103 protein-coding genes and 4 tRNA genes (1 of these 107 only partly in view) are annotated in these 114403 nt (G+C 66.3%); 33 read left to right on the top strand and 74 right to left on the bottom strand.

Translation table 11 applies throughout. The features are described 5' to 3' along the window. Positions 1–165: 165 nt before the first annotated feature. Both QNN98_RS04850 and QNN98_RS04845 read right to left on the bottom strand, forming a co-directional pair. A complete protein-coding gene (locus QNN98_RS04850) occupies positions 166–297 on the bottom strand; it encodes a hypothetical protein (RefSeq protein WP_269437385.1) in 132 nt (43 codons plus the stop codon). 32 nt (positions 298–329) lie between these two features. Further along, positions 330–5066, bottom strand: coding sequence for a hypothetical protein (locus tag QNN98_RS04845; RefSeq protein ID WP_283996418.1), 4737 nt, complete (start codon positions 5064–5066; stop codon positions 330–332). A gap of 438 nt (positions 5067–5504) precedes the next feature. Here QNN98_RS04845 and aroA point away from each other — a divergent pair, with 438 nt between their 5' ends. Genes aroA through QNN98_RS04830 form a run of 3 tightly spaced genes read left to right on the top strand, consistent with a single transcriptional unit; the run spans position 5505 to position 11927 of the window. After that, positions 5505–8561 (top strand): 3-phosphoshikimate 1-carboxyvinyltransferase, encoded by a 3057-nt coding sequence (gene aroA, locus QNN98_RS04840; RefSeq protein WP_283996417.1) that lies wholly within the window; start codon positions 5505–5507, stop codon positions 8559–8561. A gap of 46 nt (positions 8562–8607) precedes the next feature. Then, on the top strand, positions 8608–9879 hold the full coding sequence (locus tag QNN98_RS04835) for an acyl-CoA dehydrogenase family protein (RefSeq protein WP_283996416.1): 1272 nt from the start codon (positions 8608–8610) through the stop codon (positions 9877–9879). Continuing rightward, positions 9879–11927 (top strand): oxidoreductase, encoded by a 2049-nt coding sequence (locus tag QNN98_RS04830; RefSeq protein WP_283996415.1) that lies wholly within the window; start codon positions 9879–9881, stop codon positions 11925–11927. The genes QNN98_RS04835 and QNN98_RS04830 overlap by 1 nt, the downstream gene beginning before the upstream one ends. A gap of 50 nt (positions 11928–11977) precedes the next feature. Here the strand turns inward: QNN98_RS04830 and tuf are convergent, their stop codons facing one another. The 16 genes from tuf to rpoB form a co-directional block, all read right to left on the bottom strand. Next, positions 11978–13168 (bottom strand): elongation factor Tu, encoded by a 1191-nt coding sequence (gene tuf / locus QNN98_RS04825; protein WP_227892319.1) that lies wholly within the window; start codon positions 13166–13168, stop codon positions 11978–11980. Positions 13169–13387: 219 nt separating this feature from the next. Next, complete coding sequence (gene fusA / locus QNN98_RS04820; RefSeq protein ID WP_227912797.1) at positions 13388–15502, bottom strand: elongation factor G; 2115 nt, start codon at positions 15500–15502, stop codon at positions 13388–13390. 117 nt (positions 15503–15619) lie between these two features. Then, positions 15620–16090 carry a 30S ribosomal protein S7 gene (gene rpsG, locus QNN98_RS04815; protein WP_227903869.1) on the bottom strand — a complete coding sequence of 157 codons (471 nt, stop codon included), beginning with the start codon at positions 16088–16090 and terminating at the stop codon, positions 15620–15622. A 1-nt stretch (position 16091) separates the two neighbouring features. Next, complete coding sequence (rpsL, locus tag QNN98_RS04810; protein ID WP_104052742.1) at positions 16092–16466, bottom strand: 30S ribosomal protein S12; 375 nt, start codon at positions 16464–16466, stop codon at positions 16092–16094. A 362-nt stretch (positions 16467–16828) separates the two neighbouring features. After that, complete coding sequence (locus QNN98_RS04805; protein ID WP_283996414.1) at positions 16829–17620, bottom strand: IclR family transcriptional regulator domain-containing protein; 792 nt, start codon at positions 17618–17620, stop codon at positions 16829–16831. 20 nt (positions 17621–17640) lie between these two features. Next, positions 17641–18297, bottom strand: coding sequence for a 3-oxoacid CoA-transferase subunit B (locus tag QNN98_RS04800; protein ID WP_227912795.1), 657 nt, complete (start codon positions 18295–18297; stop codon positions 17641–17643). Beyond that, positions 18294–18977 (bottom strand): 3-oxoacid CoA-transferase subunit A, encoded by a 684-nt coding sequence (locus tag QNN98_RS04795; RefSeq protein ID WP_283996413.1) that lies wholly within the window; start codon positions 18975–18977, stop codon positions 18294–18296. Before QNN98_RS04795 ends, QNN98_RS04800 begins: the two co-directional genes overlap by 4 nt. A 33-nt stretch (positions 18978–19010) precedes the next feature. Beyond that, positions 19011–20210: a thiolase family protein gene (locus QNN98_RS04790; protein WP_283996412.1), complete on the bottom strand. Its 1200-nt coding sequence runs from the start codon at positions 20208–20210 to the stop codon at positions 19011–19013. Between the two features lie 76 nt (positions 20211–20286). Continuing rightward, entirely contained in the window at positions 20287–20691 is a 405-nt protein-coding gene (gene pcaC / locus QNN98_RS04785) for a 4-carboxymuconolactone decarboxylase (RefSeq protein ID WP_227912792.1), read from the bottom strand. Between the two features lie 3 nt (positions 20692–20694). Next, positions 20695–21501: an alpha/beta fold hydrolase gene (locus QNN98_RS04780; RefSeq protein ID WP_283996411.1), complete on the bottom strand. Its 807-nt coding sequence runs from the start codon at positions 21499–21501 to the stop codon at positions 20695–20697. Beyond that, positions 21498–22934, bottom strand: a complete 1437-nt coding sequence (locus QNN98_RS04775) for a lyase family protein (protein WP_283996410.1) — start codon at positions 22932–22934, stop codon at positions 21498–21500. The genes QNN98_RS04780 and QNN98_RS04775 overlap by 4 nt, the downstream gene beginning before the upstream one ends. A gap of 2 nt (positions 22935–22936) precedes the next feature. Beyond that, positions 22937–23503 (bottom strand): protocatechuate 3,4-dioxygenase subunit alpha, encoded by a 567-nt coding sequence (gene pcaG, locus QNN98_RS04770; RefSeq protein WP_227925100.1) that lies wholly within the window; start codon positions 23501–23503, stop codon positions 22937–22939. Further along, a complete protein-coding gene (gene pcaH / locus QNN98_RS04765; RefSeq protein ID WP_283996572.1) occupies positions 23500–24321 on the bottom strand; it encodes a protocatechuate 3,4-dioxygenase subunit beta in 822 nt (273 codons plus the stop codon). Before pcaH ends, pcaG begins: the two co-directional genes overlap by 4 nt. Before the next feature lie 125 nt (positions 24322–24446). Next, a complete protein-coding gene (locus QNN98_RS04760) occupies positions 24447–25643 on the bottom strand; it encodes a 4-hydroxybenzoate 3-monooxygenase (RefSeq protein WP_283996409.1) in 1197 nt (398 codons plus the stop codon). A 161-nt stretch (positions 25644–25804) separates the two neighbouring features. Then, positions 25805–29695, bottom strand: a complete 3891-nt coding sequence (locus QNN98_RS04755) for a DNA-directed RNA polymerase subunit beta' (protein WP_227912786.1) — start codon at positions 29693–29695, stop codon at positions 25805–25807. Positions 29696–29883: 188 nt separating this feature from the next. Next, entirely contained in the window at positions 29884–33384 is a 3501-nt protein-coding gene (rpoB, locus tag QNN98_RS04750; protein ID WP_227912785.1) for a DNA-directed RNA polymerase subunit beta, read from the bottom strand. 613 nt (positions 33385–33997) lie between these two features. Between rpoB and QNN98_RS04745 the strand changes: the two genes are divergently transcribed. Further along, positions 33998–35218, top strand: a complete 1221-nt coding sequence (locus tag QNN98_RS04745) for an acetyl-CoA C-acetyltransferase (RefSeq protein ID WP_283996408.1) — start codon at positions 33998–34000, stop codon at positions 35216–35218. Here the strand turns inward: QNN98_RS04745 and QNN98_RS04740 are convergent. The 9 genes from QNN98_RS04740 to QNN98_RS04700 form a co-directional block, all read right to left on the bottom strand. Beyond that, positions 35215–36369 carry an SLC13 family permease gene (locus tag QNN98_RS04740; protein WP_227925103.1) on the bottom strand — a complete coding sequence of 385 codons (1155 nt, stop codon included), beginning with the start codon at positions 36367–36369 and terminating at the stop codon, positions 35215–35217. The genes QNN98_RS04745 and QNN98_RS04740 overlap by 4 nt on opposite strands. A 160-nt stretch (positions 36370–36529) precedes the next feature. After that, positions 36530–36904 carry a 50S ribosomal protein L7/L12 gene (rplL, locus tag QNN98_RS04735; RefSeq protein WP_227912782.1) on the bottom strand — a complete coding sequence of 125 codons (375 nt, stop codon included), beginning with the start codon at positions 36902–36904 and terminating at the stop codon, positions 36530–36532. Positions 36905–36965: 61 nt separating this feature from the next. Then, positions 36966–37535, bottom strand: a complete 570-nt coding sequence (rplJ, locus tag QNN98_RS04730) for a 50S ribosomal protein L10 (RefSeq protein WP_227912781.1) — start codon at positions 37533–37535, stop codon at positions 36966–36968. A gap of 283 nt (positions 37536–37818) precedes the next feature. Further along, positions 37819–38925, bottom strand: coding sequence for a GNAT family N-acetyltransferase (locus QNN98_RS04725; RefSeq protein ID WP_283996407.1), 1107 nt, complete (start codon positions 38923–38925; stop codon positions 37819–37821). Positions 38926–39055: 130 nt separating this feature from the next. Further along, positions 39056–39763 carry a 50S ribosomal protein L1 gene (gene rplA / locus QNN98_RS04720; protein WP_227912779.1) on the bottom strand — a complete coding sequence of 236 codons (708 nt, stop codon included), beginning with the start codon at positions 39761–39763 and terminating at the stop codon, positions 39056–39058. A 110-nt stretch (positions 39764–39873) separates the two neighbouring features. After that, positions 39874–40305: a 50S ribosomal protein L11 gene (rplK, locus tag QNN98_RS04715; protein WP_146361026.1), complete on the bottom strand. Its 432-nt coding sequence runs from the start codon at positions 40303–40305 to the stop codon at positions 39874–39876. 129 nt (positions 40306–40434) lie between these two features. Further along, entirely contained in the window at positions 40435–41226 is a 792-nt protein-coding gene (nusG, locus tag QNN98_RS04710; protein ID WP_227912778.1) for a transcription termination/antitermination protein NusG, read from the bottom strand. A gap of 93 nt (positions 41227–41319) precedes the next feature. Further along, complete coding sequence (gene secE / locus QNN98_RS04705) at positions 41320–41601, bottom strand: preprotein translocase subunit SecE (RefSeq protein ID WP_227912777.1); 282 nt, start codon at positions 41599–41601, stop codon at positions 41320–41322. Positions 41602–41684: 83 nt separating this feature from the next. Then, positions 41685–41757: transfer RNA gene (locus tag QNN98_RS04700), tRNA-Trp, on the bottom strand. Positions 41758–42064: 307 nt separating this feature from the next. On the opposite strand from QNN98_RS04700, the gene QNN98_RS04695 reads away from it, so the two are divergent. After that, positions 42065–43288, top strand: coding sequence for a pyridoxal phosphate-dependent aminotransferase (locus QNN98_RS04695; RefSeq protein ID WP_227925105.1), 1224 nt, complete (start codon positions 42065–42067; stop codon positions 43286–43288). 8 nt (positions 43289–43296) lie between these two features. Here the strand turns inward: QNN98_RS04695 and QNN98_RS04690 are convergent, their stop codons facing one another. Next, on the bottom strand, positions 43297–43959 hold the full coding sequence (locus QNN98_RS04690) for a LuxR C-terminal-related transcriptional regulator (RefSeq protein ID WP_227912775.1): 663 nt from the start codon (positions 43957–43959) through the stop codon (positions 43297–43299). Further along, positions 43956–45464 carry an ATP-binding protein gene (locus QNN98_RS04685; protein ID WP_283996406.1) on the bottom strand — a complete coding sequence of 503 codons (1509 nt, stop codon included), beginning with the start codon at positions 45462–45464 and terminating at the stop codon, positions 43956–43958. Before QNN98_RS04685 ends, QNN98_RS04690 begins: the two co-directional genes overlap by 4 nt. A 135-nt stretch (positions 45465–45599) precedes the next feature. Here QNN98_RS04685 and QNN98_RS04680 point away from each other — a divergent pair, with 135 nt between their 5' ends. The 5 genes from QNN98_RS04680 (at position 45600) to QNN98_RS04660 (ending at position 49660) form a co-directional block, all read left to right on the top strand. Further along, positions 45600–46994, top strand: coding sequence for a PspC domain-containing protein (locus tag QNN98_RS04680; RefSeq protein ID WP_283996405.1), 1395 nt, complete (start codon positions 45600–45602; stop codon positions 46992–46994). Between the two features lie 2 nt (positions 46995–46996). After that, positions 46997–47404, top strand: coding sequence for a hypothetical protein (locus tag QNN98_RS04675; RefSeq protein ID WP_283996404.1), 408 nt, complete (start codon positions 46997–46999; stop codon positions 47402–47404). A gap of 74 nt (positions 47405–47478) precedes the next feature. After that, positions 47479–47715 (top strand): PspC domain-containing protein, encoded by a 237-nt coding sequence (locus QNN98_RS04670; protein ID WP_227912772.1) that lies wholly within the window; start codon positions 47479–47481, stop codon positions 47713–47715. Positions 47716–47791: 76 nt separating this feature from the next. After that, complete coding sequence (locus QNN98_RS04665; RefSeq protein ID WP_227912771.1) at positions 47792–48823, top strand: 6-phosphofructokinase; 1032 nt, start codon at positions 47792–47794, stop codon at positions 48821–48823. Between the two features lie 120 nt (positions 48824–48943). Next, positions 48944–49660 (top strand): GNAT family N-acetyltransferase, encoded by a 717-nt coding sequence (locus QNN98_RS04660; RefSeq protein WP_283996403.1) that lies wholly within the window; start codon positions 48944–48946, stop codon positions 49658–49660. Positions 49661–49685: 25 nt separating this feature from the next. Here the strand turns inward: QNN98_RS04660 and QNN98_RS04655 are convergent, their stop codons facing one another. From QNN98_RS04655 to QNN98_RS04640, 4 genes are all read right to left on the bottom strand, one after another. Further along, a complete protein-coding gene (locus QNN98_RS04655; RefSeq protein ID WP_227912769.1) occupies positions 49686–50087 on the bottom strand; it encodes an ankyrin repeat domain-containing protein in 402 nt (133 codons plus the stop codon). A gap of 46 nt (positions 50088–50133) precedes the next feature. Beyond that, positions 50134–51225, bottom strand: coding sequence for a CAF17-like 4Fe-4S cluster assembly/insertion protein YgfZ (gene ygfZ, locus QNN98_RS04650; protein ID WP_283996402.1), 1092 nt, complete (start codon positions 51223–51225; stop codon positions 50134–50136). A gap of 41 nt (positions 51226–51266) precedes the next feature. Beyond that, positions 51267–51866: a nitrobindin family protein gene (locus QNN98_RS04645; RefSeq protein ID WP_227912767.1), complete on the bottom strand. Its 600-nt coding sequence runs from the start codon at positions 51864–51866 to the stop codon at positions 51267–51269. 303 nt (positions 51867–52169) lie between these two features. Beyond that, entirely contained in the window at positions 52170–52913 is a 744-nt protein-coding gene (locus tag QNN98_RS04640) for a hypothetical protein (RefSeq protein WP_229957694.1), read from the bottom strand. 144 nt (positions 52914–53057) lie between these two features. On the opposite strand from QNN98_RS04640, the gene QNN98_RS04635 reads away from it, so the two are divergent. The 10 genes from QNN98_RS04635 (at position 53058) to QNN98_RS04590 (ending at position 62252) form a co-directional block, all read left to right on the top strand. Beyond that, complete coding sequence (locus QNN98_RS04635) at positions 53058–53762, top strand: winged helix-turn-helix transcriptional regulator (RefSeq protein WP_227912765.1); 705 nt, start codon at positions 53058–53060, stop codon at positions 53760–53762. A gap of 58 nt (positions 53763–53820) precedes the next feature. Next, positions 53821–54792 carry a mycothiol synthase gene (mshD, locus tag QNN98_RS04630; protein WP_283996401.1) on the top strand — a complete coding sequence of 324 codons (972 nt, stop codon included), beginning with the start codon at positions 53821–53823 and terminating at the stop codon, positions 54790–54792. Positions 54793–54881: 89 nt separating this feature from the next. Beyond that, on the top strand, positions 54882–57107 hold the full coding sequence (locus QNN98_RS04625; RefSeq protein WP_283996400.1) for an RNA degradosome polyphosphate kinase: 2226 nt from the start codon (positions 54882–54884) through the stop codon (positions 57105–57107). Further along, positions 57107–58078, top strand: a complete 972-nt coding sequence (locus QNN98_RS04620) for an NUDIX hydrolase (RefSeq protein ID WP_227912762.1) — start codon at positions 57107–57109, stop codon at positions 58076–58078. Before QNN98_RS04625 ends, QNN98_RS04620 begins: the two co-directional genes overlap by 1 nt. A 28-nt stretch (positions 58079–58106) precedes the next feature. Then, entirely contained in the window at positions 58107–58793 is a 687-nt protein-coding gene (locus QNN98_RS04615; protein WP_283996399.1) for a DUF1648 domain-containing protein, read from the top strand. Then, positions 58754–58951 (top strand): DUF5808 domain-containing protein, encoded by a 198-nt coding sequence (locus tag QNN98_RS04610; RefSeq protein WP_283996398.1) that lies wholly within the window; start codon positions 58754–58756, stop codon positions 58949–58951. Before QNN98_RS04615 ends, QNN98_RS04610 begins: the two co-directional genes overlap by 40 nt. Positions 58952–58970: 19 nt before the next feature. Beyond that, positions 58971–59774, top strand: a complete 804-nt coding sequence (locus QNN98_RS04605; protein WP_283996397.1) for a thymidylate synthase — start codon at positions 58971–58973, stop codon at positions 59772–59774. 25 nt (positions 59775–59799) lie between these two features. Further along, entirely contained in the window at positions 59800–60456 is a 657-nt protein-coding gene (locus tag QNN98_RS04600; protein WP_331460624.1) for a dihydrofolate reductase, read from the top strand. Between the two features lie 47 nt (positions 60457–60503). After that, positions 60504–61637 carry an aspartate-semialdehyde dehydrogenase gene (gene asd, locus QNN98_RS04595; protein ID WP_227912759.1) on the top strand — a complete coding sequence of 378 codons (1134 nt, stop codon included), beginning with the start codon at positions 60504–60506 and terminating at the stop codon, positions 61635–61637. A 90-nt stretch (positions 61638–61727) separates the two neighbouring features. Further along, complete coding sequence (locus QNN98_RS04590) at positions 61728–62252, top strand: hypothetical protein (protein ID WP_283996396.1); 525 nt, start codon at positions 61728–61730, stop codon at positions 62250–62252. Here the strand turns inward: QNN98_RS04590 and QNN98_RS04585 are convergent. The 9 genes from QNN98_RS04585 to QNN98_RS04545 all read right to left on the bottom strand — a co-directional run bounded on the left by QNN98_RS04585 (position 62249) and on the right by QNN98_RS04545 (position 68140). Next, a complete protein-coding gene (locus QNN98_RS04585) occupies positions 62249–63313 on the bottom strand; it encodes a UDP-N-acetylmuramate dehydrogenase (RefSeq protein WP_283996571.1) in 1065 nt (354 codons plus the stop codon). The two genes, QNN98_RS04590 and QNN98_RS04585, sit on opposite strands and share 4 nt — an antisense overlap. 5 nt (positions 63314–63318) lie before the next feature. After that, complete coding sequence (locus QNN98_RS04580; protein WP_283996395.1) at positions 63319–63750, bottom strand: MaoC family dehydratase; 432 nt, start codon at positions 63748–63750, stop codon at positions 63319–63321. 3 nt (positions 63751–63753) lie between these two features. Beyond that, entirely contained in the window at positions 63754–64203 is a 450-nt protein-coding gene (locus QNN98_RS04575; protein ID WP_227925124.1) for an FAS1-like dehydratase domain-containing protein, read from the bottom strand. After that, a complete protein-coding gene (locus QNN98_RS04570; protein WP_227912755.1) occupies positions 64200–64439 on the bottom strand; it encodes a hypothetical protein in 240 nt (79 codons plus the stop codon). Before QNN98_RS04570 ends, QNN98_RS04575 begins: the two co-directional genes overlap by 4 nt. A gap of 68 nt (positions 64440–64507) precedes the next feature. Further along, the gene (locus QNN98_RS04565; RefSeq protein WP_283996394.1) at positions 64508–65473 is read right to left on the bottom strand and encodes a DUF2797 domain-containing protein; all 966 of its coding nucleotides are present in this window, start codon (positions 65471–65473) and stop codon (positions 64508–64510) included. Positions 65474–65555: 82 nt separating this feature from the next. Continuing rightward, the gene (locus QNN98_RS04560) at positions 65556–66122 is read right to left on the bottom strand and encodes a type 1 glutamine amidotransferase domain-containing protein (RefSeq protein ID WP_227912753.1); all 567 of its coding nucleotides are present in this window, start codon (positions 66120–66122) and stop codon (positions 65556–65558) included. A gap of 183 nt (positions 66123–66305) precedes the next feature. Next, positions 66306–67736, bottom strand: coding sequence for a MinD/ParA family ATP-binding protein (locus QNN98_RS04555; protein WP_283996393.1), 1431 nt, complete (start codon positions 67734–67736; stop codon positions 66306–66308). Positions 67737–67917: 181 nt separating this feature from the next. Then, positions 67918–67991, bottom strand: a tRNA-Met gene (locus tag QNN98_RS04550). Positions 67992–68068: 77 nt separating this feature from the next. Then, positions 68069–68140 (bottom strand) — tRNA-Thr (locus QNN98_RS04545). Between the two features lie 163 nt (positions 68141–68303). Here QNN98_RS04545 and QNN98_RS04540 point away from each other — a divergent pair. After that, entirely contained in the window at positions 68304–69692 is a 1389-nt protein-coding gene (locus QNN98_RS04540; protein WP_349643210.1) for a GAF domain-containing serine/threonine-protein kinase, read from the top strand. Positions 69693–69823: 131 nt separating this feature from the next. On the opposite strand, the gene QNN98_RS04535 is transcribed toward QNN98_RS04540, so the two are convergent. From QNN98_RS04535 to QNN98_RS04525, 3 genes are all read right to left on the bottom strand, one after another. Continuing rightward, positions 69824–71719, bottom strand: coding sequence for a DEAD/DEAH box helicase (locus QNN98_RS04535; protein ID WP_269439668.1), 1896 nt, complete (start codon positions 71717–71719; stop codon positions 69824–69826). Positions 71720–72084: 365 nt separating this feature from the next. Further along, positions 72085–72771 carry an MOSC domain-containing protein gene (locus QNN98_RS04530; protein ID WP_229957718.1) on the bottom strand — a complete coding sequence of 229 codons (687 nt, stop codon included), beginning with the start codon at positions 72769–72771 and terminating at the stop codon, positions 72085–72087. Between the two features lie 9 nt (positions 72772–72780). Beyond that, positions 72781–74070, bottom strand: coding sequence for a glycosyltransferase 87 family protein (locus QNN98_RS04525; protein WP_227912750.1), 1290 nt, complete (start codon positions 74068–74070; stop codon positions 72781–72783). 155 nt (positions 74071–74225) lie between these two features. On the opposite strand from QNN98_RS04525, the gene QNN98_RS04520 reads away from it, so the two are divergent. After that, on the top strand, positions 74226–75404 hold the full coding sequence (locus tag QNN98_RS04520) for an amidohydrolase (protein ID WP_283996392.1): 1179 nt from the start codon (positions 74226–74228) through the stop codon (positions 75402–75404). Next, positions 75404–75856, top strand: a complete 453-nt coding sequence (locus QNN98_RS04515) for a hypothetical protein (RefSeq protein WP_283996391.1) — start codon at positions 75404–75406, stop codon at positions 75854–75856. The genes QNN98_RS04520 and QNN98_RS04515 overlap by 1 nt, the downstream gene beginning before the upstream one ends. A gap of 29 nt (positions 75857–75885) precedes the next feature. On the opposite strand, the gene QNN98_RS04510 is transcribed toward QNN98_RS04515, so the two are convergent. After that, entirely contained in the window at positions 75886–77031 is a 1146-nt protein-coding gene (locus QNN98_RS04510; protein ID WP_283996390.1) for a cystathionine gamma-synthase, read from the bottom strand. Positions 77032–77095: 64 nt separating this feature from the next. Further along, positions 77096–78475 (bottom strand): cystathionine beta-synthase, encoded by a 1380-nt coding sequence (locus QNN98_RS04505; protein ID WP_283996389.1) that lies wholly within the window; start codon positions 78473–78475, stop codon positions 77096–77098. A gap of 176 nt (positions 78476–78651) precedes the next feature. On the opposite strand from QNN98_RS04505, the gene QNN98_RS04500 reads away from it, so the two are divergent. Continuing rightward, the gene (locus QNN98_RS04500) at positions 78652–79632 is read left to right on the top strand and encodes a DNA-3-methyladenine glycosylase family protein (RefSeq protein ID WP_227925139.1); all 981 of its coding nucleotides are present in this window, start codon (positions 78652–78654) and stop codon (positions 79630–79632) included. A gap of 72 nt (positions 79633–79704) precedes the next feature. After that, entirely contained in the window at positions 79705–79992 is a 288-nt protein-coding gene (locus tag QNN98_RS04495; protein ID WP_227912744.1) for a putative quinol monooxygenase, read from the top strand. On the opposite strand, the gene amt is transcribed toward QNN98_RS04495, so the two are convergent. From amt to QNN98_RS04465, 6 genes are all read right to left on the bottom strand, one after another. After that, entirely contained in the window at positions 79989–81581 is a 1593-nt protein-coding gene (gene amt / locus QNN98_RS04490; RefSeq protein ID WP_227912743.1) for an ammonium transporter, read from the bottom strand. The two genes, QNN98_RS04495 and amt, sit on opposite strands and share 4 nt — an antisense overlap. Before the next feature lie 266 nt (positions 81582–81847). Next, the gene (gene fdhA, locus QNN98_RS04485; RefSeq protein ID WP_227912742.1) at positions 81848–83071 is read right to left on the bottom strand and encodes a formaldehyde dehydrogenase, glutathione-independent; all 1224 of its coding nucleotides are present in this window, start codon (positions 83069–83071) and stop codon (positions 81848–81850) included. 207 nt (positions 83072–83278) lie between these two features. Continuing rightward, positions 83279–83680 carry a thioredoxin gene (gene trxA, locus QNN98_RS04480; protein ID WP_227912741.1) on the bottom strand — a complete coding sequence of 134 codons (402 nt, stop codon included), beginning with the start codon at positions 83678–83680 and terminating at the stop codon, positions 83279–83281. Positions 83681–83745: 65 nt separating this feature from the next. Further along, the gene (locus tag QNN98_RS04475) at positions 83746–84183 is read right to left on the bottom strand and encodes a MarR family winged helix-turn-helix transcriptional regulator (RefSeq protein WP_227912740.1); all 438 of its coding nucleotides are present in this window, start codon (positions 84181–84183) and stop codon (positions 83746–83748) included. A 120-nt stretch (positions 84184–84303) separates the two neighbouring features. Then, a tRNA-Tyr gene (locus tag QNN98_RS04470) sits at positions 84304–84385 on the bottom strand. Between the two features lie 138 nt (positions 84386–84523). Beyond that, positions 84524–84856 (bottom strand): hypothetical protein, encoded by a 333-nt coding sequence (locus QNN98_RS04465; RefSeq protein WP_227925141.1) that lies wholly within the window; start codon positions 84854–84856, stop codon positions 84524–84526. 133 nt (positions 84857–84989) lie between these two features. Between QNN98_RS04465 and QNN98_RS04460 the strand changes: the two genes are divergently transcribed. Further along, positions 84990–85481, top strand: a complete 492-nt coding sequence (locus QNN98_RS04460; RefSeq protein ID WP_227925144.1) for a YajQ family cyclic di-GMP-binding protein — start codon at positions 84990–84992, stop codon at positions 85479–85481. A gap of 191 nt (positions 85482–85672) precedes the next feature. Here the strand turns inward: QNN98_RS04460 and QNN98_RS04455 are convergent, their stop codons facing one another. From QNN98_RS04455 to QNN98_RS04445, 3 genes are all read right to left on the bottom strand, one after another. Next, positions 85673–86350 (bottom strand): histidine phosphatase family protein, encoded by a 678-nt coding sequence (locus QNN98_RS04455; RefSeq protein ID WP_283996388.1) that lies wholly within the window; start codon positions 86348–86350, stop codon positions 85673–85675. A 93-nt stretch (positions 86351–86443) separates the two neighbouring features. Further along, positions 86444–87316: a zinc metalloprotease HtpX gene (htpX, locus tag QNN98_RS04450; protein ID WP_229957729.1), complete on the bottom strand. Its 873-nt coding sequence runs from the start codon at positions 87314–87316 to the stop codon at positions 86444–86446. Between the two features lie 144 nt (positions 87317–87460). Continuing rightward, on the bottom strand, positions 87461–88732 hold the full coding sequence (locus QNN98_RS04445) for an MFS transporter (protein ID WP_283996387.1): 1272 nt from the start codon (positions 88730–88732) through the stop codon (positions 87461–87463). A 114-nt stretch (positions 88733–88846) separates the two neighbouring features. On the opposite strand from QNN98_RS04445, the gene QNN98_RS04440 reads away from it, so the two are divergent. Beyond that, positions 88847–89590 (top strand): MBL fold metallo-hydrolase, encoded by a 744-nt coding sequence (locus QNN98_RS04440; protein ID WP_283996386.1) that lies wholly within the window; start codon positions 88847–88849, stop codon positions 89588–89590. 85 nt (positions 89591–89675) lie between these two features. Here the strand turns inward: QNN98_RS04440 and QNN98_RS04435 are convergent, their stop codons facing one another. Together QNN98_RS04435 and QNN98_RS04430 are read right to left on the bottom strand one after the other, a co-directional pair. Next, positions 89676–90458 carry an esterase/lipase family protein gene (locus QNN98_RS04435; RefSeq protein WP_283996385.1) on the bottom strand — a complete coding sequence of 261 codons (783 nt, stop codon included), beginning with the start codon at positions 90456–90458 and terminating at the stop codon, positions 89676–89678. After that, complete coding sequence (locus QNN98_RS04430) at positions 90455–91204, bottom strand: alpha/beta fold hydrolase (protein WP_283996384.1); 750 nt, start codon at positions 91202–91204, stop codon at positions 90455–90457. The genes QNN98_RS04435 and QNN98_RS04430 overlap by 4 nt, the downstream gene beginning before the upstream one ends. A 186-nt stretch (positions 91205–91390) precedes the next feature. Here QNN98_RS04430 and QNN98_RS04425 point away from each other — a divergent pair, with 186 nt between their 5' ends. Next, a complete protein-coding gene (locus tag QNN98_RS04425) occupies positions 91391–91840 on the top strand; it encodes a Fur family transcriptional regulator (protein WP_227912954.1) in 450 nt (149 codons plus the stop codon). 52 nt (positions 91841–91892) lie between these two features. Further along, entirely contained in the window at positions 91893–93383 is a 1491-nt protein-coding gene (locus QNN98_RS04420) for a catalase (protein ID WP_283996383.1), read from the top strand. A 171-nt stretch (positions 93384–93554) separates the two neighbouring features. Here QNN98_RS04420 and QNN98_RS04415 read toward each other — a convergent pair whose 3' ends face one another. From QNN98_RS04415 to QNN98_RS04390, 6 genes are read right to left on the bottom strand one after another with little or no spacing between them, the layout of a single operon-like run. Continuing rightward, positions 93555–94403 (bottom strand): prenyltransferase, encoded by an 849-nt coding sequence (locus QNN98_RS04415; RefSeq protein ID WP_283996569.1) that lies wholly within the window; start codon positions 94401–94403, stop codon positions 93555–93557. 38 nt (positions 94404–94441) lie between these two features. Continuing rightward, complete coding sequence (locus QNN98_RS04410) at positions 94442–94840, bottom strand: lycopene cyclase domain-containing protein (protein ID WP_283996382.1); 399 nt, start codon at positions 94838–94840, stop codon at positions 94442–94444. Then, positions 94837–95289: a lycopene cyclase domain-containing protein gene (locus tag QNN98_RS04405; RefSeq protein ID WP_283996381.1), complete on the bottom strand. Its 453-nt coding sequence runs from the start codon at positions 95287–95289 to the stop codon at positions 94837–94839. Before QNN98_RS04405 ends, QNN98_RS04410 begins: the two co-directional genes overlap by 4 nt. After that, positions 95289–96974 carry a phytoene desaturase family protein gene (gene crtI / locus QNN98_RS04400; RefSeq protein WP_283996380.1) on the bottom strand — a complete coding sequence of 562 codons (1686 nt, stop codon included), beginning with the start codon at positions 96972–96974 and terminating at the stop codon, positions 95289–95291. Before crtI ends, QNN98_RS04405 begins: the two co-directional genes overlap by 1 nt. Next, positions 96971–97885, bottom strand: a complete 915-nt coding sequence (locus tag QNN98_RS04395; protein ID WP_227912727.1) for a phytoene/squalene synthase family protein — start codon at positions 97883–97885, stop codon at positions 96971–96973. The genes crtI and QNN98_RS04395 overlap by 4 nt, the downstream gene beginning before the upstream one ends. A 3-nt stretch (positions 97886–97888) precedes the next feature. Further along, positions 97889–98956, bottom strand: a complete 1068-nt coding sequence (locus tag QNN98_RS04390; protein ID WP_227912726.1) for a polyprenyl synthetase family protein — start codon at positions 98954–98956, stop codon at positions 97889–97891. Positions 98957–98991: 35 nt separating this feature from the next. On the opposite strand from QNN98_RS04390, the gene idi reads away from it, so the two are divergent. After that, the gene (gene idi, locus QNN98_RS04385; protein WP_227912953.1) at positions 98992–99513 is read left to right on the top strand and encodes an isopentenyl-diphosphate Delta-isomerase; all 522 of its coding nucleotides are present in this window, start codon (positions 98992–98994) and stop codon (positions 99511–99513) included. A gap of 89 nt (positions 99514–99602) precedes the next feature. Here idi and QNN98_RS04380 read toward each other — a convergent pair whose 3' ends face one another. Next, positions 99603–100409, bottom strand: a complete 807-nt coding sequence (locus QNN98_RS04380; protein WP_229957742.1) for a glycosyltransferase family A protein — start codon at positions 100407–100409, stop codon at positions 99603–99605. A 92-nt stretch (positions 100410–100501) separates the two neighbouring features. Here QNN98_RS04380 and QNN98_RS04375 point away from each other — a divergent pair, with 92 nt between their 5' ends. Continuing rightward, the gene (locus QNN98_RS04375; RefSeq protein ID WP_283996379.1) at positions 100502–101143 is read left to right on the top strand and encodes a DUF2238 domain-containing protein; all 642 of its coding nucleotides are present in this window, start codon (positions 100502–100504) and stop codon (positions 101141–101143) included. 202 nt (positions 101144–101345) lie between these two features. On the opposite strand, the gene QNN98_RS04370 is transcribed toward QNN98_RS04375, so the two are convergent. The 8 genes from QNN98_RS04370 to QNN98_RS04335 form a co-directional block, all read right to left on the bottom strand. Continuing rightward, positions 101346–102536, bottom strand: a complete 1191-nt coding sequence (locus QNN98_RS04370; protein WP_227912723.1) for a TerC family protein — start codon at positions 102534–102536, stop codon at positions 101346–101348. A 143-nt stretch (positions 102537–102679) separates the two neighbouring features. Then, complete coding sequence (locus QNN98_RS04365; RefSeq protein WP_283996378.1) at positions 102680–103306, bottom strand: nucleotidyltransferase family protein; 627 nt, start codon at positions 103304–103306, stop codon at positions 102680–102682. Between the two features lie 82 nt (positions 103307–103388). Then, positions 103389–103691: a DUF4193 domain-containing protein gene (locus QNN98_RS04360; protein WP_227912721.1), complete on the bottom strand. Its 303-nt coding sequence runs from the start codon at positions 103689–103691 to the stop codon at positions 103389–103391. Positions 103692–103960: 269 nt separating this feature from the next. Further along, on the bottom strand, positions 103961–104332 hold the full coding sequence (locus QNN98_RS04355) for a YtxH domain-containing protein (RefSeq protein ID WP_227912720.1): 372 nt from the start codon (positions 104330–104332) through the stop codon (positions 103961–103963). Positions 104333–104435: 103 nt separating this feature from the next. After that, positions 104436–104828: a DUF779 domain-containing protein gene (locus tag QNN98_RS04350; protein WP_283996377.1), complete on the bottom strand. Its 393-nt coding sequence runs from the start codon at positions 104826–104828 to the stop codon at positions 104436–104438. A 136-nt stretch (positions 104829–104964) separates the two neighbouring features. After that, positions 104965–106488, bottom strand: a complete 1524-nt coding sequence (gene exaC / locus QNN98_RS04345; RefSeq protein ID WP_227925180.1) for an acetaldehyde dehydrogenase ExaC — start codon at positions 106486–106488, stop codon at positions 104965–104967. A gap of 138 nt (positions 106489–106626) precedes the next feature. After that, positions 106627–108069: a GAF domain-containing protein gene (locus QNN98_RS04340; RefSeq protein ID WP_283996376.1), complete on the bottom strand. Its 1443-nt coding sequence runs from the start codon at positions 108067–108069 to the stop codon at positions 106627–106629. A gap of 336 nt (positions 108070–108405) precedes the next feature. Next, positions 108406–109827: an FAD-dependent oxidoreductase gene (locus QNN98_RS04335; protein WP_283996375.1), complete on the bottom strand. Its 1422-nt coding sequence runs from the start codon at positions 109825–109827 to the stop codon at positions 108406–108408. Positions 109828–109971: 144 nt separating this feature from the next. On the opposite strand from QNN98_RS04335, the gene rarD reads away from it, so the two are divergent. Together rarD and QNN98_RS04325 are read left to right on the top strand one after the other, a co-directional pair. Continuing rightward, a complete protein-coding gene (gene rarD / locus QNN98_RS04330; RefSeq protein WP_442860700.1) occupies positions 109972–110997 on the top strand; it encodes an EamA family transporter RarD in 1026 nt (341 codons plus the stop codon). Between the two features lie 296 nt (positions 110998–111293). Continuing rightward, the gene (locus QNN98_RS04325; protein WP_283996374.1) at positions 111294–112835 is read left to right on the top strand and encodes an HNH endonuclease signature motif containing protein; all 1542 of its coding nucleotides are present in this window, start codon (positions 111294–111296) and stop codon (positions 112833–112835) included. Positions 112836–112940: 105 nt separating this feature from the next. On the opposite strand, the gene QNN98_RS04320 is transcribed toward QNN98_RS04325, so the two are convergent. Continuing rightward, positions 112941–114403, bottom strand: partial view of an APC family permease gene (locus QNN98_RS04320; protein WP_283996373.1) — the 3' portion only. It continues 91 nt past the right edge of the window; 1463 of the gene's 1554 nt are visible here — the last part of the coding sequence; its start codon lies beyond the right edge, outside the window; its stop codon occupies positions 112941–112943.

Here is a 114403-nt window from a genome sequence, read left to right as displayed (position 1 = left end):
TGCTGCCGCCCGGGCCTGAGGTTTCCCTGCCCGAGATTTCCAAGGGCCGATGTTTCCAAAGGGCCGATGTTTCCAAAGGGCCAGCGGAGCGTCAACTTCCAACAGTCTAACCCAGGCGCCGCGGCTCCCTGAAACGGTGTCCGTGGCAGGCCGCATCTCCTGGACTCAGGGCATGCCGTCCCGGTTGGACCGGCGGATCCGCTTGGTGCGGTCGATTTCGGAACGGAAGTTCTTCCGGGTCCAGCCCACACCGGCGGCGACGGCTGCCGCAATGACCAAAAGAATGAGAAGTTCCATCCTCCGAGCCTAGCGGAGGATGGAACTTCGTGTCAGAGGGTGCGCCCACCCGCGCCCGGGGCTTCCGGGGCTTGGCTGTCCGGGTCCGGACCGTTTTCCGGCAGTGGCGGTGCCGGGGGCGCCCCGGGCGCCGGCTGCGTCCAGGGCGCCGCCTGCATCGTCCCCGAAGAGGGCGCTCCTCCCGGCGCCGGCTGCATAAGCCCCGGGCCCGCCGCTCCCCCGGCCGGTGCAATTGGGTCCGAGTGATGCGTTCGGTTCTGCTCCGTGCCGTCGGCGTCGGAACGGACACGGGTGAGCCGCCATACAGCCAGCGCGATCAGTCCGACACCCAGCAGTGCCAGCAGGAGGAAGGTATAGCCGCGCAGGTACCACAGCACGGCCAGCACCACACCTGCCGCTCCCCACATGGTGAACAGCCGCCGGCTGGCCAGCAGTCCGAAGGCGAGCAGGCCGGCATGGGCCACCAGTGCCCACAGCTGCTTGCCTCCGCCTCCGCTGATGACGGTGAGCAACCCGCTCGCGGAGAGGATGGCGGCAGAAACCGTCAGGAAGGCCGTTCCGCGCTGTTCGCGCCTTCGCAGGAACTCGTAACCGGCCATCGCGGCCAGCACGCACGCCCAGTACTGCACGGACCAGAAGACGTTCACCCCGCCCAGCACCAGCCAGCTAATCCGCTGAACCGCCAAGGCAGTGAGGACGGCTCCTCCCTGCATTGCCTGTTCGCGCCACTGCCGGGGAAGCTCCGGGAGTGCCAGGGCCGCGGCCGCGATGACGGTCACGGACCCCGCCACGGCAGTCGAATCCGACGCCATGGCGGGAACTGCGGCCATCGCAGCGACTAGTGCAGAGGCGCAACCCATGATCCGACGCCTCAGCAACTGAGGTAAACCGGAACCGGCGCCGGGCACCTGCACGGCACTGTCCGGTGCGCTTTCGTCGCGGGGGTCCCAGCTGCGTCCTGCCGGAAGGAACGCACGAAGCAGCTGAAGCAGGGCAGCTGCCGCCCAGGCGGCAGCGAGGAACCTGTACCCGGCCGCCCCAAGACCTTTGGAGTAACTGTCCCCCACTGCAGCCGACAGGCATAGTGCCGCGGCGAACAGGAGCGGCGGGGTTCCCAATGCTGCCCATGGCTGTGCCCGGCTGTAGGACAGGACCAGGCACACTGCCCCGCCCATGGCGAAGCCAGCGGATGCGAGGAACGCGTTTCCGGTGGCCCCGGCTGTGAACAGGACGGCAGCCGCGTACCCCGCCGACGCAGCCAGCAACGGCATCCTGGTATCCGCGTGCCAGGACCGCCGGGTCTCTCCCCACAGCGCTGCCGCACCGAGGGCGAGCAGAACCAGGCCCGCGGCTTCCGAGCTGAGCACCGGTTCGGGCAGCAAGCCCTTCTCCGCCACATCAGGCAGGCCGGAAAGGACCAGCGGCAACGCCCCCAGCGCCAGGGCTGCCGGATAGAGTATCCATCCAGAGCGTGCTTCGGAAGCCCGGTGCCGCCGGGCGAAGGCAGGTACCGCTGCGGCCAGGAGCAGCAGCAGCAGAACTGCCGCCACGTCCCGGCGGGCTTCCGTGCCAGTGTGCAGGGCGTAAAGACCGGGTGCCAGGACCAGCAGGGCCAAGCTGATCCACAGTGATGTTTCGGAGTAGCCGCCGCCGTCAAGGCGTCGGTGCAGCGCCGTTCGCACCAGGTGCTGCGCCGCCGTTGCTGCCGCTCCTGCTGCCACCAAGCCGTGCGCATCGGCACCAAGGTCCGCAACCGCCAATGCGGCCAAGACGATCAGCAGTCCCTGAACCGCCAACAGGTACAAGCCCCGGTTCGGCTGCCTGCGGTTCACTGCAAGACCGGCGGCATAGGCCAGGCCGGCCAGGACCAGCAGTTCGTAGCCGCGCAGGCCCAGGAGCCCGGCACCCACGGCAGCCGCCGCGGCAAACCCGGCTGGTGCAGCCGGCTCGAACCTGTCCGGGACCAACAGCGAAGCAGCTGCGTTGGCGGCAAGGGCCGCCCACAGCAAGGCAAGGCTCCAGGCCGCAGGGCCTTCCACGCCGCGTGACGCAGCCGCGGCAAGGACTGCGATGAGGGCAGCGGCAGTGATCAATTCCGCAGCCAGCGGCAGCGGCCGCCCCCGGCGGAGGCGGACGGCGGCAGCCACCTGCGTAAACACTGCGACCGCAGCAGCGCAGGCGATCAGGAACAGCAAGCTGCCCGGGTCGCCGGTCCCCCGCGGCAGCAGGGCATACGCCCCGGGCACCGCCGCGGATGCGGCGAGGCCGCCCCACCGGCCGGCGCCGGCCAGTCCCATCGGCTCTATGCGGGCGGCAAACAGGGTCCGCAGCAGGTGCAGCACACCGATGCTCACCGCGAGGGCAGCGAAGATCCGGTGCACATTTCCGGTCACATCCGCAGCCACCAGCCCGGAGAGGACAACAACCAGGGCCTGCGCAGCCAGCAGGTGGGCCCCTCGCAACGGCGGGCGGCGTGACGTGACCGGGGGGCGCTGCCAGTGCGAAGAAATCCTGGCGAACAGCACAACGCAGTACGCCAGTGCGGCTGCCGTCAGCAGTTCGTAGCCCCGCAATCCCAGAACACCCGCCCCGATAAGGGCCGCCGAGAGGAAACCTGCCGGGCCGGCAGCGAGGTACCGCCCCCTCGGGTGCAGTACCGAGGTCAGAACGTTTGCGGCTACCAGTACCCACAGGCCGGCCAAAGCGAGCCCCGGGTCCTCGGCCCCGCGCAGGCCGCAGGCGAGCAGCACAGTTCCAGCCGCGGCTGACAAGGCTGTTATACCCGGCCGGTATTCCGGTTTCCCCTGCCGGAGGCGCAGCACCGTCATTACCTGATTCGCTGCCAGGGCCGCGGCCGTTCCGGCGAGGGCCCAGGCACCCGGATCCGCTCCAACGGACTCTGCCAGGGATGCCAGGAGCACCAGAGGCACCAGCAGGACTGCGGCTGCGCGTGCCGCGAGGACAAACACCGCTCTCCGACCGGGGCCGCTGCGTACTGCGCGGATGACCAGGTAGGCAGTGAGGGCTGCGGTAACCAGCACTGCCGGCCACAGGGATACCCGGGGCTCCACAGCCGTGGGAACCAGCACCAGAAGCACTGGGACGGCAACCCCGAACTCCAGCACCCCGCCAACCTTCCAGCCGGCGGCAAGGTAGGCCAGCAGAACCACAAGGGCCGTACCGGCGAACACAGCCATGTTCCCGCCCCACATGCCAAAGGCGTAGGCCAGGCCTGCCAGCACCCCTGCTCCGGCCTGAACCGCCAACAGCACCGCAACATCCACGCGGAAAAAGCGCCCGGCCGACTGCTGCACTGTCCGTGCCGGCTTTTTAACCAGGCTGACCGAAGCGGCCCCGGGAGTATCCGCACCGGACAGCTCAGGCAGGCTTCCGCCCTGGCCACCCACGGCCCCTGCGGTTTGGGGAGCGCCGGTTCCGCTGCTGCGGTGCCGCCTGGCCTCGTCCGCATTGTCCAGCGGCAGGCCCGCTGCCCTGGATGCGGCTTGCATCAGTGCAGCGGCGCCGTAAACCGGACGCCGCAGCAGGACGCCCGCCAGTTGGGCCAGGACCTGTACGGCAAAGGCCAGCAACGTGGCTTGGCCGCTGTCGGTGAATGAGTAGAACAAGGCTGTGAGCCCCACGGTGCCCGCAGCACGCAGTCCGTAGCTGTTTACCAGCATGTGGCGGTCCGGGCCCTGCCACAGCATGACCGCGTAGTAACAGGCGAAGGCGAGGAAGAGGACTGCCAGCTGCGCGGCTCCCAGATCATCTGAAATCCAGGCTGAGGCAACCGCGGTGGCCGGTACGAGGTAGCGGTGGGAGCGGACAAAGGCGTCCAGATAAAGGTTGTTCAACCATTTGGGGCGGCGGACTGCCGCGAGGCTGATCAGGGTCGCGAGGATGACCGTAGACAGGAAATACCAAACAATTCCCCAGCGGAGGGCGGCACCGGAGGCCAATCCCGAAGACAACAGGAACGTGAGCGCCAGGTAGGCCACCACCCGGCTTTCGATCTTTGCTGCGGCATAGGCGAAGGCGGCGGTTCCGGCAACGGAAGTGAACAGCCAGGCGGCCGGGCCGTCATGGAGGACGAGGTTGAACAGCGCCAGTCCCACAACCGGTATCAGTGCCAGTCCGGTACCGGTGAAGGCGACGGCTGCCGGACGGAGCCGCCGGCTGCGGGCATGGATCACCAGTCCCGAGACGTAAAACAGTGCCGTCACCGCAACCACGCCGGAGAAGCGCGCCTGCTCGGGTATGGCCAGGCCGATAAACAGGGCGGCAGCTGCCACCAGCAACAGGCTGGCGGAGTACAGCGTGATGTTGATGTTCCGCAGGTCCCGGCGGCGTTTCTCCTCGCGGAGTTCAGCCTCGGTCTTGGCCCGCGGCGGTTCTGGCGCCGGCACCGCGGGCGGTGCCGGCGGCATGCCCTGTCCCCGCCGCGCAACCAAGGACGGATCGGCTGCGATAGATGCCGCGCTGGCGCCGGCCGGAACCGGCGCCGCTGACGGCAGCACCGAATGAGCAGACTGGGCAAAATTCACGTTGGCAGAGTTCGCCGGAGCAGAGTTGGCCGGAGCAGAGTTGGCCGGAGCATAGTTCGGTGGCGCAAAAGCCGGTGGAGCGGCCGTCACGTGCGGTTCTGCATGGTCGCCGGCAGTGGTCTGGGCCGCTTGTGGAGCGTGCGCTGCTTGTGCCGCAGCGCTGGCGTAGCCGGCCCGGTACCCCTCGTCGTAGATCTGGTCCGGTGGCGGCAAGGGCCTGCCCATACTGTCCATTCCGCGCGCTGCCCTGCGGCCCGCTGAACGGCCTATGAAATAGCTGGCTGTGATTGCAGCCAGGAAAAGCAGGAAGACCCCCATCGATCTGCTTCCTTCCGGTTTTTGTGCTCCAGCCGGTATTGGCTCTTGCCTATCCTAGGGTGACGGCGCTCACTTCCCCGGCAAGGGGCGCTCCGGTGGACAAAGGGCCTGCATCCCGGTCCGTCGCCGCTGTGTGGAGGAGAGGTCCCGTCCGGCCGCTTCCGCCCCGCCCGGCCTCGCCGGGCCACCCGTTTCCACCGCTGATCCCTACCGCAGCGCAGCCGATTCGCTTCACGGCGGAACCGGACCGCGGGAGGCTGTTCCGACCCGGATACCAAGCTGGTAGCGTCGGCGCACGAGGGGTGGCAGGGGTAGGCACGCAGACAACAGGAAGGCCGTGCGGCCATGTATCTTTCGGTCCTCGGAACGCACGCCGGCATCAGCGGCACAGTGCAGGTTCCCAACTCCAAGTACCACGCCCACCGCGCCCTGATCCTGGCCTCGCTGGCATCCGGCAGCAGCAGGATTTCCGGTCTCACGGATGCCCGGCACGTGCAGTACACAGTGGCCATGCTGCGCCAACTGGGCACCGGCATTGAGATCGAGGGCGACACATTCGTGGTGCACGGGGGAGCCTACCGGCCGCAGCGGGACACCGTATCGGCGGGGAGTTCGGGAACTACCTTGTACTTCATGGTGGGGCTGGCTGCACTGGCCGGGCGGGACGTCACAGTGACGGGCCAGAAGTACTTCCAGCGCCGGCCCATCGGGGCACTGCTCGCCGCCCTGCGCGACATGGGCCTGGATGTTTCCTCCACCAATGATTGTCCGCCGATACGGGTCCGCAGCGGCCGCCCGCACGGCGGTGAAGTGCACATCCCCGGAACCCTGTCCCAATGGGTCTCCGGCCTGCTGCTGCTGGCCCCGTTCGCCCGCACGGAAACGACGGTGTTCGTGGACGGCGCTCAGAATGAAAGCAGCTACATAGAGCTGACGATCGCCATGATGCGGCAATTCGGACTGCAGGTCGACGCCGATCCGGACTTCCGGCGTTTTCGGATTCCGCCCAACCAGCAGGCGGTACCCGCGAATCTGCGCATGCCGCCGGACATCGGGTCGGCCGCCTTCGGCGTCGCCGCGGCCGCGCTCCATCCCGCAGACATTACGCTGGCCGGGTTGTCCTCTGCCTCCTCCTCCGGTTCCGACCACCCGGAAGCGGACTTCCTTGACCTGGCGCGTTCCATGGGGGTGCCCCTGGAGCTGGATCCTGCCGCCGGCGCAGTCCGTATCCGGCACGGCGGGCTGCGGCTGCAACCGGTGGAGGTGGACTGCCGCCGCGTACCGGATATGCTTCCCATCCTCTCGGTCATGGCCTGTTTCACCGGCGGCCGCAGCGTCTTCCACCACGTTGACCACGTGCGGATGAAGGAATCAGACCGGGTAGCTGCCATGCTGCAGCTGAACGCGATGGGCGCAGACCTCAGCGTGGAAGGTTCTTCCCTGGTGATCCGCGGTGTGCGCGGCCTGAACGGGTCGGACCTTTCCTCCTTTAACGACCACCGCGTCCTGATGTCCCTTGCCGTTGCAGCCTCCGCAGCAGAGGGCCGCAGCACCCTCACATATCCCAATGCGTATCGGATTTCCTACCCGGAGTACCTGGCCGCCATGACTGCCTTCGGACTGCGCATGGAGGTGCAGGACGGAGTCATCCGCCGTGCGCGCCTGGCCCGTCCGGCGCGCACGGCCCGCGGCAGCAGTGCCCGGACCATCGCCACCCCGGCCGCTGTGGAAGCCGCCGCTGCAGTCACCGGGCCGGACTGGGTGCGCAGGTGGGCGGCGGAACGTCCCAGCGAGACGGCGGTGGTCGACGGCGGTGCCAAGGGATCAGGGCACTTGACCTGGTCGGAACTGGACACGGCAGCCGACCGTACCGCCGCAGCGCTGCTGGAGCTGGGGGTACAGCCGGGAGACCGCGTGGCCTTCCAGCTGCCCAACTGCAGTGAATTCGTGATTCTCACCGTGGCCTCCCTGCGCATCGGCGCGGTGGCGGCGCCGCTGATGCCCATCTTCCGCGAACGCGAAGTGGCCTTGGCACTGCAGCGTGCACACGCCCGCGTATTCGTCACCATGCAGGAATTCCGCGGCCGCCGGCCCGCTGCGGAGCTGGCCGGACTGGTCGGGCAACCCGCCCCGGCCGGACCGGAACCGGGCCTGCCCGTGCGGGACGTGCTGGTACTGCGCGCTCCGGGCAGCGCGGATCCCCTCCCCAAGGTCCACGGAGGGCCGCGGTTCAGTGACTGGCACCAGACCCTGGCACAGGCCCGGCCCGATCCCGGCGTCCTCTCCCGGTACTCCCCCACGGCGCGCGACGCCGCGCAGCTGCTGTTCACGTCCGGCACCTCCGGCGAGCCCAAGGGCGTTGTGCACCGGCACGGAACGCTGAGCCGGGCCGCAGCCATGGAAGCGGCGCACCTGCACCTGACCAGTGACGACGCAGTGTTCATCCCCTCGCCCCTGGCGCACCAGACCGGCTTCCTGTACGGCATGTGGCTGTCCTTTGTCCTGGGCTGCCCGCAGATCCTGCAGCCGGTCTGGGACGCCGGACGTGCCCTGCAGCTGATGCACGGCTGGCGCGCCACGTTTGTGCAGGCTGCCACCCCGTTCCTCACGGACCTGGTGCAGGCAGTGGACGCCGGGGCAACAGCTCCGCCCAGCCTGCGCATTTTCGTCAGCACCGGTGCCGCCGTGCCGCGCTATTTGGCCGAACGGGCCACACGCGTGCTGGGTGCCGGGATCTGCGGGGCCTTCGGCACCACTGAAACCTGTTTGGGCACGTTGGCCGCGCCGCAGGACGAACCCGCGAAGGTATGGGGAACCGACGGCCGTCCCCTGGCCGGAGTAAGAACCAGGATTGTCGACGATGACGGTCGGCTGCTTCCGGCCGGTGTCGAAGGAAACTTCGAACTGAGCAGCCCCACGGTCTTTGACGGCTACCTCGACCGCCCGGACCTGACCAAGGAAGTCTTTACCGAAGACGGCTGGTACCGGACCGGCGACACTGCCGTGATGGACAGCGCCGGGTACCTGCGCGTCACCGGCCGGGTCCGGGACATCATCAACCGCGGGGGCGAGAAGATCCCGGTGGCCGAGATTGAGCAACTGCTGTTCCGGCACCCGTCTGTGCTGGACATTGCGCTGGCGGCCATGCCGGACGCACGGCTGGGCGAACGGGCCTGTGCCTTCGTGGTGCCGGTTCCAGGAGCTCCCCTGAGCCTGGCTGACCTCACCGTCTTCCTGGACCGGCACCAGGTGTCCAAGCATTACTGGCCCGAACGCCTGGAGCTGATGGATGCGATACCGCGCAATGCCGTGGGCAAAGTCCAGAAATTCCTCCTGCGGGACATGGCCCGGAACTTCGCCCCGGCAGGCGGGAACGGCCGGGACCCCTCCGTCTCCGGCTGAAGCACCCGGCAAATCAGTGCCTCCCCCAACCAGCAACATGAGCGTTATGAGTGAATCGGAGTCCACAGTGACCAGCACAGCCATCACCGCAGACGGACGGGGCAGCAGCGTCCCGGATTCGGAATACCGGGACCTGTTTTCAGCCGTGACCGCCTGGGTGGAAGGCCCCGGTGAAGCATGGGCGGAGCGCATCGAGTCCACCGGGCGGGTGCCCGATGCCCTGTGGAAGGAACTGCGGGAAGCAGGTTTCCTCTCCCTTGCGGCACCGGCGGACCTGGGCGGGCGGGGCGTGAGCTTCGTCCAGTGGATGGGATTGATGGAAGTCTTCTCCCGTTCGCATGCCTCCATCCGGATGATCGTGCACGTGGTTAACGGCACCTGGCGGGCCATGAACCCGCATGCCAGCGAACCGCAGCGGGAAAAATACCTGCGTCCCGCCGTCGCCGGCGACCTGGTGGTCGCCTTCACGCTCACCGAGCCCGGCAACGGCACCGGCGCCGACATCACCTCCAGTGTGCGGCGGGAGGGCGACACGTACTATCTCACCGGCCGCAAGCACCTGATCACCTTCGGCGTGCGCTGCGACTACTGGCTGTTGTTCGCCCGGCTGGCCGGCACCACCGGGCGGGACGGCACCGTCGCCCTGCTGGTGGACCGGCATGCCCCCGGCACCGTGGTGGAGGACACTTCGGAAACCATGGGCGTGCGGGGCACCGACCATGCCTCCCTGTCTTTCACCGACACACCGGTTCCGGTGGCAAACCGGCTGGGCGCGGAAGGCGACGGGCTGGCCGTGGCCCTGGGCGGCTTCCTGACCCCCAGCCGCATCTCGGTGGCCATGAGCTGCGTGGGCCTGGCCCGGCGCGCCCAGGAGCTTGCAGTCGCCTATGCCCTGGAACGCACCACTTTCGGCCAGCCGCTGGCTGCCCGGCAGGCCGTCGCCTTCGCCCTGGCTGAAAACGCCGCCGACATCGAAGCCGCTCGGGCCCTGACCATGACGGCGGCACAAGCCTGGCAGGACGGCAGCGAGTCTGCCCCCTCGCTGTCCTCCATGGCCAAGCTCACCGCGGTGGACATGCTCACCCGGGTCACTGACAAGGCCCTGCAGGTGCACGGCGGCATCGGCTACTGGAAGAGCATGCCCATTGAGCGGGTCTACCGGGACGCCCGTGCCCAGCGGTTCGAAGAAGGAACCAACGAGATCCAGAAGACCGTGATTGCCCGCGACCTGTTCCGCCGCGCGCAGGCACCGGCTGCCGACGACGGCGTCGCGGCCGCCGTCCCCGATCCCGCAGCATCACCGGCCGCCCTGCGCTAATGCCCGCTGCCCGCGTGCCGGAAGTGTCCCTCACCAGGGTCTTCTCCCCCGTTTCCATCGGTTCGCTGCATCTGCCGCACCGGATAGTGATGGGCTCCATGCACCTGAACCGGGAGGACGACGCCGGTTCCCTCGCAGCGTTCTACCGGGAACGTGCAGCGGGCGGTGCCGCGCTGATCGTGACGGGCGGCGCTGCGGTTAACCGAACGGGTGCCGGCGGCCCCAATTACCTGCTGATCAACGAGCCGGAAGCCGCTGCGGTGCTGGCACCGGTGCTCGACGCCGTCCATGAAGCAGGCGGGCGGCTGGCCCTCCAGCTCTTCCACGCCGGGCGGTACGCCTTCGAATCCACCTACGGACTGCGCCCGGCTGCTCCGTCACAGGTATTCTCCGGTTTCTCCCGGACCATGCCCGCGGAGATAACCGGACCACAGATCGAGGACACGCTCGCCGACTTCTCTGCCGGAGCGGCCCGGGCGCGGGAACTCGGATTCGATGCGGTGGAGATCATGGGGTCCGAAGGCTACCTGATCAACCAGTTTGCCTCGCCCCTGACCAATCTGCGCCGGGACCGCTGGGGCGGCGATCCTGTGCGGCGGCAGGCCTTCCCGCTGGCGGTGCTGCAGTCGGTGCGCTCCGCCGTCGGCAGCACCTTCCCGGTGATTTTCCGCACCTCGGGCGCCGACTTCGTGGAGGGCTCCAGCAGCATCGGGGAGTCGGCTGACTTGGCCGTTGAGCTGGCCCGGGCCGGAGCCGACGCCCTCAACATCGGCATTGGCTGGCACGAATCCACCGTGCCGTCCGTGCAGGCGATGGTTCCCCACGGCCACTGGATGGGGATTGCCGGCGGCATCCGGGCAGCCCTGGCCGCAGGCGACGTGCCGGTACCGGTGATTGGCAGCAACCGGATCAACTCACTGCCGCTGGCAGAACAGGCGCTTGCTGCCGGCCACGCCGACCTGGTCTCCATGGCGCGGCCGTTCCTCGCCGACCCGGACATCGTGGCGAAGTCCCGGCGCGGAGATGCGCGGCTGGTGAACACCTGCATCGCCTGCAATGAAGCCTGCATTGACCGCTCGCTGGGGGCCGACCCGGTCTCCTGCCTGGTCAACCCGAGGGCCGGGCGGGAGAACTACTTCCCGCTGCTCCGCCGGCGGGAACTCCGAAACAGTGCCGCGGTGGCGGTAGTGGGTGCGGGACCGGCAGGGATGCAGGCAGCAGCCACCTTGGCGGACGCCGGGCACCGGGTGGACCTCTATGAGGAAGCAGACGGCATCGGCGGGCAGTTCCGGCTGGCCGGCCAGGTGCCGGGGAAAGCGGACTTCCTGCAGACCATCCGCTACTTCGGCAACGAACTACCGCGGCTGGGTGTCCGGATCAGGTGCGGGACCGCCCCCACGGCCCCGGTCCTGGCCGGCTACGCGCACGTCCTGCTGGCAACCGGTGTCCGTCCGCGGCCGGTACCGCTGCCCCGTACCGGAAACATCCCCGTACTGGACTACCGCCGTGCCTTTGCCGACGCTGAGCTGCTCGGCAACCGGGTGGTGGTTATCGGGGCAGGCGGAATCGGCGTCGACCTGGCCCGACTTCTGGTGGAGTACGCCGGGACCGGACCCCGCCGGGTCACCATCCTGCGCCGCGGCGCGCGGATCGGTGCGGGCATCGGCCCGTCAACCCGCTGGGCAGTCCTGCAGGAACTGCGGGAAGCGGGGGTGCACACCATGGCCCACACCGTTCCCCTGGAACTGCGCTCCGGCGGGCTCCTGGTCCGGGACGAGGCGGGAAACCGGACAGTGCTGCCGGCCGACGCCGTCGTCCTGGCCGCCGGACAGGTGCCGCACAACCCGCTGCAGGGGCACCTCGAGGCGGCCGGTGCACCGTTTACCGTTATCGGCGGGGCACGTGACGCGTCGGGGCTCAACGCCGTGCGTGCCTTCGAACAGGGACTGGCCGCAGCCACGGATCTTATCCGGTCCCTGGCCCGCACCCCGGCGGCGTCCGGAGTTGAAACCCCCGGGTTTAAACGCAGCAGGACCCCGCTGCCATAAGCAACGGGGCCCTGCTAAGAACCGAAAAGGTTCAGGCTAGAACATCAAAATTACTTGATGATCTTGGTGACGCGGCCTGATCCAACGGTGCGGCCGCCTTCGCGGATAGCGAAGCCGAGGCCCTCTTCCATAGCGATCGGCTGGATGAGCTCAACGGTCATCTCAGTGTTATCGCCGGGCATAACCATTTCAGTGCCCTCGGGGAGGGTGATGACGCCGGTTACGTCCGTGGTACGGAAGTAGAACTGCGGGCGGTAGTTCGAGTAGAACGGGTTGTGGCGTCCGCCTTCATCCTTGGACAGGATGTAGACGTTGGCCTCGAAATCGGTGTGCGGGGTAATGGAACCCGGCTTCACGATGACCTGGCCACGCTCTACGTCTTCGCGCTTGATGCCGCGGAGCAGCAGGCCACAGTTCTCGCCGGCCCATGCTTCGTCAAGCTGCTTGTGGAACATCTCGATACCGGTAACCGTGGTCTTCTGGACCGGACGGATGCCGACGATCTCGACCTCGGAGTTGATGGCGAGGGTACCGCGCTCGGCGCGGCCCGTGACAACGGTTCCACGACCGGTGATCGTGAAGACGTCCTCGATCGGCATCAGGAACGGCTTGTCCTTGTCGCGGATCGGGTCCGGCACGTTGTTGTCAACGGCGTCCATCAGCTCTTCGACGGAAGCAACCCACTTGGGGTCGCCTTCCAGAGCCTTCAGGCCCGAAACGCGGACGACGGGAGCGTTGTCCCCGTCGAATTCCTGGGAGCTCAGCAGTTCGCGAACTTCCATTTCCACGAGGTCGAGCAGTTCTTCGTCGTCAACCATGTCGGACTTGTTCAGTGCGACCAGCAGGTAGGGAACGCCCACCTGGCGGGCGAGCAGAACGTGCTCGCGGGTCTGGGCCATCGGACCGTCGGTAGCGGCAACCACGAGGATTGCGCCGTCCATCTGAGCTGCACCAGTGATCATGTTCTTGATGTAGTCAGCGTGGCCGGGAGCGTCTACGTGTGCGTAGTGGCGCTTCTCGGTCTGGTACTCGATGTGCGAGATGTTGATGGTGATACCGCGCTGGCGCTCTTCAGGTGCAGAGTCGATAGCAGCGAAATCGCGCTTTTCGTTCAGATCAGGGTACTTGTCAGCAAGCACCTTCGAAATGGCAGCGGTCAACGTGGTCTTGCCATGGTCAACGTGACCAATGGTGCCGATGTTGACGTGCGGCTTAGTCCGCTCGAACTTTGCCTTCGCCACGGGTTCCTCCTAGAGAGTTAGAAGACTCAATCTCCAGCCGCGCTTTTCGCAACTGAAACTGATGTAAGTCTACTGGGGGCTGTTTATTTGATGAAATTGCCGATTTCCGCAGCAGCCTGGCGAGGCCGCTCAGTTTGGCTATGCGCCCGGTCCGGGCCGAAACCCGGACCGGGCACACACGGCGGGTGTCCCGGCGTAAACCGTTCCACCCTCCAAGTTTTACTCGCCGCGCGTCTTCTGGATGATCTCGTCGGCAACTGCCTTCGGGACCTCGGCGTAGCTGTTGAAGGACATGGAGTACACGGCGCGGCCCTGGGTCTTGGACCGCAGGTCGCCGATGTAACCGAACATGCCGGACAGCGGGACGTGCGCCCGGATGACCTTTACGCCGGCTGCATCTTCCATGGACTGCATCTGGCCGCGGCGGGAGTTGATGTCACCGATGACTTCACCCATGTATTCCTCAGGGGTGCGGACTTCTACATCCATCAGCGGTTCCAGCAGGACCGGGTTGGCCATCCGTGCAGCTTCCTTGAAGGCCTGGCGTCCGGCAATCTTGAACGCCATTTCCGAGGAGTCGACGTCGTGGTACGCGCCGTCAAGCAGCGTGGCCTTGATGCCGACAACCGGGTAACCGGCGAGCACACCGTCAGTGAGGGCGCTCTGGATACCCTGGTCAACGGAGGGGATGTATTCGCGCGGAACACGACCACCGGTGACCTTGTTCTCGAATTCGTAGAACGTGCCGTCGGAAGTATCCAGCGGCTCGATCGCGATCTGGATCTTTGCGAACTGACCCGAACCACCGGTCTGCTTCTTGTGCGTGTAGTCGTGCTTGGCGACTGCACGGCGGATGGTCTCGCGGTAAGCCACCTGGGGCTTGCCCACGTTGGCCTCCACGCGGAACTCGCGGCGCATGCGGTCCACCAGGATGTCCAGGTGGAGCTCGCCCATGCCGGCGATGATCGTCTGACCTGTGTCTTCGTCGAGGGAGACCTGGAAGGTCGGGTCCTCTTCGGAGAGCTTCTGGATGGCCGTGGAGAGCTTCTCCTGGTCACCCTTGGTCTTCGGCTCGATGGCCACGGAAATCACGGGCTCCGGGAAGCTCATGGATTCCAGCACGATCGGGTCCTGCAGGTCGCACAGGGTATCGCCCGTGGTCGTATCCTTCAGGCCGATAGCGGCGTAAATGTGGCCCGTCGTGATTTCCTCGACCGGGTTTTCCTTGTTGGCGTGCATCTGGAAGAGCTTTCCGATGCGCTCCTTCTTCTGCTTGGTCGCGTTCATGACCTGGGCGCCGGAAGCAGCGTGACCGGAGTACACGCGGATGTAGGTCAGGCGGCCGAAGAACGGGTGCGTGACAACCTTGAAAGCCAGGGCGGAGAACGGAGCGTTGGCATCAGCGGCGCGTTCGAGGATGACCTCTTCGTCGCGGATGTCGTGGCCCTTGATGTTCGGCACGTCCAGCGGGCTGGGCAGGTAGTCGACGACGGCGTCCAGCATCGGCTGCACACCGCGGTTCTTGAAGGCAGAGCCGCACAGAACCGGGTAGACCTCGGAGTTGATGGTCAGCTTGCGGATGCCGGCCTTCAGCTCCGCAATGCTGATCTCTTCGCCTTCGAGGTACTTGTTCATCAGTTCGTCGCTGGCTTCAGCAACGGTCTCGACCAGCTGTGCGCGGTACTCTTCGGCCTTTTCCTGCAGGTCTGCGGGGATCGGCTCGATTTCGTACTTGGCGCCCATGGTCACGTCACCCTTGGCGTCGCCGCGCCAGGTCAGGGCACGCATTTCGATGAGGTCAACGACGCCCTCGAATTCGCTCTCGGAGCCGATCGGCAGCTGGAGAACCAGCGGCTTGGCGCCCAGGCGGTTGATGATCGTGTCTACGGTGAAGTAGAAGTCAGCGCCCAGCTTGTCCATCTTGTTGACGAAGCAGATACGCGGCACATCGTACTTATCGGCCTGACGCCAAACAGTCTCGGACTGCGGCTCAACGCCTTCCTTGCCGTCGAAGACAGCGACGGCGCCGTCGAGGACGCGCAGGGACCGCTCAACCTCGACAGTGAAGTCAACGTGACCCGGGGTGTCGATGATGTTGATCTGGTTGTTGTCCCAGTAACACGTGGTAGCTGCGGAGGTAATGGTGATACCCCGCTCCTGCTCCTGTGCCATCCAGTCCATGGTGGACGCACCGTCGTGGGTCTCGCCAATCTTGTGGTTGACACCCGTGTAGAACAGGATGCGCTCGGTTGTAGTCGTCTTGCCGGCATCAATGTGGGCCATGATGCCGATGTTGCGGACCTTGTTCAGGTCGGTAAGCACGTCAAGTGCCACGGTTTCTCCCTATATTTGGTGTTTGCCGGTTCGACTGCGTTTATCTGCTTCGGGCCCCGCACCCCGCCTAAGCGGAATGCAGGGCCTCGAAGGAGGGGCCGCCGTCGGCCAGGCTTTTTACCAGCGGTAGTGCGCGAAGGCCTTGTTGGACTCAGCCATCTTGTGGGTGTCCTCGCGGCGCTTCACAGCTGCACCGAGACCGTTGGAAGCGTCCAGGATTTCGTTGCGGAGACGCTCGGTCATGGTCTTCTCGCGGCGGGCCTTCGAGTAGCCAACCAGCCAGCGCAGGGCCAGTGCGGTTGCACGGCCCGGCTTGACCTCAACGGGAACCTGGTAGGTGGCGCCGCCAACGCGGCGGGACTTAACCTCAAGGCTGGGCTTGATGTTGTCCATGGCCTTCTTCAGGGCTGCAACCGGATCCTGTCCGGTCTTCTCCTGAGCGCCTGCAAGTGCACCGTAGACGATGCGCTCTGCGGTGGACTTCTTGCCGTCGATCAGAACCTTGTTGATCAGCTGCGTGACCAGCGGGGAGCCGTAGACGGGATCCAGTACGAGCGGCCGCTTGGGGGCCGGACCCTTGCGGGGCATATTACTTCTTCTCCATCTTCGCGCCGTAGCGGCTGCGAGCCTGCTTGCGGTTCTTGACACCCTGGGTATCGAGGGCACCGCGGACAATCTTGTAGCGGACACCGGGAAGGTCCTTCACACGGCCGCCGCGCACCAGCACGATGGAGTGTTCCTGAAGGTTGTGACCCACACCGGGGATGTAAGCGGTTACTTCGATGCCGCCGTTGAGGCGGACACGTGCAACCTTACGCAGAGCCGAGTTCGGCTTCTTCGGGGTGGTGGTGTAAACGCGGGTGCAGACACCACGGCGCATCGGGCTGCCCTGGAGGGCAGGAGCCTTGGTCTTGGAGACCTTGGGTGAGCGGCCCTTGCGGACCAGCTGCTGAATCGTAGGCACTTTCGTGTTCTCCGTTTTTTCTCGAGATAATTCTCTGGTTGCCCCGCCCCGCTGCCGGCTGAAACCAACCAGGGGGCGACGCGCTTAAAGTCGTTGCCGCAATGCCCCGAGAAGTTCCGATACTCTCGCCGAAAGCGACCGTAGGCGTGCAAAAGTGTGGCATTCGTTGCGCAAGAAGCCCGCAACCCGGAAACAGGCCCGCCCATTCCTTCCGGAATGCATTCCTCCGAGTATCTCACCACGGAGGGCACGCGAGCGGCCTTCATCCACTGCCACACAAACAATTGGCTTTCAGTCTAGCAGACTTAAGCGGAGCCGGACGAAAGTGCGGCAGGGATCACATTCTGCTTGGCCCTGTCCCGCTAGCTTCGCGCCGCCAGGGCGGCCGTAATGGTGGCCGACGCCTGCTGCAGGTGCGGCACAACCCTGGCCGCTGCTTCCTTCAGTGTAGGCGCTTCGGTTCCGAGGCCTGCCTGCATGGAGGTGTTCAGCGCAGCCAGCACCTGCCCGCGGGGGTCGAATATCGGTACAGCCACCGAGCGCAGGCCCTGCTCCAGTTCCTGGTCCACAATGGCCCAGCCCTGTTCCCGCACCCGGGCAACCATACTCCGGAGCCGGTCCGGATCGGTCACCGTCCGGTCGGTCAGCGGCCGCAGCTCAACCGTGGCCAGGTACTCTTCGAACCGGTCCCCGGACAGGCCGGCCAGCAGCACCCGCCCCATGGAGGTGGCGTAGGCCGGAAACCTGGTGCCCACGCTGATGCCCACGGTCATCAGCCGGCGGGTGTGGATTCGGGCTATGTACACAATCTCGTTGCCGTCCAGGATGGAGGCGGAGGTGGACTCCGAAATCGCCCGGGAAAGGTCCTCCAGAACCGGTTGGGCCAGCTGGGGAAGGGACTGGCCCGACAGGTAGGAATACCCCAACTGCAGCACCAACGCCGTCAGCTCGAAGGTCCGCCCGTCGGTCCGCACATAGCCGAGCTCCACCAGGGTGAGCAGGAAACGGCGGGCCGTGGCACGGGTCAGGCCCGTCCGGCGCGAGACGTCGCTGAGCGTCATCTGCACGTGCTCGGCGTCGAACGCACGGATCACCTGCAGGCCCCGGGCCAGGGACTGGACGTACTGGTCGCTGGCCGGTGCGGTCCCGCTCATTTATCCCCCATGGTGTAGGCCTAGCTGCCGGCGTTGCCGCGAATCAGCTCAATGTCCATTGCTGCGGCCAGTTCCTCGAAGGTGGTGCCGAAGGTCTCGCGGACGTGGACCCCGTCTTCCTTCAGCAGGAAGACCGCCTCATTAGTGTAGACGCGCGTGACACAGCCGACGCCGGTCAGCGGGTAGCTGCATTCCTTCACCAGCTTGCTCGCACCGTCCCTGGTGAACAGGTTCATCATGACGTAGACGTCCTTGGCCCCGGTGGCCAGGTCCATGGCGCCGCCGACGGCGGGGATGGCGTCCGGCGCCCCGGTATGCCAGTTGGCCAAGTCACCGGAGGCAGATACCTGGAAGGCGCCAAGGACGCACACATCCAGGTGGCCGCCGCGCATGACGGCGAAGGAGTCGGCGTGGTGGAAGTAGGAGGCGCCGGGCAGTTCGGTCACCGGAATCTTGCCGGCGTTGATCAGGTCCGGGTCCACCTCGTCACCGTGCGCCTGGGGTCCCATGCCGAGCATGCCGTTCTCGGTGTGCAGGGTGATGTTCTGCTCCGGCTTCAAAAAGTCCGACACCAGGGTGGGCTGTCCGATGCCAAGGTTCACGAAGGACCCCGGGGCGATGTCCGCAGCTACAAGGGCTGCCAGGGCGTTTTTGTCCAGCTTTTCCGTGGTGCTCATGCTGCGGCCGGTGCTTTCTCCCGGTTCACGCGGACCAGGGTGTTGACGTAGATTCCCGGGGTCACGACGGTCTCGGGGTCTATCTGCCCGGTGTCCACTATCTCGCGGACCTGCACCATGGCGTGCTTCGCCGCCGCAGCCATGACCGGACCGAAGTTCCGTGCGGTCTTGCGGTACACGAGGTTGCCGGCGCGGTCCGCCCGCAGGGCCTTAACCAGGGCAAAGTCGGCATGAAGCGGCGTTTCGAAGACGTAGCCGCGGCCGTCGATCATCCGGGTTTCCTTGCCTTCGGCCAGCGGCGTGCCGAAGGCCGTGGGCGTGAAGAAACCGCCGATGCCGGCGCCGGCGGCCCGGATGCGTTCGGCCAGGTTGCCCTGCGGCACCAGTTCCAGTTCAATCTCCCCGGCCCGGTATCGGGCGTCGAAGATCTGCGAGTCGGACTGCCGGGGGAAGGAGCACACGATCTTCTTCACCCGCCCGGCGCCGATGAGCGCTGCCAGGCCCTGCTCCCCGTTGCCGGCGTTGTTGTTCACGACGGTCAGGTTGGCTGCTCCCTGGCGCAGCAGCGCTTCGATCAGTTCCACGGGCTGCCCGGCACGGCCGAACCCGCCAATCATCACGGTGGCGCCGTCGTGTATGGGCGCCACGGCCTCATCTGCGTCCTGGACTATCTTGAGCACGGTGTCTTCCTTATGGTTGAGCGGCGGGGCGGGTCAATTGGCGTTTTCCAGCACGACGGCGAGGCCTTGGCCGACGCCGATGCAGATGGCGGCCACGCCCCAGCGTTCCCCGGATCCCTGCAGCCGGCGGGCCAAGGTGCCCAGGATGCGGGCGCCGGAAGCCCCCAACGGGTGCCCGATCGCTACCGCACCGCCCCAGGCGTTGACGATCCCGGGGTCCACGTCCCACGCATCCAGGCATGCCAGGGACTGGGCGGCAAAGGCCTCGTTCAGTTCCACTGCCCCAACATCGCCCCAGCTGATGCCGGCGCGCTTCAGTGCGGTGTTGGCTGCTTCCACCGGTGCGTAGCCGAAGAACTGCGGTTCATTGGCGGCGGCGCCGCGGCCTGCGATGCGGGCCAGCGGCGCGAGCCCCAGGATCCCGGCCGCACTTTCGCTGCCCACCCAGGCCGCGGAGGCACCGTCGTTCAGGGGCGAGGCGTTGCCGGCGGTCACTGTGCCGCCGGACGCGTCATCGGACGCCGGGCGGAAGACAGTGCGCAGGGTGGCGAGCTTCTCCGTGGTGGACCCTGCGCGGATGCTTTCATCCCTGGCCAGATCCACGCCGTCGACGGCGACGGTCAGGTTCGCGTACTTGCCCTCGTCCCATGCCCGGGCCGCCGAGGCATGGGAGGCGGCGGCGAATTCGTCCTGCCGTTCGCGGGTGATGCCGTACTTCTCCCGAAGCTGCTCGGTGGCCTCGCCCAGGGACACCGTCCATTCCTTCGGCATGGCCGGGTTGACCAGGCGCCAGCCCAAGGTCGTAGAGGCAAGGGCGGCGTCACCGGCGGGATACGGCGACTCGTTCTTGGGCAACACCCAGGGGGCGCGGCTCATGGACTCCACGCCGCCGATGAGCATCAGGTCCGCCTCCGAGGTGTTGATCTGGCGGGAGGCAATCATTGCCGCATCCAGCGAGGACCCGCAGAGCCGGTTGACGCTGGTGCCCGGAATGGAGGTGGGCAGTCCCGCCAGCAGGGCCGCCATGCGCGCAACGTTGCGGTTTTCCTCACCCGCGCCGTTGGCATTGCCGAAGACCACTTCATCGATCCGTTCCGGGTCCAGTTCCGGTGCCCGAGAGACGGCTGCCCGGATCACCTGGGCGGCCAGGTCATCGGGGCGGACGCCGGCGAGGGCGCCGCCGAATTTCCCGAAAGGGGTACGAACTGCGTCGTAGATATATGCCTGGTTCACCGGTGCTCCTTTGAAACGTGCTGCGAAGAAACTGGAATCGGAACGTTCGGACTGTTGGGTCTGGCTCGTTGCGCGGCTACGCCTCGGCGTCGATGTCCCGGAACACGCCCTGCGCCGTCTTGAACGCCGAGTTGGCTGCCGGGACGCCGCAGTAGATGGCGGACTGCAGCACAATCTCCTTGATCTCGTCGCGGCTGAGGCCGTTGCGCAGGGCCGCCCTGACGTGCATGGCGAACTCCTCCAAGTGGCCGTGCGCGATCAGGGCGGTGAGGGTGACGGCGCTGCGCATAGTGCGCGGCAGGCCCGGCCGGGTCCAGATGGTGCCCCACGCGTACTGGGTGATCAGGTCCTGGAAGTCGGCGGTGAACCCGTCCTTGCCGGCGTTGGCACGGTCCACGTGCTCGGGGCCGAGGACTTCCCGTCGAACGGCCATGCCCTCGTTGTACACGTCCTGCCGGCTCTTGTCTCCGTCTGCGATCACGGGCTAGATCCCTTCCAGGTACTGGGCGCCGAAGAAGTCCTTCAGCAGCTGCGCGGTTTGGGCCGGCTGTTCGGCCGGGACCAGGTGGGCGGCCTCGTTGACGACGGCGGCTGTGCCGTTGGTGACACGGTCCGCGATCAGGTCCGCAAACGAGGGCGGCGTGACGGCGTCTTCGGCGCCGGCGACGGCGAGCACCGGCACGGTGATGTCCGGCAGGCGTTCGCGGACGTCAAAGTTGGCCAGAGCGGAGCAGCAGTAAGCGTAGGAGAACCGGTCAGCGTCCTGCAGCGAGTGCAGCAGGGCCGTGGCGGCGGCTGGTTCGCGCTCCATGAAGCCGGGGGCGAACCAGCGCTGTGCGGACCCCGTGATTTGCGTGGGGGTGCCCTGGGCGCGCACGGTGTCCGCACGCTCCTCCCAGCCCTCGGCATCGCCAATCTTGGCACCCGAACACAGCACGGCGAGCCCGTCGAACAGTTCGCCGTGGTCCAGGCCCAGCTGTAGTCCCACGGCGCCGCCCAGGGACACGCCGGCGTAAAACACCGGGACGCCGGCGGCAATGTCCCCGGAACGGCGGGCACCGCGGACGAGGTCCGCGACGGCCGCCGCCAGGTCGTCGATGCTGAAGCCGTCCTCTGCGGCGGGGCTGGCGCCGTGGCCGGGAAGATCCCAGCCGATAACCGTAAAGGTGTCAAGGGCTGCTGCCGCCCGGTTCCATAGCGGCAGGGCTGCCGTTCCCAGCGAAGGCCCGGCGATCAGCACGGGAGCACCGGGCCCGGTGAGGCGGGTTGCCTTGATGGCGGGGATGCTCATGCGCTCGGCTTTCCGGGGTAGGCGGCGGTGATCCGTTCAATCAGCGCTGCCGCCTCCCCAAGGTATTGGGCGGGGTCGAGGAGGGACAACAGGTCCGCGTCGGAGAGCACCTGCACCGGCACGACGCCGCGCAGCAGCTTTTCGAAGGGCTCCCCGGAGCTGAGCGAGGCGGCAACTGCCTCGGAGATCATCTCCTTGCCGCTTCCCGGCATGCCGTGGCGCTCCATGTGGTCATCGAGCAGCGGCGCCGCAACGGCCATGATCTTCTCGCTGACCACCAGCGGCCCGGCACTGTCCAGGTTCCGAGCCAGCGCCCCGGTGTGCACCTGCAGCCCCTCGGCCAGTTCAGCCAGGTGGGCGGCCGCTCCCCCGGCCAGGCGCAGCATGGAGCGCAGGGCCTGCCACTCCACGTGCCAGGACCCGCTGGGACGCTCGTCGTCTGCTGCCGCCGCGGCGGCCTGCAGCTGCACCCCGTGGCCAGGCGCGGCCAGCGCGGCGCTGCGGATCAGGACGGACAGGACCGGGTTCTGCTTCTGCGGCATGGCCGAGGAACCGCCGCGCCCGGCGGCACGGGGTTCGGATACCTCGCCGATCTCGGGGCGGCTGAGCAGCAGGACGTCGTTGGCCATTTTCCCGGCGGCAGCGGTGAAGTCCTGCAGGGCGTTGCCGAGGGCGGTGACGGGAAGCCGGTTGGTCTGCCACGGCGCCACGGGGTGGGACAGCCCGAGCGCGTCAGCGAGGCGTTCGGTGAGGTCGAAACTGCTGATCCGTCCACCTTCGGGCTGTGCGCCGGCAGCCGCCGTGGTGAGGGCAGCGAGGGTACCCGAGGCACCGCCCCACTGCAGGGGCAGGGCAGCGGCCGCGGTGCGCAGGCTCGTGGTGGCCTGCCCGACGCCGTGCAGCCACTGGGCGGCGCGCAGGCCGAAGGTTGACGGCGTCGAATGCTGGGTCAGGGTCCGGGCCACGCACAGCGTTGCGGCATGCTCCCGGGCCAGGTTTCCCAGCGCTGCGGCGGCGCGGTCCGCGTCGGATGCAATGACGTCCAGTGCGCGGCGGGACATCAGCATCAGCGCGGTGTCCATAACGTCCTGGCTGGTGGCGCCGCGGTGGACTGCGGCGGCCGCTGCAGCGCCCCCCGGCCCGGACCGCACCCGTGCGCGCAGGTCGGCCAGCAGCGGTATTACCGGGTTCCCGCCGCCCTGGGCACGCACGGCCAGGGACGCGGCGTCGTACTGGGACGCGTCACTTGCCTCGACCACCGCTTCGGGAGCGGAGGGGCCGGCCAGGCCGGCGGCGGCCAGCACCCGCACCCATTCCAGTTCAACATCCAGGAGGGTTTGGAGCAGCTGCCGGTCTCCGGTCAGCTCCGCCGCGGGCGTGCCTGCCCAGGCCGGCGCGAGCAGCCCGTAATCGGCGCTCTGTGCAGCATCCATGCCTAGGCTCCCGGGTAGGTCAGGAAAACGGTTTCATTCTCGCCCTGGAGGCTGACGTTCCAGCGCAGCCCGCCGTCCGCTTCACGGGTGGCAATGAGCGTACGCCGGCGCTCCTCGGGGAGCGAGGACAGCAGGGAGTCGCGGGCCAGGGCCGCTTCATCGTCCGGCAGGTACATCCGCGTGTGCAGCTTGTTCAGAAGGCCGCGGGCAAAAACGACAACGGAAATAAAGGGCGCGGAGCCTGTCTCGGCAGGACCGGGATTCACCGTGGTGAATGTGTAGTTTCCGGCATTGTCCACCGCCGTGCGTCCCCAGCCGGTGAAGGTGTACCCGTCACGGACGAGCGAACCTGCGCGCTGCGCAATGTTGCCCGCGGCGTCGGCCTGCCAGATTTCCAGCAGGGCGTCGGGAACGGGGTCCCCTGCGCCGTCCGTGACCGTGCCCTGCAGCCGCACGCTGCCGGGCATGCCCGGCGCCGCCAGCTGGTTGTCCTTCTCGAAAGGGAGGGCGTAGCCGTAGAACGGCCCGATAGTCTGCCCGGGCGTGGCCGTCAGCTTCTGCTCGCTCATGGTTGTGCATCCTCGTCTTCCATCCACGTGCGGTTGCTGCCGCTGAGCACAATGTCCCAGTTATAGCCGGTAGCCCATTCGTGGGCGGTGATGATGTGGTCATACGTTGCCACCAGCCGGTCCCGGGCCAACTGGTCGGTAATGGACTGGTAGATCGGGTCCAGCGCAAAGAGCGGATCGCCGGGGAAGTACATTTGGGTGATCATCCGCTGGGTGAAGTCGGTGCCGAAGAGCGAGAAATGGATGTGCGCCGGCCGCCAGGCGTTGTGGTGGTTTTTCCACGGGTAAGGTCCGGGCTTGATGGTGGTGAACTCGTAGAACCCGTCCTCCGTGGTGAGGCAGCGGCCCACACCGGTGAAGTTCGGATCCAGCGGCGCCGGGTGCTGGTCCCGTTTGTGGATGTAGCGTCCGGCGGAGTTGGCCTGCCATATTTCCACCAGCTGGTTCCGCACCGGCCGGCCGTCGCCGTCGAGGATGCGGCCGCGCACGATGATCCGCTCCCCCATGGGCTCGCCGTTGTGCTGGATGGTCAGGTCACTCTCCAGCGCGTGGACGTCCTGGTGCCCGAAGGCCGGGGACCACAGTTCAATGGTTTCCGGATCCACATGGCGGGGATCCTTGGTGGGGTGGCGCAGGAGGGAACTGCGGTAGGGAGAGAAGTCCACGCGGGGTTGGGTTTCCTCCGCGGCGCCGTCGTCCAGCGTTTTGCCGTAGGCCGCGTGGATGCTGCCGATCTCGGCCGAGATTTGGTCCTGGGTGGCCTCTGCAGCGTCCGGTTTTTCAACGACATGGCTGTTCGAGAAAAGATCCTCTTCCATTTCCATGGTTTTCCTTTCGGTGGAACGCACCGTCGCGCTCCGGCTATTCTCCAAGCATCCACGTGGTGGGCACCACACTACACTGCCTGTTCACTTCAAGTACAGGTGTTCGCAATGCGAACGGGTTAGGCGTTGGGCCAGCCGGTGTACGCCTCGGCGAGATAGGCGCTGCCGTGCCGGGAGCCGACGACGCCGCCCAGTTCACCGAGCGCACGCTTGCGTTCGAATGGGCCGGCGTCAGCCCGCGTGTGCAGCATGGACGTCATCCAGTAGCTGAAGTTCTGCGCCCGCCATACCCGCTGCAGGGCCTTGTCACTGTAGCCCTCCAGCAGATCCCGCGAACCGGTTGCGTAGAAGGAATCGACGGCTTCGAAGAGGACCCGGACATCGGCCAGGGCCAGGTTAAGCCCCTTGGCACCGGTGGGCGGGACAGTGTGTCCGGCGTCGCCGGCAAGGAAGAGGTTCCCGTACCGCAGCGGTTCGCAGACGTAGCTGCGGAACTTCAGCACGGACTTGTCGAAAATGGATCCGCGCTGCAGCCCAAAACCGTCCGGGCCGTCCACCCGTGCCTGCAGTTCATCCCAGATCTGCTCTTCGCTCCATGCCGCCGGATCCTCGTCCGGATCACACTGGAAATACATCCGCTGCACGGTGTCCGAACGCTGGCTGATCAACGCGAACCCGCGGTCGGAGTTGGCATAGACCAGCTCCGGGGCGCTGGGCGGAGCAGCGGTAAGGATTCCAAACCAGGCGAAGGGGTACTCGATGAAGTTGTCCGTGCGTGCCTCGGCGGGAATGGAGCGCCTGCAGATCCCGCCGGAGCCGTCGGAGCCAACCAGGATGTCGCAGTGGATCTCGTACCCGGTCCCCGCCGCATCGGTGAAGCGGATCTTGGGGACGTCCGTGGCCAGGTCCGCCACGGCGGTGTCAGAGACGCCGTACCGGACGTCGCCGTTGTCGCGGGCCCGGGCCGCCGCCAGGTCGGTGAAGACCTCGTTCTGCGGGTACAGCCAGACGGACTCCCCCACCAGGTCCTCGAAGTCGAGGCGGTGGCTTTCGCCGCCGAAGCGCAGGTCGATGCCCTCGTGCCGGGTGCCCTTATCCAAGACCCCGCTGCCCACGCCCGTCTCGGTAAGCATCCGGACGCTGCCGCGTTCCAGGATGCCGGCCCGGTGGGTGGTGCGGATGGTTTCGTGGTCCCGTTTCTCCACCACTATGGAGCCGATGCCGGAGGTGGAGAGCAGATGCGAGAGCATCAGCCCGGCCGGGCCTGCGCCCACTATGCCGACCTGCGTCTTGAGGATAGTGCGCCCTGCGCCCATTGATTACTCCCTTGGAATCTTGTAGCGGACACTACCTCCAAGTGTGGCTGCCGGCACACGGGAGAGCCAAAGTGGCTCCCCCGTACAGCGCAGCTCCGGGTTAAACGCGGCAGGTCCCGCACCCTTGAGGGTGCGGGACCTGCCGTTAGTGCGCGCTTTCCTTAGCGGAAGTCGCTGCCCATGTCGTAGTCATCCAGCGGGATGGCATGGAACTCGGGGCTCAGGCCGCCGTCGACTCCGGCGTAATCGAAGTCGCTGAAGGCGCTCGGGCCGGTGAACAGGTTGGCCTTTGCTTCTTCGGTCGGCTCGACAGTGACCTCGGTGTAACGGGGCAGGCCCGTTCCGGCCGGGATCAGCTTACCGATGATGACGTTCTCCTTGAGGCCGAGCAGCGGATCGCTCTTGCCTTCCATGGCGGCCTGCGTCAGGACGCGGGTCGTTTCCTGGAAGGAAGCTGCGGACAGCCAGGACTCGGTGGCCAGGGAGGCCTTGGTGATACCCATCAGTTCCGGACGGCCCGAAGCAGGCTTCTTGCCTTCCGAAACCACGCGGCGGTTCTCGCTTTCGAAGCGGCGGCGTTCGGTCAGCTCACCCGGGAGCAGATCGGAGTCGCCGGACTCGATCACGGTCACGCGGCGCAGCATCTGGCGGACAATGACCTCGACGTGCTTGTCGTGGATGCCCACACCCTGGCTGCGGTACACGCGCTGGACTTCGTCCACCAGGAACTCCTGTGCCTTGCGCGGGCCGAGGATACGGAGGATCTGCTTGGGATCCACCGCACCGAAGACCAGCTGCTGGCCAACCTCGACGTGGTCGCCGTCGGCAACCAGCAGGCGGGCACGGCGCAGGACCGGGTACGCGATTTCCTCGGAGCCGTCATCGGGAGTGACAACCAGACGCATCTGGCGGTCGGTCTCTTCGATGGTGACCCGGCCCGCGGTCTCGGAGATCGGAGCAACACCCTTGGGGGTACGTGCTTCGAAGAGCTCCTGGATACGGGGCAGACCCTGGGTGATGTCCTCAGCGGAAGCAACACCACCGGTGTGGAAGGTACGCATGGTCAGCTGGGTACCCGGCTCACCAATGGACTGTGCGGCGATGATGCCCACGGCCTCGCCGATGTCCACGGTCTTACCCGTGGCCAGGGAGCGGCCGTAGCAAAGGGCACAGGTACCGACGGCGGACTCACAGGTGAGTACGGAGCGGACCTTGATGTCGGTGACACCGGCTTCGAACAGCTTCGCGATCAGCACGTCGCCAACATCGTCGCCGCCCTTGGCCAGGACGTTGCCCTGGTCATCGGTGACGTCGGTGGCCAGCGTACGGGCGTAGGCCGAGTTCTCGACCTCTTCGTGCAGCTGCAGTTCGCCGTTGGCATCCGGAACCGCGATGGTCACGTTCAGGCCGCGCTCGGTACCGCAGTCTTCCTCGCGGACAATAACGTCCTGGGAAACGTCCACCAGGCGACGGGTCAGGTAACCCGAGTTGGCGGTACGAAGGGCGGTATCGGCAAGACCCTTACGGGCACCGTGGGTGGCGATGAAGTACTCCAGCACCGACAGGCCCTCACGGTAAGAGGACTTGATCGGGCGGGGGATGATCTCACCCTTAGGGTTAGCCACCAGGCCGCGGATACCGGCGATCTGCCGGACCTGCAGCCAGTTACCACGGGCACCGGAGGACACCATGCGGTTGATGTTGTTGAATTCGGGCATGTTCGCCCGCATTGCAGCAGCAACCTCGTTGGTGGCCTTGTTCCAGATGTCGATCAGTTCCTGGCGGCGCTCGTCTTCAGCGATCAGGCCCTTGCCGTACTGGCTTTCAACCTTGGCGGCCTGGGCTTCGTAGCCTTCCATAATGGCCGGCTTGTCGATCGGAGCCGCGATGTCGGAGATGGCGACGGTAACGCCCGAGCGGGTGGCCCAGTAGAAACCGGCGTCCTTCAGGTTGTCCAGCGTGGCAGCCGTGACGACCTTCGGGTACCGCTCGGCGAGATCGTTGACGATCGCGGAGAGCTGGCCCTTGTCCGCAACTTCCGGCACCCACGGGTAATCCGCAGGCAGCGTCTGGTTGAAGATGACCTGTCCGAGGGAGGTTTCGATGAGGGCAGGAGTGCCCTCTTCCCAACCTTCCGGAGCGGGCTGGCTTGCGCTGGGGACAAAGCCGTCAACACGCATCTTCACCAGCGAGTTCAGGTGCAGCTCGCCCATGTCGAAGGCCATGATGGCTTCCGACATTGAACCGAACACACGGCCTTCGCCAACAGCACCGGGGCGCTTGGTGGTGAGGTGGTGCAGGCCGATGATCATATCCTGCGAGGGCAGGGTGACCGGGCGGCCGTCGGACGGCTTCAGGATGTTGTTCGAGGACAGCATGAGGATGCGTGCTTCAGCCTGGGCTTCGGGGCTCAGCGGCAGGTGTACTGCCATCTGGTCACCGTCGAAGTCAGCGTTGAAGGCGCCGCAGACCAGCGGGTGCAGCTGAAGGGCCTTGCCTTCAACAAGCTGCGGCTCGAAGGCCTGGATGCCGAGGCGGTGCAGGGTGGGTGCACGGTTGAGCAGCACCGGGTGTTCGGTGATGATCTCTTCCAGTACGTCCCAGACCTGCGGACGGAAACGCTCGACCATGCGCTTGGCGCTCTTGATGTTCTGGGCGTGGTTGAGGTCAACCAGGCGCTTCATCACGAACGGCTTGAAGAGCTCCAGGGCCATCTGCTTGGGCAGACCGCACTGGTGCAGCTTCAGCTGCGGGCCAACCACGATGACGGAACGGCCGGAGTAGTCAACGCGCTTACCCAGCAGGTTCTGGCGGAAGCGGCCCTGCTTGCCCTTGAGCATGTCGGACAGCGACTTCAGCGGACGGTTGCCCGGTCCGGTGACCGGACGGCCGCGGCGGCCGTTGTCGAACAGGGAGTCAACAGCTTCCTGAAGCATGCGCTTTTCGTTGTTCACGATGATCTCGGGGGCACCGAGATCCAGCAGGCGCTTCAGGCGGTTGTTGCGGTTGATCACGCGGCGGTACAGGTCGTTGAGGTCGGACGTCGCGAAACGGCCGCCGTCGAGCTGGACCATCGGGCGCAGTTCCGGCGGGATGACCGGGACGGCGTCCAGGACCATGCCCAGCGGGCTGTTGGAGGTGGTCAGGAATGCGTTGACAACCTTCAGGCGCTTCAGGGCACGCGTCTTGCGCTGGCCCTTGCCGTTCTGGATGATGTCGCGCAGGTTCTCCGACTCGGCCTGCATGTCGAAGTCTTCAAGACGCTTCTTGATGGCTTCGGCACCCATGGAGCCTTCGAAGTACAGGCCGTAGCGGTCCCGCAGTTCGCGGTAGAGGCCTTCGTCGCCTTCCAGATCGCCGACCTTGAGGTTCTTGAACCGGTCCCAGACCTGCTCGAGGCGCTCGATGTTGTTGTCGGCATCGCGGCGGACCTTGGCCATCTGGCGGTCGGCGGAGTCGCGGGCCTTCTTCTTGTCGGCAGCCTTGGCGCCTTCGCCTTCCAGGCGGGCAAGCTCGCCTTCGAGGTCCTTGGCGATCGCAGCAATGTCGGAGTCGCGCTGGTCGACGAGGTGCTTGCGCTCCAGGTCGTGCTCGGCCTGCAGGTTCGGCAGTTCGGCGTGGCGGTTCTCTTCATCAACCGAGGTAATCATGTAGGCGGCGAAGTAGATGACCTTCTCGAGGTCCTTCGGTGCCAGGTCCAGCAGGTAGCCCAGGCGGGAGGGGACACCCTTGAAGTACCAGATGTGGGTCACGGGAGCGGCGAGCTCGATGTGGCCCATCCGCTCGCGGCGGACCTTGGCACGGGTTACCTCGACGCCGCAGCGCTCACAGATGATGCCCTTGAAGCGCACGCGCTTGTACTTGCCGCAGTAGCACTCCCAGTCACGGGACGGACCAAAGATCTTTTCGCAGAAAAGACCGTCCTTCTCCGGCTTCAGGGTTCGGTAGTTGATGGTTTCCGGCTTCTTGACTTCGCCGTAAGACCAGCCACGGATTTCATCCGCGGTGGCAAGGCCGATTCGCATGAGGCCGAACGTGGAATCGTTGGACATGGGTCCCTGTTCTCTCTTGTTCTCTAAATCTGAATGTCTCGGGTGCGGAAAAGACTGAAGGTGACCCACCCTGCGTCCGCCGGACGGTTCGGGTTAGGCGGCTTTAATATTCCTGCGAGCTCTGCGAGCAAGGAATTTCGTTGCCGCCGTTCCGAACCGCCCGACGGACTCCCGGGCGGATCTACCAGCTAAACCTCTTCGACGGAGCTGGGCTCTGCGCGGGACAGATCGATACCCAGTTCCTCCGCGGCCCGGAAGACTTCTTCATCCGAGTCACGCATTTCAATCGTGTTGCCTTCGGTGGAGAGGACTTCCACGTTCAAGCAGAGCGACTGCATTTCCTTGATCAGGACCTTGAACGATTCCGGAACACCGGGCTCCGGGATGTTTTCGCCCTTGACGATGGCTTCGTAGACCTTCACGCGGCCATGGATGTCATCGGACTTGATCGTGAGCAGTTCCTGCAGCGTGTAGGCGGCGCCGTACGCCTCCAGGGCCCAGACTTCCATTTCACCGAAGCGCTGGCCGCCGAACTGTGCCTTACCACCCAGCGGCTGCTGCGTGATCATGGAGTACGGCCCGGTGGAACGTGCGTGGATCTTGTCGTCCACCAGGTGGTGCAGCTTCAGGATGTACATGTAGCCGACCGAGATCGGGTCCGGGAACGGCTGGCCGGAGCGGCCGTCGTACATCCGGGCCTTGCCCGAGGCACCGATCAGGCGGTTGCCGTCACGGGTCACGTTGGTGGAGTCGAGCAGGTTGACGATCTCATCCTCGCTCGCGCCGTCGAACACCGGAGTGGCAACCGTGGTGGGGCCGGTCTCGCGGGGCAGGTTCGGCAGGTCCTTGACCCAGTCCGGCTCGCCCTCGATCTTCCAGCCCTGCTTGGCAGCCCAGCCCAGGTGGATTTCCAGGACCTGGCCAACGTTCATTCGACCCGGAACACCAAGCGGGTTCAGGATGATGTCGACCGGGGTTCCGTCTTCCATGAACGGCATGTCTTCGATCGGGAGGATCTTGGAGATGACGCCCTTGTTGCCGTGGCGGCCGGCCAGCTTGTCGCCGTCCGTGATCTTGCGCTTGTGCGCCACGTAGACGCGGACTAGCTGGTTCACGCCCGGGGGCAGCTCGTCGTCGTTGTCGCGGTCGAAGATACGCACGCCGATGACGGTTCCGGACTCGCCGTGGGGAACCTTCAGGGAGGTGTCGCGTACTTCGCGGCTCTTCTCGCCGAAGATGGCGCGCAGCAGGCGCTCTTCGGGGGTCAGTTCCGTTTCGCCCTTCGGGGTGACGCGGCCAACCAGGATGTCGCCGGCTTCAACCTCTGCACCGATGTGGATGATGCCGCGCTCGTCGAGCTGGGACAGCACCTCTTCGGAGACGTTGGGGATGTCGCGGGTGATTTCCTCGGCACCAAGCTTGGTGTCGCGGGCGTCAACCTCGTGCTCCTCAATGTGGATGGAGGTCAGGACATCGTCGGAGACCATGCGCTGGGACAGGATGATGGCATCTTCGTAGTTGTGGCCTTCCCATGACATGAATGCCACGAGCAGGTTCTTACCAAGGGCCAGTTCACCCTGGTCCGTTGCGGGACCGTCGGCGATGATGCTGTTGACCTCGACCCGGGCGCCTTCGGAGACCAGCACGCGCTGGTTGTAGGCGTTGCCCTGGTTGGAGCGCTCGAACTTCATGATCGGGTAGCTGGTCTCGGTGCCGTCGTCGTTCATGACGGTAACGAGGTCAGCGGAAACCTCGGTGACAACACCGGGCTTCTTGGCGGTCACGGAGTCGCCGGCGTCAACTGCGGTGTACTTCTCCATGCCGGTGCCCACAACGGGGCGCTCGGAACGGAGCAGCGGCACAGCCTGGCGCTGCATGTTCGCACCCATGAGGGCGCGGTTGGCGTCGTCGTGCTCCAGGAACGGAATCAGGGCCGTGGCCACCGACACCATCTGGCGCGGGGAGACGTCCATGTACTCGACCTCGTCGGGCTCGACCAGGACGGGCTCGCCGGAACCGCCGCGGGCACGGACGAGGACCAGGTCCTCTTCGAAGTGCTGATCGGCGCGCAGCGGAGCGTTTGCCTGGGCAATGGTGCGCTCAACTTCGTCATCGGCGGTCAGGTAGTCGACCTTGTCGGTGACGACGCCGTTCTCCACCTTGCGGTACGGAGTCTCGATGAAGCCGAAGGCGTTGATGCGGCCGTAGGAAGCCAGCGAACCGATCAGGCCGATGTTCGGGCCTTCAGGGGTTTCGATGGGGCACATGCGGCCGTAGTGGGACGGGTGGACGTCTCGGACTTCCATGCCTGCACGGTCACGGGACAGACCACCCGGGCCCAGCGCGGACAGGCGGCGCTTGTGCGTCAGTCCGGCAAGCGGGTTGTTCTGGTCCATGAACTGCGAGAGCTGGGACGTTCCGAAGAACTCCTTGATGGCAGCCACAACGGGACGGATGTTGATCAGGGTCTGCGGCGTGATGGCCTCGACGTCCTGGGTGGTCATCCGTTCGCGGACCACACGCTCCATGCGGGACAGGCCCGTACGGATCTGGTTCTCGATCAGTTCGCCGACGGCGCGGATGCGGCGGTTGCCGAAGTGGTCGATGTCGTCGACCTCCACGCGGATGTCGACGTCGCTGCCGTCGCGCTTGCCCGGAACGGTCTTCTCACCGGCGTGCAGTGCCACCAGGAACTTGATCATGGCGACAATGTCGTCATTGTTCAGGACCGATGCGTCGGAGTCCGTCAGGGGCTTGTCGATGCCCAGCTTGCGGTTGATCTTGTAACGGCCAACCTTGGCCAGGTCGTAGCGCTTCGGGTTGAAGTACAGGTTTTCCAGCAGCGTCTTTGCAGCCTCGACCGTGGGCGGCTCGCCCGGACGCAGCTTGCGGTAGATGTCCAGCAGGGCATCTTCCTGGGTTTCCGTGGGGTCCTTTTCCAGGGTGGCACGGATGGAGTCGTACTCGCCGAAGGTCTCGAGGATCTGGCCTTCGGTCCAGCCCAGCGCCTTGAGCAGCACGGTGACGGACTGCTTGCGCTTGCGGTCCAGGCGGACACCCACCTGGTCGCGCTTGTCGATTTCCAGTTCGAACCATGCACCGCGGGAAGGAATGATCTTCGCGGTGTAGATGTCCTTGTCACTGGTCTTGTCCGCGGTGCGCTCGAAGTAGGCACCCGGGGAACGGACCAGCTGGGAAACAACAACACGCTCGGTGCCGTTGATGACGAACGTTCCCTTGTCAGTCATGAGGGGGAAGTCGCCCATGAACACGGTCTGCTGCTTGATTTCGCCCGTGTTGTTGTTCATGAACTCGGCCTTCACGTACAGCGGAGCCGAGTACGTAGCGTCCCGGTCCTTGCACTCGGCCATGGTGTACTTCGGGTCGGCGAACTCCGGCTCCGAGAAGCTCAGGGACATGGTGCCCTGGAAGTCTTCGATCGGGGAGATTTCCTCGAAGATGTCAGCCAGACCGGAGGTGGTGGCAATACCCTGTTCGCCGGTCTCCCGTGCCTTTTCCACGCGCGCCTTCCAGCGCTCGTTGCCGACGAGCCAGTCAAAGCTGTCTGTCTGCAGGGCAAGAAGATTGGGAACGTCAAGCGGTTCGTGAATCTTTGCGAATGAAATCCGGGAAGCTGCGTTCTCCGGATTAGTAGCGGTTTCGTTATTAGAGGTGCTCGAGGCGACCAAGAGGGATCCTTCCACAGACCTTCAGGCGTGTTTCGCGCTTCCTCCCCTGCACTGCACGGACCGAGTCCGTGTGCGTCCCGGTGTCCGGCAAAGGGCACATCCGAGGGTTACGGATACTGCCCGGCACGGAACATAGCCCACCGCTATATGAAGGCTGAAGGTTAACAGGAGGAAGCAAATATCCACTATAGGGCATTATGGGCATACAAGTCTACCCGGTTTCGTCAAGCCCGCTGCACTCAACCCGTGTCGGATGGCACCGGGAGCGCAATCCCGGCTGCAACCTCGCGTAGGACCCCGCTTAGGATCCCGTGTATTCGGGGAGTAACAGGCAATAACCGTCCGGAACAGACCAATAGCAATCCAACAACAGTCGGTAACAGACAATCGGTAACAGACAAGACACCGGCGCACCGTTCACGCATCGGATACAGATACCTTACCGCAAGATTCCCCGAATGTGGTGGCCGGGGGTGCCTCCCGGCGCACCGGGGCGCCCGCCGGCACCAGGCGGGCGCCTAACCGTGTGAGATCCCTCTCCCCGGCCCCGGCGGTTGGCGTACCCTTGATCCAGCATTCGATGACGAATACAACACAAAGGACTGAACCAGCCATGAGCAACTCCGCAGCCCCCGGGGCAGCAGCCGTGACCGAAGTGGTAATCGTTGGTGGAGCGCGCACCCCGCAGGGCCGGCTCAACGGCCAGCTTGCCCCCTTTACCGCCGTTGAACTGGGCGCCTTCGCCATCGCCGGCGCGCTGGAGAAGTCCGGCGTCCCTGCTGCGGATGTGGACAGCGTCATCATGGGCCACGTGGTCCAGGCCGGCTGCGGGCAGAACCCTGCCCGCCAGTCCTCGATCAAGGCGGGCATCAGCTGGGACGTTCCCGCCGTTACCGTGAACAAGGTCTGCCTCTCCGGCCTGGCCGCCGTCATCGATGCCGCACGCCTGATCCGCGGCGGGGAGGCCGCCGTTGTGGTGGCCGGCGGCCAGGAATCCATGTCCCGCGGCCCGCACCTGCTGCCCGGTGCCCGGCAGGGCTGGAATTACGGGAACATTTCCGCGCTCGACTCCGTGGCCCACGACGGCCTGACCGATGCCTTCGACAACGACTCCATGGGAATCTCCACGGAGCGGGGCAACACCAAACTGGCGATTAAGCGGATGGAACAGGACGAAGTGGCCGCGGCCTCGCACCAACGGGCGGCGGCGGCCATGGAAGCGGGCATCTTCGACGCCGAGATCGTCCCCGTCACCGTCCCGCAGCGCAAGGGCGAGCCGCTGGTGCTGACCCTCGATGAAGGCGTACGCCCCGCCACCACCGTGGACACCCTCGCGAACCTGCGCCCGGCCTTTGACCCGGAGGGAACCATTACGGCCGGCAACTCCTCACCGCTTTCCGACGGCGCAGCGGCCCTGGTCCTAGCCACCCGCAGCTACGCCGAGGCGAACGGTTTGGAAATCCTCGCCTCCGTTGGACTGCCCGGCCAGGTCGCCGGACCGGACAACACCCTGCATTCACAGCCGTCCAATGCACTTTCCGCCGCGCTCGAACGGGCCGGATGGAGCGTCTCGGACCTGGACTTCATCGAGATCAACGAAGCCTTCGGCGCTGTGGCCGTTCAGTCCCTGAATGAACTGGGCATGGACCTGGAACAGTGCAACCTGCACGGCGGGGCGATTGCCCTGGGCCACCCGATCGGGGCGTCCGGTGCCCGGCTGGCCCTGACCGCCGCACACGAGCTGTTCCGGCGCGGTTCCGGCCGGGCCGGCGTCGCACTGTGCGGCGGCGGCGGGCAGGGTGAAGCCCTCCTGCTGTTCCGCGAAGAATCCTAGGCCGCCAGCGACAGGGCCGCCGTCGCCGCCGTCACGGTGACGACGGCGGCAACTGAGCTCGCTGCAATAAAGCGGCCCCAGCGTACGGCCACCCCCATGGAGCGCATCCGGTCATACCAGAGCAGGGTCGCCAGGGAACCCCAGGGCGTCACGATCGCCCCCATATTGACCCCCACCAGCAGCGCGGCGAGGCGGACGGGAGTGTCCGCCGCCGGTTCCAGCGCAAGGTAGGCCGGGAGGTTGTTCACCGCGTTGGACGCAACGGCACCCGCACCGGCCAGCTGCAGCAGATCGCCAAAGCCCTCCCCCGAGCCCGCGGCCTGCGCCAGGAGGGAGGCCAGCCCGTGGCTGTGGGCCGTCTGGACCAGGACGAACAGGCTCACGGCCAGGACCACCGGCATCACCGGAACCATGTCCCAGGCAAACGCGCTCCGCTGCCGGACCAGGAATCCCGCGGCCAGGATGATGGCCGCGGCGGAGGCGGGAATGGCTACGTGGATGCCGCTGACGAGAGCCGGCAGCAGCAGGGCCACTACTGCCCCGCTCAGCACGAGAAGCCCGCGGTCCGGCACCGTAACCGGCTCGGACGGGTCCGTGTACCTGCCGCGCAGGAAGCGCCGGAAGGCAAGCCACAGGAGCGCTGCGGGCACCAGGATGCCGGCGGCCGCCGGAGCCCAGACGGTCGCCGCGTATTCGAGGGGGTGCAGATCGGCCTTTTCCTGGGCCAGCAGGTTGGTGAGGTTCGAAACGGGCAGCAGCATGGACGCGGTGTTGGCCAGCCAGACCGTGCTGAGCGCGAAAACAATGGGAGGGAGCCTGGCCTCCACAGCCAGCCCCACGACCAGCGGAGTGATCAGCACAACGGCTGTGTCCAATGAGAGGAAGATGCTGGAGGCCGAGGTCAGGCCCAGGACCAGCACCCACAGGGCAAAGGTGCGGCCGCGCCCCAGCCGGGCAGTGAACCGGGTCAGCACCCGGAAGAGTCCTGCGGCGTCAGCGAGGTAGCTCACGACGGTCGCCGCCGTCACGAACACCATGATGGGACCGATACGGCCCATCAGCGCGCTGAACTCGGCAGGCGGCAACGCTCCGCTGAGCACACACGCCGCCGCGGCCGCAACCAGCGGTCCCAGGATCAGTAGCTGCCGCATTGGTAAGTGGTTCCCTTGCTTCGTGCCGCTTCCCGCGGCTGCTGGTAGGTGGACACCGGACATATGGACACTGGGGATGTGGACACTGGGGATGCAGAAAGACCCCGTCCGGAGGACGGGGTCTTTCTGTGTTTCACAGCCGAGGCTGCGATAAGGAAAACTACTTGACGGTGACGGTGGCGCCGGCAGCTTCGAGAGCTTCCTTGGCCTTGTCAGCGGCTTCCTTGTTGGCACCTTCGAGGATGGCCTTCGGAGCGCTGTCAACCAGGTCCTTGGCTTCCTTCAGACCCAGGGAAGTCAGGGCACGGACTTCCTTGATCACTGCGATCTTCTTGTCGCCGGCAGCTTCGAGGATGACGTCGAATTCAGTCTTCTCTTCAGCGGCCTCAGCGGCACCGGCGGCGGGGCCGGCAACGGCAACGGCAGCAGCGGTAACGTCGAAGGTCTCTTCGAAGAGCTTCACGAAGTCGGAGAGCTCGATGATGGACAGTTCCTTGAAGGCTTCAATGAGCTCTTCGTTGGTCAGCTTCGCCATGGTGTGGCGTCCTTCCTATAGTTGGTGCGCGCAGGCACCGGAGATTGGATGAGAAGAGGTTTTACTCTTCGGTGGCTGCTTCTGCGGCCGGAGCTTCTTCTGCAGCGGCCGGAGCCTCTTCTGCAGCGGGAGCAGCGGGAGTGCCGCTCTCCTCTTCGAGCTTCAGGCGCAGTGCATCAGCCGTGCGTGCCAGCATGGACATCGGTGCCTTGAGGACACCGGCGACGCGTGCAAGCTGGAACTCACGGGACTCAAGAGCAGCCAGTGCGGCTACACCGGAGGCATCCAGGGCATTGCCCTCGAAGATACCGGTCTTGATGATGAGCTGCGGGTTGGACTTGGCAAAATCCGTCAGGCTCTTAGCAGCTGCAACTGCGTCTCCCTTGATGAAGGCGATTGCAGTAGGTCCGGCAAGCTGGCCTTCGAACGCGTCGATGCCGGCTTCCTTGGCTGCAATGCCAGTCAGGGTGTTCTTAACGACCGAGTACTTGGTGTCCTGGCCGAGCGAACGACGCAGCTCCTTGAGCTGTGCAACGGTGAGCCCGCGGTATTCGGTTAGGACAGCAGCGGTCGATTCCTTGAAATCAGTGGTGATCTCCTCGACTGCTGACACCTTTGTTGGCGTTGCCATAACCCTCCTTCCGGGGAAATAGTGCCGGTGGATCGGGTCCCGAACATAAAAAACGCCCCGGGCAGATGCACGGGGCTTCACTCTACGGACTAATCCGGAGTGCAGTTCGTTCACCTGCGCAGGCCGCCCTTTAGGCAAGGGACTTTCGGATGTATTTCCAACCGTAGTCCACACGCAGAGAGCTGAAGGTTCAGCCTCACGGTGGGATTGAATGCACATCGACCGACGGTCTTTGGTAGTTCAAGAGTACGGGACATTCGGGCAGGGGACAAATCCCGGCGGATCAGGCGGAGGCCAGCTGTTTCTGCCACTCCCCCGCGTATCCGACGGCACGGAATCCCAGCTGCTCGTTAATGGAGAGCATGTACCGGTTTTCCTCGGCATTCCAGGTGTACACGCGCTCGGCCCCGGGAACGGCTTCCCGCAGGCGCGCCAGATTCGCGGCCTTCATCAGCATCCCCAGCCGGTGGCCCCGGTGGCCTTCCAGCACCAAGGTGTCGTCCTGGTAGGCCACGGAAAGGTTGTTCCGGAAGACCTCCAGGACGGTATGCCCGGCCAGCTCCCCGGAACCGGTGTGCCGGGCGGCGCAGACCAGCGACTCGTAATCCATCTCCACTTCCCGGGCCTCGGCCTCCCGCACCCGCGCCTCGTCCCAGGCCTCTTCGGCCAGATCCAGGCCGCCCTGGGGTGCATCTGTGCTCATCTTCTGCCGCAGCTGCGCGTACGCCCCGACGAGGTCCTGCGGGCAGGCGCCGCGCCAGAACACCAGTTCATAGCCGGCGCGCGCTGCCGCGGCGGCCTGCTCCTGCAACGCGTTTCCGCCGTCGTAATCCGAGAGGTCCAGGCGGCTGACACGGTCCACCAGTTCCAGCCGGAAGCCGAGCTTGGCGGCGAAGGAGGCCGCGGCGTCGTTCGGAATGAACCGTGCCGTATCGGTGCCCGCCAGGTCTTCACGGTCCGGGTCAACATCGGCTTTGCCGACCCCCGCGAGGTGCTCGGTCTCCGTCATCAGCATGCGGCGGCCGTTGGCGGCGGCCAGCTGCTCGGCGGCGAAATACAACTGCGTGCCCACCCCCTGCCGCCGGGCATCCGGGGCGACCACAACATTGACGTTTCCGGTGTGCAGGTTGTCGGTGAGCGGAAGGTTCAGCTGGACCACACCCAGAATTTCTCGCGATTCCACGGCCCGTGCGGCCAGGATCAAGCGCCGCCGGGTAGGAGTGCTGCTCCGGCCTGCCAGCTGGGACTGCGGCGTTCCGTAGAAATCATCATTGCCCCAAATCTCGCGCTGCTGGGTATTCATCAGGTCTGCGATGGCCAGGAAGTCCGCGCCGCCCGGCCCGTCCAGGCTTGCCGGGACCGCAACATGCTCGATGGAAATCTGTGTCATGGCCCACATCCTGCCGGAGAACGGCGCCGGTGCCAAAAACGCGGCCCCTGCCGGACAGCAAAAAGGCGGCCGCAGCGAAAAGCTGCGGCCGCCTCAAGCAGAAGGAAACCCTTCCGAAGATGCTCGAAGACTATGCGTCTGCGAGAACCTTGGTGACGTTGGGGTCAACGGCAATGCTCGGGCCGAACGTGGTGGACACGGTGGCCTTCTGGATGTAGCGGCCCTTGGCAGCCGACGGCTTCAGGCGCAGGACTTCTTCCAGGGCGGCTGCGTAGTTCTCAGCCAGCTTCTGGGAATCGAAGGACACCTTGCCGATGATGAAGTGCAGGTTGGAGTGCTTGTCGACGCGGAAGTCGATCTTGCCACCCTTGATGTCCGAAACGGCCTTGGCGACGTTCGGGGTTACCGTACCGGTCTTCGGGTTCGGCATGAGGTTACGCGGGCCGAGCACGCGGCCCAGGCGGCCGACCTTGCCCATCATGTCCGGGGTAGCCACTGCTGCGTCGAAGTCGGTCCAGCCTGCGGCGACCTTTTCGATCATGTCGTCGGAACCAACGAAGTCGGCGCCGGCAGCGATTGCCGCTTCAGCCTTCTCGCCGGTTGCGAAAACGAGGACGCGGGCCGTCTTGCCGGTGCCGTTGGGCAGGTTGACCGTGCCGCGGACCATCTGGTCAGCCTTGCGGGGGTCAACGCCCAGGCGGAAAGCCACCTCAACGGTTGCGTCGAACTTGGACGGGTTGGTGTCCTTGGCCAGCTCTACAGCCTCGACCGGTGCGTACAGCTTGTCCGCATCGATCTTGGCTGCAGCTGCTTCATATGCTTTGCTGCGCTTTGCCATCTGCTTTTTCTCCTTGTGCAGTTGTGGTCTGTCGGACCGCGCCCGGCCCTGCCACGCGCCGGTCCCGTTGGGGGCACCGGCATTTATGTGAAATTGAAACGCAGGGGGCTTTAGCCCTCTACGGTGATGCCCATCGAGCGGGCGGTGCCGGCGATGATCTTGGCTGCTGCCTGGACATCGTTGGCGTTGAGGTCTTCCATCTTCATGGTGGCGATCTCTTCGACCTGGGCCTGGGTCAGGTTGGCAACCTTGGCGGTGTGCGGGGTTGCGGAACCCTTGGCCACACCGGCGGCCTTCTTGATCAGCTGTGCAGCCGGAGGAGTCTTCGTGATGAAGGTGAAGGAACGGTCTTCGTAAACGGTGATTTCAACCGGGATAACGTTGCCGCGCTGGGATTCCGTTGCAGCGTTGTACGCCTTGCAGAATTCCATGATGTTGACACCGTGCTGGCCAAGTGCCGGACCGATCGGAGGAGCCGGGTTGGCGGCACCTGCGTTGATCTGCAGCTTGATGAGGCCGGTGACCTTTTTCTTGGGGGCCATGAAAGGGTCCTTCTCTAAATTATGTTCCCGAAGGACAGGAGCGTCCATCCGGGTTGGTGGCCGCCATGGCTTGGTGGCCGGACGCTGCCTGCAGGTTAAAGCGGACCTGCTGGCAGCGAAGTCTGAAAGCTACTGGAGCTTGGTGACCTGGCCGAAGCCAAGGGTCACAGGAGTCTCGCGCTCGAAGATGGTCACGAGGACCACCAGCTGCTGGGACTCGGGCTTGATCTCGGAGATCGTGGCCTGGAGGGTTTCGAACGGGCCCTCGTTGACCGTGACCGGCTCGCCGACCTCGAAGTCCACGGCAATGTTAGCCGACTGCTGGGCAGCGGGCTTGCCGGCTTCGGTCTTGGGCGAAACCACGGTGTGCTCGAGCATCGAGAACACTTCGTTCAGGCTCAGCGGCGTCGGGTTGTGGGCGTTGCCCACGAAGCCGGTGACGCCGGGGGTGTGGCGTACAACGCCCCACGATTCGTCGGTCAGGTTCATCCGGACCAGGACGTAGCCGGGAATGCGGACCCGGTTCACGATCTTCCGGGTGGTGTTCTTGATCTCGACGACTTCTTCCATCGGGACCTGGATTTCGAAGATATCCTCTTCCATGTCCAAGGTCTGGATGCGGGTCTCGAGGTTGGACTTCACGCGGTTTTCGTAGCCGGCGTAGGAGTGGATGACGTACCAGTCACCCTCCTGGCGGCGCAGCTTGGCCTTGAAGGCGTCGACCGGATCTTCCTCGGGCTCTTCTTCGGCCTCGGGGGCGGAAACCTCAGCGTCGGCTGCCTCTTCGGTAACGTCTGCTTCGTCTGCCGATGCATCAACAGCAGCAGGCGCCTCGTCGACGTCGGCTGCGGTCATTTCATCCTCGGTATCCAGATCAGCGGCATTGTCATTGACCTGTGATTCGAGTTCTTGCTCGGACACGTGGATTCCTGCTTTCTTCAGAGCATTATCGGTTTTGGCACTAGCTCATGGTCTCCGGTTCCGTATCCCGCAGGTGGAACGCAGGGTCTGGGACTAGCTTTCGCCGCCGCCCTCACCGAAGATCCACAGTGCGCCGGCACCAAAGACAAAGTCGAGAACCGTCACAATAACCATCATCACGACCACGAAGGCCAGGACCACGAGGGTGTACCTCAGCAGTTCCTTGCGGGTGGGGGTGACCACCTTCTTCAGCTCCGCAATGACCTGACGCAGGAAGAGCGCGATCGCCGCGAAGAAGCCGCGCTTCTTGGGCCCGCTGGAGGGGTGTCCCTTGGAGCTGCTGGCAGCTGTCTCGGTCACCTTCGCCTCACTCATCTGTGTAGGTACACGGCTGGCGCACAAACCTGGACTGTGCGCTTCCATGAAGGACTGCTGAGCTGCCGGATGACAGTTCTGCGCAGGGCAGACAGGACTCGAACCTGCAACCTGCGGTTTTGGAGACCGCTGCGCTACCAATTGCGCCACTACCCTATGGAGGAAATATCCCCACCGCCACTATTGTAGCCGCACCCGGCGACCGGATTATTCCAGGATAATCCCTGATCGGAATCCCGACCGGCATCCCGATCGTTGGGCACGAAACAGCGTGGTGAGGAGAACCACCGAGGAACCAGTCTACGCAAAGTTTGCGCCCACGTCGAACCGGCGCCCGCCGGAGGCCGGCGACACACACCGCAGCGGGCGGGCGGACCGCATAAACTGGGGAACGCCGCCGTCGCCCGGGACCACCGGACACGGCGCGAACGTAAGCTGCCGCCACACATCAGACGGGAATCCCATGTCTTCCACCGGCCGTATTTCAGAGCGCATCGCCTCCATTGCCGAGTCCGCAACACTCGCAGTGGACGCCAAGGCCAAGGCACTGGCGGCCGCCGGCCGCCCGGTTATCGGTTTCGGTGCCGGCGAACCGGACTTCCCCACCCCGGACTACATTGTCGACGCCGCCGTGGAAGCAGCCCGCCAGCCCCGGTTCCACCGCTACTCCCCCGCCGGCGGCCTCCCCGAGCTGAAGAAGGCCATTGCCGAGAAAACCCTGCGTGACTCCGGCTATGCCGTGGATCCGGCCCAGGTCCTGGTGACCAACGGCGGCAAGCAGGCCGTTTACGAGTCCTTCGCCACGCTGCTGAACCCCGGTGACGAAGTGCTGGTGCCCACGCCCTACTGGACCACCTATCCCGAAGCCATCCGGCTGGCCGGCGGCATCCCGGTAGAGGTTTTCGCAGGTCCGGAGCAGGGCTACCTGGTCACCGTCGACCAGCTCGAAGCAGCCCGCACCGACGCCACGAAGGTGCTGCTGTTCGTTTCCCCGTCCAACCCCACCGGCGCGGTCTACCCGCCGGAGCAGGTTGCCGCCATTGGCCGCTGGGCTGCTGCGAACGGCCTGTGGGTCATCACGGATGAAATCTACGAACACCTGACGTACGACGGCGTTCCCTTCACCTCCATCGCCACTGCCGCCCCGGAACTGGGCGACAAGGTGGTTGTGCTCAACGGCGTGGCCAAGACCTACGCCATGACCGGCTGGCGCGTGGGCTGGATGATCGCCGCGCCGGACGTCATCAAGGCTGCGACCAACCTGCAGTCCCACCTGTCCTCCAACGTCTCCAACGTGTCGCAGATGGCCGCCCTGGCCGCCGTTTCCGGCCCGCTGGCTGCGGTGGATGAGATGAAGCAGGCCTTCGACCGGCGCCGCCGCGCCATGGTTTCCGCGCTGAACTCGATTGACGGGGTGGAATGCCCCATGCCGGAAGGCGCCTTCTACGCCTACGCGGACGTCCGCGGACTGCTGGGCCGTGAATTCCCGGGCAAGGACGGCGCCGTGCGCCCCCAGACCTCGGCCGAGCTGGCCGCCCTCATCCTGGACACCGTGGAGGTGGCCGTAGTTCCCGGCGAGGCCTTTGGCCCTTCCGGCTACCTGCGGCTTTCCTACGCCCTGGGCGACGAGGACCTGGCCACCGGCATGGCACGGCTGCAGGAGTTCCTGGGCCGGGCAGCCGGCTAGCGCGGGAGCTAGAGCAGCCGGCGGTCCGCCGCCCAGCGGGTGAGTTCATGCCGGGAGGACAGCTGGAGCTTGCGCAGCACGGAGGAGACATGGGTTTCCACGGTCTTCACGGAAATGAACAGTTCGCGGGCTACCTCCTTGTAGCTGTAGCCGCGGGCGATCAGGCGCATGACTTCCAGCTCCCGCGCCGAGAGGCGGTCCAGTTCGTCGTCCACCGAGGCCACGCTCGCGGTGCCGAAGGCATCCAGTACAAACCCGGCCAGGCGGGGCGAGAACACGGCGTCGCCGCCGGCAACCCGCAGGACGGCGTCGGAAATCTCCGGACCGGAAATGGTCTTGGTGACGTATCCGCGTGCACCGGCCCTGATCACCGTGACCACGTCTTCCGCGGCGTCGGACACGCTCAGCGCCAGGAACCGGGTGGCCCCCAGCAGCCCGGCACAACCGGCCAGGACCTCGGCTCCGCCTCCCCCGCTGCCGCCGGGCAGGTGGACATCCAGCAGGACAACCGCCGGCCGCCGTGCAGTGATCACCTCGATGGCCGATTCCACGCTGTCGGCTTCGGCCACCACGTTGATCCGTGCATCGAGGTCGGCCCGGAGGCCGGAACGGAAAATGGCGTGGTCGTCAACAACGACGACGTCGATCGGCAGGTGCGGTTGGAGCGTCATTTACGTTGTGCTTCCTGGCGGGACGGTTGGTTGGGGAAGGAATCGAGCGGGCTGGCCGGGCTGAACCGGCTCACCGGCCGAGCGGGTGCGGCCGAGGCACCGTGAGCAGCGGGAGCGGGTTTGTGACCGGCAGCGGGAGCGGGTTTGTGACCGGCAGCGGGAGCGTTCGCGGCGGCCGCCGCCGCGACCCCGTCGACCGGAGGACTGTCGGCAGGAACGGTGTCGTCAAGAGGACTGCCAGCAGGAGCCGAACCGTGCTCCGGGTTCCCGTCCAGCGGAAGTACCAGCCGGACTTCGGTCCCGCCGGCGCTGCTGCGGATCCCCGCGCTGCCGCCGGCCCGCTCCATCCTGCCGATGATGGAACCGCGCACGCCAATCCGGTCCGGTGGAACCGCTGCCGGATCAAACCCGGGACCGCGGTCCCGGACAAAGACTTCAAGCTGCTCCGGCCGGCATTCGACGTAGACGGAAACGGTGCCGCCTGCATGCTGCGCCGCGTTAAGCAGCGCCGCGCGGGCGGCCTGCGCCAGCGCTTCGGTGCGCTCGTCCAACCGGGCATCGGAGACGGCCACCAACTCTATGGGGTGGCCGTAGGCATCCTCGATTTCAGCGGCGATGCGGCGCAGGCTCTGGACCAGATGGTCCTCGGCACGGGCCCGGTCGGTGTAGAGCCACTGCCGCAGTTCCCGCTCCTGGGCGCGGGCAAGCCGGACCACGTCCTGCTCGGAGCCGGCACGCTTCTGGATCAGGGCCAGGGTCTGCAGGACCGAGTCATGCAGATGGGCGGCAATTTCGGCGCGTTCCGTCTGCCGGATCCGGCCCGCACGTTCGGCTTCCAGATCCCGCCAGTGCTTGACGGCCCACGGGGTGAATACCAGTGCCACACCTGCCAGGACCGCTGCGGAAGCGAGCAGTCCGGCAACCAGCACGTCCCAGCTCACCGCTCCGGAAACCATCACCAGCACGCCGGCCACCACCAGCAGCAGCCCTGCGGCCAACCGGATCAGCCCGGAAGTCCGGTCTGCGCCGGCACTGTTCACGAGCCCGGCGCGGCGCCTTTCATCCAGCTGGCTCCAGGCCAGCACCGCACCGCCTGCAATGGCGCCGAGCGGCACGAACAGTCCCCAGTTGAGGTCGGCGCCCAACCGCTGGGCGATGAAGGCAGCGGCGACGAGCAGCAGGGCAAGCCCGGCAGCAACTTCGCGCTGCCCGGCTTTGCCCAGGGTTCCAGTCGGCCCCGCCCAGCCGCCGCCGTCGCGCAGGAGCCGGGCATAGTTGTCCGCAATACTGCGCGGGTTGGCCTGGACCTGTTCCTTCTTGTCCAGTTCTTCCCGGGTGGGAACCATGATCCACAGCCAGCCGTACAAGAGGAAGCCGCCGCCGGCCAGGCAGAACACCGCCATGAGGGCACGGGTCAGCTTCACCGGCCAGCCCAGGTGTGCCGCCAGTCCGGCGCAGACGCCGGCAATCATCCGGTCGCGGGGTCGCACCAGAGGTTCTCTCATGGCCCTATCAAAGCACGGCGCGGACCCCGGGAACCGTGCCCGGAGCCAAGTTCCGAAGTTCTTCAGGGGAGGTTCAGGGGCCGCTCAGGGTAGTCCCTGATGCTTCCCGCCGCCCCCGGCGGGAAGACTGGGGTCATGAACCCTTTCCCATCCTCTGCCGCCGATGAGCCGGCCCCCGCTTCGGAACAGCAGCCCTCCGGGGCCGGTTCCGCTTCCGCTGGAACCTCCGCTGCAGGCCACCGGCCGGACGGCATACACAGCGGCTTCTTTCAGTGGCTGCGGTCCCTTGGCGCGCAGCGCGGTCCGGACCGCTGGTTCGGCGGCGTAGCTTCCGGCCTCGCGGCGAAGACCGGACTGGATCCGGTGCTGATACGCGGACTGTTTGTGGTCCTGGGGGTTTTCGGGATCGGGTTCCTGGCCTATGGCCTGGCCTGGGCGCTGCTTCCGGAACCGGACGGCAGGATCCACGTGGAAGAAGCCCTCCGCGGCAGCTGGACCTCCGGAATGACCGGCGCGCTCGTGTTTACCATCGTGGGGATGGGCGGCCCCGGTGCTTCGGTCCTCGGCGGCGACTCGTGGTTCGGTGCCGTTGTGTGGACGCTGTTCTGGATCGGCTCCGGCATTGCAGCAATCTACTGGTTCTCCGGGCCCAAGGGCCGCGCATATTTCCAGGGCCATATGCCGCACGGCACATCCGCCCCTGCCGGCGGCCCGGAAGCGGCGGATGCCGGCACTACCGCCGCCGGCACTCCCGGTACCGCCCCGGTGTCGCTGGCCAAAACCGGCAGCCCCGAAACCCCGGCCCCCGCAGTCACGGCCCCCGCAGGCACGGCGGGCTTCGGAGACAGCCACGGCGCTCCTGCCGGCTGCACCGCCAAGGCCGCCAAGGTTCCCGGCGCCGGCGGACCCTTCCTGGCGGCCCTCTTCGGGGCAGCGCTGCTTGCCGGCGGCGCAATCCTCGGCTTGGACTATGCCGGCATCCTTCCCCTTGGCTCCCCGGTTTCCGTGGCCCTGGCTGCGGCGGCGGGGGTTTTTGGACTCGGTGTGGTCCTGCTGGGATTGTTGGGCCGGCAGTCCGGCGGCGCCGGCACGGCGGCGGTGGTGGCCCTTGCGGCGGCCCTGCTGGCCCAGGGAAACCTGGCCAACGCCAACCTCGTCGTCGCCAGCAATGCCGACTGGACACCGCAGGACTCGGCCCAGGCCGGCGGTGGCTACACCTCCGTCGCCGCCAACGGGACTGTGGACCTGCGCGGTACCGACCTTTCCGGGGACACCGATATTCCGGTCAGCGTGGCTGCCGGAAACCTGAACTTCCTGGTTCCCATTGATTCGCCGGTGACCGTGCGGTTCGGCATGGCGGCGGGCAACATCGAAGTCAATGACGGCGGTGACCACCACGAATACAGCGGCTTGTGGCAGTCCACCACCGAGCGCACGTTCAACCAAGACGCCGGCGGGGACCCCATCACCATTGATGTCCGGGGCCTGGCAGGCAATGTACTTGTGACAACTGAAGAAAGCGATCTTTAGCCATGGAGCAGGATAACGAGCGGGACTACCTCGGCCGGCCCTACACCGCCGGCAGCTACGAAACGGAGCCTCCCGGGCAGTACGGGCCGACCCCGCTGATGCCTGAATCCGGGGGCGCGCTTCCCTGCTCACCGTCCCCCGCAGGCCCGGCCCCCACGGACGCGGAGAACGACGGCGACGGCAGCGGAACGGACACCGCATCCGGCTTGGCACCGGGCCGGGGAATGCGGGTGGGCACGGTGGTGTGGGGCCTGGTCCTCACCGTCCTGGCTGTGCTCCTGCTGCTGGTGGACACCGTGAACCTCAGGGTGGACCCGGTACTGCTCCTGCTGTGCCTTACCCTCGGAGCGGGGCTGGCCCTGCTGGCAGGCGGCTTCCTGGCGGCCTTCCAGCGCAGCCGTTCCCGCTAGCCGCACAGGCAACACCGTCTGCATCACCAGCACCAAAGTTTCCCATTTTCCCCATCGTCAGACAGGCTTGATCCATGGATAAGTTCTTTCAGCTCCTCCGCTCCTCCCCCATCAAACGCCGCAAGGGCTGGGCCGGCGGCGTCTGCGCCGGAATCGCCGCAACCTTCGGCTGGGATGTATCCCTGGTCCGGATCGGCGTGCTCCTCAGTTTCCTGCTCCCGTTCATCGGCCTGGGCACATATCTGGTGGCCTGGCTGCTGCTGCCGAAGGCTGACGGAACCATCCTCCTGCAGCGCATGGTGAGCGCCTAGGCTTAGATGCTGCCGGAAGGCTGGCTAGAATCTAGAGCAGCATCACACCGGCGCCATCAGACCAGGGGTAAAAAACATGAAGATCGGTATTCTCACCAGCGGCGGCGACTGCCCCGGGCTGAACGCGGTGATCCGCGGCGCCGTGCTGAAGGGCATCAAGGAATACGATGGCATCGAATTTGTCGGATTCCGTGACGGCTGGCGCGGCGTGGTGGACGGCGACATCATGGATCTGCCCCGCGCCAGCGTCCGCGGCATTTCCAAGCAGGGCGGAACCATCCTCGGCACTTCCCGCACCAACCCCTTCGAAGGACCCAACGGCGGCCCGGTGAAGATCAAGGCCACGATGGACCGGCTGGGGATTGACGCCATCATCGCGATCGGCGGCGAGGGAACCCTCGCCGCCGCGCAGCGCCTGACCGACGCCGGGCTGCAGATTGTGGGCGTGCCGAAGACCGTGGACAACGACCTCGACGCCACGGATTACACGTTCGGTTTCGACACCGCGGTCCAGATCGCCACGGAAGCCTGCGACCGGCTGCGCACCACCGGCGAGTCCCACCACCGCTGCATGGTGGCCGAGGTAATGGGCCGGCACGTCGGCTGGATTGCGCTGCACTCCGGCATGGCCGCCGGTGCCCACGCCATCCTGATCCCCGAGCACCCGGTGAGCCTGGACCAGATCTCCCAGTGGGTCAACGAGGCCCACGAGCGCGGCCGGGCCCCGCTGGTGGTAGTTGCCGAAGGCTTCGTCACCACGGACATGGAGTCCCCGCACTCCGAACGCGGGCTGGACAGCTTTGGCCGGCCGCGGCTGGGCGGCATCGGTGAACTGCTCGCCCCGGAGATCGAGGCACGGACCGGGATCGAAACCCGGGCCACGGTGCTGGGCCACATCCAGCGCGGCGGCGTGCCGACGGCGTACGACAGGGTCCTCGCCACGCGTCTGGGCATGGCTGCAGTGGACTCGGTGGTGCAGGGCCTGTGGGGCACCATGGTGTCGCTGCACGGCACGGACATTGTCCACGTCGGTTTCGAGAAGGCCCTCGGGAACCTCAAGACCGTCCCGGAGCACCGTTACGACGAAGCGGCCATCCTTTTCGGCTAGGAAACACCGGCACCGCCACCCTCGACGGCCCGCAGCTGTTCCTGTGTATTCCATGAGGATTTGCTGTGGGTCGGCAAGGCGCCGGCCGGGGTGCCCGGGCAGCGGTGTAGGTTGAAACCCATGAACCTGGATTCAGGAACCATAGCGATTATCCAGCTTGCCTGGTCCCGCCACCTGGGGCTGGAGGACAACGCGCTGGCTGAGACGGACAGCGGTGAACGCATCTACAGTGTCAGCGAACGCGCCCAAACCCTGTGTTTCCTTCGTCTGTTCGGCACCGAAGTCTTCAGCGGACCGGAGTGGGCCGCTGATCGTGCGCGCAGCAAGAGCGCCCTTGAACTCACCCGCAATTCGGGCCTGGTGCAGATGTCCATGGAGCACGGCGGGCGGACCCTGGGCGCCGAACAGCTCTTTTTTGCCGATTCCTTCCCCACCGTGGCTCCGCTGGAGGAACTGGCCGTTGCCAATGACCCCGGCCTCGCGCTGGCACTGGAACGCCTGTGCCCGCCGGACGACGTCGCCGAAGCAGGATTGGCGGGCAAAGAGGACCTCTTTATCCTCGTGGACGACTCCCTTGACGAACCGCGCCCGGTGGCCGGCGCCGGGTACAGCATTACCGATGGAATCCTGGCGGACATGAGTGTCCTGACGGCGCCGCCGTACCGGCTGCAGGGGCTGGGCAGCTACATCAGCTCGGTTGCCCTGGAGGATGCCATGGCCGGCGGCCTGATCCCGCAGTGGCGGGCACCGCTGGACAACGTGGGTGCCGCGCGGACAGCGGTGGGCTCCGGCTTTATCCCGGCCGGCGTCAAGACATCCGTAGCCCTCTCGGCCTAGGCTGCGGCCGCACCGGTCCCGACGCTCAGCCCAGCAGTTCCAGCATCTCCTGGCGCTTAAAGAACGCCGCCGTGTCACGGGCGGTGGGTGAACCGCCGTCGGGATCTGCTCCGGCGTCCAGCAGGAGGCGGAATACCTCTGCGTAGCCCTTGAACGCGGCCCCGGCGAGCGGGGTCTGGCCCCGGTCATTGCGGGCGTTTACGTCTGCTCCGCGTTCCACCAGCAGCGCTGTCACTGCAGCGTGGCCGTGGTAGGAGGCCAGCATGACCAGGTTGTCACCGGCACTGTTCGTGAGGTTCACCGGCACCCCGGCATCGAGGTAACGGCGGATCCCTTCGGCGTCACCGGCCCGGGCAGCATCAAAGACCATACCGGCCAGCTCAATGATGTCGTCGTCAATTTCCGGGCGGGGTTCCGGGGTGGTCATGGATCTCCTCTTGTGATGGTTTGGTTGTCCGCCGGCTCGCGCCGGGCTAGACCCGCGGTGATTTCAGGAAGCCCGTGGCGCGTCCGACAACCGCTCCGGCGTCGGGGGCCACGATGGGTTCCTGGGCGGCGGCGTAAAGTTCGCCGCCGTCGTCCACCACCAACTGGGCGGCGGGATCGACCGACCGCTTCACCACTGCCAGGGCGACGGGGCCCATTTCATAGTGGGCGCCCACGGAGGTCAGTGTTCCGACTTTCCGCTCGCCGAGCATCACCGGACTGCCGGCTGCCGGGATGGTGTGCTGCGAGCCGTCCAGCTGCAGGAACACCAGGCGCCGCGGCGGGTGGCCCAGGTTGTGCACCCGGGCGACGGTTTCCTGGCCCTTGTAACAGCCCTTGGCCAGGTGCACGGCAGTGCGGATCAGGTCCAGCTCGTGCGGGAGGGTTTTATCGTCGGTTTCTGCGCCCAAACGGGGACGCCAGGCGGCAATGCGCAGGGCTTCGGACGCCATGGAACCGGCCAGGGTGCGGCCCGAGGCGTCAATGGCCTCCGCGAAGGAGTCCCTCGGAATCAGGTACTCATGCCAGGGCCGTTCCAGCCCCGGGTGGGCATCCTCCGGGACGGCGGTGTACGCGAAGCCGCCGCTGCCGATGTGCGGCCACGGATCGCTCCAGCGCAGGTACTGCTCCCATTCCGGAACCTCGGCCGTGGTGCCGGCAACCGCCCACTGGTCCGTGGCGTTGGTGACCTCTACCCGGAGCATGAACTTCATCCGCTCCAGCCATTCGGTCAGCCCGGCCGCTTCGGCTGCTTCCACGAGCAGCCACGCGGTTTCACCGTCGTCGATGATCCGGGCGTCGTAGTCGATCCGGCCCTGGACGCTGAGCAGCAGCAGTTCCGAGCTCACGCCGGGCTGCAGGGTGCCCACCTGCTGGGAGGACAGGGTGTTCAGCCAGCTCAGCCGGTCCGGCCCGCTGACGGTGACCACGCCGCGGTAGGAGAGGTCGACGACGGCGGTGCCGCGTGCCAGGGCGCGCTGTTCGCGCAGCGGATCACCGTAGTGGGAGGCGGTGCCGGCATCGAGGCCGCCGGCCGCTACGGCACCGTGGCGGGAAAGCAGGGGGCTGGAATACGTCATGGGAAGTGCAACGTCCTTGCCTTGCGGGGCTATTCCCCGGCTCAGGAGCTCTTGTTGAGGATGGCGGAGGCATGGGCTTTGAGGTTTTCACCCTCCGAGGCGACATCCCAGCGCCAGTACAGGTCTCCATTGACCAGGCCGAAGATGCGGGTGGCGGCCGTGTATTCCTTGGAATTCACGCCACGCATGACCAGGTCGGTGGCCAGCTGGATCTGCGGTCCCTTGATCTGCCCGTAGTACAGCTCGGCAATGCCGCCGGGATGCACAATGGTGGCGGTGATGTCGAAGCCGCCGTTTTCGTTGCGCAGCTCTTCGACCTCGTCGGCGCTGCGCAGGGCCGGAACAATGTCTGCGGGCACCAGCCCGGGGCCGCCGTCGGCGTCGTTCAGCGGACGGTCAAGGGACCAGAAGCCGGTCTCCACAGCCAGCGGACGCAGCCGGGTGCCCTGCTCGTCGGTGAGCCAGCTTTCCGCCGTGTACTGCAGGTAGGGCAGGCCGTTCTGGGTGAACGTTACCTTTTGGGCGAAGTGCTCCGAATCGGCTTCGCCTTCGCCAAGCCGCCCGGACCCTTCCCAGGTGCCGATCAGCCAGGAGAGGGGAACCAGTTCCGGCGTCAGGTCGGTGGGGATCTCCATTGGCATGGTGGAACCTGTCCTTCGATATCTAACGGGCCGGCGCAAACGCCGGCAGGCGACGGGTCCGGAGTTACAGGCCCGGGATTACCGGTTCGGTGCTACTTCTGGCCCTTGTACAGGCGGGAAACCACCAGGCCGGCGAATCCGGCCATACCCAGGCCGGTGAGACCCAGCAGTGCGATGAAGAAGATTTCGAGTGCAGTCATGGGTACATCCTAACGCGGGGAAGTGACGGTACAGCCATTCGATCATGCGGGACGGCCCGGACAAAACCGCACTGCGCCCGGGGAGTGCACACCGCCCTGCGGGTCATAGACCGATGAGGCGTCCGAGGAAATAGACCACCGGTCCCAGCACCAGGACCGGCGCCAATGCGAGTGCCAGCTGTCCGGCGGTGGTGGATTTGTCCGCACGGGATAGCACCAGGCGGCGGAAGGCCATAACGACGGCGGCAACCACCACGCCGGAGAACGCAGCCCACTGCCAGGACACTCCCGCGGCCAGCAGGACGGCAAGTGCGCCGCACAGTCCGCCGGCAACCAGTCCAAGGGGGGCCGCCATCCGGTCCGGCAGCGGGATCAGGGACACCGCTACGGCGGCCAGGGCCGCGGCGCCGGCCACGGCCAGCAGGGCCGGGTCCTCGCCGGCGTCGGCGAGCCTGTCGGCCGCCACCCAGCCTGAAGCCATGGCCGTTACCAGGACACCGGAGATGATGCCGACAATGGATTCCAGGCGGTGGGCCTGGCCGGTGCCGCGCAGCAGCTGGATCAGGAACACTGCCCCCACTCCGACGGCGACGGCGGCGGGCAGCCAGGTCAGCATGGCCGCGGGGGGCGCGTAGCAGGCCGCAGCGGTTGCGCCGGCTCCAACCAGGGCCAGCACGGCGCCCTGCGTCTTACGCGCCGGCACCCCGATCAGGTGCGGCCAGCACAGGCCGGTCAGCACGGCGGCTGCACCGGACACCAGCGCCACAGCGGGCACCGAGAGGTAGGAGGCACTTACGATACCGATAATGGCAAGCGCCGCCGGCACCGCTAAGCTCCATAGTTTCACCCTAGTTATCCTGCCTTATTACGGCGTCCAGATGAAAAGCGACAGGCCCGCAAAGGCCGATGGGTATACTTTCGATCACTTCCAGCCAAGCGGATCGGCGAAGAATCTGTGCCCAACGGTGTGCGCCCAACATTCGGAGGACCTATGTCGCACATTCTGCTCCTGACCAACAGTTCAGGTGCCTCGGTGAATGTCCTGCCTGCCCTGGAGCTGCTAAACCACAAGGTCCATATTGTTCCGGCGGAGCCCACTGCCCTCCTGGACACCGAGCCCAGCGACGTCATCCTCATTGATGCCCGCAAGGACCTGGTGGGAGCCCGTTCCCTGACCCAGCTGCTCAAGGCCACGGGGCTTGGCACCCCGCTGATCCTGATCCTGACCGAGGGCGGCATGGCCGCCGTCGCCCCCAACTGGCTGTCCGACGACGTCATCCTGGATACCGCAGGACCTGCCGAGCTGGAAGCCCGGCTGCGGCTGGCGTCGGCCCGGGGCGGCAGCGGCGCGGAGGAAACCGTCACGGAGATCTCCGCCTCCGGCGTCGTGATTGACGAGGCAAGCTACACCGCACGTGTCAACGGCACGGCACTGAACCTGACCTACAAGGAATTCGAGCTGCTTAAGTACCTGGCACAGCACCCCGGGCGGGTCTTCACCCGCGACCAGCTGCTGCACGAGGTGTGGGGCTACGACTACTACGGCGGCACCCGCACCGTGGACGTGCATGTACGCCGACTGCGCGCCAAGCTCGGGCCGGACCACGAAACGCTGATCGGCACGGTCCGCAACGTCGGCTACCGGTTCACCCGCTCCCGTACGGAAACCGCCGCACCCGCCAGCCAGGATGCCTGAGCACCCGAACCCGCACCGCGCGGCCCGCTCACAGCCCCGGCCGCGCTAGGCTTTCGGCATGAGTGAAGAACCGCAGACAGCATGGCCCGTCGTCGAGACACGCGGAACCCCGGAACCCGCTGCCTTGGCAGACATCCTGGAACTGGCAGCGGCCGCCCGGGATTCCGACGGCAACCCTCCCCTGTCCGAGCAGACGCTCGTTGACCTGCGCTCGGCGGACGCGGACCCGGACACGCTGGCCGTCTTTACGACCTACGCCGACGACGCCGGTGCAGCTACCGGCGGCGGCCGCTGGCTGGCCGGCGTTGCCGTGCTGGTTGCCGAAGCCCCCGGCGCCCCCGGGGTCCTGGAACTGGTGGTGCACCCGAACTACCGCAACCAGGGTGTGGGCACTGCGCTGGCCCGGGCGGTTGCCGAGCGGACCGGCACGCACCGGCCCGCTGCCTGGTCGCACGGAAACCATGAAGCCGCCGTTGAGCTTGCTTCACGGTTTGGCTACCGGCCGGTCCGCGACCTGTGGAAGATGCGACTGAGCCGTTCCGCCCTGGCCGACACACTGCCGGAGGCACCGTTCCCGGAGGGTGTGACACTGCGTTCCTTCGAACCCGGCCGCGATGAACTTCCCTGGCTTGAAGCCAACGCCGCAGCGTTCTCGCACCACCCTGAACAGGGTTCGATGAGCCTGGCCGACCTGCAGGCCCGGATGGCCGAGGACTGGTTCGACCCGTCCGGGTTCCTCCTGGCCGTGGACCAGGACGGAAAAATCCTGGGCTTCCACTGGACCAAGGTGCATCCGGGTGCCGGCGGCCATCCGCCCATCGGCGAGGTGTACGTGGTGGGCGTCAGCCCCGACGCGCAGGGCAAGGGGCTGGGCAAGGCCCTCACGATTGCCGGGATCCGGCACCTGCATGCCGCCGGACTGGACGCGGTGATGCTGTACGTGGACGCGGACAATACCGCCGCCGTCGCGCTGTATCAACGGCTGGGCTTTGTCCGCTGGGACCAGGACGTCATGTACGCCCCCGCATAGATTCCGCAGCTTGTAATGTTATTCGGACAGGGCCGCCCGTCCACCGGCGCGGCTGCCCTGTCCCGCCGCCAGCACTTCAGGGAGACACTATGGATTTCGATACCGCCGCCGAGCCCCGCGCGACCTTCGGGTCGGCCGAGGCCATGTCGGCGCCCCGGGCCACCCAGGACCGCATCGACATCCCGGACTTCGGCCCTGCCCTGCTGCCCAGCGGGGATATCTCGCCGGCGCGCTTCCTGGACCGGGAAATCAGCTGGCTGCACTTCAATGCCCGCGTGCTGGAGCTGGCGGAGGACCCGGAGCTGTTCCTGCTGGAGCGGGTGAACTTCCTGTCCATCTTCGCCTCCAACCTGGACGAGTTCTTCATGGTCCGGGTGGCCGGGCTTAAGCGCCGGATTGCCACCGGACTGGCCGTCCCGTCCGCCGCGGGGATGAGCCCCATCGAACAGCTGGAGGAGATCGTGGCCGCCGGCTACCGCCTGCAGCAGCGCCACGCAAACGTATTCGCTCAGCAGATCCGCCCCGCCCTCGCCGAGGAACAGATCTACCTGGTCAGCTGGGACGAGCTCGACGACGCCGCCAAGGCGAACCTGCACAAACAGTTCGCGTCCAAGGTCTTCCCGATCCTGACGCCGCTGGCCGTTGATCCGGCCCACCCGTTCCCCTATATTTCCGGGCTGTCCCTGAACCTTGCCGTGGTGGTCCGCAACCCGGTCAGCGGCAAGGAGTTCTTTGCCCGCGTCAAGGTCCCGGACCAGCTGCCGCGGCTGATCTCCGTGGACGGACCCCGCGCCGGCAACGTGGCCGGGCGGATGGCCCGCTTCATTACGCTCGAAGACGTGATTGCCCAGCACCTGGACCAGCTCTTCCCGGGCATGGACGTCATTGAGCACTACACCTTCCGCGTGACCCGCAACGAGGATCTCGAGGTGGAAGAGGACGACGCCGAGAACCTGCTGCAGGCCCTGGAAAAGGAGCTGCTCCGCCGCCGCTTCGGGCCGCCGGTGCGCCTGGAAGTAACTCCGGAAATGAACCCGAACATCCGCGAACTGCTTGAACGCGAGCTGGGCGTGGAGTCGGACGAGGTCTACGTCCTGCCCGCCCCGCTGGACCTGCGCGGGCTGTCCGGGATCAGCCGCATCGACCGGACGGATCTGCACTATCCGAAGCAGGTACCGCATACCAACCGGCACCTGAAGGAGTCCGAAACCTCCAAGCCGGCCAACGTCTTTGCCGCCATGCGGCGCCGGGACATCCTCCTGCACCACCCGTACGATTCCTTCTCCACCTCCACCCAGGCCTTCCTGGAGCAGGCTGCTGCGGATCCCCGCGTCCAGGCCATCAAGCAGACCCTGTACCGCACCTCCGGGGACTCCCCCATTGTCGATGCCCTGATCGACGCCGCCGAGGCCGGCAAGCAGGTCCTGGCGCTGGTGGAAATCAAGGCACGTTTCGATGAGCAGGCCAACATTTCCTGGGCCCGCAAGCTGGAGCAGGCCGGGGTCCACGTGGTGTACGGCATCGTGGGGTTGAAAACCCACTGCAAGCTTTCGCTGGTGGTCCGGCAGGAAGTGGACGGGCTGCGCCGCTACTGCCACATCGGCACCGGCAACTACCACCCGCGCACCGCCCGCTACTACGAGGACCTGGGCCTGCTGACGGCCAATGAGCAGGTAGGCGAAGACCTTACGAAGCTGTTCAACCAGCTGTCCGGCTACGCGCCCAAATCCACGTTCAAGCGCCTGCTGGTGGCACCGCGCTCCGTCCGGTCAGGACTGATCGACCGGATTGAACGGGAGATCGCCAATAAGAAGGCCGGCCTCAACGCCCGTGTCATCATCAAGGTCAACTCGATGGTGGACGAGGCAATCATCGACTCCCTCTACCGGGCTTCCCAAGCCGGTGTGCAGGTGGACGTGATTGTCCGCGGCATCTGCTCGGTACGCCCCGGCGTGCCCGGGCTGAGCGAGAACATTACGGTCCGTTCCGTGCTGGGCCGCTTCCTGGAGCACTCCCGCGTGTTCGCCTTCGCCAACGGAGGCGATCCGGTGGTCTTCATCGGTTCAGCCGACATGATGCACCGCAACCTGGACCGCCGCGTCGAGGCCCTGGTCCAGCTGGCATCCAAGGACGACGTTGCGGAACTGGTGGCGCTGATGGACCGGTACATGGACCCCGGCACCGCCAGCTGGCACCTGGATGCGGAAGGGATCTGGAACCGCCACCATAAGGATGCAGAGGGCAACCCGCTGCAGGATGTCCAGTCCTGGCTGCTGGCCTCCCGTTCGCGCCAGCGCTCGGTGGCCCGCCGCTGATGGAAGCAACGGAGTCCCGGACGACGCCGGCCGCTGCCCTTGGGGACGCGCCGGTCAAGGTGGTTGCTGCCGGCGCCCTGTGCTGGCGGGAGCGCGAAGGCAAGCTGCAGGTCCTGATGATCCACCGTCCCCGCTATGACGACTGGTCCTGGCCCAAGGGGAAGCTGGACGACGGCGAGACCACGCCCGAATGCGCCGTGCGCGAGGTCCGCGAGGAAGTGGGCCTGCGGATCAGCTTGGGCATCCCGCTGCCGCCCACCGTCTACCCGGTGGCCTCCGGCATGAAGATTGTCCACTACTGGGCCTCTCACGTGGACTCAGGCAAGGCCCGTCCCGACGGCAAGGAGGTGGACGGGATCCGCTGGTGCAGCCCGGAGGAAGCTGCCGAGTCGCTGACCAATCCCACCGACAAGCTTCCGCTGCAGGAACTGGTCCTGGCCTATGACGAGCAGCGCCTGCTGACCTGGCCGCTCATTGTGGTGCGCCATGCCAAAGCCAAGCCCCGTTCCTCCTGGACCAGGGCCGAAGGGGACCGTCCGCTGGTTGCTACCGGCCTGCGCCAGGCCATGGCCGTCTCGCGGCTGCTGGTGGCCTGGCGGCCCAAACGGGTGGTCTCCAGCCCTTGGGTCCGCTGCGTGCAGACCGTCAAGCCGTATGTGAAGGCGGAAGGCGCCAAGTTCAAGACGGTGGACGCCCTCACCGAGCACAACGCCAAGCGGAAACCGGGCAAGGCCCGCGGCGCCGTGGAAGGCCTGTTCGACAAGGCCAAGTCCGCGGCCGTGTGCACGCACCGCCCGGTACTGCCGCTGGTCTTTGACGTGCTGGCCGCGCACATGCCCGAGGAGATGGCTGCCGGACTGCCCGTCAAGGACCCGTACCTGGCGCCCGGCGAGTCCGTGATCTGCCAGGTCAGCAGTGCCGATGAAGGCCGTATTGTTTCCCTGGAGAAGTACCGGGCGTTCGACGACTGACGTTTCACCGGCGCGAGGGGCGCCCACCATGACCGAAACCCACCGCGATACTTCACCGGGCGGCGTAACAGTCAGCGGTGCATCGGCCAGCGCCGTGCCGGGCCCGGCGTACGGCTGGTACGTCGCCGCCGCCGTCGTCGTCCTGGCTGCGGCAGGCGCCGGGGCAGTTTTCTACCCGGCCCTGCCGCAGTCCCTGCCGGTGCATTGGAACGGTGCGGGGCAAGCCGACAGCTATGCGCCCAAGACCATCTGGTCCGTCTTTGCTGCGCCGCTGATAGCCCTTGGAATGCTGCTCTTCCTGCTGGGGACTGCGGCGCTCATCCCGCGGCTGGCGGCCTTGTCCGGCCAGCTGCACGCCGGCGGCCCTGCGGCCCATACTGCCAACATCCGCGCCACGCAGTTCTTCCTCGGCGGCACCGCCTTCGCACTGAGCATGCTGTTCGCCTGGGTAGCCCTGCGGGGCTGGCTCCTGCCCCCGGACGGCAGCGCCCTGGAATTCGTGCTTCCCACGGTGGCCCTGTTCCTGGCCATGGCCGGCTTTGGGGTGGTGGCCCTGCGCCGGTACCGCAGGGAAGTTGCAGGGACGTCGGATGCGGCGGCAGAGGATGAGAGGGCAGAGGGCCCGGGAGATGAACCGGACGCCCCCGCAGCCGGCGCCGGTGATCCGGTGATCCGGTGGCGCAGCGCAGCAACTACCGTGCCGGCATCTACGTGAACCGCGCCGATCCCCGCCTGCTGGTCCCCAAACGACTGGGCGTTGGCTGGACGCTGAACGCCGGCCGTCCCGCCGGGCTGGCCTTTTACCTGCTGATCGGACTGGTCAGCGTGGCTGCCCTTGTGGCGGGCATCGCACTGCCCCTGCTGGCGCCCTGACCTGAACTAGACTGGCCCGGTGAGCATTCCAACCCCGTATGAAGACCTGCTGCGAGACGTTATGGCCAACGGCACGCAGAAGTCCGACCGCACCGGCACCGGCACGCGCAGCGTGTTCGGCCGCCAGATGCGCTTTGACCTCAGCGAGTCCTTTCCGCTGATCACCACCAAACGGGTGCACTTCAAATCCGTGGCCCTGGAACTCCTGTGGTTCCTGCGCGGCGATTCGAATGTGCGCTGGCTGCAGGAGCGCGGCGTCAGCATCTGGGACGAATGGGCCGACGACGACGGCGAACTGGGACCGGTCTACGGCGTCCAGTGGCGCTCGTGGCCCACCCCGGACGGCGGGCACATCGACCAGATCGCCAAACTGGTCGAAGGGATCCGGAAGAACCCTGACTCGCGCCGGCACATCGTCACCGCCTGGAACCCGGCCGAAGTGGAAAATATGGCCCTGCCGCCGTGCCACGCCCTGTTCCAGTTCTACGTTGCCGACGGGAAGCTTTCCTGCCAGCTTTACCAGCGCTCCGCGGACACCTTCCTGGGCGTCCCCTTCAACATTGCCTCGTACGCCCTGCTCACCATGATGGTTGCCCAGCAGACCGGTCTGGAGCCGGGCGAATTCGTGTGGAGCGGCGGCGACGTGCACATTTACGACAACCACGTGGAGCAGGTCCGCGAACAGCTGAGCCGCGAGCCTTTCCCCTACCCGAAACTGCATATCCGCCGTACGCCGGAGAGCATTTTCGACTACACGCTTGAGGACTTCGAAGTCCGGGACTACCAGCACCATCCCGGCATCAAAGCCCCCATCGCCGTTTGATCCGACCCCAACGGAAAAGGACACCATGACTGAGTCCGTACCCAACACGTCCGCTCCCGGCACCCGCTACTACCCGGTGGGCGGCGGTTCCGGCGAAGGAGCGGACCTGCACGAAGTGCTGCAGGAACTCGGCACCGTACCCGCCGGGGAACCGGTCATCGGCATGGTCTGGGCACAGACTGCCGGCGGCGTCATAGGACGCGACGGCGGGATGCCGTGGCACCTGCCCGAAGACCTGGCACATTTCAAGGCCACCACCGCCGGTCACCCGGTGATCATGGGCCGGCGCACCTGGGAGTCCTTCCCGGCGAAATACCGTCCCCTTCCGGACCGGACGAACATCATCATTTCTTCCAGCCCGGAACTGGCAGCCGAAGCGTCAGCCTCCGGCGCCGTCGTCACGGGTTCCCTCGAGCAGGCACTGGCCGCCGCTGCCGCCAGCCCCGGCAGCGAGGAGGTCTGGATCATCGGCGGCGCGCAGCTCTACGAGGCGGCCGTGGAAGTGGCCGACGCCGCGGTGGTGACCGTGATCGACAGCGAGACCGAGGGCGACACCTACGCCCCTCACCTTGGCCCGGAGTGGACCTTTACCGGGGTCAGCCCGGCCTCCGGCTGGTACACGTCCGCCAACGGCAGCCAGTACCGGATTGCCCTCTGGACACGTGATGCGCGTGGACAGTGACGTAAACAACCAAGACGGCAGCGGCCCAACGCCCTAAAGTGGAACCCATGACTTCTTCCTCCGTTCCCACTGCAGGTTTCATCGGCTGGCGCGGCATGGTTGGCTCCGTCCTGATGCAGCGCATGCAGGACGAAGGCGATTTTGCCCTGGTCAACCCCGTCTTCTTCTCCACCTCCAACGCGGGAGGAGACGCGCCGTCGTTCGCGGCCGGCGCGGGCCCGCTGCAGGACGCCTACGACGTCGAGGCGCTGGCCAAGCTGCCGATCATCGTGACGGCGCAGGGCGGGGACTACACCGCGGAGGTCTTCCCGAAGCTGCGTGCCGCCGGCTGGGACGGGATCTGGATTGATGCCGCCTCCACACTGCGGATGGATGACGACGCAATCATTGTGCTGGATCCGGTGAACCGCGACGTGATCGATGCCGGACTGGCCCGGGGCGTGAAGAACTTTGTCGGCGGCAACTGCACGGTCTCCTGCATGCTGATGGGCCTGGGCGGCCTGTTCCGCAACGGCTTGGTGGAATGGGGCACCTCCATGACCTACCAGGCAGCGTCCGGCGGCGGTGCCCGGCACATGCGCGAACTGCTGAACCAGTTCGGTGCGCTGCACGGTGCGGTGGCCCCGGAGCTGGCTGACCCGGCGTCGGCCATCCTCGCCATTGACCGGGCCGTGCTGGCTGCGCAGCAGGACCCGGCGCTGGATTCTTCCCGGTTCGGAGTGCCGCTGGCCGGTTCCGTGATCCCGTGGATTGACGCGGACCTGGGCAACGGCATGTCCAAGGAAGAGTGGAAGGGCGGCGCGGAAACCAATAAGATCCTCGGCCGCGGTGCTGGCGGACGCATCCCGTTTGACGGATTGTGCGTGCGCATCGGTGCCATGCGCTCCCACTCCCAGGCGCTGACCCTGAAGCTCACCGAGGACCTCTCCGTCGAAGAGATCGAGAAGATCATTGACGCGGACAACGAGTGGGCGAAGGTGGTGCCCAACACCAAGGAGGCCACCATGGCCGAGCTGACCCCCGTGGCGGTCACCGGCACGCTGCAGGTTCCGGTGGGACGTATCCGCAAGCTGGAAATGGGCCCGGAGTACATCAGCGCCTTCACCATCGGCGACCAGCTGCTCTGGGGTGCGGCCGAGCCGTTGCGCCGGATGCTGCGCATCGCCACCGGCAACCTGTAAGGGGCCCTGCACCGCTCCCGCGCAGCACCGGGGCGGGCAAGGCCAGGCCCGTACGCAAAACTGTCAGAGGCATGTGGCAGGTTGTTGCGCATGGAGCAGCAACCGGCCGCAGGGCACAACGCAGGGCATAACACAGGGCACAACGCAGGGCATCCTGCCCAACAGAGCATAGACGCCGTCCTGAGCAGTTTTTTTGCCTTCAGCTGCGCGGGCAAGCAGATACCCACGCATGCCCGCTACCTGCGGGTTGGCGTACAGCTGCGCGCCTATCTCGAGGCCGAAGGCGTCCGCATCCTCTCGGCGGAGGACACGGCGCTCCTGGAGCTGGAACGCGGTTTCGGTGAAGGGTCAGCCTTTGCCCGGCTGTTTGGCGCCGCAGAGCTCGCCTATGCCCTCACCGGCTTCCTGGACCCGGCGTGGCTGCTGCCTGACCTGCAGGACAGGCGCACCCAGGTCAGCATGACCCCGCGCCTGATCCAGTGGCTGTGCAACACGCATCTGCTGGATCCGCACCGGCACCGCCCGGCTATCCGCGGCGCCCGTGCGGCGGCGGCGGAGGCGCGGAAAGGCCCCGCCGGCAGGGAGGGTTCCCAGCGGCGCTGGGAGGGTTCCTAGAGGCTGCAGTTCACCAGGACGGGCTCGGGATGCAGCCGGATTCCGAAGGCCTGCTCCACTCCCTTCGCCACGGCGCGTGCCACCACCAGCAGGTCTTCCGCGGTTGCCTCTCCGCGGTTGGTCACCGCCAGGGTGTGCTTGGTGGACAGGGAAGCGCGGCCTCCGGTCCCGTCCGCCGGGTCCAACCCGAATCCCTTGCGGAAACCTGCGTGGCTGATCAGCCACGCGGCGCTGAGCTTTACGTGTCCGGGCTCCGTTACCGGATAGCGCGGGGCGTCCTCGGGCAGGTTTGCAGCCGTTGCCTCGTCCACAATGGGGTTGGTGAAGAAGGAGCCGGTGCTGTAGGTATCCGGGTCCGCTGCATCCAGGACCATGCCCTTGCCCGCCCGCAGGCGCAGTACCTCGCGGCGTACATCCACGGCATCGGTCCGCTCGCCCAGGTCCGTGCCCAGTGCACGGGCCAGCTCGGCGTAACGCACCGGGGCACTGGTATGGCCCTTGGCCAGGTTGAACTCGACGCTGAGCACAACGTAACGCGGGGAGCCGTTGACTGTGCTGCGCTTGAGTACCGAATCCCGGTAGCCGAAGCCCAGCTCCGCGTTGCTGAATTCCGCCACGCAGCGTTCGGTGCGGTCCCAGGCCCGCACAGACCGGATGTACTGGGACACATCTGCGCCGTAGGCACCCACGTTCTGCACCGGGGTTGCCCCGGCGAGCCCGGGAATGCCCGAGAGGGCTTCCAGTCCGGAATAGCCTTCGGCCAGGGTGTACGCCACCAGTTCGTCCCAGGGGTGGCCGGCTTCGGCACGCAGGACGGCGCCGCCGTCGTCGGCCGGTGTCATCCGCAGTCCGCGGGTGGCGATGCGGATGACCGCGCCGTCGAACCCCCGGTCCGAGATCAGCAGATTGGATCCGCCGCCAACGATCAGCAGCGGCTCCCCCGCCTCGTCCGCGGCGCGGACGGCGAGGATCAGTTCGTCTTCGGTTTCGGCTTCAAGGTAGCGGCGGGCGGGCCCGCCAACGCGTGCGGTAGTCAGCGATGCCAGCGGCATCCGGGTCAAAGCGGTCACCAGATCCGCACCACGGCCTGTGCCTTGACCAGCACCTTCTGTCCGTTGAAGGTCACCGTGAGGTCCACGCGCGCCGTGGAGTTATCCACGTCAATGGCGCCGATGGCCCCGGCAACCTCCACCACGGCTCCCGGAGCTCCGTCGAGGTCCTCCACCAGGACCGGGCGGGTAAAGCGGGTCTGGTAGTCGATGACCGCCCCGGGATCCCCCGTCCAGTCGCTGACCAGCTGCACGGCAGCACCCATGGTGAACATGCCGTGCGCAATAACGCCGGGCAGCTGAACCTCGCGGGCGAAGCGTTCATTCCAGTGGATGGGGTTGAAGTCGCCGGACGCGCCGGCATAGCGGACCAGATCGGCCCGGGAAATTTCGATGGTGGACGAGCCGATGGACGTCCCGGTGGAAAGTTCGCTCAGTGCAATGGACATCGGTTACTGTCCCTCTCCGCGGACGAGGATGGATGAAACGGTGGTGGCTACCTGTTCGCCTTCCACGGTGGAAATTTCCGCACGGGTGCTGATCAGGGCGCCGTCACCCATGGCACGCACGGAATCCACGTGCAGTTCGGCCACCAGTTCGTCGCCGGCCACAATGGGGCGGTGATGGGTGAAGCGCTGGTCGGCATGCACCACGCGGGAGAAGTCGATGCCCGCTTCGGGATCGGCCACCAGCAGGGCGTCTGCGCGCTGGGCCACGATAATGGCGAACGTGGGAGGCGCCACCAGGTCGCTGTACCCGAGCTCCTGCGCGCTGGCGACATCGAAGTGGGCCGGATTGGTGGCCTTGACGGCGGCGGCGAACTCGCGGATCTTCTCCCGCCCCACTGCGTAGGCCTCACCGGCGGGGTAGCTGCGGCCCTGCAGGCCGGGATTGATGCTCATTTCTTGCCTTCCATTCCCTTGATTCGGCGGCGGGTGTCACGGGCCCGCACCACCATGCCGCTCAGGTGGATACTCAAGCCCACCACTATCAGCGGTAGGGCGATGTACATCAGGACCTGGTTGTCCGTCACCGCGCCCAGCAGCACCAGCAGCACCCCGGCGCCGCTGATCGCCAAGGCACTTACTACCAGTTTCCGGTACAGGGGCGAGCCGGTTTCCCAAGGGGTGTTTAGCATGCCTTCAGAATACAGGGGCGGGCCGGGCGGACCGGAACCGTACCGTGCCTGCTGCCGGAACCGTGCTGCTAGAACAAGGCTGACTGCAACGCAGGCAGCGGTGTACGGTGACCGGCGCCGGTGAGCAGCCGCCGGCCCTTCAGCCGCGACAGGTCCGCAGCGAACAGGGTCTGTTCGCCGTCCACCCGGACCAGGGCGGTAGGTCCCAGCACGGCCACGATAACCATCCCGTGCTCTCCGGTTCCGGGGTCGCAGGGATACAGCTCACAGGCCGACTCCAGGACGGTGGCAAACTGCGCTGGCGGCTGCCAGCGTTCCTCGACGGTGGCGAAACCCTCAATCCCTGTACTGTCCAGCAGGTCCCGCACGTCCTGCGCGGCCTCCGTGTTGAGGGAATCCAGTTCCGCCGCAGCAAGCGGCCGGGCCAGTGCTGCTGCTTTGGCTCCGGCGCGGACAGCCTGGGGCAGGCCAAGCCGGGAGGTCACCGTATCTTCGAGCACACGGACGGTCAGGCCGTTCACGGCGCGGGCAACATAGGAGGCGCGGACGGCTCCCTGCTCGACCAGGCGCAAGTGCTTGCGCGGGTCGGCTGCCGTGCCGACTTTGGTGGAGCCGTCGGCGAAGGTGGCGACGTAGAGCCAGTGCGGCTGGTCCAGGTAGCGGCGCAGGGTTTCGGGAACACTGACGGTGCGGTGGCTGTTGTGCATGCCCCGCACCTCGTCACGGGCGAAGCACTGGCCGCACTGGTAGCCCCGTTCCGCCGCTGCCTGCGCCGGACACGGCGTGTGGGACTGGCCGCCGCCGTCGTTCACCTGCCACGATCCCAGGCAGAAGCGCGATGCGGCACCGGGGCCTTCCAGGACACGGAACCGCACTTCCGTTCCCGGCTCCAGGCGCAGCCGGTGCGGCATGCCGTTCGGCGTGTGCAGCGCAAGGGCGGGGCCGGAGGCATCCCAGGACGTGCCGGAGCAGAGGAACCGGCCGGCGTCTTCGTCTGGAACCGGCTCATCGGCATCTCGCTCATCTGCATTCACCGGATGATTCCTCCGTTAAAACGCCAAGGGGTGGGGCAACGTTTTCACGTTACTCCACCCCTTGGCGGTGATCCGGCAGGCGTCAGGCGTGCTGGCCCGCGTGTTCGCCTTCGGAGATTTCCTCCACGAGCTTGTCGTTGAAGGCGGGCAGATCGTCAGGGTTGCGGCTGGTGACGAAGCCCTGGTCCACCACCACTTCCTCATCGGTCCAGTTGGCGCCGGCGTTCTTCAGGTCCGTGGCGAGGGTGTGGTAGGAGGTCATGTCCCGTCCCTTGACCACACCGGCCTCAATCAGCAGCCAGGGGCCATGGCAGATGGACGCCACCGGCTTGTGGGCTTCGAAGAACGCCCGGGCAAAGTGCTGGGCGTCCTCGTTCACACGCAGGAAGTCGGCGTTTACGACGCCGCCGGGCAGCACCAGTGCGTCGAAGTCGTCCGCGTTGGCGTCGGCAACATCGAGGTCAACCGTGAAGGTCTCCCCCTTGTCCATGCCGTCGAAGCCCTGAATGGTGCCCTTCTTGGGGGAAACCAGGACCGGCTGTCCGCCGGCTTCCTTTACGGCCTCCCACGGGCTGGTCAGCTCGATCTGCTCCACCCCGTCGGTGAGGAGAAAAGCTACCTTCTTGCCCGAAATGTCGTGCTCTGCCATGGTGTCTCCGTTCATTCCCGCCGCTGCCCTGCAGGCGGCGGCATTGCGTCTACGGTCTTACCGCTGTTTCCGGAAACCCTTGGCTTCCGCTGGACCCAGCCTATGAACCTTTACGGATAATAAGCAACCTTATTTAGCTCTGCGAGAACGTCCGCCATCGGCGCCGGCAGGAAATCCCGGTTCTTACAGGCCCTCGGCCACTGCCGCCGCCGCAGCCAGCCAGGCCCGCTGGGCCGCGGGTTTCAGCGAGTCATAGCGGATCTGCCCCTTGCGCAGCGCCGGGTCATACGGAATGGTGACAGCGGCCCGTGCCAGCTGGCCAAAACCTTCAGCTACCCTGCGGGCCTGGCTGTCCGTTCCGTTGCGGTCCGACTGGCTCACAATGACGACGGCGTCCCGGGCCAGTTCCGCGTAGCGTCCGCCGCGCACCTGCAGTGCTTCCAGCAGCAGGGCCCCCGCCTCGGCGTGTTCTTCCACCGTGGTGGTGGCGATGACCAGCTGGTCCGTGTGATCGATCATGCGCAGCCACCGCTCGGCGCTCTCGTCGTTCCCCGAATCCACAATGTTCAGCCGGAAGTACTTGGAGGCGACCTCGTGCAGCGCGTCAAAGTCTTCGGCGGTGATCTTCTGCTCGGAGGCCAGTACATCCGGCTTGGAGCGCAGGACGTCGAATTTGTCTTCCACCTGGTGGTGCACGAACCGGGCCAGCAGTGCGGACTGCGCAGACGGGGAGAGCAGGTCCGCGGTCTGCGGCAGCAGGTCCATCACCGTGGACTCGTGCGGCCCCTGCTCGGTGCGCCAACCCAGGGTGCCCCGGGTTTCGTTGTTGTCCCAGGCCAGCACCGGCCCGCCGCCGTTACGCGCAAAAACTGCGGCCAACATCACCGTAGTGGGGGTCTTGTTGGCGCCGCCCTTGCCGTTGACAACGGAAACGGTCCGCGGGCCCGGCCAGTGCTGGCTCACGGCCCGCATGGCACGGCGTTCCTCCAGCTCCTGCGCGGAGGGCGCAAGGCGCAGGCCCAGCCCGGTGAGCAGTCCGCGGAAACCCTTCGACGCGGGGATGGACGCGGGCTGCTGGTCCAAAAACGACGCGCGGCGGCCGCCGTGCCGGCCGTGTTCAGCGCGGGCCTCGGCCCGGCTGCCGGGCTGGTCTTCCAAAGCAGCCCCGCCCAGCGGCTCCGCCCAGGTGTCCGGTTCTCCTCCGCCGAGCCGTTCCACCCAGCCGGCGGGCTCCGCCGGGGGTTCCGGCATGCTTACCGGCAGCGGGGGCAGTGGTGCGACCGCCGGTATGGCCCCTGCTGCAGGGCTGTCCCAGCTGCCGGCGTCCCACGTCCCGGCCACTGCGAAGTCCCCGCCTCCGCCCGCCGCGCCGTCGTCGTCAGCTGTCAGTGAGCCACCCATGCCGTGCGGATACTCATCCCAGGACTCACCCGGGACGGTTGCGCTGCTGCTTCCATTTAGAGCATTCCCGGTCACTCCCGCGCCCGCTTCGGCGCCTTGCGGCGGGGAGTTCCACCATTCCGCTTCGCTTCCGGGGACAGTGCCTGCCCGCCGGCGGCGGCGGGAGGGCAGGTCATCCGGGCGCTCGTTCGGATGGGGAAAATGCTCAGTCATGGAGTCGTCGTCTTTCGTTCCGTGGGGGTGGCGATTGATCTGGACGGGTCGGGTCTGGCCCTGTGATCCAACATATTGAATTGGGGTATCTGCGCCGGTGTTTACGCCGCAGGCGGCGCATCCGGGCAAAGAAAAAGGGCAGGTACGGAAGCTTCAAAACTTCCGGACCTGCCCTGATGTGTAGCGGTGGGGAGGCTCGATCTCCCGACCTCACGATTATGAGTCGTGCGCTCTAACCAACTGAGCTACACCGCCATAAATGAGTGAAGCCCGCGTCCCTAAATGGCCTCTGCAAAACAAACAGCCTTAGCAACGCGGGCCCTCCCATTGAGAGCCCCGACCGGGAATCGATCCCGGGACCTCCATCTTACCAAGATGGCGCTCTACCACTGAGCTATCGGGGCAACGACATAAAACTCTACCAGCACTTTTCGGGAACATGAAATCGAAAACGGCAAACGTGACAAGTGCCACTTTTTCCACTCCTGCACCGCGTTTTGGGCCGTCAGGGAGTAAAGTGCCAGCCCGTTTTGTCAGTATGCTTAGGCTACGAGAAAGCGAGGGCACGTGGACATAGTGCCAAACAACCTTTCAGACGGCCTCTTCCTTGGTGGAAGATATCGGCTGCTGAACCAAATCGGAGCCGGTGCCATGGGCACCGTACACCGGGCCCGGGACGAATTCCTGGGCCGCGACGTCGCGGTGAAGATCATCCGCCCGTCCGCCACCAGTGAGCTGGACCTGCGGCGCAGTGACGCCGAGGCCAAAATCCTGGCACGCCTGAACCACCACAGCTTGGTCACCCTGCTGGATGCCGGTTCGGATACCTCCAATCCCGACTACCCCTTGATCTATCTGGTCATGGAACTGGTCCAGGGCCTGGACCTGCGGGACCGGCTGAAGCAGGGCACCCTTACGCGCCGCCAGGCGGCGCTGGTCGGCTATGACCTGGCATTGGGCCTGGATTACATCCACGGCAACGGCGTGGTGCACCGCGACGTCAAGCCGGCCAACGTCATGCTGTTCGACTACGGCAGCGACGATGCCCGGATCAGGGCCAAGCTCACCGACTTCGGGGTTGCCATGGTCGCTAATGACCCGCAGTCCCAGCACGGGACCTTCTCCGGCACGGCGGCGTTTATGAGCCCCGAACAGGCCCGCGGCGAGGAGTCCGTTCCGGCCAGTGACGTATATTCACTGGGACTCGTCCTGCTCCAATGCCTCACCGGTTCCCCGGCATTCCCCGGGCCCGCACTGGAAAGCGCCCTGGCACGCCTTCTGCGCGATCCTGAAATCCCTGCGGCACTGGGAGAGGACTGGGTTTCCCTCCTCAAGGCGATGACGGCTCAGGAGGCCGCACAGCGCCCCAGCGCCCACGACGTTTCAATGGTGCTGTACGACATGGTTGTCCGCGCCCGTGGCCGGCACCGCGTAGACCCGGAACTGCTCCCGGACAATGAGGCCCAGCGGATGGACGCCGTGCGCCGATACGAACTGCTGGACACTCCCCCGGACGGCGCCTTTGACCGGGTCACAGCCCTGGCCTCCCGGGTCTTCAACGTCCCCGTGGCGATTGTCAGCGTGGTGGACACCGACCGCATCTGGTTCAAATCCCACCACGGCACGGACGTCACCGAAATCGGCCGTGACCCGGGCCTGTGCGCTTCCGCCATCCTGCAGGACGACGTCTATGTGGTGGGCAACGCCAGGCAGGACCCCCGGACCCTGGCCAACCCGCTGGTGGCCGGCGAATTCGGCCTGCAGTTCTATGCGGGCGTTCCGCTGGAAACCAGTGACGGATTCAACCTGGGAACGCTCTGCATCCTGGATACGCAGCCGCGCAGCTTCTCCGCAGAGGACGCCCAGACCCTTTCGGACATGGCCGCGATTGTGATGAATGATCTGGAGATGCGGCTGGAAAGCCGCCGCGCCTCCGCCTCGCACTCCGCCGGGTAACCACCGGCAGCGGATACACGACGTATACGGCAACACAAGGAAGGGCGCCTCCCGAAGCGGGAGGCGCCCTTCCTTGTGTTGCCCGGACCTAGTGCCCGGGCCGGCGCCGGAGTTCCGGCGCCGGGTGTTTCCTAGTCGCGGAAACGGGGCTTGCGGGCGCCGGTAGCGGCACTGTCCCGGAAGCCGCCTTCGCGCTTCTTGAACGGGCGGTCGCTGCCGCGGTCACCGAAGGACCGCTCGCCGTCGCGCTTCTTGAAATCCTTCTTGAAGCCGCCGCGGTCGGCACGGTCGTTGAAGCTGCCGCCTTCACGCTCGCGGGCCGGCTTGCGTCCCTTGTCCAGTTCCAGGTGGATCAGCTCGCCGCCGATCCGGGTGCGGGACAGGGCGCGCAGCTGGTCCTTGGACAGGTCTGCGGGCAGTTCCACCAGCGTGTGGTCGGCGCGGATGTCAATGCCGCCGATCTGTGCGGAGGACAGGCCGCCTTCGTTGGCGATGGCGCCGACGATGGAACCGGGAAGCACGCGCTGGCGGCGGCCGACGGCGATGCGGTACGTTGCATTGCCTTCGGTCAGCGGGCGCGTCGGGCCGCGGGAGCCGAAGCCGTCATTGCGGCCTTCGGAGCGCTCGCGCTGGCGGGCCGGGGCCACCGGGATTTCCTTCAGCAGCAGGTCGCGGCCGCCCTGGGCCATGACGGCCAGGGCTGCGGCAACGTCTTCGGCGGGAACGTCATGCTCGGCCAGGTACTTGGTCACCAAGCCGCGGAACACCGAGATGTCCTCGGAACCGAGGGTTTCGGTGATCTTTTCGGAGAACTTGGCCAGGCGCTTTTCGTTGACTACGTCAACGCTGGGCAGCTGCATGTGCTCAACCGGCTGGCGGGTGGCCTTTTCAATGGCCCGCAGCAGGTACTTCTCGCGCGGGGTCATGAACAGGATCGCGTCGCCGGTGCGGCCTGCACGGCCGGTACGGCCAATGCGGTGCACGTAGGACTCGGTGTCGTGCGGGATGTCGTAGTTGACGACGTGGCTGATGCGCTCGACGTCGAGGCCGCGGGCGGCAACATCCGTGGCAACCAGGATGTCGATCTTGCCGTCGCGCAGGGCCTCAACCGTACGCTCGCGCTGCTGCTGCGGGATGTCGCCGTTGATGGCGGCGGCGCTGTAGCCGCGGTCCTTCAGCTTGTCCGCCAGATCCTCCGTGGCAGCCTTGGTGCGGACGAACGCGATGACGCCGTCGAACTCTTCGGTTTCCAGGATGCGGGTCATGGCGTCCAGCTTGTGCGGGCCCATGACCTGCACGTAGCGCTGGCGGGTGTTGGCACCGGTGGTGGTCTTGGACTTGACCGTGACCTCGGCGGCGTTGTTCAGGTACTTCTTGGCAATCTTGCGGATGGCCGGCGGCATGGTGGCGGAGAAGAGGGCAACCTGCTTCTCGGCCGGAGTGGAGGAAAGGATCTGCTCCACATCTTCGGCGAAGCCCATGCGGAGCATTTCGTCGGCCTCGTCCAGCACCAGGTATTCCAGGTTGGACAGGTCCAGGGAACCCTTGGCGATGTGGTCGATAACGCGTCCCGGGGTACCTACGACAACCTGAGCGCCGCGGCGCAGGCCGGCCAGCTGGGGTCCGTAAGCGGATCCGCCGTAGACGGGCAGCACGGTGATGCCGTCCATGTGGACTGCGTAGGAGGTGAAGGCTTCAGCGGACTGCAGGGCCAGTTCACGGGTGGGGGCCAGGACCAGCACCTGGGTGTCCTTGGTGGCCGGGCGGCCGGCCAGCAGGGACAGGGCGGGGACGGCGAATGCGGCGGTCTTGCCGGTACCGGTCTGGGCCAGGCCCACAACGTCGCGGCCTTCAAGCAGCAGGGGGATGGTGGCTGCCTGGATGGGGGACGGCTTGACGTAGCCGACATCCTTCAGGGCTGACAGGACGCGCTCGTCCAGTCCGAAGTCACTGAACATCACTGTGTTCTCTTCGGCTTCGGGAGCGGCATTTTCAACGGTGCTGTTATCCAGCGGTGCTTCAGACAAGAGGGAATCCTCATTCAATCGGGGAACCACGCAACCAGGAGGCTGCAGGACGTAAGTCCGGCGCTGTTGCAATCCCAGGCAGGACTTTCCGTCACAGCTGTGGGCCGATTTCACTGGATTGTGTCTACGACCGGTGTGACGATTTCTTTGCCGGCGCTCCCCAAAAGATGAATCTGCCCGCAATTGAATGCGGGCCCCAACACAACGTACCTTGCGGTTTCGGTTCAAAACTCGATGATCCGCAGGAAAATAAGGGAATACCGGAGTGGGGGATGTTTTCCAGTGTACGGCATAACGGCTGCCGCTGCTTCGCAGGGGGCGGTGAGCTTGGGCACACGCTCCTGACGGAAGCTTTAGCCGCGCGGCTAGATAGCAGCCGGCACGGCCTGCACCCGATCCTTAGCTGCGGACTTCGCCGCCATGGTCCGCAGGACCTTCTGGATTTCGGGCGACAGTCTGATTTCACCTGCGATGCGGGAGGCCTCCAGCGCTTCAGCCTGCTGTTGGTCCAGGCCCCGGAAGACGTCCCGGACAGTGACGCCGTGCGCCGGCCTGGTCAGGACTTCGATCGGGTCTCCGGCGGCGATGCTGCCGCGGCGGCGGACCTGCAGGTATGTTCCCACCAGGCCTGCTTCGGTAAAGCGGTGCACCCAGTTAGGCACCTGCATGCGCTGCTGGAAATTCCGGCACGGGGTGCGGGGACAGGTTACTTCCACTTCCACGTCCGCACCGATCCGCCACCGTTCGCCAATCAGCGCGTCCGTGGCATCCAGTCCGGCGATGCGCAGGTTTTCCCCGAACAGCCCCGGCTCAATGCTGCGGCCCAGTTCCTGTTCCCAGTACTCGGCGTCGGCCTGCGAATAGGCGTAGAGGGCCTTCGACTCGCCGCCGTGGTGTTTCCTGCTGGCCTGCAGGTCCCCGGTCAGGCCCAGGGGATGGACCTTTACCGGCCCCTCCACGGCACGCTTGTCAATGGCGGTGACGCCGGTGGCGTCTTTAGTGGGCAGGAGGCCGTGCACCAGGCAAACGGCGAGCAGGGAACCGGTGGTCATGCCTGCAGTCTAGGGCTGCGGCTCCGTGGCACGCAGCAACTGCGGCGGGTCGTTGCGCCACCAGTTCCGGGACCGGCTCCCCCAGTAAGCGGCGAACCACCAGATCATCAGCCCCGCACCCCAGAACACGCCGGCGCTGGAAGCCATCAGCCACGGTTCCGGCAGTTGGGAATCCAGGTTGGGGGAATCAAAGAGCTCACCGATGGTTTTGGGTGAGTACACGAAGATCACCAGCGAGCTCACCAGCAGCATCACGCCCGTGACCCGCAGCTTCCGGTGCCCCGGCCCCAGGTCCAGCAGGTTCCGGCCCAAAACCGGAATGAAAAGTGCCACCCATACCCAGTGGTGGGACCAGGACACCGGGGACATCAGCAGCATCAGCAGTGCCGTGGCCGCCAGGGCCGTGAACGTCTGCCCGCGGTTGCCGGCCATGCGGATGATGACTGCCGCGGCAGCGACGGCCAGGAGGGTGAGGATCAGCCAGGGCAGGTCCACGGGGAAGTCCGGGCCGCCGAAGTGCAGGATGGCGCCCTTGATGGAGAGGTTGTCCACATAGCCGGCGCCGCCGATCCGGGAGGTATCCGGCAGCAGCTCCAGCCAATAGGTTTTGGATTCCCGGGGCAGAATGAGGAAGCCCAGGCCGAACGTTGCAAGGAAGCCGTAGGTCATGTTGCGCAGGCCCCGCCAGTCCCCACGAGCCAGGAAGTACAGGCCGAAGACCAGCGGGGTGAGCTTCAATCCGGCGGCCACGCCGGTCAGCAGCCCAGTGGGCCAGCCTTCCCGCTTGACCACGAAGTCGGCCATGATCAGCCCGAACAGAAGGATGTTGATCTGCCCGAAGGCCTGGGTTTCCCGCCAGGGACCGAGCAGCACGATGAACCCCGCCGCGAGCGTGGCAAGCGGACGCAGCCAGGGATGGCGCAGGACATCCATGGCGCCGGCCCGGTCGAAGACGTACCGGACGCCCCAGAGCGCGGTTGCCGCGGCTATGGCGATGGAGATGCCGGTAAAGATGTTCAGGCCGATGCCTTGCCCGAACGGAGCCAGCACCGCAAAAACCAGCGCCGCAAAAGGCGGATACGTAAAGAGGAGACTGCTGTCGGCGTCGTACTGCAGCGCCTTGGTGTACAGCTCGCCGCCGGCGTCCAGCACACTCTGTCCGCCGGTGAGGTAAACGCGGAAATCCAGTCCGTGGCGCGGCGACACATCAAAAGCTGTCCATACGAGCAGCCCGGCTAGTGCCAGCGCCCCCAGGGTCGCAACGGTCCGCACGAAGGCGGATCGGTGGATCTGGCCCATTGTTCTCCTGTAAGCACTGCCGTCCGCGCTCGTGGCGCCGCATAGCGATATGGCGATATTGACTTGTCCCAGTCTACCGGGCAACCCCTTCGGCCTGCCCCTGCCGGGGCAGGCGCTAGGCTGGCCGGAGAAGATTGAAGAGCGAAAGGTCCCCCATGTCTGACGCGTTGCTGGCCCTCACAAATGCCCATGTGGTACCGGTCACCGGGGATCCCTTTGACGGCACGGTGCTCGTTGAAGGCAGCCGGATCCGCGAGCTGGGCCCGGACGTCCGGGTGCCGGAGTCGGCGCAGGTGCTCGACGCCGGCGGGCAGTGGCTGCTGCCGGGGCTGGTGGACGCCCACACGCATCTGGGGGTCCACGAGGAGGGTGAAGGCTGGGCCGGCAATGACTCCAACGAAATGACGGACCCGGTGATGGCCGGCGTGCGCGCCCTCGATGCCGTGAACCCGTTCGACACCGGGTTCGACGACGCCCTGGCCGGCGGCGTGACCACCGCCAACATCAACCCCGGTTCGGGCAATCCGATCGGCGGGCAGGCCGTGGCCCTGCACACGCACGGGCGTTACCTGGAGGAAATGGTCCTGCGCGCGCCCAGCGGGTTGAAGTCCGCCCTGGGTGAGAACCCCAAGCGGATCTACAGCGAGAAGAAGCAGACCCCCTCTACGCGGCTGGGTACCGCCATGGTGATCCGGCAGGCGTTTATGGACGCGCAAAACTACATGGGCAAAGCGGACCCGGATGCCCGCGATCCGCACATGGAAGCCCTGGCCATGGTGCTCCGGAGGGAAATCCCGTGGCGGCAGCACGCGCACCGCGCCGACGATATCGGCACTGCCCTGCGGCTCGCGGACGAATTCGGCTACGACCTGGTGCTGGACCACGGAACGGAAGCGCATCTGCTGGCCGATGTCTTGGCCGGGCGCGGGGTGCCGGTGCTGATTGGTCCCCTGTTCACCACCAGGTCCAAGGTGGAGCTGCGCGGACGCAGCATGGCCAACCCGGGCAAGCTGGCCGCCGCCGGAGTGGAAATCTCCATCATCACCGACCACCCGGTGGTGCCCGTCAACTTCCTGATCTACCAGGCGGCGCTCGCGGTCAAGGAGGGGCTGGAGCGGAAGGAAGCACTGCGTTCGGTCACCATCAACCCCGCCCGGGTGCTTGGCCTGGCGGACCGGCTTGGCTCGCTGGAGCCCGGCAAGGACGCCGATCTGGTCCTCTGGAGCGGTGATCCGCTGGATGTGATGCAGCGTGCCATGCGAGTGTGGATTGGCGGCCGCGAGGTCTACCGCTACGATGCCGCAACCCGCGAACAGATTGTGGCGCCGCGCTGATGCGTCCCGGCAACACCCCTGCAGCGCCCGGCCCCTCCGGTGCATCACCCCGGACGCCCCCGCCGTCGATCATCCGCATTGCCGCCGCAGCCTGGCTGGGGGCGGCGGTCCTGCTGGCCGCGGCAGGGGTTTCCTTTGTTGTATCCGCCCGCACCCAGCACCAGGACAGCACGGCACTGACCATGCTGGGGATCCTTGTCCTGGCCCTGGCAGCGCTCAGCGCGTACAGCGTTCTCCGGCTGCGGGCAGGCAAGCGGAGCGCCCGTGAAACCCTCACCAGCATCGCTGCCATCGGCGGGTTCCCGCTGCTCTTCCGCGGCCCGGCTCTGGTGGCCGTGGGTCTGGTCCTGCTGACCTGCGCCGGGCTGCTCTGGCTGCCCGCCAGCAACCGTTTCTTCCGGCTCCGGGACCCGAAGAAGCGCGGGCCCAAAGGCCGCCGGCCCCGCACCTGACGCCGGGCAGCGGCTAACCCGGGCTGCGGCTACAGCCGCCCGAACGCCGAATCCAGGTCCGCGATGAGGTCCTCTGCGTCCTCGATGCCCACGGACAAACGCAGCAGGTTCTCCGGCACCGCCAGCTCGGTCCCCTTCACCGAGGCATGGGTCATTTCCGACGGGTAATTCATTAGGGATTCCACCCCGCCCAGCGACTCGGCCAGCAGGAACAGGCGCGTGGATTCGGCGACCGTCCGGGCGGCAGCCTCGCCGCCCTTGAAAGACACCGACACCATGCCGCCGAAGTCCTTCATCTGTGCCTTGGCCAGGTCATGCCCGGGATGTTCTTCGAGGCCCGGATACAGCACATTTTCCACCGCCGGCTGGTCCCGGAGCCATTTCGCCACGGCCATGGCGTTGGCGGAGTGCCGGTCCATGCGCACGGCCAGGGTCTTCAGCCCGCGCGTGGTCAGCCAGGCCTCCATGGGTGCGGACACCGCTCCAACGGCAAACTGGATGAACCCGACCTTCTCCGCCATCGCGTCGTCGTTGAGGACCACCGCGCCGCCTACGGCGTCGGAATGCCCGCCGATGTACTTGGTGGTGGAGTGCACCACGACGTCGGCGCCCAGCGAGAGCGGCTGCTGCAGATAGGGGGAGGCAAAAGTGTTGTCGACAACCAGCAGCGCCCCGGCGTCGTGCGCCGCCTGGGCGGTGGCGGCAATATCGGAAATCTTCATCATCGGGTTCGACGGCGTTTCCAGCCACACGATTTTCGTGTTGCCTGCGGCGACGGCGGCCTGCACGGCACCGGCGTCGGACATGTCCACTGCCGCACTGGTGATTCCCCAGGCCCCCAGCACCTTGGTGATCAGGCGGTAGGTGCCGCCGTAGGCGTCGTTGCCCAGCACAATGTGGTCCCCCGGAGCCAGCAGCCCCCGGATCAGGGCGTCCTCGGCGGCAAGGCCGGAGCTGAAGGAAAACGCGTGCTTCCCGCCCTCCAGCGCCGCCAGCTGCTCCTGCAGCGAGTCCCTGGTGGGGTTGGTGCCGCGGCCGTACTCATAACCGTTCCGCAGCCCCCCGATGCCGTCCTGGGCATAAGTGGTGCTCTGGTACAGCGGCGGAATGACTGCCCCCGTGGTGGGATCCGGGGCCTGCCCCGCATGGACGGCGCGGGTGCTGAAGCTGGTCATTGGTTCCTCCTGTGCCGGCATGCCGGCGGGTTGGTGCGGAAAACGGCCGTCCGGCGGCGGCCGGTCAGAGGCTCAGGTACGAAAGCAGGTCGTGCCGGGTCAGCATGCCGATGGCCGCGCCGTCGGACGTCACCATCACGGCGTCGTCGTCCTGCAATTTGGCGCGGGCCGAAGCCACGGAGTCTCCGGCGCCGACCAGGGCCGGGCGCGGACCCATGTGTTCGCTGATCCGGTCCGTGGGCTTGGCTTCACCGCGGAAGAGTTTCTCCGTCAGCGAGCGCTCGTCCACGGAGCCGAGGACCTCGCCGAGCACCACCGGCGGTTCCTGCGAAAGCACCGGCAGGCAGGAGACCGCGTACTCGTTGAGGATGGCAATCACGTCACGCACCGTCTCGTTCGGATGCGTGTGCACCAGGGCGGGCAGCGACCCGTCCTTCATCTCCATCATGTCCCGCACGGAGGCCTGCTCGCCGCCGTCCTGGAGGAAACCGTAGGAACGCATCCACTCATCGTTGAAGATCTTGCCCATGTAGCCCCGGCCGCTGTCCGGCAGCAGGACCACCACGACGTCGTCGGGTCCCAGGCCGCGGGCAGCCTGCAGTGCCGCGGTCACGGCCATGCCGGAGGACCCGCCCACCAGCAGGCCTTCCTCCCGGGCCAGGCGGCGGGTCATGGCGAAGGAGTCCGCGTCCGGCACGGCAATCACCTCATCGGGCACGGACCGGTCGTAGTTCGCCGGCCACATGTCCTCCCCCACCCCCTCCACGAAGTAGGGGCGTCCGCTGCCGCCGGAGTAGACCGACCCTTCCGGGTCTGCGGCGATCACGCGCACCGGGCCGGAGGGCCGGTCCGCCGAGATTTCCTTGAGGTAGCGCCCGGTGCCGGTGATGGTGCCGCCGGTGCCTGCGCCGGCCACGAAATGGGTGACCCGGCCCTCGGTGTCCGCCCATATTTCCGGCCCCGTGGATTCGAAGTGGCTGGCCGGGGCGGACGGGTTGGAGAACTGGTCCGGTTTGTACGCCCCGTCGATTTCGCGCACCAGGCGGTCCGAGACGCCGTAGTAGGAGTCTGGACTGTCCGGGGCCACCGACGTCGGGGTCACCACCACTTCGGCGCCGTACGCCCGCAGCACGTCCCGCTTCTCCACACCCACCTTGTCCGGGGTGACGAAGATGCACCGGTAGCCCTTTTGCTGCGCCACCAGCGCCAGCCCGACGCCGGTGTTGCCACTGGTGGGTTCGATCACCGTTCCGCCGGGGCGCAGCTTGCCCTCCTGCTCCGCGGTGTCGATCATCTTCACCGCAATCCGGTCCTTCACGGACCCGCCCGGATTCAGGTACTCCAGTTTCACCAGGACGGTGGCGCGGATCCCTTCGGTGACATTGTTCAGCTTCACCAGGGGCGTATTGCCGATCAGGTCCAGGACTGTGTTGGCGTACTTCATGTGACCCACGTTACTTCCAAACCTCCCGCTGTCCACCGGAGGCGAAACACGGCGCCGCAAAACCCGCACAACGGTTCCCGGCCGGACGCAGGGCACGCGGCCTAGTAGCTAACACCACACCACCGGGGCCACGGAAGCGGCACCGGAACGGGGGCGGTGCGTGCAACCATAGGGGCATGTCCTTCACTGCCGCTGCCGCGCCGCTGCAGTCGGTTCCCGCCGGCCCGGTGCGTTACTGGGACTCCCCCGCCCCGTACTGCCTGCATACCTCGCTGCGGATCCTGGTCCGGGGCAAGGGCGATCCCACCATCCGGCTCGCGCCCGGTGCGGCTTGGCTTGCGTTCCTCACCCCGGAGGGGCCGGCCACCCTGAACCTGCGCGAAGAACCCGCCCCCGCGCCGGGTGCACGCGTACGGGCCCAGGCCTGGGGCCCGGGCGCGGGATGGGCACTGGACTCGGTGCCCGCCCTGCTGGGCGAGCACGATGACTGGACGGAATTCGACGACGACGCCTTCTGCGCCACGCTGCCGCGCATGGTCACCGAGACCCGGCGCCGCAACCGCTCGCTGCGCCTGCCCAGCACCGGCCGCATCATGGACTCCCTGATCCCCGTGGTGCTGGAACAAAAAGTAACCGTGATCGAGGCTTACTACGCCTGGCGCTACCTGGTGAGCCGGTACGGCACCGACGCGCCCGGGCCGGCACCGGCCGGAATGAAGGCCGCCCCCGCACCCGAGACCTGGCGGCGGATCCCCAGCTGGGACTGGCACAAGGCCCGGGTGGATTTATCCCGCTCCAGCACCATCCTGCGCGCCTGCTCACTGGCCTCCGGACTGGAGCGGCTGGCCAATGCCCCGCTGGGCGATGACCTGACCGCAAGGCTCTGCTCGGTTCCGGGCGTCGGAGTGTGGAGCGCGGCGGAGATTACCCAGCGCACCCACGGAGCACCGGACTCGGTCTCCGTGGGCGACTACCATCTGGCCGCCTATGTGGGTGCCGCGCTGACGGGCCGCCGCACGGACGACGCCGGCATGCTGGAACTGCTCGAACCATGGCGCGGACACCGGCAGCGGGTGGTTCGGATGATCATGCTCAGCGGGTACCGCAAACCTACCTACGGCCCGAAGCTTGCCCCCATGGACCACCGCCGGCGCTAGCAAGTTCTGCCCGCTGCGAAGGCACCGCCTGCGCACCGGGCGCACGGCGCCGCGTCGGCTTAGGGTAGGGACATGACTGAAGCCAATGCCCCCATCAACCTCCGCGCCACCATGGTCCCCAATCCCGGTGAATACAACCGGGTGAAACTGGCGCTGGAGATCGCCATTGAGCAGGTCCGCACCGAACCGGGCTGCCTGCGCTACGAGATTGTTGAAGACTCCGAAGCGGCCATTGTGCTGGCCGAACAGTGGGCCACCCAGGAAGACCTGCAGCGCCACGCCCGCGGCGCCGCGCTGCAGGATCTGCAGGAATCCCTCAGCGCACTGCTGGCCGAGCCGCTGAAGGTGGAGCAGGTCTAGTACGGCGTGATGGCCAGCCGGTAGATCGAGTCCGGTTCAGCGCCGAAACGTTTCAGGACTGCCACCACCGCTTCTTCGTGCTCCTCGTCCACAGCCGCCTGCACCCGCATCCGGTCGGCGAAATCGATCCGCCGCTTCTCGCTGCGGAAGGCTTCGGTACGGACCTTCCCGGTGTAGACGGCGGCGTCGGAGAGCTCGAGGGAGCGGGCACCGGCCATCAGCAGCGCGTCCCGCAGGCCGTCGATCCGGTCGGTGCTCACCACCGCGCTCACCAGGTGGTTGGGTACGGACTTGCGGGCGTCGACGGCGTTGCCGCCGTTCGCTGCGGCCCGTCCGGCGGTTGTGGGCCGGGTCGTGATGCCGCTGAGCGAGTACCCCGAGGCACCCTGCTGGACGCGGTCCAGGTCCTCCTGCTCCGGCCCGGGCTCGCGCAGCCCCATGGTGCGCGAAATGACCGCGGCGATGATCCAGCTGAGCACAAACGAGAACAGCACCACGCATACAATCGCCACCACCTGGTGCCACAGCAGGTTCCCGCCTCCGCCGGAAAACACGCCGTCCACGCCTGCCGGGTTTACTGAGTTGTCCCCGAAGAAACCCAGCAGGACCGAGCCGAGCACACCGCCCACAAAATGCACGGCGATCACGTCCAAGGCGTCGTCGTAACGCAGCAGGCGCTTGAGTTGAACGGCGAGCGCGCAGACCAAGCCGGCAATCAGCCCGATCAGCAGGGCCGCCCCGGTGCCGACAAACCCGGCACAGGGGGTAATGGTCGCCAGACCGGCCACCGCGCCGGAGACGGCGCCCACCAAGGTGGAATGCCCGTCCCGCAGCCGTTCCACCACCAGCCAGGTCAGCATGGCCGCGGACCCGGCTATGTGTGTGTTCATCAGGGCCTGAGCGGCAACGTCATTTGCCTGCAAGCCGTCCCCGGCGTTGAAGCCGAACCAACCGAACCAGAGGATCCCGGCGCCCACCAGCATCAGGGGAAGGTTGTTGGGCGACGTTTTCAGGTTCGGCCACCCTCGCCTCCGGCCCACCACCAGCAGCACCGCGACGGCGGCAGCCCCGGCGGAAGAATGCACCACGATTCCGCCGGCCCAGTCCTGGGCACCGAGCTGGGCCAGCCAGCCCTTCGGGTGCCATAGCCACCGCGCCACCTGGGGGTAGACCAGGATGGACCATGCAGCCAGGAACACCACCCAGCCTGCAAAGCGCAGCCTGCCGGCGGTGGCACCGGTCAACAGCGCCGGCGTGATGATGGCAAACATCATCTGGTAGGCCACGAAGGCCAGCGCGGGAATGGTCACCCCCGCGGCCACCGTGTGGAACTGCGGAGTGTCGACGTCGATCAGCGCGAACGCATCAAACTCCCCCACGAGCGAATTGCCCTGGTTGCTGAACGCCAGGGTGTATCCCACCAGCACCCACGTGAGACTAATGACCCCGAGGGGGATGATGTTCTGCATCATCATGGTCAGGACGTTGCGCACCGGCACCATCCCGCCGTAGAACAGCGCCAGCCCGGGGGTCATAAACAGCACCAGCCCGGCGCAGATCAGCACCCAGGCGGTATCAGCCCCGTTCACGTCCGGCTCCGGGAGGAGGTGTTATTGAGGGTTCCTCTGCAACGGCACATGACATCTCCGCTTCCAACTCGTGTACAGCCGTGGGCAAATGCGAGTGGTGGGGACCGGTTCGGCGTGGTGCCGAACCCGGGGCCTTTGGACCAAACGAGCGTACCGCCGGGCAGGGAAGCACCAGAAGGGCAGGAGACGCAAAAAGGAGCCGGCAGGCCTAATTGGCGCTGCCGGTTCCTTTCCCCGGGCTGTAAGCCCGCCTTTGCCGTCCTCGACTAGCTGTGCGAGCCCACCATGCCATTGGGGTCGATGACGTACTTGCGGGCTGCACCGGAGTCGAACTCGCGGTAGGACTCCGGTGCCTGGTCCAGGCTGATGGGCGTGGCGTTGACCGCCTTGGCGATCTGGACCCTGTCATGGAGGATCGCCATCATCAGTTCCCGGTTGTACTTCATCACCGGACACTGCCCGGTGGTGAAGGACAGGGACTTGGCCCAGCCGGTGCCCAGGTCCAGGCTCAGGGACCCCTTCTGTGCCGCTTCGTCGATACCGCCCGGGTCACCGGTGACGTAGAGGCCTGGAATGCCCAGGGCACCGCCGGCCGCGGTGATGTCCATCAGGGCATTCAGGACGGTGGCCGGGGCTTCGGTGTCCGATCCGGAGCCGTGTCCGCGGGCTTCGAAGCCCACGGCATCCACGCCGCAGTCCACCTCCGGCACGCCGAGGATCTGCTCGATTTGGTCCTTGGGATCGCCCTGCGAAATATCCACCGTCTCGCAGCCGAAGCTGCGGGCCTGTGCCAGCCGCTCCTGGTTCAGGTCACCCACAATGACGGCCGCGGCTCCCAGCAGCTGGGCGGAGGCGGCAGCTGCCAGTCCCACCGGCCCGGCACCGGCAATGTATACGGTGGACCCAACCCCCACACCTGCGCTGACGGCACCGTGGTACCCGGTGGGGAAAATGTCCGAGAGCATGGTCAGGTCCATGATTTTCTCCATGGCCTGGTCCTTGTCCGGGAACCGCAGCAGGTTCCAGTCCGCGTAGGGAACCAGGGCGTACTCGGCCTGTCCGCCGACCCAGCCGCCCATGTCCACGTATCCATAGGCACTGCCGGGGCGCTCCGGGTTCACGTTCAGGCAGATCCCGGTCTTGCGTTCCTTGCAGTTGCGGCAGCGGCCGCAGGAAATATTGAACGGCACCGAGACCAGGTCTCCGACGTTGATGAATTCGACATCCGGTCCGGTTTCCACCACTTCGCCGGTGATCTCGTGGCCGAGAATAAGGTTGGGCGGAGCCGTGGTCCGGCCGCGGACCATGTGCTGGTCCGAGCCGCAGATGTTGGTGGTGACCACTTTCAGGATGGCCGCGTGCGGCAGTTTCCGGCCGATGTTGGCGGGATTCACCCCCGGCCCGTCTTTCAGTTCGAAGGTGGGATAGTCGATGTCCTGGACTTCCACTACCCCGGGTTCAATGTAGGCAACTCCCCGATTGGAACTCATGGCGGCCTCGCTGTCTTTCGTCGTCTCTGACTGGTTGCAGGACGTGCCTCCCCCGGGGCCTGCGCCCTTGGCAGCGAGGGTACAGCGGGCAGCACGACGGCGGTAGACAGTAGCAGTTGTGGATCTTTGCCTCAGGCTGCGGCGGGCGTTAAACGCTTAGCAGGCAGGCACCCTGACCGGGTACCTGCCTGCTGAAAACGGTGGGGACTAGCCCTGGGTGGGCTGCCCGTTGGAGCCAGCCGCTGCTTCGCGCTCCTGTGCGGCGATCTGCTCGTGCACGGCCTTCATGTCCAGGCCCTTCACGGCATCCACCAGTTCGCTGAACTGGCTCGCATTGAGTGCGCCGGGCTGGGAGAACACCAGCACCTTCTCGCGGAACGCCATAAGCGTGGGGATGGAGGTAATGCCTGCGGCGGCGGCCAGGCCCTGCTCCGCCTCGGTGTCCACCTTCGCAAAGGTAATGTCCTCGTGCTTCTGCGAAACCGAGTCGTACACGGGTGCAAACTGCTTGCACGGTCCGCACCAGTCCGCCCAGAAGTCCACGAAGACGATGTCGTTTTCCTCGATGGTTTCGGGGAAGGTTGCTTCGGTGATGTCGATAGTAGCCATACGCTCAACGCTAGCGGGGCGCTGGGACATTGTCTCTACTGTTCGCTGAACGGTGAAGGCCGTGGCTAGGCCCCGGGCAGTTTGCTCAGCCGCCGGATCACCGGCAGCGCTTGGGCCAGGGCGTTGCGTTCTTCCCCGCTGAGCTGCTCGAGGAGTGTTGCCATCAACGCGGTCCGGCTGCCGTTGGCTTCCCGCAGCTCCTTCGCTCCGACCGGGGTAAGGATGACCCGGACGCCGCGCGAATCGTGCGGGTCCGGGCTGCGCACCACCAGGCCCGCACCTTCAAGCCGGATGATCTGCTCCGTGGCGCTGGGCACCTTGACGCCCAGGTTCCGGGCAATTTCGCTCACCCGCAGGCCGTCACCGGCCGCCATTTTCAGGATGCTGACCTGCGTGGCGCTGAGGTTCGTCTCCGCATCCATGTTGCGGGCAATGTACAGTGCCAGCCGGAGGGACTCACGGAATTCGTCCGCAAGATCGTCCAGGGCGGGATCGGTCGTCATAGTTAGGTAGCCTAATATCTTGGGGAGCCGGATGCAAGGCCCGCCCCGTGGCACTGAGCATACAACGCTCACACACAGAAAAACCCGCCCCCACCGTGACGGTGAGGACGGGTTTGTCGGTGGCAGATGAGGGATTCGAACCCCCGTAGGCGTTGCCAGCTGATTTACAGTCAGCCCCCTTTGGCCGCTCGGGTAATCTGCCGAACGTCTTCAAGTGAAGACTTTGTCCGCAGTATCTGCGGGCAAGACAACTTTACCGAAGATTCTCCGAAGTTACGAATCGGGCCAAAAATGCCGCTGAAACAGGGCCCTGCGGCGGTTCCCGCCCCTCGGCTCACAGCTACAGTCCGCGCAGGATCCTGGCCTCGAGCTGTGCATAGAATCCGTCCGCCTGCGTCTGGGTCACCGACCCCCACTGCACTGCGTTGAGCAGGTCCGCACGGATGCCGGCCAAACGCTCCTGCGTTCCCTGCGCGTGTGCGGTCCGGGGGTTGCCGGCGTCGGGGGTGGTGACGGGACTGCTCTCCGCGGCCCGCGCGGGCGGGGCACCCGCCGTGCCGAGACCGGCAGCAGAAGCGGCCGCGAGGAAAGAGCCGGCCGCGGCGGTGCGGATCCGGACGGAGGCGGGACGGCGGAGGAACTGGCCGGAATAGGCCGTCGGTTTCTTTTCCACCCCCTCACCGTTCCGCACTTCAATGAGACAACACCGGGGATTGGCTGGATGATCGCTGGGAACCGAGCGCCCGAACCGCGGCGACCTACTACGCTAAGACACAGGAAAAGAGTCACCGACCCAAGGAGTTCCCATGGCAAGCGAGTCTACGTTCGACGTCGTCAGCAAGATCGATAAGCAGGAAGTGGCCAACGCGCTGAACCAGGCGCAGAAGGAAATTGTCCAGCGCTACGACTTCAAGGGCGTCGGCGCCGAGGTGGACTTCAGCGGTGAGAAGATCCTGATGAAGGCCAACTCCGAGGACCGCGTGAAGGCCGTCCTGGACGTGCTGCAGTCCAAGCTGGTCAAGCGCGGCATTTCGCTGAAGTCCCTGGACGCCGGAGAGCCCTTCGCCTCCGGCAAGGAGTACCGGATCGAGGCCTCCATGAAGGAAGGCATCGCCCAGGACCAGGCGAAGAAGATCAACAAGCTGATCCGCGACGAGGGCCCCAAGGGCGTCAAGTCGCAGATCCAGGGCGACGAGCTGCGCGTCAGCTCCAAGTCCCGCGATGATCTCCAGGCCACCATGGCGCTGCTCAAGGGCGCGGACCTCGACGTGGACCTGCAGTTCATCAACTTCCGCTAAAGCTCCAGGCAGTCCCGGTTCCGGCCGGCACAGCGACGGCGCCTCCCCCTCTGCGGGGACGGCGCCGTCTGCGTTCCAGGGCTCCTGTGTTCCAGAACTCCTGTGCCCCAGAGCCTTACGCCCGTGTTCTAGAGCCTTACGCCTGTGTTCTAGAGCCTTACGCCTGTGTTCTAGAGCCTTACGCCTGTGTTCTAGAGCCTTACGTCTTCGGCGGCAGGACCGTCGTCGCCGTAGTCCTCCACAGATTCCCCACCCACGGGCTCACCCATCCAGGTCAGCAGCTGCCACGGGCCCACGCCGCCGACGGTGGGCTCCGGCGCTTCCAGCACGGTGATGCCGGTGTTTCTCAGGGCGTTGCGGACAATAAAGTCCGGTCCCACGTTCTGCGCCCGGGCGGTGACCCACGTCCGGATCATCGCGCCGTGGCTGAAGATTACCGGCGCCCGCAGCCCGGCGGCGGCCAGTTCGTCGACGACGCCGTCAAAACGCGCCAAGGTGCCCGCGCCGTCCGGGCCGCCGGGCATCCGGGCCTCCGTCTCCCCGTTGACCCAGCGGTACACGGTTTTGAGGTAGGCGATGATCGAATCCCGGTCATTGCGCATCTCGAGGTCGCCGGCGGAGATTTCCCGCAGCCCGTCCCTGATCTCCACCGGCAGCCCCAGCGCGGCAGCCAGCGGCGCGGCGGTGAGCTGGGTCCGCACCAGGTTGGACGCGAAGACCCCGTCGATGGGCTCGTGCCCGAGCGCTTCCGGGAGCGCGGCGGCCTGCTCGAGCCCCAGCTCGGTGAGTCCGGGACCGGGGACGGCGGTGTCCAGGTAATGCTCCACATTGGACGGGGTCTGGCCGTGGCGGATCAGTATCAGGCGCATGCTCGAAGCCTACTTCGTCACTGGGTTGGGCTGGGCCGGGAGCCGGCAGGTTCAGGAACCGGCAGGTTCAGGAAGCCGACGGGCCGGGACCGGTCAGGAGCCCAGCGCGCGGCCGGCCATCCGTTCCAGGCGCTCAATCCGCTGATCCATCGGCGGATGCGTGGCCAGGAGGCCGCGGACGCCGGCGCGGAACGGGTTGGCAATCATCAGGTGGGCGGTGTTGGCCAGCTTCTGGTCATTGGCCGGCAACGGGGCGCGCTGGGTTCCGCTCTCCAGTTTGCGCAGGGCCGAGGCGAGCGCCAGCGGATCGTCCGTGAGCTTGGCACCGTCTTCGTCGGCGTCGTACTCCCTGGTCCGGCCGATGGCCATCTGGATCAGGGACGCGGCAAACGGGGCCAGAATGGCCATGGCGATGGCTGCCAGCGGGTTCGAGTTGCGGCGGTCGCCGCCGCCGAAGAAGAGCAGGAACTGGCCCAGCGAGGTGATGACGCCGGCAATCGCGGCGGCGACCGAGGAGGTGAGGATGTCGCGGTTGTAGACGTGCATCAGCTCGTGGCCGAGCACACCGCGCAGTTCACGCTCGTTCAGCAGGGCCAGGATGCCCTGGGTGCAGCACACCGCGGCGTGCTGCGGGTTGCGCCCGGTGGCAAAGGCGTTGGGCGCCATGGTCGGGGAAACATACAGCCGCGGCATGGGCTGGCCGGCCTTCGAGGAGAGCTCCCGGACAATCCGGTACATTTCCGGCGCCTGTGCCTCGGTCACCGGCACGGCGCGCATGGCCCGGATGGCGAGCTTGTCGCTGTTCCAATAGCTGTAGGCGGTGGTGGCCAGGCCGATGGCCAGGAAGATCCAGATGTACGCGGGGCTTCCCGTACCCGAGGACAGAATCGCCCCGATTCCCAGCAGCACGGCAAACAGCACACCGAACAGTGCGGCAGTCTTGAGGCCGTTGAAATGGTGATGCACGGGTACACAGTCCTTTCAACGCAGGCCGCTGCCGGCCTGCAGCTTCTACGGTAGGTCCGTTTAGTTCAACGCAGAACCATCCCGGACTGTTCCGCGCCGTTCTGCGTAGAACACGCCCCGGACACCGGGGCGGGAGGAGCCGGCTCAGGGCTCGGGATGCAGGGCGTCGTAGCGGGCAAACCGCGGCTGGGTACGGGCCAGCACCCCCACCAGCGCCAGGCAGATCAGCCCGCCGAGCACCGCGGCCCAGCCCTCCCCCAGGAAGGAAGCATCCACGCCGGCCACCAGGTCCCCCAGCCGGGGACCGCCGGCCACCACCACCACGAACACACCCTGCAGCCGTCCGCGCATCGCGTCTGGGGTGGCGGCCTGCAGGATGGTGGAGCGGAAGACGCTGCTGATCGAATCGGCTATCCCGGCGCACGCCATGGCAGCGGCCGCCGGGATCAGCCAGCGGGACGGGACCGCGCCGTCGTTGTGTCCGGCCAGGACCACCACGGCGCCGAAGGCCGATACGGACAGTGCCCACGCCGCCACGGACCACAGCACCGCCAGCCCCTGCCGGCGGACCAGCCCCAGCGGACCGGAGAACAAACCGGCCAGGAAGGCACCCACTGCCGTCGCGGCCAGCAGCACGCCCACCGTCGTCGCGCCGCCGCCGAGCGCCAACGCCCCGATGGCCGGCAGCAGGGCCCGCGGCTGCGAGAAGACCATGGCGCACAGGTCCACCACAAACGTCATCCGGATGTTGGGGCGGGTGCCCAGGAACCTGAATCCCTCCAGCACCGATTTCAGCCCGGCTTTTTGCACCTCGCCTACCGGCGGCATGGGCGGCAGCCGGTACAGCGCCCACATGGCGGCAGTGAAGGTGACCACGTCAATGGTGTAGGTCCAGCCGTAGCCGACCCTGGCCACCAGCACACCGGCCAGCAGCGGACCGGCGGTCATGGCCAGGCCGAAGGTAATCATGCTCAGCGCATTGGCGGCCGGCAGCAGCTCGGGGCGGACCAGCCGGGGAATGATGGCGCTGCGGGCAGGCTGGTTCAGTCCGCCGGCGCCGGCATTGACGGCCACCAGGAAGTACAGCAGCCAGACGTTGCCCACTCCGGCCCAGGCCTGCGCGGCAATGCCGATGGTGCTGCCCCAGAGCAGCAGGGAGGAAACCAGTGCGACTTTCCGGCGGTCGTACGCGTCCACCACCGACCCGCCGTACAGCCCGGCCAGGACCAGCGGAACCAGGCCCACCAATCCGAGCAGGCCTACGTAGAAACTGGATTCCGTCAGTGCGTAGACTTCCAGGCTCACCGCCACGAGGGTGAGCTGGGTGCCGACGGCGGACAGCGCCGTTCCGGCCCAGAGGCGGCGGTATTCCGGGCTTTCACGCAAGGGGGTGAGGTCGGCGAGGAGTCTTGGCACCCCAGCAGTCTAGGGGCGCACCGGACAGATCCCGGCCATCACCCGCCCACATGAATAGCAAGCATGCTTAGGATGGAGGCCAGTCCACCGTTTCCACCCCAAGGAGGAACCGCAGTGTTTACCCGCAGCGTCGCCGACGGCATCCACCGCATTGAACACGCCTACGTCAACGTGTACCTGGTTGAGGACGACAACGGGGTGGCGGTGATCGACGCGGGACTGCCCGGAATGTGGCCCCACCTCACCGGAGCCCTGGACGAGCTGGGCTACGGCCCCGGAGACATCCGCGCCCTGGTGCTCACGCATGCCCACTTCGACCATGTGGGCACGGCGGCCCGGCTCCGGCAGGAGTACCGCACCCCCATCCTGGTCCATGATGCCGACCGCTACATTGCCGCCCACCCCTACCGCTACGAGCACGAGAACAACCGGTTCATGTACCCGGTGCGCCATCCCAAGGCCGTTCCGGTGCTGGGCGCCATGACGCTTGCCGGAGCCCTGAACGTGCGCGGCGTTACCGATGTGCACAGCCTCACCCGGGACTCCGGCGACGCCCTGCCCGGCAAGCCCCGGATCATCTACACCCCGGGCCATACCGCCGGGCACGTGGCCCTGCACTATCCGGATCGCGGAACGCTCATCAGCGGCGATTCCCTAGTGACCCTGGACCCCTACACCGGCGCGCGCGGCCCGCAGATCGTCTCCGGCGCCGCGACGGCGGACAGCGCCCAGGCCCTGGCTTCCCTGTCCATGCTGGCCGACACCGACGCTCCGCTGATGCTGACCGGGCACGGGGAACCGTGGCGGGACGGATCGGCGGCAGCCGTGGAGCAGGCACTGGCCCGCGGGGCGTCCTGACTCCGTCCGGTTCCAGGTCCCGGGTTCAGCCCGGTTACGGGTTCCGTCCGGTTCCGGCACTACAGCAGGGCACGACGGCGCCGGGCTAGCTTCCGGCGTCGTCCAGCTCCTGCTCGAGTACCTCAAGGAGCCGAGAGTCCCCGATGGGCCGAAAATGCCCCATGGTTTCCAGCTGGATGTTGCGTGCTCCGGCGAGGTGGCTGCCGGCCGGAATGTGCGGGTCGAAGCCGCTGTATACCGAGGTGATCCTGCGGTTCACTTCCTGGTTGCGCAGCAGCTCCTGCAGGAACGGGTCCCGCGGGGAAAAGGCGCGGATGCTCGCCAGCGGAAACAGCCGGGCGTAAACGGATCCGGAGAACGGTGTGTTCACGGCGATCATCCGTTCCACCCTGCGGGCACCTTCGGGCAAGGTCATCAGGTGCTTGCCGATCAGCCCGCCCTTGCTGTGCGCCACCACCAGCACGCCGTGCAGGTCCTGTTCCACCAGGTAGCGCTCCACCAGCACGGCGGCGTCTTTGATGACACCGCGGTTGTAGCCCAGCGGGGCCACGGTGTGCACCGGATGCCCGCGCTCGAACAGATAGTCGGCCAAGGGGCGCAGGAACTGCCAGTTTTCGTAGACGCCCGGAATCAGCACCACCGGCACCTGCTGCGGTCCCTCGGGGTGCAGGTAGGCGGACGGGTCGCGGCGCAGGAAAAAGTTCCGGACCTGCCAGTAGGCCACGTAGGCGTAGTCCGAGGCCCAGCCTCCGGCTTCCCTGGCCCGGCGGAAGATCCGCCCCCGGCGCCGGGGGCGGACCCCGGCGCCGGGGTCCGCCCCTTCCAGCGTGGGCTCTGCACTGCCTTTTTCCCGCGGTTCCTGCGTCACCGGGAGGGAACCGCCGAGTGCAGCAGGGCGGCGGTCTCAACCGGACGGTTGTACATCATCACGTGCGGCTGGCCGGGCACTTCCGCCGTGCGGGTGCCGGGCCGGGCTGCGGCCAGCCGGGCCAGCCAGTCAGCACGGACCACCGGATCCTTGCCTCCGCGCACCAGCAGCACCGGCGGCTGCACGCCCCGAATCCGTTCCTCCATCCGGTGCCGGATCATCACGGGCAGCGTCTTGAGGTACCAGCGCGGGCCCGCCCGGAACAGGTAGTCAGTGACCAGGATGGCATTGACCGCCGGGGGTTCGCCCAGGCAGTCCTGCAGCAGCCGCAGCGCCTGCAGCGGCGCGGAACGTTCGGCGTCGTTGATGGTCGGACCCAGGAGCACCACCGATGACACGGCGTCGGGAGCGGCGAGCGCCATTTCGACCACCACCTGGCAGCCCATGGAGTGGCCCACCCACTGCGCGCCGCGGATACCGGCGGCCTCCAGCGCCTGAACGGCAATCCGGCCGAAATCCTCCATCTGCAGCTGCCGTTCAGGCTTGGGCGCTGTACCGAAGCCGGGCAGTTCCAGCGTATGGACCGTGGCCGTGCGTGCCAGCTCCCAGATCAGCGGTCCGAAGTACCGTTCGGAGGCACCGATTCCGTGCACCAGCACCACCTCTGAACCGGAGCCGGGCCACGCCGGCGTCCCGGCGTCGTCGTACCGGCGGTACGTGCGCAGGTCCACCCGCGCATCGCCCACCGCCACACGCTGGAATTGTGTTCGTGCATCTGCTGCAGGCACGCTGCCCCGCTTCCCTGTGACGTTCTTGAAGGTGCTGTTCCCTAGGGTGGTGTTCCCTCTGCCTAGGCCCAGCGTACCGGGGCCGGCACAAGTAAGGCGGGACTTATTATGAGTAGCTCAGAATAAGTGTGTACGATGAGTGCCATGACCGGGACAGCAGCAGCAGAGGAGACCACCGCCAAGTGGTCCGCTGAGCTGCGCGCACACGGCCGCCGGGTCACCAAACAGCGTCTGGCCGTACTCCGGGCTGTTGACTCCGCACCGCACACGGCAGCGGACGACGTCGCCGCAGCCGTCCGCGCGGAACTTCCGGACATCACGGTCCAGTCGGTGTACGTGGTCCTCGCGGACCTGGCCGAGACGGGACTGGTCCGGAAAATCGAACCGCCCAACTCACCCGCCCGGTACGAAACCCGCGTGAACGACAACCACCACCACGCGGTATGCACCGGCTGCGGACGCATCGAGGACGTGGACTGCGCCGTTGGCCACGCCCCCTGCCTCACCCCCGGGAATACCCACGGCATGACCATCCAGATTGCCGATGTGCTCTACCGCGGGCTGTGCACGGACTGCGCCGCCGCAGCGTCCTAGCCCGCACCCCCAACTTCCTCCCTTTTTTGCCAGCACCAGAGAAAGAACCAGCATGTCCAACTTCACCACCACGCAGACCGGCACCCCGGTTGCCAGCGACGCACACTCGCTGAGCACCGGTGCCGACGGCGCCATTGCCCTCCACGACCGTTACCTGGTCGAGAAGCTGGCCCAGTTCAACCGGGAGCGGATCCCGGAGCGCATCGTGCACGCCAAGGGCGGCGGCGCATTCGGTGAGTTCGTCGTCACTGAGGACGTCTCCAAGTACACCCGCGCGGCTGTCTTCGCCCCCGGCGCCGTCACCGAGACCGTCCAGCGGTTCTCCTCCGTGGCCGGCGAAATGGGCTCCCCCGACACCTGGCGCGACGTCCGCGGCTTCGCCATGCGTTTCTACACCACCGAGGGCAACTACGACATCGTCGGCAATAACACCCCGGTGTTCTTCATCCGCGACGGCATCAAGTTCCCGGACTTCATCCACTCGCAGAAGCGCCTGCCGGGCTCCGGCCTGCGCGATGCGGACATGCAGTGGGACTTCTGGACCAACTCCCCCGAGTCGGCCCACCAGGTCACCTACCTCATGGGCGACCGCGGCATTCCGACGTCGTGGCGTGAAATGCCCGGCTTCGGCTCGCACACCTACCAGTGGATCAACGCTGCGGGCGAGCGTTTCTGGGTGAAGTACCACTTCACGTCCAACCAGGGCAACCATGAGATCACCGGCGCCGAAGCCGAGCGCATTGCCGGCGCCGACGCCGACTACTACCGCCGCGACCTGTACGAGAACATTGCCGAGGGCAACTTCCCGTCCTGGGACCTGCACGTTCAGGTCATGCCGTACGAAGACGCCAAGACCTACCGGTTCAACCCGTTCGACCTGACCAAGGTCTGGCCGCACGCGGACTACCCGCTGATCAAGGTGGGCACCCACACCCTGAACCGCAACCCGGAGAACTTCTTCGCGCAGATCGAGCAGGTTGCCCTGTCCCCCGCGAACCTGGTTCCCGGCATCGACGCCAGCCCGGACAAGATGCTGATGGCCCGCATCTTCTCCTACCCGGATGCCCAGCGCTACCGCGTAGGTGCCAACTACAACCAGCTGCCGGTGAACGCACCCAAGGCTCCGGTGAACAACTACTCGCAGGACGGCGCCATGCGCTTCTCCTACAACAGCCCGGAAACCCCGGTCTACGCACCGAACACGCTCGGCGGCCCGGTGGCCGACGCCGCGCTGGCCGGCGCGGGCAGCTGGGAGAACGACGGCGCCCTGGTGCGTTCCGCGCAGACCCTGCACTCCGAGGACAGCGACTTCGTCCAGGCCGGTACCCTGTACCGCGAGGTCTACGACGACGCCGCCAAGGAACGCTTCCTGGAAACCATCACCGGTGCCATCTCCGGTGTGCAGCGCCCGCACATCCGCGAAGCAGCGATCCAGTACTGGACCAACGTTGACGCGACGCTTGGCGGGAAGCTGCGCCTGTCCCTGGCCCAGGGCGAAACCACGGCCAACGAAAAGGCCGAGTTTGTGGGCGTCGCGGAGTAACTGCTCCCTTCAGAAGCTGACGCCGGTTTCCGGCAGATCCGCGTAGACAGCAGCGGCCGGTCCCCTCGGGGGCCGGCCGCTTTTGCGTGTGCTGCTGCCTGCCGGGCTTCTAACCCGGCCGGGTTCTTACCGGCCGGGTTCTTACCGGCCGGGTTCTTACCGGCCGGGTTCTTACCGGCTGGGCCAGTACCAGATGATCAGCAGCGTCACCAGGAAACCGGTGAGGAAGTTCAGTTTCAGGAACCGCTTCCACCCGGCGTTGGCAGCGGCGGAGCCGGCATCGGTAATGCCCATGAACGGCAGCAGGTTGAGGATGTAGGGCACGGCCAGCAGCCCGCCCAGCAGCGCCGGCCATGGGGTCATCAGCATCAGCAGGCCCGCAGCCAAATACGCCGCTGCGGCAAGCCGCACCACGGGCCGGGCACCGAGCACGGTGGCGATGGACCCGATGCCGCCCTCCCGGTCCGGCACCACGTCCTGCACGGCGCCGAAGGCCTGGCTGGCCATTCCCCAGAGGAAGAAGGCACCCAGCACAGCCCACAGGCCGGGGGTGAACACAGCCCCGGCAAGCACCAGTCCGTACAGGGCCGGGCTGACGAAGTGGGTGCTGGAGGTCATGGAGTCCAGGAACGGGCGCTCCTTGAACCGGAGGCCGGGAGCGCTGTAGGCAATGACGGCGAACACGCTGACGGCCAGCACCAGCCAGGACAGCGGGCTGCCCAGCAGCACCAGGGCGGCGAGGAAGGGCACGTTGGTGGCCAGTGCCGCCCAGAGGGTGACGCGGTGGAAACTGCGGTCCAGGACCGCGCCCTCCACACCGCCCTTGCGTGGATTGTGCAGGTCCGACTCATAGTCGAAAACGTCGTTAATGCCGTACATCGCCAGGTTGTAGGGCACCAGGAAATACAGGGTTCCAATCACCCATGCAGCGTCAATCCGTCCCGTGGTCAACAGGTACGCGGCAGCAAACGGGTAGGCGGTGTTGACCCAGGACAGCGGCCGGGAGGACACCAGCAGCATCCGCAGGGTGCTGCCGGCCGTTCGGGTGGAGCCGGTGCTCACGGATTCTCCTTAGGGGCAGGATGTGCGGTGTCCGGCGTTGATACAGTGTCCGGCGTTGATGCAGTGCCCGGCCTTGGGGCGCCCGGTTCGGGGGCCCGGCCCGGCAAAAGGATCCACAGGGCCGGCAGCAATAGGACGGCCGCCAGCGGGTAGGCGAAGTCCTCGAGCGGAGCGGCACCCGCGAACGCGCCGGAAATGCGCTCGTTGTTGTACCAAAACAGGCCCACGCGGATCATCATGTTGTCGAAGACCGCCGTCAGGGCCAGCAGGACGGCGGCCGTAACGGCCGCTGCCGCGGCGTAGAAGCGCGGCCGGCGGCGCCTGGCCAGCAGTACTGCGGCGCATGCTCCGGCGGCCGGCAGCAGGAAAAACGCGTTGAGGGTCCAGTACGTCATGGCTGCGGCCGTTCCGTCGGTTTACGCACCGGCTTGCGCCCCGGTTGCCCTGGTTGGCCGGGGTGCCCAAGTTGCCCCGGCTGTCCGGGCGCGCGGGCCTGCATCCGTGCGGCCGCCCGGTTCGCGCCCCGTTCCGCAGCGAGTCCGGCGGCCAGCCGGACCAGGCCGAAAACCACCATGGTCAGATAGCAGAGGAAGGCCAGGAAGAAGATCTCCTCCACGGGAAGGTGCGGGGCCAGGGCGAGGCCGAGCATAAACGGGGTCTCTCCGCGGTAGAAGATATCCGCGCCGATGCCGGCCAGATCCCAAGCGGTAAAGAACAAGACCCCGAGGACCAGAACAATCCCGGCGCGGCGGGCATCGGCGAAAAAGAACAGCCGGAACCGGTGGTCCAGCAGGGCCATGCACCCCAGGGACAGCAGCAGGAAAAGCAGGTACAGCACTCCCATCAGGCGTCCTCCGCCCCAGATAGATCCAGTCCAGATGTTTCCAGTCCGGGGGAAGCATGTCCGGGGCCCGCAGCCGGCGCAGCAGCAGCAGCAGCAGCAGCAGCAGACCACGGTGCCGGCTCGGGCAGCGCCTCGGTGCCCGTCTCCCCGCGCAGCCGCTTGAGCACCAGTTCGGCGCTGATCAGGCACATCGGCAGGCCGATGCCGGGCAGCGTGGACCCGCCGGCGTACAGCAGCCCGTCCACCTTCCGGCTGGCGTTGGTGCCGCGGAAAAAGGCACTTTGCTTAAGGATGTGCGCCGGACCAAGCATGGTGCCGCGCCACGAGTTCAGGTCCGTCACGAAATCCTGCGGCCCCACCGTGCGGCGGATGATGATCCGCTCGGCCAGGTCGGGAATGCCGGCCCAGGCCGAAAGCTGGGCAATTACGGCGTCGGCCATTTTTTCGATCCGGGGGTCCCCGGCGCCGTCAATGCCGCCGGCGCCAAGTGACGGGTCGGACGGTACGGGGACCAGGACAAACAGGTTCTCGTGGCCGTCAGGGGCCGCATCCGGGTCCGTGGCGCTGGGCCGGCATACATACAGGGAGGCTGGATCCGGCACGGACGTTTCCTTGCCGAAGATCTTCCCGAAGTTCGCTTCCCAGTCCCTGGTGAACAGCAGGGTGTGGTGTTCCAGCTGCGGGAGCTTGCCCTGCACGCCCAGGTGCAGCAGCAGCCCGCCGGGACCGGGAACGCGGCGCTGCCAGTACCTCTCCGGGTAGGTCTGCAGTTCGGCCGGCAGCAGGGCGGTTTCGGTGTGGTGCAGATCCGCGGCCGAGACCACCAGGTCCGCGTCCAGGGACGCTTCGGCTCCCCCGGCGTCCCGGTAGCGGACACCGGCAACGCCCGGTTTGCGCCGGCCGGCGGCGGTGGTGCGGATACCGGTGACCTCTGCTCCGGTGAGGATCCGAACGCCCTCGGCGCGGGCCAGGTCGCCGATCACGGATACCATCCGGGAGAAGCCGCCCATGGGGTACAGCACCCCGTCAGCAAGGTCCAGCCGGCTCATCAGGTGGTACATGCTGGGCGTGGTGAACGGCGAGGAACCCAGGAACACAGCCGGGTAGCCCAGGATTTGCCGAATCCGCGGATCGGTGAAGCGTTTGGCCACGAAGGTGCTCAGCGGTTCGAGCAGCAGCCGGGCCAGCCGGGGTCCCCGGCGCAGCACGTCGGCGCGCAGCAGCGGGGCGAACGATGCGAACGTGGAGTAGAGGAACCGCTTTTTCGCCATCGCGTAGACCTCTTCGGCGGACTCGAGGTACTCCGCCAGGCGCGGTCCGGCGCCGGGTTCAAGGGATTCAAAGAGCGCAATGTTGGCCTCGCGGGTGGCAGCAATATCCACCGGTTCGGGCTCATCCTCGAACAGCACCCGGTAGCCGGGATCCAGCCGGACCAGGTCCAGCTGCGCTGCGGCGGAGGTCCCGAGCATCCGGAAGAAGTGGTCAAAGACTTCCGGCATCAAGTACCAGGACGGACCGGTGTCGAAGCGGAAGCCGCCGGTTTCCCAGCTGCCGGCACGGCCGCCGGTTTCGGGCTGCTTTTCCAGCACGGTCACCGAGAGGCCTTCGCGTGCCAGCAGCGCGGCAGTGGCCAGACCCGTGATGCCGCCGCCTATTACGACGGCGGTGCGCGGACTCGTGCTCATGGTTGCCTTCCGTTCGGGGCGGTTGGGGATACCGGCCGGGCGGCCACTTTGCGGGTCAGCAGCGCCCGGGCCGCTATCCGGGCCTTGACCGGATTGGGCACCCGGATGCGGGTGCTGCGCAGCTGCTCGGCCGGGGTGTCCCGGAGCCGGCGGGCGAGCTCGCTGAACAGGTCCTGGGCCAAAGCGACGGCGGCACGGCAGCCCGGCGGCAGCTGCGCCACCGCCGCGCCGGACACGATCAGGTCGGCGTCGATCCCGTCCAGGATCCGGTTCTTGTCCGCTTCGGTGAACGCCGCAACGGTAACGCCGGGGAAATAGCTGCGGCCCAGGGCCTCGAAGTCCTGCGCCAGGTCCCGGAGGAAGTTGACCTTCTGGAATGCCGCGCCCAGCCGCTGGGCGCCTTCCCGCAGCCGTTTGGCCTGGTCCTCGGGCAGGGAGATCCCGTACAGGAAGCACTGCAGGCACATCAGTCCTATGACTTCGGCCGAGCCGTAGACGTAGTCATTGAAGCTGGCCGCGGTGTGCTCTGCCTGGTCCAGGTCCGCCCGCATGGAGGCAAAGAAGGGGCGCGTGAGGTCCGTGCCGATGCCGGTCCCGCGGGCGGTCAGCGCGAAGGCGTGGACCACCAGGTTGGTGCTGTAACCGGTCCGGAGCGCACGTTCGGTGTCCGCTTCGAGTTCATCGAGCAGCACCCCGATCTCTGCGCGCGGAATGTGGGCCGCCGCAGCCACGCCGTCGACGATTTCATCGGCCAGCCGCACCAGCGCGTAGATGGTTTCGATTTGCATCCGGGTACGCGCGGAGAGCAGCCGGGAAGCCAGCCCGAAGGATGTTGAATAGTTCCGGATCAGGACGGCCGAGGTCTGCCGGGACACAGTGTTGTAGAGGGCCAGCCCCTGCTCTGCTGCCACGTCCTAGCGTCCCCGGTTCACGGCGTCGTCAACGACGGCGGACAACGCGGCGCGCAGTCCAGGCGTCACGGCCGGGCAGTCCAGGTGCTGCCGTGCCCGGTCTGCGTATTCCTGCATCAACTCGCGGGCGTGGTCCCGGGCGCCGGAGGATACGAGCAGTTCGCGGGCACGGGCGGCATCGCGGACGGTGAGGTCGGGGTTGCCGATCAGCCCGGACAGTTCGGCCCATTCCGGCTTATCCGCCACATAGGAGACCAGCACGGTGCGCTTACCCTCGCGCAGGTCGGAGAAACTGGATTTGCCGGTGGCGCTTTCGGCGCCGAACACGCCCAGCAGGTCATCCACGACTTGGTAGGCGATACCGATGTCCTGTCCGTACAGGCCCAGAGTGGACACAACGTCGTCGGACGCCCCGGCAAGCACGGCGCCGGCCTGCAGCGGCGCCTCGAAGGAGTACACGGCGGTCTTCAGGCGTTCCATGTGCAGGATTTCGGAAATGGGCGGGGCACCGGGGTGGAAGGAAAAGTCGACGTCGATCAGCTCGCCTCCGGCGGAGGCAAAGACGGCGTCATCGAGGATTTCCGCCAATCGGAGCCGCAGGTCCGTGTCCACTCCGGCACTGTCCAGCAGCCGGAACGCACCGGTCAGGGCCAGGTCTCCGGCAATAACCCCGGCGGACAGGCCGCGGTGCCGTGCAGCGCCCTCCCCCGCGCCCGCTGATGCAGCCAGGTCCCGGTACACACCGGAAACATTGGAGTGGCCCCGGCGGGAGAAATCCAGGTCAATGACGTCATCGTGCACAATCAACGCCGTATGCAGCAGCTCGAAAGCGGCACCTACGTGCGCAGCGGCGCGGATGTCCGTCCCGCCAAGGTGCAGATAGGCGGTCAGCAGGCTGCGCGGACGCACCCGCTTCCCCCCGGCCGTGGAATCCTCCAAGGCCTGCCACAGGGACAGGTAGCTGGAGCCGAGCTTGACTGCCCGTTCCTTGGCCTGTTCGAAGAACCGGTTCAGGACTGCCTCTACCTGCTCCTGGCCGGTGTTCAGCTCGAGCGGGGGGTGCGTCTGCATAGGTAAAGTAAACACGTATGGGACGAGTGGAAGAAATGACAGGCCGCGCAGAACTGGTGGTTCTGGTTGACAATGACGGCCATGCGTTGGGCACCCGGGACAAGGCCGGGGTGCACACCACCGACACTCCACTGCATCTGGCGTTCTCCACGCACGTGTTCAACACCCGCGGCCAGCTGCTGGTGACCCGGCGCGCTCTGTCCAAGCTGACCTGGCCGGGAGTGTGGACCAATTCGTTCTGCGGCCACCCCGGCCCCGGCGAACCAAACGAGGACGCGGTCCGCCGGCGGGCGGAGCGCGAACTGGGCCTTCAGGTCCGCGATCTGACCCTGCGCCTGCCGGATTTCCGCTACCGCGCCGTGGACGCCTCCGGGATTGTGGAGCATGAAATCTGCCCGGTCTACACCGCGGTTGCCGACGCGGATCCGGTGCCGGCGGAGGACGAGGTCATGGACTGGCAGTGGGTTGACCCCGTGCCGCTGGTTGATGCGGTGCGGCTGACCCCCTGGGCGTTCAGCCCGTGGCTCGTGCTGCAGCTGCCCCTGCTCTACCCCTAGACGGGATTCCCCGGGCCTGCGGGCCAGGCACGGCGGCAACGGACTTCCGCGCTTCGCAGGGCACTCAAACCGTCTTCCTCCGTGCCCTTTCAGCCCCGGGCAACGCGCCTGCCCCAGCGCACCCACGGATATTCCGGCGGCCAGTGGGAGACGAGAGTGTGGAAGGCCCGGCGGAACCGCAGGGCCAGGTTGGCCCTGGTCTGTACGGCCCGCGGTGCCATCCCGACAACAAGGCTCCGGTCCCGCCTGCAGCGGCGGCCCTGACCCAAGTGGAAGCTCAGGCATACGTCGTCGTGCATCTGCGCATCCTCACGGTGCACCTGCCCGCTGACGTCCTGCCAGGTGCGTGCCCGCAGAGCCAGGTTGGACCCGAAAAACGGCCAGTGGGCCAGGGCCGATCCCATGGCCAGGTAGTAGGAGCCCAGATACAGGCGGGAAACCAGCCGTCCGGTGCGCGGGGACATTCCGTAGAACACCCCGGGCCCGCTGAGCACTTCCAAAGCCGGGTCCGCGGCGAACGATTCAGCTATTCTCTGAACCCAATCCCGGGGAAGCACGCAATCGGCGTCACATCGGGCAATAATCAGGTCCGGTTCCGGGACCGTCGCCGGGCCGGCTGCGGCACCTGCCGCAACTGTGTCCGCGCCGAGCGGGCCGGACGCGGCGTCGTACCCGGCGCTTGCCGCGGCCGGAATACCGGGCACCGGCTCAAAGACCACCCGGGCGCCGAAACGGCGCGCCGTTTCAGCGCTGGCATCGGTGCTGTTGTTATCCACCACCACGATTTCCCGCGGCGCGAGGCTCTGTCCGGCCAGTGACTGCAGGCAGGCTTCCAGCAGCGCGGCATCATTGCGGCATGGGATCACCACGGTAACGGGCGGAAGCACAGTGGACATGCGCCGAGTTTAGCGTGGGGCGGCTGTGGTCCCCGGTTCGCGGATCCCCGCGCCCCCTCCTGCCGCAGCCGCGGCCGGGCTACCGTATGAGGATGATCGATGCACTGCTCCGGCCGCCGGAGACCCGCGGGGAAGTCATTGCGGACGTGGTGCGTGTGCTGGGCATCCTCAGCGTGGCCGGCGCACTCCTGCTGCTGGGACCGGTGGAAACCGCCCTGTTCCTGCTGGTGCTGCTGGGGCTGCTGGTTGCCCGCAGCCTGGACGTGATTCCGGGATTCGACACGGCGTACGGCCTGGTGCTGCTGCTGGCGGCATGGAGCAGCGTGGCAAACCTGTATGCCCGCATCTCCTGGTGGGACCTGGCCATCCATTGCGCGGCCACGGGTGTTCTTGCCGCCATGTCTTACTTCCTGCTGGTCCAGTTCAACGCGGTCCCGGCCGTACGCCGTCCGCACCGCCCCTCGCGCTCCCTGCCGTTGGTTGTGCCCGTGCTGGTGCTCTCCCTGGGACTGGCGCTGAGTGTCCTATGGGAGATGGGCGAATGGTGGGGCAACGCCTTTGTCGACGGGAGTATCAACGTGGGCTACGGGGACACCATGGGGGACCTGGCCGCGGGCGGGCTTGGCGGACTGGTGTCCGGAGTCTGCCTGGGGATGGCGGTCCGCCGGGCGGGTGGACGGATGGCGACGGCAGGCAGCATCCCGCGGCTGCACCGCCAGGAAACGGACCGCTAGGAAACGGACCGTCAGGGAAGGCTGAACCGGACCGGAAGTGCCGCCGGGAAGCCCCGGAGCCTTGCAGAAGCCCCGGAGCCTTGCGGAAACCCCGGAGCCTTGCGGAAACCCCGGGAAGCCGCACAACAACGCCCGGGCAGCGGTGTCGCTGCCCGGGCGTTGTTGCCGTCCAGGCGGGTTGGGCCGGGACTGGTGCTGTTTCCTAGCGGGAGAGGTAGCGCTCGTGCTCGCTGTGAGCGCGGGCCACGGTTTCGCGGATCTCCCCGATGTCCTTGACCTTGTCGCGGTACTTGAGGTCCATCTTCAGGATGTCCTGCTCTTCGTCGCACAGTGCCTTGTACACCCGCTCGCGCTCGGCCGGATCGGCAGTGTAGGACAGGTCCAGGTAGGCGTCGGCATGGCGGCGGGCGTTGTTGACCGCCGTCATGGCCTTGCCTGCCGGGCTGACCAGGGAACCGATGACGGTGACCACCAGCACGCCGATGATGACGGAAAGGGACAGTGTGGTGGTGATTTCAATGACCGGTACATGCTCGCCGCCGTTGATGAACGGCAGGGTGTTTTCATGCAGGGCGTGCAGGACAAGCTTGACGCCGATGAAGGCCAGGATGGCGGCCAGGCCGTAGGTCAGGTAGATCAGGCGGTCCAGCAGGCCGTCGATCAGGAAGTACAGCTGGCGAAGGCCCATCAGGGAGAACGCGGTGGCGGTGAAGACAATGTAGACGTTCTGGGTCAGGCCGAAGATGGCCGGAATGGAGTCCAGCGCGAAGAGGATGTCGGTACCGCCGATGGCCACCATGACCAGCAGCATGGGCGTCAGGACGCGCTTGCCGTTCTCCATGGTGAACAGCTTGTCGCCGTCGTAGGAGTCCGAGGTGTGGAAGATCTTCCGGGCCAGCCGGATGATGAAGTTGTTGGCTTCGTCGTCGCCCTCGGTGCTTTCGGGCTTGAGCAGGTTTCCGGCGGTGATCAGCAGGATCAGGCCGAAGAGGTAGAAGATCCAGGAGAAGGAATTGATCAGTGCTGCGCCGAGGAAGATGAAGGCGGTGCGGGCAATCAGCGAGAAGACAATGCCGAAGAGCAGGACCTTCTGCTGGTCCTCACGCGGCACCCGGAAACTCGCCATGATGATCAGGAAGACAAACAGGTTGTCCACCGACAGGGCCTTTTCGGTGATGTACCCGGCGAAGTACTCCGTACCCATCTGGCTGCCGCCAAGGACAAACACGATGATGCCGAAGACTATCGCCACGCCCACGTAGATGGAGGACCAGATGGCCGCTTCCTTGAGGGTGGGAATGTGCGCCTTGCGGATGTGGAAGAAGTAATCAAAGGCCAGAAGGGCCAGAATGACCACAATGGTCACTCCCCAGACCATGGGGGAAACAGTCATGAGATGTCTGCTTTCGTAGGGTATGCCAAAGGAGCATAGGTCTCTCCCGCCGACCCTGGCGGGCGGCCGCGGAATCCGGCGGAGCGTCGGTGCTCCACGTGTTGACGGATATCTGCGTTTCGGGATACTCCCCTACGAAGTTTTCAGTCTAACAGGACAAGGTCCGCTTCGCTGTCTACGTCCCGCCCGTCGGCCAGGTCCGAGCAGTCAATTAAGTCCATCAGGTCCGGATGGGCGGCCAGGAAGTGCCGAGCTCCGGTATCGCCTGCATCGCCGTCATCAGCGGCTTCACCGGGTTCAAGGCTTCGGGCCGCCAGCGCCGCATCGAACAGCACCGGATGGCCGCGCCGCAGCCGGTCCGATCCCGGATCACGGTAACCCGCGGCGGTGATCCGGCCTGGCCTCCCGGCGGCCAGGAGCCGGGCGACGACGGCGGCGGTCAGGCCCGGCTGATCCACCAGGGCCACCAGCACCGCCCCCGGACACAGTGCCAGGGCTGCCGCAACGCCGCTGCGGTAGCTGGTACCCATGCCGCGCTGCCAGTCGGGGTTGAGCACCGGGCGGGCGTCCTGCAGTCTGGCCGCGGCCAGGATGTCTCCCCTGCCGGCGCCGAGCACGGCCAGTACCGTGGCGCACCCGCCGTCCCGCAGCACCCGCACCTGGTGTTCAATCAGGGGTCGGCCACGGAACGGCAGCATCGCCTTCGGCCCCAGCCCCAAACGGGTGCCGGCACCCGCGGCAAGCAGCACCGCCGTCGTCGTTCCTGTCATTACCCGGCCACCCCCTTTCCAACACGCGGTTAAAGCAGGCAGCCGCCGGACCGGAGGAGGTGCGGCGGCAGGGAGAAGGCGCTTAGCCCTCGCAATCCTTGCAGTAGGCCAGGCCGTTCTTTTCCACGGCCAGCTGGGAGCGGTGACGGACAAGGAAACAGGAGTTGCACGTGAACTCGTCTTCCTGGGGCGGCACTACCCGCACCAGCAGTTCTTCGCCGGAGAGGTCAGCGCCGGGCAGTTCGAATCCTTCGGCCGCTTCGGCTTCATCGACGTCAACTACGGCAGACTGCTTGTCGGTTCGCCGGGCCTGGAGTTCCTCGATGGAGGAGGTAGTGCCGGCATCTTCCTCAGTCTTGCGCGGTGCGTCGTAATCTGTAGCCATTTTCTCGGCTCACACTCCAAATCCGTTGTTGTGTTCTTTCCGGGCACTCGATACTAGCCGAACATAACGGACGTACCGTTGCGCGCTATTCCCATTTCCGGTTCCGCAGCGCAATTTTCGCTGGCGGCTGACGGTTCCGAGGATCCGCACGCGTCCCACGCCTACCCAACGTGCCCGGCACCCTGCGGGTTCCGGAATACACAAAACGCAACGGACAGGCAGACTTTCGTCCGCCCATCCGTTGCGTTGTGCTGCGTTTGGAGCTGAGCCTAGGCCTCCGGCTGCGGCTCGGCCGGCGACATCTTGTGCTCGCCGCCGTTGGTGAAGGAACCGTTGGCTCCGGCCGCAGAGGACCCTGCTGCGGAGCCGGTGCTGCTGGTTCCGGTACTGCTGGAGCTGCTGCCGGCAGTGGATCCGGACCCGCTCGAGGAGCCCTTGACCTTGGAAGCAGCGTCCTTAGCGGCGCCCGTGACCTTGTCCTGCAGGCCCGGGGCCTTCTCCTTGGCCCAGTCGGTGCCGTGGGACACGGTGTCCTGAACCTTGGGATCGTTCCAGAGCTTCATCAGCTTCTCGCGGCCGCCCTTGGAGCCGGCCAGGTAGCCTGCACCCAAGCCGGCCAGGAATACAAACTTCTTAACCATGGTCTTCCTCTTCTCCCGCCCTCACTGGGCCTCGATAAGTACCGTCCATCTGCACCCTACCGTGCGAAACGGCAGGTTCAACAGCCAGCTTACTATTTGCCGGCTAGCTGAACAGACGGGACCGGATGAGGAACCGTTTACCTTCGGGGGCCTCCACGGAGAATCCGCTGCCGCGCCCGGACACCACATCCACGGTCAGGTGGGTGTGTTTCCAGTATTCGAACTGTTCCCGCGACATCCAGAACTCCAGTTCGTCCCCGTCCAGATCGAAGACTCCCAGCAGCACGTCAGCGTCCCCGGTAAGGAACTCCCCTTTCGGGTAACACATGGGCGAGGAGCCGTCGCAGCAGCCGCCGGACTGGTGGAACATCAGCGGACCGTGCTGTTGCCGGAGGACGCGCAGCAGTTCCTGCGCTGACGGGGTGAGCGCCACCCGGGAGAAATCTTCCCCGGGCAGCGCCGCCGCGTCCAGAGTGGAGACAGGTGCGGAATCCATCAGTACCCGATCACCACCCGGCCATCGACACTGCCTGCACCCAGCTGGTTCACTACTGCTGCTTGCATGCTGGCCATTCAATCCTCAATCCGATCGGAGGTAGGGCGTAACCCAGCCTAGGCGGGCCGGCAGGTTCCTAGAAGAAGCCCTGCTTGTTTTCGGCGTAGCTGACCAGCAGGTTTTTGGTCTGCTGGTAGTGGTCCAGCATCATGGCGTGGTTTTCACGCCCAATGCCGGAGGACTTGTAGCCGCCGAAGGCCGCGTGGGCGGGATAGGCGTGGTAGTTGTTTACCCAGACCCGGCCGGCCTGGATATCCCGGCCCGCCCGGTAGGCAGTATTCCCGTCCCGGGACCACACACCGGCACCCAGGCCGTACAGCGTGTCGTTGGCGATGGCCAGCGCTTCCCCGTAGTCGGAGAAACGGGTCACCGACACCACCGGGCCGAAGATCTCCTCCTGGAAGATCCGCATGCTGTTGCTGCCCTCGAAGACCGTGGGCTCAACGTAGAAACCGTCGGCCAGGTCGCCGTCGAGGATCCGCCGGGAGCCGCCAGCCAGGACCTTCGCGCCCTCCTGCCGGCCGATGTCCAGGTAGGAGAGGATCTTCTCCAGCTGGTCATTGGAGGCCTGCGCGCCGACCATGGTGTTGGTGTCCAGCGGGTTGCCCTGCACCATCTGGGCAGTGCGGGCCAGGGCGTCGGCCATGAAGGAGTCGTACATGGAGTCCTGGACCAGCGCCCGCGAGGGGCAGGTGCAGACCTCGCCCTGGTTCAGGGCGAACATGTTGAAGCCCTCCAGCGCCTTGTCGTAGAAAGCATCATCGGCTGCCGCGACGTCGGAGAAGAAAATGTTCGGGCTCTTGCCGCCCAGTTCCAAGGTGACCGGAATGAGGTTCTGGCTGGCGTACTGCATGATCAGCCGGCCGGTGGTGGTCTCGCCCGTGAAGGCGATTTTGCGGATCCGGTTCGAGGAAGCCAGCGGCTTGCCCGCTTCCACGCCGAAACCGTTGACCACGTTCAGCACCCCTGCCGGCAGCAGGTCCGCAATAAGTTCCATCAGCACCATGATCGACGCCGGGGTCTGTTCCGCGGGCTTGAGAACGACGGCGTTGCCGGCGGCAAGCGCCGGAGCCAGCTTCCAGGTGGCCATCAGGATGGGGAAATTCCAGGGGATGATCTGGCCCACCACACCGAGGGGCTCATGGAAATGGTAAGCGGTGGTGTTGTCGTCGATCTGCGAGATCGAGCCTTCCTGGGCCCGGATGGCGCCGGCAAAGTAGCGGAAGTGGTCCACCGCCAGCGGCAGGTCCGCCGCCAGGGTTTCCCGGACGGGCTTCCCGTTGTCCCAGGTTTCGGCCACGGCCAGCATTTCCAGGTTGGCTTCGATCCGGTCAGCAATCCGGTTCAGGACCAGCGCGCGCTCGGCCACCGCCGTCTTGCCCCATGCCCCGGCGGCCTTGTGCGCCGCATCCAGGGCCAAATCGATGTCCTCCGAGGTTCCCCGAGCCACTTCGCAGAACGGCTTGCCGGTGACCGGTGAAACGTTTTCGAAGTACTGGCCTTTGACCGGGGCCACCCATTCCCCGCCGATCCAGTTCTCGTAGCGCGGTTTGAAGGTGACTTTGGCGCCTTCGGTGCCTGGCTGGGCATAAACACTCATCGTTGAGCTCCCTCTTCCGTGCGGTCAACCGTTGGACGGCGGCCGCGTGCTGGTCACAGGGGCGTAGCGGGCCGCCTGCGGATATTTTGAGGGTAGGCAGCACAACGTTGCATGTACGTTGCATAGGCGCGCTTCCAGTTACGTTCGGGCCTGGTATTGCCGGGCTGACGAGCCTGCGGATCTCCCCCATGGCCGGCCCCCAAGCGGGCCCGGCCGGGGAACGCCCCGTTCACGGTTCAGCCCCGGCTCACGGTTCATCCCCAGTTCACGGTCCAGCCCCAGTTCACGGTCCAGGCGCTCCAAGCGGGCGACGACGGCGGCCCTCCGCGGAGAGTCCGGCGGCAGCAGGCGCAGCAGAACAGCCCAGCCCTCGACGTCGTCCTCCGCTTCCTCCAGCTTGAGGTACTGGGCAAGCAGGTCCGGAGATGCGTCCGAAAGCATGGTTTCCCGCAGGACCGACGACACTTCGGCCCGGAGGCCGGACACAGCCGGAGCTTCGGAGCGCGGCAGCACCGGACCGGCATAAATGTTCAGCGCCAGGCGGTGGGCACCGTGTTCGAGGTAGCTGAGTACCTGCCGGGCATCTACCACCAGCTCCCGGGGCAGGCGGTAGGGCCGGGACTGGGGCACGAGCCCCTGCGGACCGTCCGCGAACCGCGCCAGCATGGCGCGCAGGCGCAGCATCTCGGCCCGGACCGTGGCTGGCGCTGCGGTCTCCGGATACGCCATGGCGGCCAACTCGTCGGCGGTGAGCCCCTGCGGGTTCAGCGCGAGCAGGGTCAGCAGTTCTGCGTGCCGGCCGCTGAGCTGCAGTGACGCTCCGCCCACGTTCAGGAGGGCATGGTCGCGGCCCAGGATCTGCAGGCTGTCACGGTACAACCCAGCGCGGACCGTTTCGAGCCGGCGCAGCCGCCGCCCGCTGCGGCTGCGCTCACGGGCTTCCAGCCGCTCGATCCGCAGGTGCGACTGGGCCGCGTCCACAGCGGCCTCAATCAGGGACAGGGTGTGCGGTGCTACGGCGGCCACGCCCCCGGTAATATCCACGACGCCGATTACCGTCCCCGAGTCCGGGTCCCGGACCGGAACGGCAGTGCAGTTAAAGGAATGGACCCTGCGGTTGAAGTGCTCGGCCCCGGCAATCTGGATGCCCGTTCCGCCGGCTAGTGCCGCGCCCGGGGCGCTGGTACCAATGGACGGCTCGGACCAGTCGGTGCCCGGCATGAAGTACATGCCCTCCGCGCGGCGGCGCAGGTCCTCGTCCCCCTCCACCCACAGCAGGCGGCCGTGCTGGTCCCCCACCGCCACCAGGAGCCCGCTGTCCGCTGCAGGCTGCACCAAGAGCCGCTGGATTACGGGCATCACCACGTGCAGCGGGTGAACCTTCCGGTACTCCCGCAGTTCGTCCGGTTCAAAGGCCAGGACAGGAGTGTCGACATCGGGGTTGCGGGAATAGCCGAGCGAACGCTGCCATGACTCGCGGACTGGCTCGCGCAGGAGGCTGGGTACCGGGCGGCCCGGGCTCAGCTGCTCGTGGGCGTGCAGGGCGGACTCCTGCCCGGTGACGCCAGCCGAAGTATCCACCGCTCCGCCTATCCACTCTGATTGGGAGAACCGCCGCAGGAAACCCGCGGGCCGGATGGTGGCAAGAGTACCTTCTGGGCCCGGCGGGCTCCACTGGTTTCCACCGCGTAACTTATTCCTGTGCTCCGGCCGGTCGCCGTGGGTCCAACGTCGCCGTGGGTCGGGCGGGGATGCGGGGCCGTCGCCGGCGTCGTCGTCGCCGTCGGGAGCCGGCGGGTTGGCCGGCGTCGCCGTCGTCGTCGTCTGGCAGTGCACAGGGACGCGCATAGACAAAGGAGGGCCGCAGTCCGGCTGGACTGCGGCCCTCCTTTGCGGCCGGCTGGGCCGGCGATTCGCTTATTCGCCGCGGGAGATGCGGGTCATTTCCTCGCGGTCAACCACCTTGACGCGCTCGCGGACGAGTTCGGCAGCAGCCGAATCCGGGTGGATGTAGGAGGCGCCGAGGCTGCGCTCGTAGGCATCCAGCTTCAGCCAGCCCTCCCAGGTGGTGTACTTGACGCCCCGTTCCTCCAGCAGCTCGATGATGGAGGAGGGATCCGGGTGCGAGGCGGCGGGAAGGTTCAGCCGGTCCTCGAGCAGGAAGCCGATGGTCTCCAGCGCATCACCCTTGGTATGCCCGATCAGGCCCACCGGGCCGCGCTTGATCCAACCCGTGGTGTAGATGCCCGGGACGGGGGTGCCGTCTTCGTTGATGACGCGGCCGCCCTCGTTCGGGATCACGCCGCGGCGCTCGTCGTAGCCCACCTCGGGCAGCTCGGAGCCAAAGTAGCCGATGGCCCGGTAGACGGCCTGGACGGGGTAGTCGACCATCTCGCCGGTGCCGCGTACGTTGCCGGTTCCGTCCAGTTCCGTACGTTCGAACTTCATGCCCGCAACCTTGCCCGGGTTCGCGGCGTCGTCGTAAATCTCCACGGGGCTGTGCAGGAAGTGCAGGTGCAGGCGGCGGGAGGCGCCGGTGTCCTGCTCCTCCACCAACCAGTTGGTCAGGGTGTTGACCATGGTTTTGGTCTGGTTGTTCGTGCGGATCTGCTCATCAGAGCCCTCGTCGAATTCAAAGTCCTCGGGGTAGAGCACAATGTCGACGTCGCGTGAGTGCGAAAGCTCGCGCAGTTCCAGGGGCGTGAACTTCACCTGCGCCGGGCCGCGGCGTCCGAAGATGTGCACATCCGTCACCGGGGACTTCTTCAGGCCCTCGTAGACGTTCGCCGGGATCTCCGTGGTGAGCAGGTCATCGGCGTGCTTGGAAAGGATGCGCGCGACGTCGAGGGCTACGTTGCCGTTGCCAATCACGGCAACTTCCTTCGCGTCCAGCGGCCATTCACGCGGAACGTCCGGGTGCCCGTCATACCAGGAGACGAAGTCGGCTCCGCCGAAGGAGCCTTCCAGCTCGACGCCGGGCACGTTCAGGGGTGCGTCCTTGATGGCGCCGGTGGCGAAGATGATGGCGTCATAGAAGTGCCGGAAGTCCGTCAGCGTCAGGTCGCGTCCGTAGTTGACGTTGCCGAGGAAGCGGATGTCGCCGCGGTCCAGCACCTTGTGCAGGGCGTTGACGATGCCCTTGATCCGCGGGTGGTCGGGTGCCACCCCGTAGCGGATCAGGCCGTAAGGGGCGGGGTACTGGTCGAAAAGGTCAATGCTGACCTCAAAGTCCCGCTCGGCCTTGGTAAGGATGTCGGCGGCGTAAACACCGGCGGGGCCTGCACCGATAATGGCGACCCTCAAGGGACGCTGGGGGCTCTCCGCGGCTGGGTTAGTCACTGATAGTCCTTCTTCTCTTCGAAAGATCCGTAGGTGCGCAATTAACACACAGTTATTTATTCTAAATGCCGGGTTCCCCGCCGTCTAAACGGTTGCCCAAAGGCAGGCGGGAATAGGATCCGGGACTGGTGTGTTGATGCCCACGTGCCTTTCTCCAAGCCTGTCCCCGCCCTCCGCGGCGTGCGTAACGCCGAGCCCGACGCCGCACCCGCCCGCACTAACGTTTCTGCCGGTTCCTCAGGTTCTGCCGGGACTGGCCGCGAGAATCTTCCCGGCATCCTGTTTGGTGTTGCCGCCTATGGCCTCTGGGGGCTGCTTCCCCTGTACTTCATGGTGCTCAAGCCCGCCGGAGCGGTGGAGATCGTGGCCAACCGCGTGGTGTGGTCACTGGTGTTCTGCGCCATCCTGCTGACCGTGATGCGGGCATGGAAGCCCATGCTCGCCGCCGGCCGCAACCCGCGCATCGTGGGCACCCTGGGTGGAGCTGCCCTGCTGATTGCCGTGAATTGGCTGACCTATTCCTGGGCCGTCCTGAATGAACACGCCGTTGAAGCGGCACTGGGCTACTTCATCAACCCGCTGGTTTCGGTACTGCTGGGTGTCCTGGTGCTCAAGGAAAAGCTCCGCCCTCTGCAGTGGGCGGCCATGGGCGTGGGCTTCATTGCCGTCCTGGTGCTTGCCTTGGCCTACGGAAACATGCCTTGGATCGCCCTGGCCCTGGCGTTCAGCTTCGGGTTCTACGGACTGGTCAAGAAAGGCATCGGCTCCCGGGTCGACGCCGTTTCCAGCCTCACCATTGAAACCGCCGTGCTGACCCCGATTGCCGCCGCCGTCATGGTCTGGCTCGGGGTATCCGGCGCCGCCACGCTGACCACCAACGGGCCGGCTCATATGTGGCTGCTGATCGCTTCCGGCGTCATCACCGCCGTCCCCCTGATCTTCTTCGGCGCCGCTGCCCGCCGGCTGCCGCTTTCCACCGTAGGACTGCTGCAGTATCTGGCCCCCACGCTGCAGTTCATCCTCGCGCTAACCGTATTTAAGGAAGCCATGCCGCCGGAGCGGTGGGCCGGCTTCGGGCTGGTGTGGCTGGCACTCGTGATGCTGACCGTCGACATGATCGGCGGACCCCGGCGCAACCGCAAGCTGCGGGCTGCGGCGGCTGCCGCGTAGGAAGGCTGCGGCCGTTGCCGTGTGTGGGAAGGCTGCGGCCGCTGCCGCGTAGGAAGGCTGCGGCCGTTGCCGTGTGTGGGAAGTTGGCTGCGGCCGCTGCCGCGTAGGAAGGCTGTCTGGGCGGGCTCCGAAGACAGGCCGCGTGCAGGACCACTGGTCCGCCCGCAGGACCACAGGTCCGCCCGGCCGGCGACTAATCCTCCACAGGGGGGCGTTCTGTTCCGGGGCCGGGAACTTCGTTCCCACCGCCAGAGGACCGTGGTGTGTGCTGTGCCGCTTTAGGAGAGGCTGGTTCCATGACGGCGGAACCGGTGGAGCAGGCGGTGCGAGTGGCGCACTCCTCCACGGTGCACGGGACGGAGCTGGTTTCTGACGCCGAGGCGCTGCTCGAGGCGGCTCGCGGGCTGAGCGAGTCAATGGCCAATGACTGGAAGCTTGTGGACCTCGAGGAGGCCGTCGAAGCTGCTTCCGTCATTGAAGACCTGTCACGCATCACGCAGTACCTGCAGGTCGTCGTGGCCGGCACGGTCGACCGGCACCGTCCGGCCGACACCTATGGTGTCTCTTCGGACGAGCAAGCCGCGAGCGGAAAAGGCACCAACATTAGACGCCGCTTCCGCGAATTCCGCAGTACCGCCGATTTCCTTCGGGCCCGGCTGCGGATCTCGCGGGCCGAAGCGAAGCGCCGGCTGGGTCTCGCCGCTGCGATTCTGCCCACGAACACTCTCACGGGCCGTTCCCTGCCACCTTCCTTTCCAAGAGTCGCCGAGTCATGTGCCGATGGTGTCCTGTCTGCAGCAGGTGTCGAACTCATCGTTCAGTCCCTGGAAGAGGCGCAACCACGGTTGCAGCCGGATCTGCTCGATTCCATGGAGAAGCAGTTAGTCGAGGTCGGGGCCCAGCAGGATCATGACTTTCTGCTCCGCACTGCACGGCATTGGCTCGCTCTCATCGACCAGGAAACCCCGCCCGGGGAGGAAGAACTCGCACGGTTCCAAGGGATTTTCGCTGGCCGTCGAAGGAACGGCCTAAACCATCTGCACGTCTACTGCACGGACGAACAGCATGAGGCCCTCACAACCGCGATGAACGGCGGCGCGAACCCCCGCGTCGCTGCCCGCGAAGTTCCTTCGGCCGGCATTACGCCGTCGGATACTTCCTCGCGGCCGCCGGAACCAAGCCGCCCTCAGCAACTGCTGGAAGGACTTTTGGGGGCAATCCGAGCTGGCCTCGCTACCGGCGGGATGCCCGCTTCAGGCGGTCTGCGCCCGCAGGTGATGGTGACTATCAGCCATGACGCACTGGTGGCAGGACTAGCTACCCGTTCCGAGGAAGGCACCCCTCCGTCCGATGGCACCTACAAATCCTTCCCAATCCCTGGAGCAGCAGCCTTCTCCGGCCCAATCCGCACAGAAGAGGTACGCAGGCTTGCGTGCGATGCCGATCTGATCCCCGCAGTGTTGGGGTCGGCGGGCCAGGTGCTGGACTTAGGCAGAGCGACACGGTTGTTCCCTCCGCACCTGCGCAAAGCCCTGCATGCGCGCGACCGCGGCTGTACGTTCCCGGGGTGTACTGTCCCCGGGCCTTGGACGGAGGCACACCACGTCACCTTCTGGGAGCGCGGCGGGGGTACCAGTATCCATAACGGAGCATTGCTGTGCTCGTTCCACCACCACCTGATTCATCAGGGGAACTGGCAGGTGTCGATGCAATCCGGCATTCCCTGGTTTCGGCCTCCGGCCTATGTGGATCCGGACCGGGAGCAGCTGAGGAACACCTACTTCCACCCGGAGGCAGGTTCCCAACCCGGTTCGGTAAATAAACGCCGGGTTCGGTGAATAGACCCCGGGTTCGGTGCATAAACTTCGGTGAATAAACACAGGAACGCCGCAACCGGGGGGAGTTGCGACGTTCCTGCGGACTGTGGGAGTTCCAGAGGAACTTTACGAAAGTTCCGCCGGAACCGGTTCAGCGACTCCCTTTCGCAGTGTTTCACCGCGGAAGAACCCCGGATTGGCCTTGTACATGATGAGCATCAGCACCGCTCCGAGAAGGATTACGCCCATGCCCAGGACGAATACCAGCCCAACCCCGGCCACGGAGGACCCGGAGCCGTAGGAGGCGTCCATGGAGTCACTCGCGGTCTTGAAAAACATGACGAACAGGATCACTCCTCCCAGCAGCGGGGACAGGAATTTCAGCAGGAAGCTGCGCACCGAGCTGAAGGCCTCGGCGCGGAAGAACCAGACGCAGGCGAGCGCCGTGATGCCGTAGTAGAAGCAGATCATCAGGCCCAGGGCGGTGATGGTGTCCCATAGTGCGTTCTCGGAGACCACCCGCGTGAAGGCATAGAACCCTGCTGCTGCCAGCGCGGCCACCACCGTGGCATACCCCGGAGACTTGTGCGCCGGGCTGATCCTGGCGAACTTGCCGGGAAGCGCCCGGTAGTGCCCCATCGCGAGCAGCGTCCGGGCCGGTGAGACGAAGGTGGACTGCAGCGACGCAGCGGAGCTGCTGAGAATGGACAGGGACATCAATATGGCAAACGGCCCCATGACCGGACCGGCCAGGACGGCAAAGATGCTCTCTTGGTTGTCCGGATTGCCGGCCCCGAGTTCCCCCTCCCCCACCCCCGCGAAGGCAAGGGTTGCCAGGGCAACCATCATGTAGATCAGGACAATCACGAACACAGTCACGGTGGCTGCCCGCCCCGGGGTTTTGTCCGGGTTGCGGGTCTCCTCGTTCATGGTCAGCGTCACGTCCCAGCCCCAGTACACAAAGATGGACAGCGATACTCCGGCAGCGAATGCGGAAAAGGACTCCACGGCGAAGGGGTTGAACCAGTCGGCGGTAATGGCGGTGGCATCAAAGGCCGTTCCGTTAGCCACGTGGATGAACGCCGCCACGGAGAACCATCCCAGGACCAGCAACTGGAAACCCACCAGCACGTATTGGAAGGCCTTGGTGGTTTCGATCCCCCGGTAGGAGATCCAGCAGGCACCGGCAATAAACAGGCAGGTGGTGAGGATGTTCAGCGGCAGATTGGTGGTCAGGTCCGCCAGGGAGTCGTTCCCCGTGACCTGTGCGACCAGCAGATAGAAGAAGTCCACCGCCACGGCCGCCAGGTTGGACAGCACAATGATCGTTGCTGCGATCAGACCCCAGCCGCCCATCCAGCCCACCCATGGCCCGAACGCCCGGGTGGCCCAGGTGAAGGACGTGCCTGAGTCCGGCATCGCGTTGTTTAGTTCGCGGTAGCCCAAGGCCACCAGGATCATGGGGATGAACCCGACCAGGAAGATCGCAGGGAGCTGGACACCCACCTCGGACACCGTGGGGCCCAGGCCGGCGGTGAGCGTGTAGGCGGGGGCTATGCAAGAGATGCCGATGACGACGGCGCCCAGCA

It is taken from the genome of Arthrobacter sp. zg-Y1143 (assembly GCF_030125565.1).
Lineage (GTDB): Bacteria > Actinomycetota > Actinomycetes > Actinomycetales > Micrococcaceae > Arthrobacter_B.
This window is presented reverse-complemented; position numbering and strand designations above follow the sequence as displayed.

Excerpts from the sequence above, each read along its gene's own strand:
- QNN98_RS04555 (WP_283996393.1), bottom strand. The coding sequence starts at position 67,736 with ATGACTGAGCATTTTCCCCATCCGAACGAGCGCCCGGATGACCTGCCC.
- QNN98_RS04375 (WP_283996379.1), top strand. The coding sequence starts at position 100,502 with ATGATCGATGCACTGCTCCGGCCGCCGGAGACCCGCGGGGAAGTCATT.
- QNN98_RS04365 (WP_283996378.1), bottom strand. The coding sequence starts at position 103,306 with ATGACAGGAACGACGACGGCGGTGCTGCTTGCCGCGGGTGCCGGCACC.
- QNN98_RS04410 (WP_283996382.1), bottom strand. The coding sequence starts at position 94,840 with ATGACGTACTGGACCCTCAACGCGTTTTTCCTGCTGCCGGCCGCCGGA.
- rplA (WP_227912779.1), bottom strand. The coding sequence starts at position 39,763 with ATGGCAAAGCGCAGCAAAGCATATGAAGCAGCTGCAGCCAAGATCGAT.
- QNN98_RS04725 (WP_283996407.1), bottom strand. The coding sequence starts at position 38,925 with ATGACACAGATTTCCATCGAGCATGTTGCGGTCCCGGCAAGCCTGGAC.
- QNN98_RS04355 (WP_227912720.1), bottom strand. The coding sequence starts at position 104,332 with ATGGTTAAGAAGTTTGTATTCCTGGCCGGCTTGGGTGCAGGCTACCTG.
- QNN98_RS04680 (WP_283996405.1), top strand. The coding sequence starts at position 45,600 with ATGAACCCTTTCCCATCCTCTGCCGCCGATGAGCCGGCCCCCGCTTCG.
- QNN98_RS04620 (WP_227912762.1), top strand. The coding sequence starts at position 57,107 with ATGGAAGCAACGGAGTCCCGGACGACGCCGGCCGCTGCCCTTGGGGAC.
- QNN98_RS04405 (WP_283996381.1), bottom strand. The coding sequence starts at position 95,289 with ATGGGAGTGCTGTACCTGCTTTTCCTGCTGCTGTCCCTGGGGTGCATG.
- QNN98_RS04695 (WP_227925105.1), top strand. The coding sequence starts at position 42,065 with ATGTCTTCCACCGGCCGTATTTCAGAGCGCATCGCCTCCATTGCCGAG.
- QNN98_RS04580 (WP_283996395.1), bottom strand. The coding sequence starts at position 63,750 with ATGTCCATTGCACTGAGCGAACTTTCCACCGGGACGTCCATCGGCTCG.
- QNN98_RS04390 (WP_227912726.1), bottom strand. The coding sequence starts at position 98,956 with ATGCAGACGCACCCCCCGCTCGAGCTGAACACCGGCCAGGAGCAGGTA.
- ygfZ (WP_283996402.1), bottom strand. The coding sequence starts at position 51,225 with ATGACGTATTCCAGCCCCCTGCTTTCCCGCCACGGTGCCGTAGCGGCC.
- QNN98_RS04560 (WP_227912753.1), bottom strand. The coding sequence starts at position 66,122 with ATGGCAGAGCACGACATTTCGGGCAAGAAGGTAGCTTTTCTCCTCACC.
- QNN98_RS04520 (WP_283996392.1), top strand. The coding sequence starts at position 74,226 with ATGTCTGACGCGTTGCTGGCCCTCACAAATGCCCATGTGGTACCGGTC.
- pcaG (WP_227925100.1), bottom strand. The coding sequence starts at position 23,503 with ATGAGCGAGCAGAAGCTGACGGCCACGCCCGGGCAGACTATCGGGCCG.
- pcaH (WP_283996572.1), bottom strand. The coding sequence starts at position 24,321 with ATGGAAGAGGATCTTTTCTCGAACAGCCATGTCGTTGAAAAACCGGAC.
- fdhA (WP_227912742.1), bottom strand. The coding sequence starts at position 83,071 with ATGAGTTCCAATCGGGGAGTTGCCTACATTGAACCCGGGGTAGTGGAA.
- QNN98_RS04655 (WP_227912769.1), bottom strand. The coding sequence starts at position 50,087 with ATGACCACCCCGGAACCCCGCCCGGAAATTGACGACGACATCATTGAG.
- QNN98_RS04845 (WP_283996418.1), bottom strand. The coding sequence starts at position 5,066 with ATGGGCAGGCCCTTGCCGCCACCGGACCAGATCTACGACGAGGGGTAC.
- crtI (WP_283996380.1), bottom strand. The coding sequence starts at position 96,974 with ATGAGCACGAGTCCGCGCACCGCCGTCGTAATAGGCGGCGGCATCACG.
- QNN98_RS04805 (WP_283996414.1), bottom strand. The coding sequence starts at position 17,620 with ATGAGCGGGACCGCACCGGCCAGCGACCAGTACGTCCAGTCCCTGGCC.
- QNN98_RS04325 (WP_283996374.1), top strand. The coding sequence starts at position 111,294 with ATGACGGCGGAACCGGTGGAGCAGGCGGTGCGAGTGGCGCACTCCTCC.
- QNN98_RS04525 (WP_227912750.1), bottom strand. The coding sequence starts at position 74,070 with ATGGGCCAGATCCACCGATCCGCCTTCGTGCGGACCGTTGCGACCCTG.
- QNN98_RS04590 (WP_283996396.1), top strand. The coding sequence starts at position 61,728 with ATGGAGCAGCAACCGGCCGCAGGGCACAACGCAGGGCATAACACAGGG.
- QNN98_RS04690 (WP_227912775.1), bottom strand. The coding sequence starts at position 43,959 with ATGACGCTCCAACCGCACCTGCCGATCGACGTCGTCGTTGTTGACGAC.
- QNN98_RS04800 (WP_227912795.1), bottom strand. The coding sequence starts at position 18,297 with ATGAGCACCACGGAAAAGCTGGACAAAAACGCCCTGGCAGCCCTTGTA.
- QNN98_RS04360 (WP_227912721.1), bottom strand. The coding sequence starts at position 103,691 with ATGGCTACAGATTACGACGCACCGCGCAAGACTGAGGAAGATGCCGGC.
- QNN98_RS04660 (WP_283996403.1), top strand. The coding sequence starts at position 48,944 with ATGAACCTGGATTCAGGAACCATAGCGATTATCCAGCTTGCCTGGTCC.
- QNN98_RS04760 (WP_283996409.1), bottom strand. The coding sequence starts at position 25,643 with ATGGGCGCAGGGCGCACTATCCTCAAGACGCAGGTCGGCATAGTGGGC.
- QNN98_RS04740 (WP_227925103.1), bottom strand. The coding sequence starts at position 36,369 with ATGCGGCAGCTACTGATCCTGGGACCGCTGGTTGCGGCCGCGGCGGCG.
- QNN98_RS04625 (WP_283996400.1), top strand. The coding sequence starts at position 54,882 with ATGGATTTCGATACCGCCGCCGAGCCCCGCGCGACCTTCGGGTCGGCC.
- asd (WP_227912759.1), top strand. The coding sequence starts at position 60,504 with ATGACTTCTTCCTCCGTTCCCACTGCAGGTTTCATCGGCTGGCGCGGC.
- QNN98_RS04670 (WP_227912772.1), top strand. The coding sequence starts at position 47,479 with ATGGATAAGTTCTTTCAGCTCCTCCGCTCCTCCCCCATCAAACGCCGC.
- QNN98_RS04645 (WP_227912767.1), bottom strand. The coding sequence starts at position 51,866 with ATGCCAATGGAGATCCCCACCGACCTGACGCCGGAACTGGTTCCCCTC.
- rplK (WP_146361026.1), bottom strand. The coding sequence starts at position 40,305 with ATGGCCCCCAAGAAAAAGGTCACCGGCCTCATCAAGCTGCAGATCAAC.
- QNN98_RS04370 (WP_227912723.1), bottom strand. The coding sequence starts at position 102,536 with ATGACTGTTTCCCCCATGGTCTGGGGAGTGACCATTGTGGTCATTCTG.
- QNN98_RS04570 (WP_227912755.1), bottom strand. The coding sequence starts at position 64,439 with ATGCTAAACACCCCTTGGGAAACCGGCTCGCCCCTGTACCGGAAACTG.
- QNN98_RS04425 (WP_227912954.1), top strand. The coding sequence starts at position 91,391 with ATGACCGGGACAGCAGCAGCAGAGGAGACCACCGCCAAGTGGTCCGCT.
- QNN98_RS04600 (WP_331460624.1), top strand. The coding sequence starts at position 59,800 with ATGACTGAGTCCGTACCCAACACGTCCGCTCCCGGCACCCGCTACTAC.
- QNN98_RS04350 (WP_283996377.1), bottom strand. The coding sequence starts at position 104,828 with ATGGATTCCGCACCTGTCTCCACTCTGGACGCGGCGGCGCTGCCCGGG.
- QNN98_RS04460 (WP_227925144.1), top strand. The coding sequence starts at position 84,990 with ATGGCAAGCGAGTCTACGTTCGACGTCGTCAGCAAGATCGATAAGCAG.
- QNN98_RS04415 (WP_283996569.1), bottom strand. The coding sequence starts at position 94,403 with ATGCTGCTGGTGTCCTCCCGGCCGCTGTCCTGGGTCAACACCGCCTAC.
- QNN98_RS04420 (WP_283996383.1), top strand. The coding sequence starts at position 91,893 with ATGTCCAACTTCACCACCACGCAGACCGGCACCCCGGTTGCCAGCGAC.
- QNN98_RS04475 (WP_227912740.1), bottom strand. The coding sequence starts at position 84,183 with ATGACGACCGATCCCGCCCTGGACGATCTTGCGGACGAATTCCGTGAG.
- QNN98_RS04495 (WP_227912744.1), top strand. The coding sequence starts at position 79,705 with ATGACTGAAGCCAATGCCCCCATCAACCTCCGCGCCACCATGGTCCCC.
- QNN98_RS04755 (WP_227912786.1), bottom strand. The coding sequence starts at position 29,695 with ATGTCCAACGATTCCACGTTCGGCCTCATGCGAATCGGCCTTGCCACC.
- rplJ (WP_227912781.1), bottom strand. The coding sequence starts at position 37,535 with ATGGCAACGCCAACAAAGGTGTCAGCAGTCGAGGAGATCACCACTGAT.
- QNN98_RS04780 (WP_283996411.1), bottom strand. The coding sequence starts at position 21,501 with ATGAGCATCCCCGCCATCAAGGCAACCCGCCTCACCGGGCCCGGTGCT.
- secE (WP_227912777.1), bottom strand. The coding sequence starts at position 41,601 with ATGAGTGAGGCGAAGGTGACCGAGACAGCTGCCAGCAGCTCCAAGGGA.
- exaC (WP_227925180.1), bottom strand. The coding sequence starts at position 106,488 with ATGAGTGTTTATGCCCAGCCAGGCACCGAAGGCGCCAAAGTCACCTTC.
- QNN98_RS04455 (WP_283996388.1), bottom strand. The coding sequence starts at position 86,350 with ATGCGCCTGATACTGATCCGCCACGGCCAGACCCCGTCCAATGTGGAG.
- rplL (WP_227912782.1), bottom strand. The coding sequence starts at position 36,904 with ATGGCGAAGCTGACCAACGAAGAGCTCATTGAAGCCTTCAAGGAACTG.
- mshD (WP_283996401.1), top strand. The coding sequence starts at position 53,821 with ATGAGTGAAGAACCGCAGACAGCATGGCCCGTCGTCGAGACACGCGGA.
- QNN98_RS04515 (WP_283996391.1), top strand. The coding sequence starts at position 75,404 with ATGCGTCCCGGCAACACCCCTGCAGCGCCCGGCCCCTCCGGTGCATCA.
- QNN98_RS04665 (WP_227912771.1), top strand. The coding sequence starts at position 47,792 with ATGAAGATCGGTATTCTCACCAGCGGCGGCGACTGCCCCGGGCTGAAC.
- QNN98_RS04835 (WP_283996416.1), top strand. The coding sequence starts at position 8,608 with ATGAGTGAATCGGAGTCCACAGTGACCAGCACAGCCATCACCGCAGAC.
- QNN98_RS04500 (WP_227925139.1), top strand. The coding sequence starts at position 78,652 with ATGTCCTTCACTGCCGCTGCCGCGCCGCTGCAGTCGGTTCCCGCCGGC.
- QNN98_RS04510 (WP_283996390.1), bottom strand. The coding sequence starts at position 77,031 with ATGACCAGCTTCAGCACCCGCGCCGTCCATGCGGGGCAGGCCCCGGAT.
- QNN98_RS04830 (WP_283996415.1), top strand. The coding sequence starts at position 9,879 with ATGCCCGCTGCCCGCGTGCCGGAAGTGTCCCTCACCAGGGTCTTCTCC.
- idi (WP_227912953.1), top strand. The coding sequence starts at position 98,992 with ATGACAGGCCGCGCAGAACTGGTGGTTCTGGTTGACAATGACGGCCAT.
- QNN98_RS04675 (WP_283996404.1), top strand. The coding sequence starts at position 46,997 with ATGGAGCAGGATAACGAGCGGGACTACCTCGGCCGGCCCTACACCGCC.
- QNN98_RS04635 (WP_227912765.1), top strand. The coding sequence starts at position 53,058 with ATGTCGCACATTCTGCTCCTGACCAACAGTTCAGGTGCCTCGGTGAAT.
- QNN98_RS04575 (WP_227925124.1), bottom strand. The coding sequence starts at position 64,203 with ATGAGCATCAATCCCGGCCTGCAGGGCCGCAGCTACCCCGCCGGTGAG.
- rpsG (WP_227903869.1), bottom strand. The coding sequence starts at position 16,090 with ATGCCCCGCAAGGGTCCGGCCCCCAAGCGGCCGCTCGTACTGGATCCC.
- aroA (WP_283996417.1), top strand. The coding sequence starts at position 5,505 with ATGTATCTTTCGGTCCTCGGAACGCACGCCGGCATCAGCGGCACAGTG.
- QNN98_RS04505 (WP_283996389.1), bottom strand. The coding sequence starts at position 78,475 with ATGAAGTACGCCAACACAGTCCTGGACCTGATCGGCAATACGCCCCTG.
- QNN98_RS04530 (WP_229957718.1), bottom strand. The coding sequence starts at position 72,771 with ATGACCACCGGTTCCCTGCTCGCCGTTTGCCTGGTGCACGGCCTCCTG.
- QNN98_RS04745 (WP_283996408.1), top strand. The coding sequence starts at position 33,998 with ATGAGCAACTCCGCAGCCCCCGGGGCAGCAGCCGTGACCGAAGTGGTA.
- trxA (WP_227912741.1), bottom strand. The coding sequence starts at position 83,680 with ATGGCTACTATCGACATCACCGAAGCAACCTTCCCCGAAACCATCGAG.
- QNN98_RS04380 (WP_229957742.1), bottom strand. The coding sequence starts at position 100,409 with ATGTCCACTGTGCTTCCGCCCGTTACCGTGGTGATCCCATGCCGCAAT.
- QNN98_RS04775 (WP_283996410.1), bottom strand. The coding sequence starts at position 22,934 with ATGGATGCTGCACAGAGCGCCGATTACGGGCTGCTCGCGCCGGCCTGG.
- QNN98_RS04685 (WP_283996406.1), bottom strand. The coding sequence starts at position 45,464 with ATGAGAGAACCTCTGGTGCGACCCCGCGACCGGATGATTGCCGGCGTC.
- QNN98_RS04850 (WP_269437385.1), bottom strand. The coding sequence starts at position 297 with ATGGAACTTCTCATTCTTTTGGTCATTGCGGCAGCCGTCGCCGCCGGT.
- QNN98_RS04615 (WP_283996399.1), top strand. The coding sequence starts at position 58,107 with ATGACCGAAACCCACCGCGATACTTCACCGGGCGGCGTAACAGTCAGC.